The organism is Cupriavidus sp. LA-1, from assembly GCF_055385985.1.
Genome location: NZ_AP031387.1, coordinates 55,749 through 164,040, shown reverse-complemented (window position 1 = coordinate 164,040; position 108,292 = coordinate 55,749). Strand labels below are relative to the sequence as shown.

Annotated in this window: 109 protein-coding genes, 1 tRNA gene and 3 pseudogenes (2 of these 113 only partly in view); 39 read left to right on the top strand and 74 right to left on the bottom strand. The window is 66.3% G+C overall.

Going from position 1 to position 108,292, the window contains the following annotated elements; genetic code table 11:
- The 5 genes from prfA to ACZ5MJ_RS00860 form a co-directional block, all read left to right on the top strand.
- Nucleotides 1-858: the 3' portion of a peptide chain release factor 1 gene (gene prfA, locus ACZ5MJ_RS00880; protein WP_432258422.1), read on the top strand. Its footprint begins 225 nt before the window's first position; the window shows 858 of its 1,083 coding nt (coding positions 226-1,083); its start codon lies off the left edge, out of view; its stop codon occupies nt 856-858.
- Nucleotides 859-1,049: 191 nt separating this feature from the next.
- Complete coding sequence (locus ACZ5MJ_RS00875) at nt 1,050-1,379, top strand: hypothetical protein (RefSeq protein WP_464221687.1); 330 nt, start codon at nt 1,050-1,052, stop codon at nt 1,377-1,379.
- A 145-nt stretch (nt 1,380-1,524) separates the two neighbouring features.
- Nucleotides 1,525-2,391, top strand: coding sequence for a peptide chain release factor N(5)-glutamine methyltransferase (gene prmC / locus ACZ5MJ_RS00870; protein WP_464221686.1), 867 nt, complete (start codon nt 1,525-1,527; stop codon nt 2,389-2,391).
- 142 nt (nt 2,392-2,533) lie between these two features.
- The gene (grxD, locus tag ACZ5MJ_RS00865) at nt 2,534-2,845 is read left to right on the top strand and encodes a Grx4 family monothiol glutaredoxin (protein WP_464221685.1); all 312 of its coding nucleotides are present in this window, start codon (nt 2,534-2,536) and stop codon (nt 2,843-2,845) included.
- A 19-nt stretch (nt 2,846-2,864) separates the two neighbouring features.
- The gene (locus ACZ5MJ_RS00860; RefSeq protein ID WP_464221684.1) at nt 2,865-3,488 is read left to right on the top strand and encodes a UbiX family flavin prenyltransferase; all 624 of its coding nucleotides are present in this window, start codon (nt 2,865-2,867) and stop codon (nt 3,486-3,488) included.
- Nucleotides 3,489-3,554: 66 nt separating this feature from the next.
- On the opposite strand, the gene ACZ5MJ_RS00855 is transcribed toward ACZ5MJ_RS00860, so the two are convergent.
- The 3 genes from ACZ5MJ_RS00855 to ACZ5MJ_RS00845 form a co-directional block, all read right to left on the bottom strand.
- Nucleotides 3,555-3,758 (bottom strand): hypothetical protein, encoded by a 204-nt coding sequence (locus tag ACZ5MJ_RS00855; protein ID WP_432260428.1) that lies wholly within the window; start codon nt 3,756-3,758, stop codon nt 3,555-3,557.
- Nucleotides 3,759-3,911: 153 nt separating this feature from the next.
- Nucleotides 3,912-5,429, bottom strand: coding sequence for an L-piperidine-6-carboxylate dehydrogenase (gene amaB, locus ACZ5MJ_RS00850; RefSeq protein ID WP_464221682.1), 1,518 nt, complete (start codon nt 5,427-5,429; stop codon nt 3,912-3,914).
- Nucleotides 5,426-6,607, bottom strand: coding sequence for a saccharopine dehydrogenase family protein (locus tag ACZ5MJ_RS00845; protein WP_464221681.1), 1,182 nt, complete (start codon nt 6,605-6,607; stop codon nt 5,426-5,428). Before ACZ5MJ_RS00845 ends, amaB begins: the two co-directional genes overlap by 4 nt.
- Nucleotides 6,608-6,735: 128 nt before the next feature.
- Between ACZ5MJ_RS00845 and ACZ5MJ_RS00840 the strand changes: the two genes are divergently transcribed.
- Complete coding sequence (locus tag ACZ5MJ_RS00840; protein WP_464221680.1) at nt 6,736-7,185, top strand: Lrp/AsnC family transcriptional regulator; 450 nt, start codon at nt 6,736-6,738, stop codon at nt 7,183-7,185.
- Between the two features lie 45 nt (nt 7,186-7,230).
- On the top strand, nt 7,231-8,040 hold the full coding sequence (dapB, locus tag ACZ5MJ_RS00835) for a 4-hydroxy-tetrahydrodipicolinate reductase (RefSeq protein WP_464221678.1): 810 nt from the start codon (nt 7,231-7,233) through the stop codon (nt 8,038-8,040).
- 18 nt (nt 8,041-8,058) lie between these two features.
- Here dapB and ACZ5MJ_RS00830 read toward each other — a convergent pair whose 3' ends face one another.
- The 3 genes from ACZ5MJ_RS00830 to ACZ5MJ_RS00820 all read right to left on the bottom strand — a co-directional run bounded on the left by ACZ5MJ_RS00830 (nt 8,059) and on the right by ACZ5MJ_RS00820 (nt 12,055).
- On the bottom strand, nt 8,059-8,787 hold the full coding sequence (locus ACZ5MJ_RS00830) for a hypothetical protein (RefSeq protein ID WP_464221676.1): 729 nt from the start codon (nt 8,785-8,787) through the stop codon (nt 8,059-8,061).
- Nucleotides 8,788-8,954: 167 nt separating this feature from the next.
- Complete coding sequence (locus tag ACZ5MJ_RS00825; protein ID WP_464221674.1) at nt 8,955-10,424, bottom strand: chloride channel protein; 1,470 nt, start codon at nt 10,422-10,424, stop codon at nt 8,955-8,957.
- A 131-nt stretch (nt 10,425-10,555) separates the two neighbouring features.
- Complete coding sequence (locus ACZ5MJ_RS00820) at nt 10,556-12,055, bottom strand: acyl-CoA synthetase (RefSeq protein WP_464221672.1); 1,500 nt, start codon at nt 12,053-12,055, stop codon at nt 10,556-10,558.
- A 127-nt stretch (nt 12,056-12,182) separates the two neighbouring features.
- Here ACZ5MJ_RS00820 and ACZ5MJ_RS00815 point away from each other — a divergent pair, with 127 nt between their 5' ends.
- From ACZ5MJ_RS00815 to ACZ5MJ_RS00805, 3 genes are all read left to right on the top strand, one after another.
- Nucleotides 12,183-13,097, top strand: a complete 915-nt coding sequence (locus ACZ5MJ_RS00815; RefSeq protein WP_464221671.1) for a LysR family transcriptional regulator — start codon at nt 12,183-12,185, stop codon at nt 13,095-13,097.
- Nucleotides 13,098-13,229: 132 nt separating this feature from the next.
- Complete coding sequence (locus ACZ5MJ_RS00810) at nt 13,230-13,745, top strand: winged helix-turn-helix transcriptional regulator (protein ID WP_464221670.1); 516 nt, start codon at nt 13,230-13,232, stop codon at nt 13,743-13,745.
- Nucleotides 13,738-15,096 (top strand): MATE family efflux transporter, encoded by a 1,359-nt coding sequence (locus ACZ5MJ_RS00805; protein WP_464221669.1) that lies wholly within the window; start codon nt 13,738-13,740, stop codon nt 15,094-15,096. Before ACZ5MJ_RS00810 ends, ACZ5MJ_RS00805 begins: the two co-directional genes overlap by 8 nt.
- Before the next feature lie 109 nt (nt 15,097-15,205).
- Here the strand turns inward: ACZ5MJ_RS00805 and ACZ5MJ_RS00800 are convergent.
- Nucleotides 15,206-15,631: pseudogene (locus tag ACZ5MJ_RS00800) on the bottom strand (carbohydrate-binding family V/XII); the annotation flags it as partial.
- A gap of 247 nt (nt 15,632-15,878) precedes the next feature.
- Here ACZ5MJ_RS00800 and ACZ5MJ_RS00795 point away from each other — a divergent pair.
- Nucleotides 15,879-17,027, top strand: a complete 1,149-nt coding sequence (locus ACZ5MJ_RS00795; protein ID WP_464221667.1) for a metallophosphoesterase — start codon at nt 15,879-15,881, stop codon at nt 17,025-17,027.
- 96 nt (nt 17,028-17,123) lie between these two features.
- Here ACZ5MJ_RS00795 and ACZ5MJ_RS00790 read toward each other — a convergent pair whose 3' ends face one another.
- Nucleotides 17,124-17,915 (bottom strand): conjugal transfer protein TraN, encoded by a 792-nt coding sequence (locus tag ACZ5MJ_RS00790; protein WP_464221665.1) that lies wholly within the window; start codon nt 17,913-17,915, stop codon nt 17,124-17,126.
- 11 nt (nt 17,916-17,926) lie between these two features.
- On the opposite strand from ACZ5MJ_RS00790, the pseudogene ACZ5MJ_RS00785 reads away from it, so the two are divergent.
- Nucleotides 17,927-18,157 (top strand): annotated as a pseudogene (locus ACZ5MJ_RS00785) (IS4 family transposase); the annotation flags it as partial.
- 48 nt (nt 18,158-18,205) lie between these two features.
- Here the strand turns inward: ACZ5MJ_RS00785 and ettA are convergent.
- A complete protein-coding gene (ettA, locus tag ACZ5MJ_RS00780) occupies nt 18,206-19,873 on the bottom strand; it encodes an energy-dependent translational throttle protein EttA (RefSeq protein WP_464221664.1) in 1,668 nt (555 codons plus the stop codon).
- Between the two features lie 148 nt (nt 19,874-20,021).
- Between ettA and ACZ5MJ_RS00775 the strand changes: the two genes are divergently transcribed.
- The 6 genes from ACZ5MJ_RS00775 (at nt 20,022) to ACZ5MJ_RS00750 (ending at nt 26,112) form a co-directional block, all read left to right on the top strand.
- A complete protein-coding gene (locus tag ACZ5MJ_RS00775) occupies nt 20,022-20,246 on the top strand; it encodes a hypothetical protein (RefSeq protein ID WP_010812270.1) in 225 nt (74 codons plus the stop codon).
- Nucleotides 20,247-20,295: 49 nt separating this feature from the next.
- Nucleotides 20,296-20,781, top strand: coding sequence for a YgjP-like metallopeptidase domain-containing protein (locus ACZ5MJ_RS00770; RefSeq protein ID WP_464223625.1), 486 nt, complete (start codon nt 20,296-20,298; stop codon nt 20,779-20,781).
- A gap of 288 nt (nt 20,782-21,069) precedes the next feature.
- Nucleotides 21,070-21,972, top strand: coding sequence for an amidohydrolase family protein (locus ACZ5MJ_RS00765; RefSeq protein ID WP_464221662.1), 903 nt, complete (start codon nt 21,070-21,072; stop codon nt 21,970-21,972).
- 45 nt (nt 21,973-22,017) lie between these two features.
- Nucleotides 22,018-22,932, top strand: a complete 915-nt coding sequence (locus ACZ5MJ_RS00760; RefSeq protein ID WP_464221661.1) for an amidohydrolase family protein — start codon at nt 22,018-22,020, stop codon at nt 22,930-22,932.
- Nucleotides 22,933-23,048: 116 nt separating this feature from the next.
- A complete protein-coding gene (locus tag ACZ5MJ_RS00755) occupies nt 23,049-24,491 on the top strand; it encodes a UbiD family decarboxylase (protein ID WP_464221659.1) in 1,443 nt (480 codons plus the stop codon).
- A 229-nt stretch (nt 24,492-24,720) separates the two neighbouring features.
- Nucleotides 24,721-26,112: a nucleobase:cation symporter-2 family protein gene (locus ACZ5MJ_RS00750; protein ID WP_464221657.1), complete on the top strand. Its 1,392-nt coding sequence runs from the start codon at nt 24,721-24,723 to the stop codon at nt 26,110-26,112.
- A 5-nt stretch (nt 26,113-26,117) separates the two neighbouring features.
- On the opposite strand, the gene ACZ5MJ_RS00745 is transcribed toward ACZ5MJ_RS00750, so the two are convergent.
- A complete protein-coding gene (locus ACZ5MJ_RS00745) occupies nt 26,118-27,041 on the bottom strand; it encodes a LysR family transcriptional regulator (protein ID WP_464221656.1) in 924 nt (307 codons plus the stop codon).
- Nucleotides 27,042-27,246: 205 nt separating this feature from the next.
- Between ACZ5MJ_RS00745 and ACZ5MJ_RS00740 the strand changes: the two genes are divergently transcribed.
- The 5 genes from ACZ5MJ_RS00740 to ACZ5MJ_RS00720 all read left to right on the top strand — a co-directional run bounded on the left by ACZ5MJ_RS00740 (nt 27,247) and on the right by ACZ5MJ_RS00720 (nt 32,649).
- Complete coding sequence (locus tag ACZ5MJ_RS00740) at nt 27,247-28,119, top strand: FAD binding domain-containing protein (protein WP_464221655.1); 873 nt, start codon at nt 27,247-27,249, stop codon at nt 28,117-28,119.
- The gene (locus tag ACZ5MJ_RS00735; protein WP_464221654.1) at nt 28,107-28,613 is read left to right on the top strand and encodes a (2Fe-2S)-binding protein; all 507 of its coding nucleotides are present in this window, start codon (nt 28,107-28,109) and stop codon (nt 28,611-28,613) included. The genes ACZ5MJ_RS00740 and ACZ5MJ_RS00735 overlap by 13 nt, the downstream gene beginning before the upstream one ends.
- Nucleotides 28,613-30,901 carry a xanthine dehydrogenase family protein molybdopterin-binding subunit gene (locus ACZ5MJ_RS00730; RefSeq protein WP_464223623.1) on the top strand — a complete coding sequence of 763 codons (2,289 nt, stop codon included), beginning with the start codon at nt 28,613-28,615 and terminating at the stop codon, nt 30,899-30,901. Before ACZ5MJ_RS00735 ends, ACZ5MJ_RS00730 begins: the two co-directional genes overlap by 1 nt.
- Nucleotides 30,898-31,494 (top strand): UbiX family flavin prenyltransferase, encoded by a 597-nt coding sequence (locus ACZ5MJ_RS00725; protein ID WP_464221652.1) that lies wholly within the window; start codon nt 30,898-30,900, stop codon nt 31,492-31,494. Before ACZ5MJ_RS00730 ends, ACZ5MJ_RS00725 begins: the two co-directional genes overlap by 4 nt.
- Before the next feature lie 66 nt (nt 31,495-31,560).
- Nucleotides 31,561-32,649, top strand: a complete 1,089-nt coding sequence (locus ACZ5MJ_RS00720; RefSeq protein ID WP_464221650.1) for a CobW family GTP-binding protein — start codon at nt 31,561-31,563, stop codon at nt 32,647-32,649.
- Nucleotides 32,650-32,667: 18 nt separating this feature from the next.
- Here the strand turns inward: ACZ5MJ_RS00720 and ACZ5MJ_RS00715 are convergent, their stop codons facing one another.
- Nucleotides 32,668-33,678 carry an AraC family transcriptional regulator gene (locus tag ACZ5MJ_RS00715; RefSeq protein ID WP_464221649.1) on the bottom strand — a complete coding sequence of 337 codons (1,011 nt, stop codon included), beginning with the start codon at nt 33,676-33,678 and terminating at the stop codon, nt 32,668-32,670.
- Between the two features lie 346 nt (nt 33,679-34,024).
- Between ACZ5MJ_RS00715 and ACZ5MJ_RS00710 the strand changes: the two genes are divergently transcribed.
- The 5 genes from ACZ5MJ_RS00710 to ACZ5MJ_RS00690 all read left to right on the top strand — a co-directional run bounded on the left by ACZ5MJ_RS00710 (nt 34,025) and on the right by ACZ5MJ_RS00690 (nt 38,282).
- Nucleotides 34,025-35,374: a nucleobase:cation symporter-2 family protein gene (locus ACZ5MJ_RS00710; RefSeq protein WP_464221647.1), complete on the top strand. Its 1,350-nt coding sequence runs from the start codon at nt 34,025-34,027 to the stop codon at nt 35,372-35,374.
- Nucleotides 35,375-35,377: 3 nt separating this feature from the next.
- Nucleotides 35,378-36,784: an amidohydrolase family protein gene (locus ACZ5MJ_RS00705; protein WP_464221644.1), complete on the top strand. Its 1,407-nt coding sequence runs from the start codon at nt 35,378-35,380 to the stop codon at nt 36,782-36,784.
- A gap of 341 nt (nt 36,785-37,125) precedes the next feature.
- The gene (locus ACZ5MJ_RS00700; protein WP_464221642.1) at nt 37,126-37,314 is read left to right on the top strand and encodes a hypothetical protein; all 189 of its coding nucleotides are present in this window, start codon (nt 37,126-37,128) and stop codon (nt 37,312-37,314) included.
- A 183-nt stretch (nt 37,315-37,497) separates the two neighbouring features.
- A complete protein-coding gene (locus tag ACZ5MJ_RS00695; protein WP_464221640.1) occupies nt 37,498-37,806 on the top strand; it encodes a DUF4258 domain-containing protein in 309 nt (102 codons plus the stop codon).
- 5 nt (nt 37,807-37,811) lie between these two features.
- Nucleotides 37,812-38,282, top strand: a complete 471-nt coding sequence (locus ACZ5MJ_RS00690; protein ID WP_464221639.1) for a hypothetical protein — start codon at nt 37,812-37,814, stop codon at nt 38,280-38,282.
- A gap of 119 nt (nt 38,283-38,401) precedes the next feature.
- On the opposite strand, the gene ACZ5MJ_RS00685 is transcribed toward ACZ5MJ_RS00690, so the two are convergent.
- The 5 genes from ACZ5MJ_RS00685 to ACZ5MJ_RS00665 all read right to left on the bottom strand — a co-directional run bounded on the left by ACZ5MJ_RS00685 (nt 38,402) and on the right by ACZ5MJ_RS00665 (nt 42,852).
- Nucleotides 38,402-38,860 (bottom strand): DUF2846 domain-containing protein, encoded by a 459-nt coding sequence (locus tag ACZ5MJ_RS00685; RefSeq protein WP_464221638.1) that lies wholly within the window; start codon nt 38,858-38,860, stop codon nt 38,402-38,404.
- Nucleotides 38,857-39,264: a hypothetical protein gene (locus tag ACZ5MJ_RS00680; RefSeq protein WP_464221636.1), complete on the bottom strand. Its 408-nt coding sequence runs from the start codon at nt 39,262-39,264 to the stop codon at nt 38,857-38,859. The genes ACZ5MJ_RS00685 and ACZ5MJ_RS00680 overlap by 4 nt, the downstream gene beginning before the upstream one ends.
- 261 nt (nt 39,265-39,525) lie before the next feature.
- Entirely contained in the window at nt 39,526-40,482 is a 957-nt protein-coding gene (locus ACZ5MJ_RS00675; protein WP_464221634.1) for a Bug family tripartite tricarboxylate transporter substrate binding protein, read from the bottom strand.
- Nucleotides 40,483-40,545: 63 nt separating this feature from the next.
- On the bottom strand, nt 40,546-41,967 hold the full coding sequence (locus ACZ5MJ_RS00670) for an amidase family protein (protein WP_464221632.1): 1,422 nt from the start codon (nt 41,965-41,967) through the stop codon (nt 40,546-40,548).
- Nucleotides 41,968-42,075: 108 nt separating this feature from the next.
- Nucleotides 42,076-42,852 (bottom strand): FadR/GntR family transcriptional regulator, encoded by a 777-nt coding sequence (locus ACZ5MJ_RS00665; protein WP_464221631.1) that lies wholly within the window; start codon nt 42,850-42,852, stop codon nt 42,076-42,078.
- 259 nt (nt 42,853-43,111) lie between these two features.
- Here ACZ5MJ_RS00665 and ACZ5MJ_RS00660 point away from each other — a divergent pair, with 259 nt between their 5' ends.
- A complete protein-coding gene (locus ACZ5MJ_RS00660; RefSeq protein ID WP_432258461.1) occupies nt 43,112-43,432 on the top strand; it encodes a 2TM domain-containing protein in 321 nt (106 codons plus the stop codon).
- 37 nt (nt 43,433-43,469) lie between these two features.
- Here ACZ5MJ_RS00660 and ACZ5MJ_RS00655 read toward each other — a convergent pair whose 3' ends face one another.
- The gene (locus ACZ5MJ_RS00655) at nt 43,470-44,231 is read right to left on the bottom strand and encodes a LytR/AlgR family response regulator transcription factor (RefSeq protein ID WP_464221629.1); all 762 of its coding nucleotides are present in this window, start codon (nt 44,229-44,231) and stop codon (nt 43,470-43,472) included.
- Between the two features lie 14 nt (nt 44,232-44,245).
- A complete protein-coding gene (locus ACZ5MJ_RS00650; protein WP_464221627.1) occupies nt 44,246-45,160 on the bottom strand; it encodes a sensor histidine kinase in 915 nt (304 codons plus the stop codon).
- A gap of 380 nt (nt 45,161-45,540) precedes the next feature.
- On the opposite strand from ACZ5MJ_RS00650, the gene ACZ5MJ_RS00645 reads away from it, so the two are divergent.
- From ACZ5MJ_RS00645 to ACZ5MJ_RS00635, 3 genes are read left to right on the top strand one after another with little or no spacing between them, the layout of a single operon-like run.
- Nucleotides 45,541-46,299, top strand: coding sequence for a COG4705 family protein (locus tag ACZ5MJ_RS00645; protein WP_464221625.1), 759 nt, complete (start codon nt 45,541-45,543; stop codon nt 46,297-46,299).
- A gap of 25 nt (nt 46,300-46,324) precedes the next feature.
- Nucleotides 46,325-46,990 (top strand): response regulator, encoded by a 666-nt coding sequence (locus tag ACZ5MJ_RS00640; RefSeq protein WP_464221623.1) that lies wholly within the window; start codon nt 46,325-46,327, stop codon nt 46,988-46,990.
- Nucleotides 46,966-48,351 carry an ATP-binding protein gene (locus ACZ5MJ_RS00635; RefSeq protein WP_464221621.1) on the top strand — a complete coding sequence of 462 codons (1,386 nt, stop codon included), beginning with the start codon at nt 46,966-46,968 and terminating at the stop codon, nt 48,349-48,351. The genes ACZ5MJ_RS00640 and ACZ5MJ_RS00635 overlap by 25 nt, the downstream gene beginning before the upstream one ends.
- Nucleotides 48,352-48,497: 146 nt before the next feature.
- On the opposite strand, the gene ACZ5MJ_RS00630 is transcribed toward ACZ5MJ_RS00635, so the two are convergent.
- The 9 genes and pseudogenes from ACZ5MJ_RS00630 to petA form a co-directional block, all read right to left on the bottom strand.
- Nucleotides 48,498-49,766: a cytochrome-c peroxidase gene (locus ACZ5MJ_RS00630; RefSeq protein ID WP_464221618.1), complete on the bottom strand. Its 1,269-nt coding sequence runs from the start codon at nt 49,764-49,766 to the stop codon at nt 48,498-48,500.
- Between the two features lie 110 nt (nt 49,767-49,876).
- Complete coding sequence (locus ACZ5MJ_RS00625; protein WP_464221617.1) at nt 49,877-51,151, bottom strand: alkaline phosphatase family protein; 1,275 nt, start codon at nt 51,149-51,151, stop codon at nt 49,877-49,879.
- Nucleotides 51,152-51,744: 593 nt separating this feature from the next.
- Nucleotides 51,745-51,953, bottom strand: a pseudogene (locus ACZ5MJ_RS00620) (site-specific integrase); the annotation flags it as partial.
- A gap of 93 nt (nt 51,954-52,046) precedes the next feature.
- Nucleotides 52,047-52,122, bottom strand: a tRNA-Thr gene (locus ACZ5MJ_RS00615).
- A gap of 51 nt (nt 52,123-52,173) precedes the next feature.
- On the bottom strand, nt 52,174-52,662 hold the full coding sequence (locus ACZ5MJ_RS00610; protein ID WP_432258468.1) for a ClpXP protease specificity-enhancing factor: 489 nt from the start codon (nt 52,660-52,662) through the stop codon (nt 52,174-52,176).
- Between the two features lie 57 nt (nt 52,663-52,719).
- The gene (locus tag ACZ5MJ_RS00605; protein ID WP_010812311.1) at nt 52,720-53,331 is read right to left on the bottom strand and encodes a glutathione S-transferase N-terminal domain-containing protein; all 612 of its coding nucleotides are present in this window, start codon (nt 53,329-53,331) and stop codon (nt 52,720-52,722) included.
- A gap of 218 nt (nt 53,332-53,549) precedes the next feature.
- On the bottom strand, nt 53,550-54,293 hold the full coding sequence (locus tag ACZ5MJ_RS00600; protein WP_464221614.1) for a cytochrome c1: 744 nt from the start codon (nt 54,291-54,293) through the stop codon (nt 53,550-53,552).
- Between the two features lie 37 nt (nt 54,294-54,330).
- On the bottom strand, nt 54,331-55,734 hold the full coding sequence (locus ACZ5MJ_RS00595) for a cytochrome b (protein WP_464221611.1): 1,404 nt from the start codon (nt 55,732-55,734) through the stop codon (nt 54,331-54,333).
- 2 nt (nt 55,735-55,736) lie between these two features.
- On the bottom strand, nt 55,737-56,354 hold the full coding sequence (gene petA, locus ACZ5MJ_RS00590) for a ubiquinol-cytochrome c reductase iron-sulfur subunit (protein ID WP_115212791.1): 618 nt from the start codon (nt 56,352-56,354) through the stop codon (nt 55,737-55,739).
- Nucleotides 56,355-56,568: 214 nt separating this feature from the next.
- On the opposite strand from petA, the gene mscL reads away from it, so the two are divergent.
- On the top strand, nt 56,569-56,994 hold the full coding sequence (gene mscL / locus ACZ5MJ_RS00585) for a large conductance mechanosensitive channel protein MscL (RefSeq protein WP_115212790.1): 426 nt from the start codon (nt 56,569-56,571) through the stop codon (nt 56,992-56,994).
- 54 nt (nt 56,995-57,048) lie between these two features.
- On the opposite strand, the gene ACZ5MJ_RS00580 is transcribed toward mscL, so the two are convergent.
- Complete coding sequence (locus ACZ5MJ_RS00580) at nt 57,049-57,795, bottom strand: Nif3-like dinuclear metal center hexameric protein (RefSeq protein WP_432260430.1); 747 nt, start codon at nt 57,793-57,795, stop codon at nt 57,049-57,051.
- A 19-nt stretch (nt 57,796-57,814) separates the two neighbouring features.
- Here ACZ5MJ_RS00580 and ACZ5MJ_RS00575 point away from each other — a divergent pair, with 19 nt between their 5' ends.
- On the top strand, nt 57,815-59,008 hold the full coding sequence (locus tag ACZ5MJ_RS00575) for a Do family serine endopeptidase (protein ID WP_464221609.1): 1,194 nt from the start codon (nt 57,815-57,817) through the stop codon (nt 59,006-59,008).
- Between the two features lie 158 nt (nt 59,009-59,166).
- On the top strand, nt 59,167-59,448 hold the full coding sequence (locus ACZ5MJ_RS00570; RefSeq protein ID WP_464221608.1) for a hypothetical protein: 282 nt from the start codon (nt 59,167-59,169) through the stop codon (nt 59,446-59,448).
- Nucleotides 59,449-59,471: 23 nt separating this feature from the next.
- Here the strand turns inward: ACZ5MJ_RS00570 and ACZ5MJ_RS00565 are convergent, their stop codons facing one another.
- The 27 genes from ACZ5MJ_RS00565 to ACZ5MJ_RS00435 form a co-directional block, all read right to left on the bottom strand.
- Complete coding sequence (locus tag ACZ5MJ_RS00565) at nt 59,472-60,596, bottom strand: porin (protein ID WP_464221607.1); 1,125 nt, start codon at nt 60,594-60,596, stop codon at nt 59,472-59,474.
- A gap of 243 nt (nt 60,597-60,839) precedes the next feature.
- The gene (gene tatC, locus ACZ5MJ_RS00560) at nt 60,840-61,637 is read right to left on the bottom strand and encodes a twin-arginine translocase subunit TatC (protein WP_464221606.1); all 798 of its coding nucleotides are present in this window, start codon (nt 61,635-61,637) and stop codon (nt 60,840-60,842) included.
- 140 nt (nt 61,638-61,777) lie between these two features.
- Complete coding sequence (tatB, locus tag ACZ5MJ_RS00555) at nt 61,778-62,290, bottom strand: Sec-independent protein translocase protein TatB (RefSeq protein WP_464221605.1); 513 nt, start codon at nt 62,288-62,290, stop codon at nt 61,778-61,780.
- Between the two features lie 93 nt (nt 62,291-62,383).
- Complete coding sequence (gene tatA, locus ACZ5MJ_RS00550; RefSeq protein WP_464221603.1) at nt 62,384-62,614, bottom strand: Sec-independent protein translocase subunit TatA; 231 nt, start codon at nt 62,612-62,614, stop codon at nt 62,384-62,386.
- Between the two features lie 150 nt (nt 62,615-62,764).
- On the bottom strand, nt 62,765-63,121 hold the full coding sequence (locus tag ACZ5MJ_RS00545; protein ID WP_078198101.1) for a histidine triad nucleotide-binding protein: 357 nt from the start codon (nt 63,119-63,121) through the stop codon (nt 62,765-62,767).
- A 63-nt stretch (nt 63,122-63,184) separates the two neighbouring features.
- Nucleotides 63,185-63,574, bottom strand: a complete 390-nt coding sequence (locus ACZ5MJ_RS00540; RefSeq protein WP_464221601.1) for a DUF4870 family protein — start codon at nt 63,572-63,574, stop codon at nt 63,185-63,187.
- Nucleotides 63,575-63,636: 62 nt separating this feature from the next.
- Nucleotides 63,637-64,008 (bottom strand): phosphoribosyl-ATP diphosphatase, encoded by a 372-nt coding sequence (locus ACZ5MJ_RS00535; protein ID WP_464221600.1) that lies wholly within the window; start codon nt 64,006-64,008, stop codon nt 63,637-63,639.
- The gene (gene hisI, locus ACZ5MJ_RS00530; protein WP_432258478.1) at nt 64,005-64,409 is read right to left on the bottom strand and encodes a phosphoribosyl-AMP cyclohydrolase; all 405 of its coding nucleotides are present in this window, start codon (nt 64,407-64,409) and stop codon (nt 64,005-64,007) included. Before hisI ends, ACZ5MJ_RS00535 begins: the two co-directional genes overlap by 4 nt.
- Before the next feature lie 2 nt (nt 64,410-64,411).
- Complete coding sequence (gene hisF, locus ACZ5MJ_RS00525) at nt 64,412-65,182, bottom strand: imidazole glycerol phosphate synthase subunit HisF (RefSeq protein ID WP_464221599.1); 771 nt, start codon at nt 65,180-65,182, stop codon at nt 64,412-64,414.
- A 70-nt stretch (nt 65,183-65,252) separates the two neighbouring features.
- Nucleotides 65,253-65,999: a 1-(5-phosphoribosyl)-5-[(5-phosphoribosylamino)methylideneamino]imidazole-4-carboxamide isomerase gene (gene hisA, locus ACZ5MJ_RS00520; RefSeq protein ID WP_078198106.1), complete on the bottom strand. Its 747-nt coding sequence runs from the start codon at nt 65,997-65,999 to the stop codon at nt 65,253-65,255.
- 156 nt (nt 66,000-66,155) lie between these two features.
- Complete coding sequence (hisH, locus tag ACZ5MJ_RS00515) at nt 66,156-66,809, bottom strand: imidazole glycerol phosphate synthase subunit HisH (RefSeq protein ID WP_167471099.1); 654 nt, start codon at nt 66,807-66,809, stop codon at nt 66,156-66,158.
- The gene (locus ACZ5MJ_RS00510; protein WP_464221596.1) at nt 66,806-67,429 is read right to left on the bottom strand and encodes a YchE family NAAT transporter; all 624 of its coding nucleotides are present in this window, start codon (nt 67,427-67,429) and stop codon (nt 66,806-66,808) included. The genes hisH and ACZ5MJ_RS00510 overlap by 4 nt, the downstream gene beginning before the upstream one ends.
- Before the next feature lie 92 nt (nt 67,430-67,521).
- Entirely contained in the window at nt 67,522-68,109 is a 588-nt protein-coding gene (gene hisB / locus ACZ5MJ_RS00505; RefSeq protein WP_013958203.1) for an imidazoleglycerol-phosphate dehydratase HisB, read from the bottom strand.
- A 4-nt stretch (nt 68,110-68,113) separates the two neighbouring features.
- Nucleotides 68,114-69,214: a histidinol-phosphate transaminase gene (hisC, locus tag ACZ5MJ_RS00500; RefSeq protein ID WP_464221594.1), complete on the bottom strand. Its 1,101-nt coding sequence runs from the start codon at nt 69,212-69,214 to the stop codon at nt 68,114-68,116.
- Between the two features lie 36 nt (nt 69,215-69,250).
- A complete protein-coding gene (gene hisD / locus ACZ5MJ_RS00495; RefSeq protein WP_464221592.1) occupies nt 69,251-70,588 on the bottom strand; it encodes a histidinol dehydrogenase in 1,338 nt (445 codons plus the stop codon).
- A 29-nt stretch (nt 70,589-70,617) separates the two neighbouring features.
- Nucleotides 70,618-71,292 carry an ATP phosphoribosyltransferase gene (gene hisG, locus ACZ5MJ_RS00490; protein WP_010812333.1) on the bottom strand — a complete coding sequence of 225 codons (675 nt, stop codon included), beginning with the start codon at nt 71,290-71,292 and terminating at the stop codon, nt 70,618-70,620.
- Between the two features lie 9 nt (nt 71,293-71,301).
- Entirely contained in the window at nt 71,302-72,552 is a 1,251-nt protein-coding gene (gene murA / locus ACZ5MJ_RS00485) for a UDP-N-acetylglucosamine 1-carboxyvinyltransferase (RefSeq protein ID WP_464221590.1), read from the bottom strand.
- An 81-nt stretch (nt 72,553-72,633) separates the two neighbouring features.
- Complete coding sequence (locus tag ACZ5MJ_RS00480) at nt 72,634-72,882, bottom strand: BolA family protein (protein ID WP_078198113.1); 249 nt, start codon at nt 72,880-72,882, stop codon at nt 72,634-72,636.
- Between the two features lie 50 nt (nt 72,883-72,932).
- On the bottom strand, nt 72,933-73,754 hold the full coding sequence (locus tag ACZ5MJ_RS00475) for an ABC transporter permease (RefSeq protein WP_464221587.1): 822 nt from the start codon (nt 73,752-73,754) through the stop codon (nt 72,933-72,935).
- The gene (locus ACZ5MJ_RS00470) at nt 73,751-74,701 is read right to left on the bottom strand and encodes an ABC transporter ATP-binding protein (RefSeq protein WP_432258485.1); all 951 of its coding nucleotides are present in this window, start codon (nt 74,699-74,701) and stop codon (nt 73,751-73,753) included. Before ACZ5MJ_RS00470 ends, ACZ5MJ_RS00475 begins: the two co-directional genes overlap by 4 nt.
- Before the next feature lie 262 nt (nt 74,702-74,963).
- A complete protein-coding gene (locus ACZ5MJ_RS00465; protein WP_464221584.1) occupies nt 74,964-75,260 on the bottom strand; it encodes an STAS domain-containing protein in 297 nt (98 codons plus the stop codon).
- A 176-nt stretch (nt 75,261-75,436) separates the two neighbouring features.
- Nucleotides 75,437-76,066 carry an MlaC/ttg2D family ABC transporter substrate-binding protein gene (locus ACZ5MJ_RS00460; RefSeq protein WP_464221582.1) on the bottom strand — a complete coding sequence of 210 codons (630 nt, stop codon included), beginning with the start codon at nt 76,064-76,066 and terminating at the stop codon, nt 75,437-75,439.
- 212 nt (nt 76,067-76,278) lie between these two features.
- Complete coding sequence (locus ACZ5MJ_RS00455) at nt 76,279-77,340, bottom strand: MlaA family lipoprotein (RefSeq protein WP_464221581.1); 1,062 nt, start codon at nt 77,338-77,340, stop codon at nt 76,279-76,281.
- Nucleotides 77,337-77,855: an outer membrane lipid asymmetry maintenance protein MlaD gene (gene mlaD, locus ACZ5MJ_RS00450; protein WP_464221579.1), complete on the bottom strand. Its 519-nt coding sequence runs from the start codon at nt 77,853-77,855 to the stop codon at nt 77,337-77,339. Before mlaD ends, ACZ5MJ_RS00455 begins: the two co-directional genes overlap by 4 nt.
- 82 nt (nt 77,856-77,937) lie before the next feature.
- Nucleotides 77,938-78,729 carry a lipid asymmetry maintenance ABC transporter permease subunit MlaE gene (mlaE, locus tag ACZ5MJ_RS00445; RefSeq protein WP_464221578.1) on the bottom strand — a complete coding sequence of 264 codons (792 nt, stop codon included), beginning with the start codon at nt 78,727-78,729 and terminating at the stop codon, nt 77,938-77,940.
- A complete protein-coding gene (locus ACZ5MJ_RS00440) occupies nt 78,726-79,544 on the bottom strand; it encodes an ABC transporter ATP-binding protein (RefSeq protein ID WP_464221577.1) in 819 nt (272 codons plus the stop codon). Before ACZ5MJ_RS00440 ends, mlaE begins: the two co-directional genes overlap by 4 nt.
- A 142-nt stretch (nt 79,545-79,686) precedes the next feature.
- Nucleotides 79,687-80,775, bottom strand: coding sequence for a Bug family tripartite tricarboxylate transporter substrate binding protein (locus tag ACZ5MJ_RS00435; RefSeq protein ID WP_464221574.1), 1,089 nt, complete (start codon nt 80,773-80,775; stop codon nt 79,687-79,689).
- Between the two features lie 222 nt (nt 80,776-80,997).
- Here ACZ5MJ_RS00435 and ACZ5MJ_RS00430 point away from each other — a divergent pair, with 222 nt between their 5' ends.
- A complete protein-coding gene (locus ACZ5MJ_RS00430; protein WP_464221573.1) occupies nt 80,998-81,537 on the top strand; it encodes a GNAT family N-acetyltransferase in 540 nt (179 codons plus the stop codon).
- Between the two features lie 73 nt (nt 81,538-81,610).
- On the opposite strand, the gene ACZ5MJ_RS00425 is transcribed toward ACZ5MJ_RS00430, so the two are convergent.
- The 11 genes from ACZ5MJ_RS00425 to pilM all read right to left on the bottom strand — a co-directional run bounded on the left by ACZ5MJ_RS00425 (nt 81,611) and on the right by pilM (nt 97,423).
- Nucleotides 81,611-83,074 carry a glutamate synthase subunit beta gene (locus ACZ5MJ_RS00425; RefSeq protein ID WP_464221572.1) on the bottom strand — a complete coding sequence of 488 codons (1,464 nt, stop codon included), beginning with the start codon at nt 83,072-83,074 and terminating at the stop codon, nt 81,611-81,613.
- A gap of 128 nt (nt 83,075-83,202) precedes the next feature.
- Nucleotides 83,203-88,008: a glutamate synthase-related protein gene (locus tag ACZ5MJ_RS00420; protein WP_464221570.1), complete on the bottom strand. Its 4,806-nt coding sequence runs from the start codon at nt 88,006-88,008 to the stop codon at nt 83,203-83,205.
- 279 nt (nt 88,009-88,287) lie between these two features.
- Complete coding sequence (locus ACZ5MJ_RS00415) at nt 88,288-89,007, bottom strand: transposase (RefSeq protein WP_464221569.1); 720 nt, start codon at nt 89,005-89,007, stop codon at nt 88,288-88,290.
- An 84-nt stretch (nt 89,008-89,091) separates the two neighbouring features.
- Complete coding sequence (locus tag ACZ5MJ_RS00410; protein WP_464221568.1) at nt 89,092-90,228, bottom strand: deoxyguanosinetriphosphate triphosphohydrolase; 1,137 nt, start codon at nt 90,226-90,228, stop codon at nt 89,092-89,094.
- Between the two features lie 48 nt (nt 90,229-90,276).
- The gene (aroB, locus tag ACZ5MJ_RS00405; RefSeq protein WP_464221567.1) at nt 90,277-91,383 is read right to left on the bottom strand and encodes a 3-dehydroquinate synthase; all 1,107 of its coding nucleotides are present in this window, start codon (nt 91,381-91,383) and stop codon (nt 90,277-90,279) included.
- Nucleotides 91,380-91,940, bottom strand: a complete 561-nt coding sequence (locus ACZ5MJ_RS00400; RefSeq protein ID WP_464223622.1) for a shikimate kinase — start codon at nt 91,938-91,940, stop codon at nt 91,380-91,382. Before ACZ5MJ_RS00400 ends, aroB begins: the two co-directional genes overlap by 4 nt.
- 372 nt (nt 91,941-92,312) lie before the next feature.
- Complete coding sequence (gene pilQ, locus ACZ5MJ_RS00395; RefSeq protein ID WP_464221566.1) at nt 92,313-94,451, bottom strand: type IV pilus secretin PilQ; 2,139 nt, start codon at nt 94,449-94,451, stop codon at nt 92,313-92,315.
- The gene (locus ACZ5MJ_RS00390) at nt 94,448-94,999 is read right to left on the bottom strand and encodes a pilus assembly protein PilP (RefSeq protein ID WP_464221565.1); all 552 of its coding nucleotides are present in this window, start codon (nt 94,997-94,999) and stop codon (nt 94,448-94,450) included. The genes pilQ and ACZ5MJ_RS00390 overlap by 4 nt, the downstream gene beginning before the upstream one ends.
- Nucleotides 94,996-95,667 (bottom strand): type IV pilus inner membrane component PilO, encoded by a 672-nt coding sequence (locus ACZ5MJ_RS00385; RefSeq protein ID WP_464221564.1) that lies wholly within the window; start codon nt 95,665-95,667, stop codon nt 94,996-94,998. The genes ACZ5MJ_RS00390 and ACZ5MJ_RS00385 overlap by 4 nt, the downstream gene beginning before the upstream one ends.
- Before the next feature lie 2 nt (nt 95,668-95,669).
- Complete coding sequence (locus ACZ5MJ_RS00380) at nt 95,670-96,335, bottom strand: PilN domain-containing protein (RefSeq protein ID WP_464221563.1); 666 nt, start codon at nt 96,333-96,335, stop codon at nt 95,670-95,672.
- A 17-nt stretch (nt 96,336-96,352) separates the two neighbouring features.
- Nucleotides 96,353-97,423: a type IV pilus assembly protein PilM gene (pilM, locus tag ACZ5MJ_RS00375; protein ID WP_464223621.1), complete on the bottom strand. Its 1,071-nt coding sequence runs from the start codon at nt 97,421-97,423 to the stop codon at nt 96,353-96,355.
- Nucleotides 97,424-97,824: 401 nt separating this feature from the next.
- Between pilM and ACZ5MJ_RS00370 the strand changes: the two genes are divergently transcribed.
- Nucleotides 97,825-100,200 carry a penicillin-binding protein 1A gene (locus ACZ5MJ_RS00370; protein WP_464221562.1) on the top strand — a complete coding sequence of 792 codons (2,376 nt, stop codon included), beginning with the start codon at nt 97,825-97,827 and terminating at the stop codon, nt 100,198-100,200.
- Nucleotides 100,201-100,282: 82 nt separating this feature from the next.
- On the opposite strand, the gene cyaY is transcribed toward ACZ5MJ_RS00370, so the two are convergent.
- Nucleotides 100,283-100,618 (bottom strand): iron donor protein CyaY, encoded by a 336-nt coding sequence (gene cyaY / locus ACZ5MJ_RS00365; RefSeq protein ID WP_464221561.1) that lies wholly within the window; start codon nt 100,616-100,618, stop codon nt 100,283-100,285.
- A gap of 145 nt (nt 100,619-100,763) precedes the next feature.
- On the opposite strand from cyaY, the gene ACZ5MJ_RS00360 reads away from it, so the two are divergent.
- Both ACZ5MJ_RS00360 and lysA read left to right on the top strand, forming a co-directional pair.
- Complete coding sequence (locus tag ACZ5MJ_RS00360) at nt 100,764-101,003, top strand: hypothetical protein (RefSeq protein ID WP_464221559.1); 240 nt, start codon at nt 100,764-100,766, stop codon at nt 101,001-101,003.
- Between the two features lie 2 nt (nt 101,004-101,005).
- Nucleotides 101,006-102,265 carry a diaminopimelate decarboxylase gene (gene lysA, locus ACZ5MJ_RS00355; RefSeq protein ID WP_464221558.1) on the top strand — a complete coding sequence of 420 codons (1,260 nt, stop codon included), beginning with the start codon at nt 101,006-101,008 and terminating at the stop codon, nt 102,263-102,265.
- A gap of 28 nt (nt 102,266-102,293) precedes the next feature.
- Here lysA and msrQ read toward each other — a convergent pair whose 3' ends face one another.
- The 7 genes from msrQ to ACZ5MJ_RS00320 all read right to left on the bottom strand — a co-directional run.
- A complete protein-coding gene (gene msrQ, locus ACZ5MJ_RS00350) occupies nt 102,294-102,980 on the bottom strand; it encodes a protein-methionine-sulfoxide reductase heme-binding subunit MsrQ (protein WP_464221557.1) in 687 nt (228 codons plus the stop codon).
- Nucleotides 102,981-102,994: 14 nt separating this feature from the next.
- Nucleotides 102,995-103,996 carry a protein-methionine-sulfoxide reductase catalytic subunit MsrP gene (gene msrP, locus ACZ5MJ_RS00345; RefSeq protein ID WP_464221556.1) on the bottom strand — a complete coding sequence of 334 codons (1,002 nt, stop codon included), beginning with the start codon at nt 103,994-103,996 and terminating at the stop codon, nt 102,995-102,997.
- Nucleotides 103,997-104,201: 205 nt separating this feature from the next.
- Complete coding sequence (locus tag ACZ5MJ_RS00340; protein WP_464221555.1) at nt 104,202-105,041, bottom strand: anti-sigma factor family protein; 840 nt, start codon at nt 105,039-105,041, stop codon at nt 104,202-104,204.
- Nucleotides 105,038-105,580: an RNA polymerase sigma factor gene (locus ACZ5MJ_RS00335; RefSeq protein WP_464221552.1), complete on the bottom strand. Its 543-nt coding sequence runs from the start codon at nt 105,578-105,580 to the stop codon at nt 105,038-105,040. Before ACZ5MJ_RS00335 ends, ACZ5MJ_RS00340 begins: the two co-directional genes overlap by 4 nt.
- Before the next feature lie 29 nt (nt 105,581-105,609).
- Nucleotides 105,610-106,041, bottom strand: coding sequence for a COG4315 family predicted lipoprotein (locus ACZ5MJ_RS00330; protein ID WP_464221551.1), 432 nt, complete (start codon nt 106,039-106,041; stop codon nt 105,610-105,612).
- A 146-nt stretch (nt 106,042-106,187) separates the two neighbouring features.
- Nucleotides 106,188-107,390, bottom strand: a complete 1,203-nt coding sequence (ccsB, locus tag ACZ5MJ_RS00325) for a c-type cytochrome biogenesis protein CcsB (RefSeq protein ID WP_464221549.1) — start codon at nt 107,388-107,390, stop codon at nt 106,188-106,190.
- 16 nt (nt 107,391-107,406) lie between these two features.
- Nucleotides 107,407-108,292 carry the 3' end of a cytochrome c biogenesis protein ResB gene (locus ACZ5MJ_RS00320; RefSeq protein WP_464221547.1) on the bottom strand. It continues 1,319 nt past the right edge of the window, so the window shows 886 of its 2,205 coding nt (coding positions 1,320-2,205); its start codon lies off the right edge, out of view; the stop codon is at nt 107,407-107,409.

Below are 108,292 nucleotides of genomic sequence, written 5' to 3'. Positions count from 1 at the left end.
GACTTTGCCGCCGACGAGATCGCCAGCGCGCGCGCGCGGCTCGAAGCGCTGGAGGCCAGCCTGCAGCGCCTGCTGCTGCCCAAGGACCCCAACGACGACCGCAACCTGCTGCTGGAAATCCGCGCCGGCACCGGCGGCGAGGAAAGCGCGCTGTTCGCCGCCGACCTGCTGCGCATGTACACGCGCTACGCCGAACGCCAGCGCTGGCAGGTCGAAGTCATGAGCGAATCGGAATCGGACCTCGGCGGCTACAAGGAAGTGATCGTGCGGATTGCCGGCGATGCGGCATTTTCCAGGCTGAAGTTCGAATCGGGCGGCCACCGCGTGCAGCGCGTGCCGGCCACCGAGGCCCAGGGCCGCATCCACACTTCGGCCTGCACGGTCGCGGTGATGCCCGAAGCCGATGAAGTGGGCGAGGTCGAGATCAACCCGTCCGACCTGCGCATCGACACCTTCCGCGCCTCGGGCGCGGGCGGCCAGCACGTCAACAAGACCGATTCCGCGGTGCGCCTGACCCACCTGCCGACCGGCATCGTGGTCGAGTGCCAGGACGACCGCAGCCAGCACCGCAACAAGGACAAGGCGATGAAGGTGCTCGCCGCCCGCATCAAGGACATGCAGACGCGCGCCGCCCAGGCGAAGGAGGCCAGCACGCGGCGCAACCTGATCGGCTCGGGCGACCGCAGCGACCGCATCCGCACCTACAACTTCCCGCAGGGGCGCGTGACCGACCACCGCATCAACCTGACCCTGTACAAGATCGACATGATCATGGACGGCGACATGGATGAACTGCTGTCGGCACTTGCCTCGGAACACCAGGCCGATCAGCTGGCAGCGCTTGGTGAAGAGGCTTGAGCACCACTATGTGTCATGCGATTCAGCTTCCGTCACGAACACCGCGTAAAGTCGCCGATATCTTTGTATTTGTTGTAAATGCTTGAAACAGCACTGGTGGGGGTAAGGCCGCTGTCTATAATCGATTTCGACCGGCAAACGGAGAATGGTGCCGGGTTGTCACTCCCCGAGAACATACCTAGGACGAAATCATGAAAAAACTGCTCGCACTGTTGATGATCACCGCGGCCATGGCCGCTTGCAGCAAGAAGGAAGAAGCGCCGCCTGCCGCCTCGAGCGCCGAGAGCGCCATGAAGAGCGCCGCTGAATCCGCCAAGGCTGCTGCCAGCGATGCCGCCGCAGCAGCCGGCAACGCCGCAGACGCCGCCAAGTCCGCCGCCAGTGGTGCCGCGGCCGATGTCTCGGCTGCCGCCGACAAGGCCAAGGAAGAGGCTGGCAATGCCATGGCAAATGCCAAGCAGGCCGCCAAGGACGCCGTCAACGCTGGTGCCGACAAGGCCAAGGACGCCGTCAATAAGTAATCGTCCGGGCGGGGGCATTGCGCCCGCCGCCAGCGATGAGCGGTACACTGGCGCAAAGCCGGATGTCCGCCCCAAAGCCCCGCCAGGCCTTGCGCCGGTGGGGTTTTTTGTAGCCGGCAAAAATAGAACCATCCCCTGTCACCCGATGTCTTCCCCCGACTCCACCGCGTTGCCGGCGACCCCGACGCTGCGTGAGGCCCAGACCCTCGCCGCCATGGCCGGCCTGCCTGCGCTGGAAGTGCGCATGCTGCTGACCCATGTCACCGGCCTGAGCCGCACGCAACTGATCACGCGCGACACCGACACCCTCACCATCGCCCAGCGCGACGCCTTTGCCACGCTGCTGGCGCGGCGCCTGGCGGGCGAGCCGATGGCCTACCTGATCGGCGAGCGTGAGTTCTTCGGCCGCAGGTTCCGGGTCACGCCCGATGTGCTGATCCCGCGCCCCGATACCGAGGTCGCCGCCGAAGCGTCGCTGGCGCGGCTGGCCGACGTGCCGCAGCCACGGGTGCTGGACCTGGGCACGGGCTCGGGCATCCTGGCCGTGACGCTGGCGCGCGAGCGCGGCGACGCGCAAGTCTGGGCCACCGATATCTCGCCCGGCGCGCTGATGGTGGCGCAGGACAACGCCAGCGCGCTCGGCGCCGACCGCATCCGCTTCCTGGTGTCGGACTGGTACGCGGCGCTGCCGCCGGACCTGCGCTTTCACCTGATCGTCAGCAATCCGCCCTATATCGCCGCGGGCGACCCGCACCTGGCCGAGGGCGACCTGCGCTTCGAACCGATCGACGCGCTGACCGACCACGACGACGGCCTGTCCGACCTGCGCGCCATTGTCGGCGGCGCCAGCGCGCGGCTGCTGCCCGGCGGCTGGCTGCTGATGGAGCATGGCTACGACCAGGCCCAGGCCACCCGCAAGCTGCTGGAGCAGGCCGGCTTCACCGAGGTCTTCACCGCCCGCGACCTGGCCGGCCTGGAGCGCTGCACCGGCGGACGCTGGCCGGGCGTATAGCCCGGCGGCGCGGCCTCCTGAAGCCCGGCGGCGATTCCGGTAAAATCGCTGTCAGATCCCCGCCAAGCGGCCCGGCCGCGCGGCATCCCATTCTCCCCAGGCGGCGCCCGCGACACGGCCTCGCCCCACTGAAAAGCAAACCATGAGCGACGTGCAGCAAAAGATCGACCAGATCGTCAAGGGCAACCCGGTAGTCCTGTTCATGAAGGGCACCGCGCAGTTCCCGATGTGCGGCTTCTCGGGCCGCGCCATCCAGATCCTGAAGGCCTGCGGCGTGGACACGCCCACCACGGTCAACGTGCTGGACGACGAAGGCGTGCGCCAGGGCATCAAGGAATACGCCAACTGGCCGACCATCCCGCAGCTCTACGTGAACGGCGAGTTCATCGGCGGCTCGGACATCATGATGGAGATGTACCAGAACGGCGAACTGCAAACCCTGCTCAAGGGCTGATCAAAGGGTGCGTTCGGCCATGTCCGTGACTGGCGGCACACCCAGACGGCTGATCGTCGCCATCACGGGCGCCACCGGCGCCATCTACGGCGTGCGCCTGCTGCAGGTGCTGCGCGCGGCGCCCTCGGTGGAAACCCATCTGCTGATTTCGCCGGCCGGCGTGATGAACCTGCAGCACGAGCTGGACATCAGCCGTGCCGAGGTGGAGGCGCTGGCCAGCGTCGTGCACAACGTGCGCGACATCGGCGCGACCATCGCCAGCGGCTCGTTCCGCGCGCAGGCGATGGTGGTGGCCCCCTGCTCCATGCGCACGCTGGCAGCGATTGCGCACGGCCTGTCCGACAACCTGATCACGCGCGCCGCCGACGTCACCCTGAAAGAGCGGCGCAAGCTGGTGCTGATGGTGCGGGAAACGCCGCTGAATCTTGCGCATCTGCGCAACATGACGGCGGTGACGGAAATGGGCGGGATCGTGTTCCCGCCGGTGCCGGGCTTCTACCAGAAGCCGCAGAGCATTGCCGAACTGGTCGACCATACGGTCGGACGCGTGCTCGACCTGGTGGATTTGCCGGAGATGGCCCAGACGCTGGCGCCCAGTTGGGGCGGGCTGAACGCCCGGGCCGGCGACACGGCCGGCAACTGAAACGCCGCCGGCGCGCAGCCTCTCTCTGCGCGCCGGCATCCTCCTGCATTGTCCTGCCTGCCGCGGTCAATACCAGTGGCGGTATCCCCGGCCGTAGTAGCCATAGCCATAGCCGCCGTAGTAGTACGGCCGCGGTGCCACCACGACCGGTGCCGGCGCCACGTACACCGGCGCAGGACCGATCGCAGGGCCGGCAGGCGTGGGATAGACGGCGCAGCCGCCCAGCAGGGTGACCGATGCCGCAGCGGCAGCCAGTCCAATCGTCAGCATTCTCATGATTTGTCCTTGGGATCCGAACGGGCATGTGCCTGCCCTGCTGATGTTATACGTGCAGAAAGCGTAATACGGCGTCAAAGCCGTGTAAGGCTTGTTACCGTTCCCTACGCGCCCTGTTACGCGACCGGCCGCACCCCAGGCATGGCATCAGATTTCGAACCGTATCCCCTGCGCCAGCGGCAGCGAATCGCCGTAGTTGATGGTGTTGGTGGCGCGCCGCATATAACCCTTCCACGCATCCGATCCCGACTCGCGCCCCCCGCCCGTCGCCTTTTCCCCGCCGAAGGCGCCGCCGATTTCCGCGCCGCTGGTGCCGATATTGACGTTGGCGATGCCGCAGTCGCTGCCCGCCGAGGACAGGAAGCGTTCGGCCTCGCGCATCGATTCCGTGAAGATGCACGACGATAGCCCGTGCGCCGCGGCATTATTCAGCGCGATGGCCTCGTCCAGCGTGGTGTAGGGCATCAGGTAAAGGATCGGTGCGAAGGTCTCGGTCAGCATGGTGTCGTGCTGGGCGTCGGTCATCACCAGCGCGGGCCGCGCGTAGTACGCATGCGGATAGCGGTCGGCCAGCAGCCGTTCGCCGCCGGTGACGATATTGCCCTGCGCGCGGCAGGCGGCCAGCGCGTTGGCCATGGCATCGCCGGCGGCGGTGTCGATCAGCGGGCCGATCATCGTGCCGTCCGCAAGCGGATCGCCCACGGGCAGGCGGTCGAACACGGTGATCAGCCGGCTCGCCATGGTGTCCATCAGGTCGGCGTGGATCAGGCAGCGGCGCAGCGTGGTGCAGCGCTGGCCCGCGGTGCCGGCCGCGGCAAAGGTGATGGCCCGCACCGCCAGCTCGATATCGGCCGAGGGTGCGACGATGGCGGCATTGTTGCCGCCCAGCTCCAGGATGCTGCGCTTGAAGTGACCGGCGCAGGCAATGCCGACCTCGCGGCCCATGCGGGTCGAGCCGGTGGCGCTGACCAGCCGCACGGCCGGGTGCGACACCAGGTGGCCGCCCAGCATGCGCCCGCCCGGCAGCACCGCGCAGATGCCGGTATGCTGCGGCGCCGCCGCGGCCAGCACCCGCTCCAGCAGGCCATGCGCGGCCAGCGCGCACAGGGTGACTTTCTCCGACGGTTTCCAGATCACGCCGTTGCCGCACACCAGCGCCAGCGCCGCATTCCACGCCCACACCGCCACCGGGAAGTTGAAGGCCGAGATCACGCCGCACAGCCCATACGGGTGCCAGGTCTCGCGCATGGCGTGCTGCGGGCGCTCGGAGGCAATGGTCAGTCCGTGCAGCTGGCGCGACAGCCCGACCGCGAAGTCGCAGATGTCGATCATCTCCTGCACCTCGCCCAGGCCTTCCTGCAGGATCTTGCCGGACTCCAGCGACACCAGCCGCCCCAGCGCCGGCTTGTGTTCGCGCAGCACCTCGCCGAAGCGCCGCACGATCTCGCCGCGCGCGGGCGCGGGCAGCAGCGCCCAGGTGCTCTGCGCCGCGTGGGCACGGGCGATCAATGCGTCAGCCTGCGCCGGCGTGCAGGCCGGGACATGGCCGATGGCCTCGCCGTCGACCGGCGAGCGGACCGTCACGGTGCCTGCAGGGGCGCCCTCCCGCCACGGACGCGGCAGGCCCAGCGAATCCCAGCAGGCAGCAAACTCTTGCGCTTTCATACGAGGCTCTCCTGGAGCGGATGCTGCGTGTAGTGGCGGCCGAAGCGGTTGGCAAGGAAGGCATCCAGCGGCATCGACTCCTGCCGCACGAAGCCGGCCTGCGGCAGCGCGCCAGTGGCCACCAGGTCCAGCGCGGTGCAGATGCCGGCGGCGGTGGTCAGCTGGATCGCGTTGACATGGCCGCCCTTGCCGTCCACCCCTCCAATACGCACCGAGAACGAAGCCTGCGTCAGCGGCCCGCGCCCGCGTTCGCCCCCGGCCGGGTAGCCGGTGGCGGTGGCGAACACGATCACCACGTCCTGCTCGGTCACGGGAATGGCGCGGTCGAAAATATCGCGCAGCCAGTCGCGGCGTTCGCGCAGGCGCAGGTCGTTGAGCAGCAGCTTCATCAGCGCGCAGTGGCCAGGATAGCGGATCGACTTGTAGTCGACGTGGCGCGCGCGCCCGGCCAGCGTCTCGGGCAACGTGCCGAGTCCGCCAGATGTATTAAAGGCTTCGTACTCGATGCCGTCCAGCGCAAAGCTCTCCAGCCCTTCCAGCGCGGTCAGTGCCACACGCCGGCCGTCGACGATGGCCTCGCACGGGTTGCAGTACTCGTTGATCAGGCCCTCGGTGCTCCAGGTCAGGTTGTACTTGAGCGCATTGCTGGGGTAGCGCGGCAGCGCCCCGACCCGCATCTGCAGGTCCAGCAGCTCGCCGCCGCCGCGCAGGAAACGCTGCGCCAGGTCATGCCCGACCACGCCGATAAAGCCGGGCGCCAGCCCGCACTGCGGCATCAGCACCGAGCGCGCCCCCTGCGCCAGCTGGCGGATGGCCTGGGTCGCGGCCACGTCCTCGGTCAGGTCGAAGTAATGCACGCCCAGGCGCGCCGCCACCGAGGCGACGCTGATGGCGGCATGGAACGGCAGCGCGTTGAGCACGGCATCGGCACCGGCCAGCAGCGCGGCGCAGGTGCCGGGCTCGGTGGGGTCGCCGGCGCGCGCCACCACGCCGCGCGGCAGGCCGTCGAGGCGGCGGGCGTCGTGGTCGACCAGGCTGACGCGGTAGTCGCCGCTGTCATGCAGCATCGCCGCGATGGTGCGGCCGATCTTGCCCGCACCCAGCACCGTCACGTGCAGCGGGCGGGGTGCCGTAGGCAGGTCGCGCGGGGCCTGCCGGCCCAGGTTCGAGGCTTGCATGGTGTCTCCGTCGACAAGAAAAGGTTGTTCCCTTGACTGGAGTATGAATAGCCGGCGCGACACAATGAAGGCGCGAGAACGACGAAAACCCGCCATAATCGAACGAAACGACGAAGCCTCCCGACATAATGACCGAACTCGACACCACCGACCGGCACCTGCTGTCGCTGCTGCAGGCCAACGCCCGCGAAAGCGCCGCCAACCTCGCCCGGCACCTGGGCATCGCCCGCACCACGGTGGTGGCGCGCATCGCGCGGCTGGAGCGCACCGGGGTGATTGCCGGCTACGGCGTGCGGCTGGGGCAGCGCATGGAAGGCAACGTGATCCTGGCCTACTGCGGCTTGTCGGTGCAGCCCAAGGCCGCGCCTGCCATCCTGCGCGCGCTGCAGCGGCTGCCCGAGATCGAGGAGGTCAATTCCGTCAGCGGCCCGGTTGACTACCTGGTGGCGATCCGCTGCGACACGCATGACCGGCTGGACCGGCTGCTCGACGAGATCGGCATGCTCGACGGCGTCAACCACACCACCACCTCGATCGTGCTGGCGCGCAAGCTCGACCGCCGGCGTGCCCCCGGCTGACGCGGTATGCTGCCAGACCCATCAGCCATTGCGGAGAAACAGAACATGAGCAATCCGATCCGTGTCGCCGTGGGCGGCGTGACCGGCTGGGCCGGCGGCGAGCTGGCCCGCGGCGTGGCCCACGCGGCCGACATGACCCTGCTGGCCGGCCTGTCGCGCGGCGCCGCCGGTCAGACGCTGGCGCAGCTGACCGGCCATGCCGACACCCCCGGCGTGGCGGCCGCCAGCATCGAGGCGCTGGGAGCAACGCCCTACGACGTCTATGTCGAATACACCAAGCCGGGCATCGCCAAACACAACATCCTGCAGGCGCTGGCACACGGCGCACACGTGGTGGTGGGCACGTCGGGGCTGACCGACGAGGACTATGCCGAGATCGATGCGGCCGCGCGCAAGGCCGACCGCGGCGTGCTTGCCTGCGGCAATTTCGCCATCACGGTAGTGCTGCTGCAGAAGTTTGCCGAGATGGCCGCGCGCCACCTGGAGCATTGGGAGATCATCGACTACGCCAAGGCCGGCAAGATCGACGTGCCCTCCGGCACGGTGCGCGAGCTGGCCTTCCGGCTCGGCCAGGTCAAGGCCGCCGCGCAGGCGGTGCCGGTCGACCAGGTCAACGGCCCGAAGGAAACCCGCGGCGCCACCATGTCCGGCACGCAGGTGCATGCGGTGCGGCTGCCGGGCTACCAGCTCGGCGTGGAGGTGATCTTCGGCGCCGACGGCCAGCGCCTGCACCTGAAGCACGAAGCCGGCGACGGCTCCAAACCCTATGTCGCCGGCGCGCTGCTGGCGATCCGCAAGGTCCACAGCGTGCGCGGCGTGGCGCGGGGGCTGGACAAGGTGATGGAAGGGCTCTGAGGCCCGCCTGCTCGGGTGCTACCAGCTGCCAGGCTTTTCCGTTCTGGCAGCCGGCTTCGGCGCGGGCTTGGCGGCGGCTGCCTTGCCGCCCTTGGCTGCGGGCGCCGACGCCGGGTTGAGCTGCTTGTCCACCTCGGCATCCTTGTCCGCCATCAGCGTGCGCGCCTGCGGCAGCAGCATTTCGATGGTGCCGGTGTTGGGGTCTTCTGGCATCGCGTACAGCTCCACCGTCAGCGGCTTGTGCATCCAGCCTGCATGCAGCGTCTTGATGCTCTTGCCCGCCTTGTCGGGCATGTCGACCTGCTCCTGCCGGAACGGCTTGCCGTACAGCGCGCTGACGCTGTCGGCCGCGGCCTGCTGGGAGTTGGCGCCGGCGGTTGGCACCACCAGGCCAACCAGCGCATTGCGGTCGACAAAGGCCAGCACAAAGGGGCCATCCATGAAGGCCGGGCGCTGGGCACGCGGCACACCCACCTGGCGCATCAGGCCATCGCCCTTCAGTTCGACACAGAATCCGGTGACGTCGCGGCCATCGGGCGTGCGCTTGTCGGCGCAGTCAGGCAGGGCCGGCAGCGGGCTGCCGATTTGCAGCATGGCCAGCAACGGCGACAGCGCGCTGTTTTCTGCCTGGGCCTTGGCCGGTGCGGGGGCCGCCGGACTGGCGGCAGGGGCGGAGGCAGGGGCAGCAATGGCGCCGGCGGCGCCCAGCAGGCCGGCAAGCGCCAGCCCGGCAACGGGGAATTTCAAATCGGACTCCTGGTGAAAGGCTCCGGGTTGGAGCCTGCCCCGGCCGGGTTGTTCCTGCGCAGCGCGTGATCGTGACGAAAAGATCACTACCAGCCGCGCCGGCATGGGGCGAGCGGTAGCTTACCCCATGGCCCCGGCGCCGCAGGCACTTGCGGCCCTCGCCTCGGTCAGCCAGCCGGTGCCTTGCGTACCAGCGCCAGCGCCTCGCGCCGGAACGCGTGGCCGACCTGGTGGTAGAACGGGTGCGGCGAGAACTGCCGCGAGATGAACGATGCCAGCAGCGACGCGGCCAGCAGGAAGACCGTCAGGTCCTGCGTGCGCGTCATCTCCATCACGATCACGCTGGCGGTGATCGGCGCCTGCGTGGCCGCGGCGAGGAACGCCGCCATCGACACCAGCGCCAGCACGCGCGGCTCGGCCATGCCGGTGACAAAGTGTGCGACGTTTTCGCCGATCCCCGCGCCAATCGCCAGCGCCGGCGTGAAGATGCCGCCCGGGACGCCGGCGAAGTACGAGACCACCGTCGCCACCAGCTTGGCGATGCCGAACCACAGCGTGGCATGCGATTCGCCGTTGATCAGCGCCGCGGCCGGCTCATAGCCGGTGCCGAAGGTCGCGCCCGCGGTGGCCCAGCCGATGATGGCCACCACCAGACCGCAGCCGAACGCCACCCACACCGGATGCCGCACCGGCCAGCCGCGCCACCGCGCGGGCAGCAGCGCCGGCACGCCGCCCTTGAGCGCCTTGGCGAAGAGGCCGCCCAGCACACCGGTGACGACCGCGCACAGCAGCACCGGGCCCCAGGCGTCATGCAATGCCAGCATCGGCACCTTGACCACGAAGTACGGGTTGTTGCCCAGCGCCGCCAGCGACAGGAAACCGGCGGTCAGCACCCCCGACAGCACCAGCCGGTCCCAGCGCACCGCGGTGCCCCGGCCCAGTTCTTCAATGGCGAACACCACCCCGGCCAGCGGCGTGTTGAACGCCGCCGCCAGGCCGCCGGCCGCGCCCGCGGCGATCAGCGCATTGGGGTGGAAGCCGATGCGAAAGCGCAGCTTCTCGTGGCACCAGCGGCCCCAGGCCAGCATGGCCGCCGCGCCCACCTGCACCGACGGCCCCTCGCGCCCGACCGAGGCACCGGCCAGCAGCGCCGCGGCGGTCAGCAGCACCTTCCACATCGACTGGCGGAACGACACCAGCACCGTCTGCGCCGGGCCCGACGGCGGCAGCGTGACCGCCGCGATCACCTGAGGGATGCCGCTGCCGCGCGCCTGCGGCGCCAGCCGGATCGTCAGCCAGCGCAGCGCGGCCAGCCCGAACGGCAGCATCACAAAGGCCAGCCACGGCGTGGCCTGGGTCAGGTGATGGTTCCAGCGCAGCGCCACTTCGGCGATCCACGCGAACACCAATGAGAACAGCCCGACGCAGCCCGCGCCGAACATGAACACCGCATAGCGCATGGTGGTGCGCGAGATGCGCCCGGCCTGGCGCGACTTGCGCCACGCGGCCAGGCGCGCATGGCGGCTGAGCTGGTTCAGCAGGCGAGGATCGGGCGGCGCCTGGGGATCCGGGCTGACGCCCGGGTCGGTGGAAGAAGAAACGGGAGGCTTGGGATCGTTGGGTTCGCGATCGGTCATGACTGGGCGTGGCGTAGACATCCGGCGCGGCGCGCGGCGCGGCGTCCGCCGGGATGACTTCGAACTATACGCCCATCGCTATCGCACCTAGTGTCCTGTGCCGTAGATAGCTTGCCAGGCCCGGCCGGCCCTCAGACGCGGCGCTGGCGGCCTTCCCAGTAGCGGTCGCGCAGCCGGCGCTTGGCGAGCTTGCCGGTTTCATCGCGCGGCAGCTGCGCCTCGATCACGATGCTGCGCGGCACCTTGAAGCCCGACAGCCGCTGGCGCAGCCAGTCGATCACCTCGGCCTCGCGGATCTCCACGCCCGGCATCGGCTGCACCATGGCCAGCAGGCGCTCGCCATATTCGTCGTCGGGAATGCCGAACACCACGCAGTCGGCCACGCCGGGGTAGCGCACCAGCTCGTGCTCGATCTCGGCCGGGTAGATGTTCACGCCGCCGGAGATCACCATGTCGGACGCCCGGTCGCAGATAAACAGGTAGCCGTCGGCATCGACATAGCCCATGTCGCCCAGCGTCACCAGCCCGTCGCGGTCGATGGCGGCGCGCGCGGCATCGTTGTTGCGGTAGCTGAAGTCTGGGTAGGCCGGCTGGCGCACGTAGACCAGGCCGATTTCGCCCGGCGCGCACTGGCGGCCGTTCTCGTCGAGGATGCGCAGCTGCGCGTCGTCGACCGGCCTGCCGGCGGTGCCGGGGCGCGCGGCGGCGTCGGCCGGAGTGGCTACGGTGATCATGCCGGCTTCGCTGGAGGCGTAGGTTTCATGGATCACCGGGCCCAGCCATTCCAGCATCGCGCGCTTCACGTCGGGCGAGCACGGCGAGCCGGTCGAGGCGACAAAGCGGATCGACGACAGGTCGTACTTCGCGCGTACCTCGGGCGCCAGCTTGAGCAGGCGCACGTACATGATCGGCACCAGGTAGAGCACGTCGATGCGGTGCTTCTCCACCAGCGCCAGCACCTGCTCGGCGTCGAAGCGCTGCGTGAGCACCAGGCGCTCGGCCATCTGCAGGGCGTTCTGGATAAACGAGCCCGGCGCGCTGTGGTACAGCGGCGCCGACATCAGCGCGCGGCAGCCCGGCTCGAGGCCGTAGGTCTGCCGCACCAGAGAACGAATGCGCGGCAGCTGTGCCTCCAGCTGGTCCAGCGGCACCGCCTGGCGCACCACGCCCTTGGGCCGGCCGGTGGTGCCGGAGGTATAGGCCATATGGCCGCGCGGCGCCACGCGCGGGCCGTCATAGGCGGACTGCCGGGCCAGCCAGCTTTCATATTCATATTCGACGGCACCGTCGGCGGGGCCGCCCACCGACAGCACCGTCATGCCGGCCGGCACCGCTGCGCGCACGGCGGGCAGCAGGTCGGCCTGCACGAGCAGCACCTTCGCGCCGCTGTCGGTCAGCAGGAAGCGCACCTCATCCGCGGTGAAGTGCCAGTTGATCGGGCAGTAGTAGCAGCCAGCGATGCGGCAGGCATGGACCACGTCGGCATAGGCCGGGTCGTTGCGCAGCAGCACCGCGACCACGTCGCCCTCCTGCACGCCCAGCGCGCGCAGGCCGCCGGCCAGCCGGGCGCCGCGCGCCAGCAGTGCATCGCCGCTGCGGTGCATGTCTTCAAACCAGAGGTCCGTGGCCATCCGTTGTCTCCTGTATGCATTGCATTCTGTCAGCCGACCACTGTATCGGCGTATCCGTGCATCGACAATCACGCGCATCGGAATCACAATGTTGCACCAGACGCGACAATGCTGCAGGCAATCCCCGATGGACCTCAACCTGATCCAGGCCTTCGTCGACATCGTCGACGCGGGCAACCTGGCCGAAGCCGGACGGCGCCGCGGCGTGACACGCTCGCAGGTCAGCCGCCAGCTGCGCGAGCTGGAGCACCAGGCCGGCGCCCAGCTGCTGCGCCGGACCACGCGCCGGCTGGAACTGACCGAGCCCGGCCATGCGCTGTACCAGCACGGCGTGCGCATCCTGCAGGAAGTGGCGTCGGCACAGGCCGAGATCGACAGCCTGGGCCAGACCCTGCGCGGCCATGTGCGCGTAAGCGTGCCCACCGGGCTGGGCGATGCCTATATCGCGCCGCTGCTGCTGCAGTTCGCGCAGAAGCACCCCGGCATCACGCTGCGCGTGTTCTTTGCCAACCGCGTCAACGACCTGATCGCGGCCGAGATCGATGTGGCGCTGAAGGTCACCTCGGCGCCGCCGCTGGACCATGTGGCGCGGGAAATCTGCGATATCCGCTGGCAACTGTACGCATCGCCGGAGTACCTGCAGCGCATCCCGCCGGTGCGGGTGCCACCGGACCTGACCGGCTGCAGCTTCCTGTGTCCGCCCTATCCGCCGCGGCAGTTCCCGCTGTCGCTGTACCGCGAGGGCCAGCGCGTGGACGTGGCACTGACGCCCACGCTGCAGTCCGAACACTTCCTGTTCCTGGCGCGTGCCGTGCGCGAGGGGCATGGCATCGGCATGCTGCCGGTCTATATCGGCTGGGAGGAAGTGCGCACCGGCGGGCTGGTGCCGGTGCTGCCGGACTGGCGCCCCGAAGGGCTCGGCAACAAGCTCTTCATCATCACCACGCCCAACCTGCATCCGTCGATGGCCACGCGGGCGCTGATCGGGTTCCTGCGCGAGGAACTGGGCAAGCTCGAGGTGTTCCGCGACGCGGCGGCGTAACCGGCACCGCTGGCCGGTGAACGAACGTTTTCGGCGTGTGGGGTCGAATGCCAGCCGGCGCACTTTCGTTTTGCAAGCTATCCTCCAGAAAACTTGCATTTTGAAAGCAAACAGACCAGACCGGCGCAGACCATGCCCCCTACCGATTTCACCGCGATGCCCTGCCCCGTCGCCCGCTCGATGGCCGTGCTGGGCGAACGCTGGGCCATCCTTGTGCTGCGCGAGGCCTTCTACGGCAGCACGCGCTTCGACGAGTTCGAGCGCAATCTCGGCATCGCCCCCAATATCCTCAGCGCGCGCCTGAAGACGCTGGTGGCGCACGGGCTGCTGGCACGCGTCACGCCCGAGGGCGGTGCCCGCCACGTCTACCAGCTGACCGACAAGGGCCGCGACTTCTTCCCGGCCTATGTCGCGCTCAAGGCCTGGGCCGACCGCTGGATGACCGATGAAAAGGGTCCGCTGACGCTGCTGCAGGACCGCCGCACCGGCACTGAGATCGCCGAGCCCGGCCTGACGCGTGCCGACGGCAGCGCGATCACGCTGGACGACGTGTGCGTCCTGCCCGGCCCGGGCGCCGGCCGCTTCCTGCGGCGGCGCTTCGGTGACGCGGAAACCGATGGCAAGCAAGCGGAGACCCGCCATGACTGACGCGCGCGCATTGCCTGCGGGCGTCATGCCCGCCGGGTCGGTGCCGGCCACCGAGCTCGCCCGCCGCATCGGCAGGCTGGCCGGGCCGACCGCGCTGATCGCCGTGCTGCAGGCCACGGCCCAGTTGATCGAAACCTGGCTGGCCGCCCGCCAGGGCACGGCGGCACTGGCCGGCTGGGCCGTGGTGCTGCCGTTTGCGCTGCTGCTGCAGCAGATGTCGACCGGGGCCATGGGCGGCGGCGTGGTCGCGGCCATCGCCCGCGCGCTCGGTGCCGACAAGCGTGACGAAGCATCGTCGCTGGTCGTGCACGCGCTGCTGATCGCCGTGACCGCCGGGCTGGCCTTTACCGTGGTGCTGGCAGGGTTTCCGCGCGGCGTGCTGGGCGCGGTGGCCGGCGCCACCGCGGCCGAGTCGGCCGCCAGCTATGCGATCTGGCTGTTCGGCGCGGGTGCCATCCCGGCCTGGCTGGCCAACACGCTCGCGTCGGTACTGCGCGGCGGCGGCCGCCATGCGCTGGCCGCGCGCGTGCTGGCGCTGATGTGGATCGCCTTCCCGGTGCTGTCATGGCTGCTGGCCGAGCCCGCCGGCATGGGCCTGGCCGGCATCGGCGCCGCGCTGGCGGCGGTGTCGTGGGCCGCCGCGCTGGCAATGGCGTTCGTGGTGGCGCGCGGCGGCGCGGGCTTCGTGCCGGTGCTGCGGGTGCGGCCGTCGCGGGCGCTGTTTGCGCGCATCCTGTCGGTCGGGCTGGTGGCGTGTGCGCTGGCCTCGGTTGCCAACCTGACCACCATCCTGGTCACCGCGCAGCTGCGCCACCACGGCACCGCGGCGGTGGCGGCCTATGGCATCTCGGCGCGGCTGGAATTCCTGATGATCCCGCTCGCATTCGGCGTGGGCTCGGCCCTGACCGCGCTGGTCGGCGGCGCCGTGGGCGCGGGCGACTGGCACACCGCGCGGCGCACCGCGTGGGTGGGCGCCTTCCTGGCACTGGTCATCGCCGGCGGCGCAGGCGCCGCGGTAGGCATGGTGCCGGTGCGCTTTGCCAGCCTGTTCACCCATGACGCCGAAGTCATCGCCATCGCCGCGCGCGCCCTGTCATGGGTGGGGCCGGCGTTCGGCGGCTTCGGGCTGGGGATGGCGCTGTACTTCGCCTCGATGGGCGCGGGCCGCATGCGCTGGCCGGCGGCCGCGGGCCTGTGCCGGATTGCACTGGCCGTGGGCGGTGGCTGGCTGCTGGCCAATGTGTTCGGGATGGGCCTGGACGGGCATTTCCTGGGCGTGGCGCTGGGGATCACGGCCTATGGCCTGGTCACGGCGCTGGGGGTCAGGCAAGGGGAATGGTCAGCACGGTAGTGACAATGCGGCTGGCAAGCGCCAGCCGCCAGTTACCGCCTCAACACCTTCGCATCCCCTCGCATCCCCGCTTTCGAGCGCGCCGCATCAGCGGCACATCAGTACCCTGTCAGCGCCAGAACCCGCCATGGAAGCCACGGCCGCGCATGCCCCCGGCACGACCGCCACCGCCGAAGCCCCGCCCCTGCCACTGCTGCGCCGTCCCCTCGAAGCGCTGCTGGCCAACGTCGCGCGCCTGGCGCTGCTGCTCCAGGCGCGCGGTCGCGTCGTTATTGGGCTGTACGGGCTCCCAGCCGCTGGGGGTATGCTTCTGCCAGCCGTCGTCGGTATGCTGGTACACCGAGCCGTCATGCCCGGCATACACGTTGCCGTTGTTCCACGCCACCGCATTGTTCTGGTCCGGATTGGCCACAAAGCCACGACTGCCGGCGGTGTGCTGGCCAGTCTGCGTGTTGCCCACAATGCCGGCCTCGGCCGCGCAGACGCGGCCGGTCTGGGCGTTGTAGCCCGCCGCCTGGCGGCCGGCGGCGTAGTGCCAGTGCGCCTGCACCGGCTGGCCGGCATCGCGGGCACGATGCTGCACAACGGGCGGCCCATCCCGCGAATCTAAATTAGGCCGCCAAGGCGAACAATCTGATTCGAAAACATTCAGGATCCGGCAGAAAAAAGACAGATCAACGGCATCGGGTGTGCATCTTGCTTGGCCTGATGCCACCGCCCCGCCCCTTGAAGCCGCCCCCCTGCGGCCTCATCTTTAAAAACTCCACCCTGGCCCCGCCCCCATGCCTCCACGCGCCACCATCCTGACCGCCGGCCTCGTGACAGCCATGCTGCACGCCTATATCGGGCTGCGCCTGCTGCCGGCGATGCCGGTGCCGATGGCGGCCAAGGCCCTGGCCGTCGCCTGGCTGGCGCTGTCCTGCGCCCTGCTGCCGGCCGGGCTGCTGGCGCGGCGCGTCAGCCAGCCCTGGTCGGACCTGGTGTCCTGGATCGGCTTGCTCGCGATGGGATTCTTCTCATCGCTGCTGGTGCTGACGCTGGTACGCGACGTGGTGCTGGCCGCCGCCTGGCTGGCCGGGCAGCTGCCTGGCTGGCATGCGCCCGGCCTGTCCGCGGACAGCGCCGCGGCGGTGCCGCTGCTGGCGTTGCTGGTCACGCTGGCCGGCTATATCAATGCGCGCCGGCTGGCGCGCGTGGTCGAAGTCGACGTGCCGGTGGCCGGCCTGCCCGAAGCCCTGCACGGCTTCACCATCGCGCAGATCAGCGACATCCATGTCGGGCCCACCATCAAGCGTCCCTACCTCGACCGCATCGTCGACCGCGTCAACAGCCTGAACGCCGATGCCGTCGCCATCACCGGCGACCTCGTCGACGGCACCGTGCGCGAGCTGTCCGCCCATACCGCGCCGCTGGCGCGGCTGCAGGCGCGCCACGGCACCTACTTTGTCACCGGCAACCACGAGTACTACTCCGGCGCGGAATCCTGGATCACCGAACTGCGCCGCCTGGGCGTGCGCGTGCTGATGAATGAACACGTGGTGCTGCAGCATGACGGCGACGCGCTGGTGCTGGGCGGCGTGACCGACTACTCCGCCGGCCGCTTCCACGAAAGCCACCGTAGCGACCCGCACCGCGCCATCGCCGGCGCCCCGGCCCACGCCGGCGCGCGCGTGCTGCTGGCCCACCAGCCACGCACCGCGCCCGCCGCGGCGGAAGCCGGCTTCGACCTGCAGCTGTCCGGCCACACCCACGGCGGCCAGTTCTGGCCCTGGAACCTGTTCGTGCCGATGCAGCAGCCATACACCGCCGGACTGGAGCGGCATGGTTCGCTGTGGATCTATGTCAGCCGCGGCACCGGGTATTGGGGACCGCCGAAGCGGTTCGGGGCGCCGTCGGAGATTACGCGGGTGCGGTTGGTGCGGGCGGGCTAGGAAATTGCTGTTGAAGGCAGAGATTGATCGCAGGCATGGCGCAGCAAAAAGCCCCGCTCATTTTGAGTCGGGGCTTTTTGTTTTATGCGCGGATACTCACCGCTGGCGTCGCGCGGAGCGTTTGGGCCTTACTTGCCCTTCAGGTTCATCGAGCTGAATGCCTTTCGAGCCAAGTCTGAGATGCGTTTCTTGTTCCGCCTTAGCTCGGCGATTTCGGATTTCGTCAGATGTACGGAAGCCGATGAGGTAACCCGCTTCATCCGCGGTGAGGGCGTTGGTGGCAATGCCGAAGATCTTGCGGATTTCATCGCCGTACCTCCTTTCCAGTTCAAGAACTACTTTTCTGGGTGCCACCAGTCTACCAGAGCGTCCTGCGCACACCAGGACGATCGCAGCAACCACACCGCCACGGTGGCTCTGGATATAGCTGGCCAGCTCCGCAAGCGTGCCCCCCATCGTAGTGACGTCATCCACCAGCACATAGCGCCCACCGGGCACCACATACCCAGAGAAGCAGGCGCGCAGATTCATCCGCTCCATTGGATCTGCCCCGGTGTGGAACACCTTTGTTGTCTGCACGATGGATTCATCGACCGCGCCGTCCAGGACATGGTGCAAGTACATCGCCAGGACTTGCGGGATGGCATTTTCGCCCTCGGCTTCTCTCGCGTGCGGCGCCACGAAGATGCAGGAACTCTGGAAACCCTCGTCGAGCAGCCTTGCCACCAGTGGCGGGGCAAGGTCGAGAATCAGTTGTATCGCCGCATCGGTGCTTCCGGCTTTGGCGGCCTTGTAGCTCGGATGAGCCTTTAGCTCGGCATCGGAACGATAGAGGAAATGTGGCGACTCGACCGAGTCCGGGAACGGATATTCACGGTCCTGCCGCATTTCGAGCGGCAGTCTGCCCGACTGACATGAGCTTCGTGCGTGCCTTCCATGTCATCCAGCACGAGATGATGTGGGCAGCGGTCACGCCAGCCTACGCGAAATTGCCCGCCTGCCTGCAGCGCCTACGCGAGCGCCTAAAGTCGCTGCCCAATGTGAAACGACCCGGTCGCTCATGCGACCGGGTCGTCAAGTCCCGCCCTTCACGCTATGCCGTTCGCTTCCTCAATAGGGACCTTAACTGAACGGCATTAGGCCCACAGGCCTGGTTTTCTCTCACGCTCAACAACCCATCACCGAGCAATCGGCTTATACCGAATCCGCTTCGGCTTGGCCCCTTCCTCACCCAGCCGGCGCTTCTTGTCCGCCTCGTACTCCTGGTAGTTGCCCGGGAAGAACTCCACATGCGAGTCCCCCTCGAACGCCAGAATGTGCGTAGCGATACGGTCCAGGAACCAGCGGTCGTGGGAAATCACCATCACGCAGCCTGCAAATTCCAGCAGCGCGTCTTCCAGCGCCCGCAGCGTTTCCACGTCAAGGTCGTTGGACGGCTCGTCCAGCAGCAGCACGTTGCCACCGGCGATCAGCGTCTTGGCCATGTGCAGGCGGCCGCGTTCGCCGCCCGACAGCGTGCCGACCTGCTTCTGCTGGTCGCCACCCTTGAAGTTGAAGCGGCCGATATAGGCGCGCGACGGCGTCTCGTACCTGCCCACCGTCAGGATGTCGGAGCCACCCGAGATCTCTTCGAACACGGTCTTGGTGCCGTCCAGCGCGTCGCGGCTCTGGTCGACGAAGGCCATCTTCACGGTCGGCCCGACCTTGATCTCGCCGCTGTCCGGCTGTTCCTTGCCGGTCAGCATGCGGAAGAAGGTCGATTTACCGGCGCCGTTCGGGCCGATAATGCCGACGATGGCGCCCGGCGGCACCTTGAAGCTGAGATTGTCGATCAGCAGCCGGTCGCCGTAGCCCTTGCTCACGCCGTCGAACTCGATCACCTCGTTGCCCAGGCGCTCACCCACCGGGATGAAGATTTCCTGGGTTTCGTTGCGCTTCTGGTAGTCCTGGCTGTTCAGCTCGTCAAAGCGGGCCAGACGCGCCTTGGACTTGGCCTGGCGGCCCTTGGGGTTCTGGCGCACCCACTCCAGTTCCTTGTGCAGCGCCTTCTGGCGGGCCGATTCGCTGGCCTCTTCCTGCTTCAGGCGGGCTTCCTTCTGGTCCAGCCACGAGCTGTAGTTGCCCTTCCAGGGAATGCCCTGGCCGCGGTCCAGTTCCAGGATCCACTCGGCGGCGTTGTCGAGGAAGTAGCGGTCGTGGGTCACGGCCACCACGGTGCCCGGGAAGCGCGTCAGGAACTGCTCCAGCCATTCCACCGATTCCGCATCCAGGTGGTTGGTCGGCTCGTCCAGCAGCAGCATGTCGGGGCGCGACAGCAGCAGGCGGCACAGCGCCACGCGGCGCTTTTCACCGCCGGACAGGTTGCCGATCCTGGCGTCCCACGGCGGCAGGCGCAGCGCGTCGGCGGCGATTTCCAGCTGCAGTTCGACGTTGTTGCCGTCGCTGGCGGCCAGGATGGCTTCGTACTTGGCCTGGTCGGCGGCGAGCGCGTCGAAGTCGGCGTCCGGCTCGGCGTAGGCGGCGTAGATCTCGTCGAGCTTCTTGCGCGCCTCGAACACGCCGCCCAGGGCCTCTTCCACCGACTCGCGCACGGTCTGCTCGGGGTTGAGCTGCGGCTCCTGCGGCAGGTAGCCGATGTTCAGGTTGGGCATCGGCGTGGCTTCGCCCTCGATTTCCTTGTCGAGGCCGGCCATGATCTTGAGCAGCGTGGACTTGCCCGAGCCGTTCAGGCCCAGCACGCCGATCTTGGCGCCGGGGAAGAAGGACAGCGAGATGTCCTTCAGGATGTGACGCTTGGGCGGAACGATCTTGCCCACGCGGTTCATGGTGAAAACGTACTGTGCCATGGGTGCGTGTTGGAGGGTTGTGCGGGAATTGCGGGAATGGCGGCAGTGTATCAGGCACGCGCGGCGCGCTGAGGCGGCGCCGGCCGGATGGCACGCCGGCCGGTACAATGGCAGGTTCGATTTTTGCCGATTTCCCCGAGCCATCGCCATGAGCAAACCCGCCCTCACCCTCAAGTTCAAGTGCAAGAAGTGCACCAAACCCGTCACGCTGTACCTGCAGAAGACGTCGGCCTGCTCGCACATCACCCCGTACCAGGGCTTCTGCAAGTGCGGCGAGATGATGCGCCACGCCACCGGCGACAAGGACGCGGTCGAGTCCTTCGTCAACTCGCTGGACAACAGCTGGATGCACCACCATCACCACCACCACTGAGCAGGACGCGGCAGTGACTGAAACCTGGCGCCCCGCCGGCAAGGACCCGATGCGCTTCCTGGGCGGCTATCCGCCCGGCGTGCTGGACCAGGTGCGCGAGCTGATCGCCGCCGGCCGGCTCGGGGACCATATTGCCCGCCGCTACCCCGCTCGCCATACCGTGCAGACCGACCGCGCACTGTACGAATACACCACGGACATCAAGCAGGAATACCTGCGCAGTGCGCCGCCGCTGCACAAGGTCGGCTTCGATGCGCGCCTCGATGCCGCGCAGCGCGCGCTGGGCCTGCACACCGCGATCTCGCGCGTGCAGGGCGGCAAGCTCAAGGCCAAGAAGGAAATCCGCGTGGCCTCATTGTTCAAGGAGGCGCCGCCGGAATTCCTGCGCATGATCGTCGTGCACGAGCTCTCGCACCTCAAGGAGAGCGACCACGACAAAGCCTTCTATCGGCTATGCGAGCACATGGAGCCGCGCTACCGCCAGCTTGAGTTCGATACGCGCCTGTGGCTGGCATGGCGCGAACTGGAGCGGTAGCTGCACTCTCTTCGTGCACCGCAGCACATAAGATTCTTGACGAGCCCGAGCGCCGCTATGTATAACGAGCGCGTGGGTAGAAGCGGTCGATTGAACAGCAGCGGTGCAATGCCGCGACGTTCAACTGGAGATTGCTCACTGACGGAGTATTTCGTCGGTGGCGCAGTGGTCCAACAGCTCCCCTGACAAAGACTCCCGATAGCAGCATGCAAGGCCGGCCCCGCGGCGTTGTTCGCGCGCGCGCCTGCCGCATGCGTGTCCAACCTAGTCATTGTTAGGGGATCTCCCATGATCATCGACACCAGCTGTTATCCGACTAACCTGGTGGACCTGGCCTGGCGCCACGACGGCGACCCGTTCACCGGCGAGCGCCTGATCCAGATGATGGACGGCCCGTTCACCATCAACGGCAAGCCGCGCCGCATCGACAAAGCCTTTATCCAGCCCCCGCAGGGCAACACCATCTACACCTACACCGACGGCGTGAAGTCGGGCAGCGAGTCCATCGACGCCTACATGGCCTACACCGTCGAGATGGTGAAGAAGTACCCGGAACGGTTTATCGGCTGCTTCGTCTACAACCCGCGCTGCGGCGTGCAGAACGGCGTCAACGCCATGGAACACTACGTCACGAAGCTGGGCTTCAAGATGGTCCAGTTCCAGGCCAACATGCACGCCTACCGCCCGGACCGCGCGCTCGACTGGCTGCGCCCCGCGCTGCAGAAGTGCGCCGAGCTGGGTGTGCTGGTCAAGCTGCATACCGGCGACGGCCCCTACAGCATCCCGACCGAATGGGTGCCGATGATGAAGGAGTTCCCGACGGTGAACTTCATCATGGCCCACTTCGGCGTGCAGACCGGCGGCGTGTATTGCTTCGAGCCGTTCCAGATGGCCATGGACATGCCCAATGTGTACTGCGAATCGGGCTGGTGCCTGCAGTCGCGCATCGTCGAGTTCGCCAAGGTCTTGCCCAAGCACAAGATCCTGTTCGGCTCCGACACCCCGCCCAACGAGCCCGGCATGTGGCTGCGCCTGCTGGAAGTGCTGTGCTTCGAGCCGCCGCAGGGCCTGAACCTGGATGAAGACACGCTTGAGGACTACCTCGGCAACAACGTCGCCCGGATGATCGGCCTCGCGCCGACACCGGTCCCGCGCACGCTCGAAGAAGCGAAAGCGCGCCTGGCCGCGTAAGCACAACGGCCCGCGCCACCGACAACGGACTCCGGAGCACACAACATGATTATCGATACCCATCTGCACCCGACCAATCTCGTCGACGAAGCCTGGCGCCACACCGGCGAGCCCTTCAACGGCGAGCGCATGCTCAAGATGATGGACGGCCCCTACATGATCAACGGCAAGCCGCGCCGCATCGACATGGGCTTTATCCAGCCGCCGCCGGGCAACACCGGCTACCGCGACGGCAACCGGCGCGGGCGCGAAGGCATCCGCGACTACATGGCCTATATCGCCGAGCTCTGCCAGAAGTACCCCGACCGCTTCATCGGCAACTTCACCTTCAACCCGCGCTGGGGCCCGGAGGAAGGCGCGCTGGAGCTGGAATTCCACGTCAGGGAATACGGCTTCAAGATGCTCAAGCTGCATGCCAACATGCACGGCTACCGCCCCGACCGCGCGCTGGACTGGCTGCGCCCGGCGATGAAGGTCTGCGCCAAGTACAACGTGGTGGTGCTGATCCACACCGGCGACGGCCCGTACACGATCCCGACGATGTTCTACCCGATCATCCGCGAGTTCCCGATGGTCAATTTCATCATCGGCCACTTCGGCATCCAGACCGGCGGCAACTACTCGTTCGAGGCCTTCTGGATGGCGATGGACACGCCCAACGTGTATTGCGAATCGGGCTGGTGCTTCCAGTCGCGCATCGTCGAGTTCGCGCGCCAGCTGCCGCGCGACAAGATCGTGTTCGGCACCGACACCCCGCCCAACGAGCCCGGCATGTGGCTGCGCGAGCTGGAGATGCTGTGCGGCCCCGCGCCGCAGGGCATGGACCTGGACGAGGACGGGCTGGAGGACTACATGGGCAACAACATCGCCCGGCTGGTCGGCATCGAGACCACGGCGCCGCCCAGGACACAGCAAGAGGCACTGGCGCGGCTGAAGGATACATACGCCAGCACGCGCTGACGCGTAATCGCTAGCCGCTAGCTGTTCGGCAGGCAGGCACGGCACGGCGGCCGGGAGCATTCCCGGCCGCCGGGGCAGCCTTCGCCCTGGCCAACCCTGACCACAGGAGCCGATCCATGAACGCACCCTCAGCGCCCTTTGCCCCGGCGGCATCGGCGCGCAAGCCCTTCCACGACACCTCGCAGGACTTCCACCAGTTCCTGGCCGCCTACCGCGATGCCTTTCCCGAAGACGTGCTGCATATCCGCGAGCCGGTCGGCACCGACCAGGACCCGACCGCGCTGGTGTGGACGCTGGCCGCGCAGGGCCGCCATCCGGCCTTGCTGTTCGACCATGTCGAAGGCCTGGGCACGTCGCTGGCAACCAACCTCTTTGCCTCGCGCGAGCGTGTGGGGCGCATGCTGGGCGGCGTGCCGCCCGCCGGCATCCATGCCGAATACCAGGCCCGCAGCCGCCGCATGGTGGCGCCGCGCGTGCTGGACAGCGGCGCCGTCACCGGCCATGTCGAGATGGAACACATCGACCTGCGCACGATCCCGGCGATCAGGCACTTCGCCACCGACCGTGGCCCCTACATCACCAACGCAATCCTGATCGCGGAAGACCCCGACACCGGCATCGGCAACGCCAGCTACCACCGCTCGATGCTGCATTCGCCGACCGAGATCGCCACCAGCCTGCATTCGCGCGGGCACCTGTGGCGCATGCAGCAGCGCGCCACCGAGCTGGGCCGGCCGCTGCCGGTGGCCATGGTGATCGGCGCGCATCCGCTGTTCATGCTGGCCGGCGCCGCGCGGGTGCCCTACGGCGTGGATGAGCGCCACGTTGCCGGCGGCCTGTTCGGCGCGCCGCTGGAAGTGGTACGCACGCCGCGCCACGGCATCCTGGTGCCGGCGCATGCCGAGATCGTGCTTGAAGGCGTGATCGATCCCGAAGCGCGCGTCGAGGAAGGCCCCTTCGGCGAGTTCACCGGCTATTCGTCGGACCGCTCGACCAACAACCTGCTGCGCGTGCAGAGCGTGATGCGCCGCACGGACGCCTGGCTGGTCGACGTGGTCGGCGGCAACTCGGCCGAGCACCTGAACCTGGGCCGCATCCCGCGCGAATCGGAGATGGTCGAGAAGCTCAGGGAGCGTTTCCCGGGCGTCACCGCGGTGCACTACCCCAGCTCCGGCACGCACTTCCACGCCTACGTGGCGCTGCGCCAGAGCCGCCCCGGCGAGGCGCGCCAGGTGATGCTGGGCCTGCTCGGCTGGGACCCGTACCTGAAGACGGTAGTCGCGGTGGATGAGGACGTCGACATCACCCGCGACGAAGACGTGCTGTGGGCGATGGCCACGCACCTGCAGCCGCACCTGGATGTGGTGGTGGTCGACGGCCTGCCTGGCAGCGCACTCGATCCCTCGGCCTCGGGTGTGGGCACCACGTCGCGCATGGGGCTGGACGCCACGCGCGGGCCGGCCTTCGACGGCATCCGGGCGCGCATCGACCCTGACGCCATGGCGCGCGCGGCAGCCCTGCTGAAGCGGCTGGAAGGTGCGGGCTCCCACGTGCCGTAAGGGATAACCCGCTGGAAACGGCGGATTCATCGTTTCACCCGATCGATAAATCCGCCGCGTACGTTGTACCCTCCCGCCGCCGCTGTCATGCTGGTTTCATAAGACAGGACAGGCGCGGGCATCGCACGAGAGGATGGCACGACCATCCCGGACAGGAAACTGCCGGCGACCTTGGCGACACGTGAGCGCTTCAAGCGCGACCGGCGTGGTACCGACCAAAGGAGACAGCATGAACCCAACCCTGCCTGCGCAAGGGAATGCCCCCGTGCATCCCGTCGACGAGGTCCTGCCCCCGCCCCGCCTGCTGGCCCTGGGCCTGCAGCACGTGCTGGTGATGTATGCCGGCGCCATTGCCGTGCCGATGATCATCGGCGGCGCACTCAAGCTGCCCAAGGACCAGGTGGCCTTCCTGATCGCGGCGGACCTGTTCTGCTGCGGCCTGGTGACGATGATCCAGAGCATCGGCATCTGGAAGATCGGCATCCGCCTGCCGGTGATGATGGGCGTCACCTTCACCGCCATCGCGCCGATCATCGCCACCGGCTCCAATCCTTCGCTGGGCCTGCGCGCGGTGTTCGGCGCGGTGATGGTGGCGGGCATCTTCACCTACTTTGCCGCACCGTACGTCGGCAAGATGGTGCGCTGGTTTCCGCCGGTGGTGACCGGCACCGTGGTGCTGGTGATCGGCATCTCGCTGATGCGGGTCGGCATCAACTGGGCGGCGGGCGGCAACCCGACCATCAACACCGCGGCCGGTCCCGTGCCCAATCCCAACTTCGGCCTGCCGGTGAACATCGCCATCGCCACCGCGGTGCTGTGCACGGTGCTGGCGCTGGTGGCCTTTGCCCGGGGCTTCCTGTGCAACGTGGCGGTGCTGATCGGGATCTCAGTAGGCTTCCTGATTACGCTGTCGCTGGGCAAGGTCAATTTCGACGGCCTGCACAATGCGCACTGGGTGGAGCTGATCACGCCCTTCCACTTCGGCTGGCCCACTTTCGACGCCATGACCGCGGTCACCCTGTGCGTGGTGATGATCGTGATCATGATCGAGGGCGTGGGCCAGTTCCTGGCGCTGGGCGAGATCGTGGGCCGCCCGGTGGGCTGCGATGACCTCGCGCGCGGCCTGCGCGCCGACGGCGTTGGCGCGCTGGTGGGAGCGGTGTTCAACACCTTCACCTACACCTCGTACGCGCAGAACGTCGGGCTGGTGCAGGTCACGGGCGTGCGCAGCCGCTGGGTCTGCGCCACCGCCGGCGGCATCCTGATCGTGCTGGGCTGCCTGCCCAAGCTGGCCTTCTTTGCGGCATCGATCCCGCAATACGTGCTGGGCGGCGCGGCGCTGGTGATGTTCGGCATGGTGGCGGCGACGGGCGTGCGCATTCTCGGCCATGTGGACTTTGTCGAGAACAAGAAGAACGCCTATATCGTCGCCGTCAGTGTGGCACTGGGCATGATCCCGCTGGTGTCGGACAAGTTCTTCGCGCAGATGCCCGAGCTGCTGGCCAAGTTCTGCCAGAACGGCATCCTGCTCGGCACGCTGACCGCGGTGCTGCTGAACCTGCTGTTCAACGCCCGCTCGCCGGTCCCCCAGGCCCACGGGCTGGCGAAGGAGCCGGCGTGACGTAGTCAGCCGGCGTCGGCCAGCTTGGCGCGATAGCGCATCAGCAGGTCGCGGAAGGCCTGGGCCGGCGGCGACAGCGACCGGTCCGCGTGCACCAGCAGCGAGATCTCGCGATGGATCACCGGATCGGTCGGCATCACCGTGGCCAGCCCCAGCGCGGAAGTCAGCCGCGTGACCGCCGCGCTCATCACCGCGATGCCGAGCCCGGCGTCCACCATGCCCACCATGGTCAGCGGCAGGAACACCTCGTGCACCCGCTGCAGCGAAATGCCGCGCGCGGCCAGCGCCGTATCGAGGCAATCGCGGATCGGGTTGCCCTTGTGCGGCCCGATCACGGGCAGGCCGGCCACGTCTTCCCAGCGCAGCGTCTTGCGCCGCCGCAGCGGATGGTGAGCCGGCATCACGATCACGAAGGGATCGGACATCAGCCGGTGCGCGCTCAGGTCAGGCTGGCCCTCGGGGATGGTGCCGATGCCGAAGTCCACCTCGCCCGAGCTGACCATCTTGGTTACCTCATGCTCGGACACATCGTGCAGTTCCACCTTCACGCCGGGATGGCTCACGCAGAACTCGCGAATCACGCGCGGCAGCATCAGCGCCGCCTGGATCGACGACGCCGAGATCGACACGCGGCCGCGCCCCAGCGTGCGCAGCTCGCTGGAGTTCTCGATCACGCTGTCGATATCGGCCACCGCCTTCTTCACCAGTGGCAGCAGCTCCGCGCCCGCCTGGGTGATGTGCAACTGGCGCGTGTGGCGGTCGAACAGCTTCAGGCCGAGATTGCCTTCCAGCTCGTGGATCAGCGCGCTGACCGACGACTGCGACAGGTCCAGCCTCTCGGCCGCGCGGGTGAAATGGCGCTCCTGCGCCACGGCAATGAACGCGCGCAACTGGCGCAGCGACACGTTCATGTTGCTGATGTTGGGCATGTTGCCTACCTCCGGGAAATCGGGGTGCGCGCTTGCTTCGCCAAGCCTGGCGGGCGCGTCTGATTCATAGGGTAGCACGATCAATTAATCCGTTTCCGGGTCTTTACCGATGAAGGCCGTCCGCCCATGATGACTTCAACGGTGCGCGCTGTAACGTCACCTCGCGACAGGCAGACGCCGCCGATGGCACAGACCAGGAGGAGCAATGAGAGCGTTTGAATACTTCGAACCGGCAACGCTGGCGGAGGCTTCGGCCATGCTGCACCGGTGCGGCGGCAGGGCCAGCGTGCTGGCCGGCGGCACGGACCTGCTGGTGCAGATCAAGGAGTCCGTGCGCAAGCCCGAGCAGGTGATCAACATCAAGAAGATCCCGGGCATGGACATGCTGACCTTCGATCCCGTCAACGGCCTGCGCGTCGGCGCGCTGGTGACCACGCGCGCGGTGGAGACGTCGGGCTTCGTGCAGCGCCATTACGCCAGCCTGGCGAAAGCCGTGACGGACTTCGCCTCGATCCAGGTGCGCCATCGCGCCACCGTGGTGGGCAACGTCTGCCGCGCATCGCCGTCGGCCGATTCGATCGCGCCGCTGGTGGCCGACGGTGCTTCGGTGCACCTGTACGGACTCGCCGGCTCGCGCGAGTTGCGCGTGGAGGACTTTGTCACCGGCGTCGGCAAGACCGCCATCGCGCCGGACGAGATCGTCACCCGCATCACCGTGCCGGCGCCGCGGCCCCACACCGGCAAGGTCTACCTCAAGCATGGCCGCCGCGTGCAGATGGAGCTGGCCACCGTTGGCGTGGCGGTATCGCTGACGCTTGAGAACGGCCACTGCGCCGACGTCGGCATCGTACTGGCAGCGGTCGGCCCCACCCCGGTACGCGCCGTGCGCGCCGAGCACGTGCTGCGCGGCCAGCGCGTGACCGACGCGCTGATCCTGCAGGCCGCGCACGCCGCCATGGGCGATGCGCGCCCCATCAGCGACGTACGCGCCAGCGAAGCGTACCGGCGGCAGATGGTCAGCGTACTGACCCGCCGCGCCCTGGAACAAGCCGTGGAGGCAGCAGCATGCGAAAAATGATCGAACTCGTCATCAACGGCGAGCCGCGCGAACTGGCGGTGGCGCCGCACAGCACGCTGCTCGACGCCCTGCGCAATGACGCCTGCCTGACCGGCACCAAGAAGGGCTGCGATGTAGGCGAATGCGGTTCATGCACCGTCATCATCGACGGCCAGCCGATGAATTCCTGCCTGGTGCTGGCGCCCGAAGCGCACGGCTGCCGCATCACCACCATCGAAGGCGTGCAGCCCGCGCCCGACACCGTGCACCCGATCCAGGAGCAGTTCATGCAGTGCGGCGCCGCGCAGTGCGGCTTCTGCACGCCGGGCTTCGTGGTAATGGCCAAGGCGTTGCTGGACGAGAACCCGCATCCCACGCGCGACGAGATCCGCTTTGCCATTGCCGGCAATATCTGCCGCTGCACCGGCTACACCAAGATCATCGAGGCCATCGAGAAGACCGCCGAGGCCATGGACCCTGCGGGCTGCAAGGTTCGCGCCAGCGAGGAGGCATGATGACCCACGCCGTGATCGGACACAGCGTCAAGCGCACCGACCTGCTCGACAAGGTCACCGGCAACGCCAAGTACGTTGCCGACATGCCCTTCGCAGGCCTGCTGTTCGGCAAGCTGAAACGTTGCAATGTCGCCCACGCGAAGATCCGCCGCATCGACACTTCGCGTGCCCTGGCCTTGCCGGGCGTCAAGGCCGTGCTGACCCATGAGAACGTGCCGCGCGTGCTGCACGCGGGGTCTCCGCATCCGCGCTCCGCTTCGGTGACCTGCGACCAGTACATCCTGGACGACAAGGTGCGCTACTGGGGCGAAGGCGTGGCCGCGGTGGCCGCCATCAGCGAAGAGATTGCCGAACGCGCGATCGAACTGATCGAAGTCGAATATGAAACGCTGCCCGCAGTTTTCACCACCGAAGACGCCGAGCGCTCCGATGCGCCGCGCATCCACGACCGCGAACCCGGCGGCAACCTGGTGCTGCCGCCGGTCATCATCAGGCGCGGCGAAGTGGAAGCGGGCTTTGCCGAAGCGGACTTCATCCTGGAGGGCATCTACGAAGGCGGCCGCCCCACCCCCGCCTACATGGAACCCAACGTCTGCACCACCAGTTGGGACGGCAACGGCAACCTGACGGTATGGATCTCCACCCAGACCGCCTTCATGGTGCGCGGCATCATGGCCGAAGTGCTGGGCCTGCCGCTGCACAAGGTGCGCGTGCTGGTCGACCATATGGGCGGCGGCTTCGGCGCCAAGCAGGACCTGTTCCAGCATGAGTTCCTGTGCGCACTGCTGGCGCGCGAGACGCGCCGCCCGGTGCGCATGGAATACACGCGCGAGGAAACCTTCCTCGGCGGCCGCACGCGCCATCCGGCGAAGATCTGGCTCAGGCAAGGCTTCCGCAATGACGGCACCATCACCGCGCGCCAGGCCAGAGTGGTGTTCAACTCCGGCGCCTATGGCTCGCATGGCCCCGGCGTGACCAATGTCGGCACCGCCGCCATGGTCTCGCTGTACCGCTGCGACAATGTGCTGCTGGAAGGCCGCTGCGTCTACACCAACAGCCCCATCGCGGGCGCCTTCCGCGGCTATGGCGTGGTGCAGACGTACTACGCGCTCGACGTGCAGATGGACGAGGCCGCCGAGCACCTTGGCCTGGACCCCGCCGAGCTGAAGCTGAAGAACGCCGTGCGCGAAGGCGATATCGCGCCGTCCAACCATCCGCTGATCGGGCACGGCCTGGAGGCCTGCATCGAGAAGGGCATGGAGCTGGTCGACTGGCCCGCGCTGCGGCGCCGCCCGCGCGACACCAGTGGCCCGATCCGCACCGGCTGGGGCCTGGGCTGCGAGATGCACGGCAGCAGCGCCTATCCCGGCATCAAGGAACAGGGCAACGCCATCATCAAGATGAATGAGGATGGGACAGTGGTTCTGCTGACGGGCGCGGCCGGGCTGGGTACCGGAGCGCACACGGCCCTCGCGCAAATCGTTGCCGAAGAACTGACGCTGCCGTTCGAAGCGGTGTCGGTCGTGCACGGCGACACCGACGTCGTGCCCTGGGACATCGGCGCCTTTGCCAGCCACACCACCTATATGGTCGGCAAGGCCGCGCAGATGGCCGCCGGCGAGATCAAGCGCCAGCTGTTCGAGCGCGCCGCGAAGCTGATGGAATGCGAGCCCGATGCCCTGACGCTCACCGCCGGCGTGATCGCCGTGCGCGACCGCGACGGCCCCACGCTGACCGTGCGCGAGGCCGTGATGCCGCGCAAGGGCATTCCCGCCGCGCAGCTGGTGGGCACGGCCACCTATCACCCGACCAAGTCGTACTCGTTCGCCGCGCATTTTGTTGAAGTGGCGGTCGATACCGAAACCGGCTTCATCACGGTGCAGCAGGTGGTGCCGGTGCATGACGTCGGCAAGGTGATCCACCCGGTGGCGGCCGCGGGCCAGATCGAAGGCGGCATCCAGCAGGGCATCGGCCACACGCTGTATGAGGACTACCAGATCGACATGCGTACCGGCCGCTCGCTCAACGCCAACTTCGTCGACTACAAGATGCCGCTGGCGATGGACATGCCGCCCATCCACACGGTAATCCTGGAAGCGGCGCCCGACCCCGGCGGCCCCTTCGGCGCCAAGGGCGTGGGCGAGGACCCGATCGTCGCGATCGGGCCGGCGATTGCCAATGCGGTATTCGATGCCATTGGCGTGCGCTTCCGGCACTACCCGATCAAGCCGGAGCAGGTGCTGCAGGCACTGGCGGAGAAGACGGCGAAGGAAGGCGCCACCCCATGACCCGCAAGCAACGCCTGGTGGTCGCCATCACCGGCGCCAGCGGCGCGGTGTACGGCGTGCGCATGCTGCAGGCACTGTCGGCGCTGGACGGCTGGGAGACCCACCTGGTCTGCTCGCCGTCCGGCCTGCTGACCGCACACCATGAGCTGGGCCTGCAACGCCCGCAGATCGAGGCCATGGCCGACGTGGTGTACAACGTGCGCGATATCGGCGCCACCATCGCCAGCGGTTCATTCCGCTGCGATGGCATGGTGGTGGCGCCGTGCTCCATGCGCACGCTGGCCGCCATCGCCACCGGGCTTGCCGACAACCTCGTCACCCGCGCCGCCGACGTGATGCTGAAGGAGCGGCGCCGGCTGGTGCTGCTGACGCGCGAGACGCCCTTCCACCTGGTGCACCTGCGCAACATGACCACGGTGACGGAGATGGGCGCCATCGTGCTGCCGCCGATGCCGGCGTTCTATGCACATCCGCAGTCAGTGGACGACATCGTCAACCACACCGTGGGGCGCGTGCTGGACCTGTTCGACGTGCCGCACGACGGATTGGTGGAACGCTGGGAAGGCTTGCGCCCCAATGTCGCCACCGCGTGAGAAGAAGATTTCGCCTCGCAGCAGCGAGGAACGCAGTATCCAACCCGGTAAAAATCAGGAGACAACATGAACGCACCTGCCGTCGCACAACAACCGCCCGTCCCGGTCACCATCCTTACCGGCTTCCTCGGCTCGGGCAAGACGACGCTGCTCAACCATATCCTGACGCAGAAGCACGGCCACCGCATCGCCGTGATCGAGAACGAGTTCGGCGAGGTCGATGTCGATTCCGACCTGGTGATGACCTCGGATGAAGAGATCTACCAGATGACCAACGGCTGCATCTGCTGCGTGGTCGATGTGCGCACCGACCTTGTGCGCATCCTGCAGAAGCTGCTGGAACGTCCCGAGCGCTTCGACCATATCCTGGTCGAGACCAGCGGCCTGGCCGATCCCACGCCGGTGGCCGCCGCCTTCTTCATGGACCACGAAGTCGCCAGGCAGGTCACGCTGGACGGCATCCTGACGCTGGTGGACGCGGTGCATATCGAAAGCCATCTCGATGATCCTCAGCTGACCGGCTTCGACAACCAGGCCGTCGACCAGATCGTCGCGGCCGACCGCGTGATCCTCAACAAGACCGACCTGGTGGACGCCCTGCAGCTCGACCGGCTGGAGGCACGCATCCACCGGCTGAACGAAGGCGCGCAGATCCTGCGCTCCAACTTCGCGCAGGTGGACCTGGGCAAGATCCTCGGCATCGGCGGCTTTACGCCTGGCACCATCCAGGCGGATGCGCACGATGACCACCACGATCACGCGCATGACCATGACGATCACGACCACGTCTGCGACGAGCATTGCGATCACGTGCACGATGACGACGCGCATGGCCACCGCCACGATCCGTCGGTCGCGTCGGTATCGCTGGTGTTCGACCAGCCGTTCGACCGCCAACGCCTGGAGCATGGCCTGAAGGCCCTGCTGGCCGCACAGGGCGACGACGTGTTCCGGATGAAGGGGATCGTGGCCATCGACGGCGACGCGCACCGCTACGTGCTGCAGGCGGTGCACCGGCTGATGGACTTCCATCCCGCCGATGCGTGGGGCGCGGAAGCGGCGCAAAGCAAGTTTGTGTTTATCGGCCGCAACCTGGACAAGCAACGTCTGCAGACGCTGCTCAAGCTGTGCCTGCCGCTGGCTCAGGCGGCCTGATGGCCGGCTGACCCGATGTCAGCCCCGCTGCGGGCCTTCACCGGCCCGCAGCGTCTGCGACGGCAGCTCGCCGAACTCGCGCCGGTATTCGCGCGAGAACAGGCTCAGGTGGGTAAATCCGTGCCGCAGCGCGATCGCGCTGACCATCCCCTTTTCTTGCCGCGCCCGCTGCAGGTCGGCGCGCGCGCCATGCAGGCGCAGGAGCCGCAAATACTCCATCGGCGTAGTGTTCTTGCTCTTGCGGAAGCCCAGCTGCAAAGTGCGCGCCGATACCCCGCAATGCGCCGCGATCTGCTCCAGCGTCAAGGGCTGGTCAAGGTTGGCCCGCAGGTAAGCGATGGCATTGCGCACATAGTCAGGCAGTGCCGCGTCGAAGCGGCGCGGCAGCATGTTTCCATCGGCGGCGAAGCGGTCGAGCAGCAGCGTCGACAGCACGATGCGCTCGATGCTGGCATCCACCGCAGGCACACCGCTGCCTTCGCGCCGTACCCGCGTTTCCGCGCGCAGGTAGCTCACCAGCGCCTGCCAGCGCTCGGCCCGGCCATCGTCCGCCACCGGCTGCATGTCGAATTCAATCGGCGCCGGCGGCTCGAAGCTGAACTGCTGGCGGAACGCCTCTTCGATCAGCTGCCGGCGGATCACCACGCTGAAGCGCACGCAGCCCGGGTCCAGCGACAGCGTGGCCGGCACGGTGGGCGAGAACACAAAGGTCGCCCCCGGCGGCATCAGCATCACACCGCGCGGCGTCTCCACGTGGCACGTTCCCGCCAGCACGGTCTGGATCACGAACTCATCCTTGTTCGGCTGTGGTTCGATCTGCACTGCCTGGTTGTAGGCGATGGTAACCAGTGTCAGCCGGCCGATGGTGCTGGTGTCGATACGGGCATCGAGCGCCGCATCGGCTTCGGTCGCGCGCAGCCGCGTAGGGCCGAACACGCGCCCGGAAAGCGACTGGACGCGATCCAGGTCACCGCCGCGGCCGGCTGGCGAGCGGGAAGCTGCAGCAAACCATCCTGCGTTGGGTGACATGGCGTTGGAGAAAGAGGTGGAAAGAGCCGGAAGAACATCTTCGCTTCCAGCGCATTCGGATAGCAATCAAGGAGCGCATCCATCCTATGACCACCCCCGCCCTCACGCAACCCAAGGGAAACCCCTGACGCCCCAGGCGCGCATTTTGCGAGCCCGATTGCGGCCCGGTGCCAGGGCCTTCGCAATAACGCTATGACGGCACGCCGTGCGTCACTACTGTGCAAGGCATGCGTCGGCCATGCGCCGCGCATGGCACCGTGACGGACCGAGCCCGGCAACCAGCAGACCGGGCCAGCCGCCGCCGGCATGGCGCACTTTCCCCCAGCACGCGGCAGGAGACAACATCATGCAAGCAGCGGTTCATCCCGTCGACCAGATCCTGCCGGCACGCGCCATGGCGTCGCTCGGCTTCCAGCACATGCTTGTCAGTTATCTCGGCGCCATTGCGGTGCCGATGATCGTCGCCGGCGCGCTCAAGATGACGCCGGCGCAGACCACCATGCTGATCAGCACCGCGCTGTTCACCTCCGGCATCGCCACCCTGCTGCAGACCGTCGGCTTCTGGAAGTTCGGCGTGCGCCTGCCGCTGATGCAGGGCGTGGCGTTCAGCTCGGTGGGCCCCGTCATCGCCATCGGCACCGATCCGGCGCTCGGCTTCAATGGCGTGTGCGGTGCCATCATCGCCGCGGGCGTGATCGCGATGTTCCTTGCGCCCGTCATCGGCAAGCTCAAGCGCTTCTTCCCGCCGGTGGTCAGCGGTTGCACCATCACCGCGGTGGGCCTGTCGCTGTTCCCGGTTTCGTTTCACTGGTTTGGAGGCGGAAGGGGGGCGCCGGATTTCGGCGCCCCCGTCTTTTTCATCGTCGCCTTCGGCGTGGTGGCGCTGATCCTGTTTATCAACCGGCACGGCGGCGAGCTGATCCGCAACCTGTCCGTCGTGATCGGCCTGCTGGTCGGCGGCGCGGTGGCGTGGATGCTGGGCATGGGCAGCTTCGACGAAGTCGGGCGTGCGCCATGGTTCACCATGGTGACGCCGTTTGCCTTCGGCATGCCCACCTTCAACGTCGGCGCCATCACCACCATGGTGATCGTGATGGTGGTGCAGATGGTGGAATCGATGGGCCTGTTCATCGCCGTCGGCGATATCGTCAAGCGGCCGCTGACCGAGCGCGATGCCACCCGCGGCCTGCGTGCCAATGGCCTGGCCAGCGCCATCGGCGGCATGTTCGCGGCCTTCCCGTACATCGCCTTCATGGAGAACGTGGGGCTGGTCATCGTCACCGGCGTGCGCAGCCGCTGGGTGGTTGCCACCTGCGGCGCGATGCTGTGCGCCGTGGCGCTGGTGCCCAAGATCGGCGCGCTGTTTGCGTCGATCCCCGCCGCCGCGCTGGGTGGCGCCACCATGGTGATGTTCGGCGTAGTCGTCGCCGCCGGCATCAAGACGCTTGGCGAGGTCGAATACGACCGCAACCCCAACAACCTCTCCATCGTCTCCATCACGCTCGGCTGCGCGATGATGCCGGTGATGGTGCCCGGCATGCTGGAGAAGCTGCCCGGCTTCCTGCAACCCTTTGTCCACAGCAGCGTGATCATCGCCTGCGTGGTCTCCGTGGTCCTCAACCTGATTCTCAACGGCATGCCCGCCCGTGAAGCCGACGAGCTGCCCGCCACCGCCGACAACGCCCAGGGAGTCTGAAACATGGTGCAGAACACCAACGCTACCAGCAACACATCCGCCGGCGACCTGCTGATCCGCAACGCCGCCGCCGTGATGACCGGCCGCACCGGCAACGCAGCGCGCGCCGGCGCCGCCGACATCCGCATCCGCGACGGCCGCATCGCCGAGATCGGTGCAGCTTTGCCGCGCCACGACGGCGAAGCCGTGCTCGACGCCAGCGGCTGCGTGGTCTACCCGGGCTGGGTCAACACCCACCACCATCTGTTCCAGAACCTGCTCAAGGCCGTGCCCAGCGGCATGAACGTGGGGCTGGAGCCATGGCTGGCCTCCGTCGCCTACCCGCGCCTGGCGCGCTTTACGCCCGAGATCTTCCGCACCGCCGTGCGGCTGGGCATGGCGGAGTTGCTGCTGTCCGGCACCACCACCTGTGCCGATCACCACTACCTCTACCACCACGGCCACGGTGCGGAGACCGGTGACGTGTTGTTCGAGGTAGCGGAAGAGCTCGGCATGCGCCTGGTGCTGTGCCGCGGCGGCGCCATCCAGTCGGCCGCCGATCATCCCGGCATGCGCGCGACTGCACTGGTGCCCGAGACGCTGGACGAGATGCTGGACGATATCGAACGGCTCAAGGCGCGCTACCACGATGCCTCTGCCGATGGCCTGCGCCGCGTAGTGGTCGCACCAACGACGCCAACCTTCTCGCTGCCACCCGCCCTGCTGCGCGAGCTGGCTGCCTTCGGGCGCGGCATGGACCTGCGCCTGCATTCGCACCTGTCCGAGACCGACAACTACGTGAAATTCTGCCGCGAGAAGTTCCAGTGCACGCCGGTGCAGTTCGTCGCCGACCACGACTGGCTGGGGCCCGATGTCTGGTTTGCTCACCTGGTCGCAGTGAACCCCGAAGAGATCCGCATGCTGGCCGTGACCAACACCGGCATGGCGCACTGCCCTGTCAGCAATGCGCGGCTTGGCAGCGGCATCGCACCGGTGCGGGCGATGGCCGATGCAGGCGTGCCGATTTCACTGGGCGTCGACGGCGTGGCATCCAATGAATCGGGCAGCATGGTGCATGAAGCCAATTTCGCGTGGCTGGTGCACCGGGCGCTGGGCGGGGCCGCGCAAACCCGTGTGGAGGAAGTCATCCACTGGGGCACCGCAGGCGGTGCGCAGGTGCTGGGGCTGCCGGGGATCGGCACGCTGGCGCCGGGGCAGTCTGCCGACCTGGCGATCTATGACGTCAGCGGGCTGCGGTTCCATGGCTTCCATGACATCGGCACGGCACCAGTGGCGGCAGGCGAGCCTACGCCGGTGCGGGATGTGCTGGTGCGGGGGCGGCAGGTAGTGCGCGATGGAGCGGTCGTGGGGCTGGATCTGGAGAAGCTGCGCCGGGAGGCGCGGGAGGCGTTGGCGACGCTGGTGGATTAGGCGTTTGGCTATTTGCTGGCGCGCGTGACTCGGGCAGGATTCGGCGTCCGTGTGGGAATGCGAAGTGTCTTATCGAGTTGTTGGCTCTGACGCGGGAGACTGACACGGTCATCGCAAACAACGGTGACCGGGCGTGGAAGCCCGAACTGCAAGCACCACAGGACGGCGTCTTCGACGCCGCCTGTCTTCGCGTACGCGCTTGTCATCCATGGCGGGCCGACACGAGGCAGCCGCAAGGCTGGCCGGCTTGGTGTTTGCATCGGTCTTCCACCCTCGTCGTCAGGCCCGCCGCCCTCCCCTAACGTCGCGCGGCGGACCTTCATGCAACGGTAGGAGGTCCTATGTCGGAAATCGATCTATCCACGGCGCGGTACAGCATTGAGACGGTGGCAGCGGGTATGGAAGGGGTGCTTATGCTGCTGGAACAGCATAGCGAGCAGTCGGAGGCCTGCTTTAGTGCGTTTTGTTTGTTGGGGCTGGTGAAGGCGCAGCTGGAGAGTGTGTTGGCGGATGAACTGCCTGCGCCTTAACTGGTACGGCTTCCCGGCAAAGGCGTTGGTGACTGTGGCGTCGGGAAGCCTCTCTTTACCCATGGTGTCGCCACGCAGTGCGTCGCTCACACTGCGGACGGAACGGGTGCCGCAAAAATCACTCGCTGGACGCCAACAAGCCAGCTCGGTACACTTCAACCTATCAAAATAATAGGTGGCCTGGTGAGGCACCCGTCAACCCGTCAGCTGGAAAAGCATATCCGCGCATGCGCACAGGAAACGTCGAACATTGTGTTCGTGGGTCACGCGCGCGACCGAATGCGGTTACGAAAGATCAATGACCCAATGGTGCTCGAAGCTCTCCGCAAGGGCGTCATCTTGCGCGAACCGGAGCCCGACATGCGAGCATCCGGGCTTCGCTGCGTGATGGAGCGCTATGTTTCAGGGGTCAATGTTGGCGTGGTTGTGCTGGTCGATCACCCAGCCCCGGATTTGACGGTCATTACGGTGATGGAAGTGACCAAAGGGTAAGGAAGATGTACCACTACACAGACGGCGGTCTCAAAAACGTGTGGCTGGTCAATGGATACAAAATCCAGAGCACGCCCTACGGCGAAGGCGTATCGATCGAGGACCTAGATGGTCTTTGCGTCGCCGTCTGTCTCGCCCTGGCCAAGAAGCCATCCCCCCTCACCGGTACCGAATTCCGCTACATCCGCAGCGCGGGCTTGATGCAATCCCAAGCCGGTCTGGCGAAATTGCTTGGGAACAATGAGCAGGCCGTCGCTCGTTGGGAGAAAACCGGCAAGTTGCCAAGGTGGGCCGACAAACTGGTACGCCTGCTTTACCTGGCGCGCGCGGAAGGCAGTGCTCCTATTGCTTCAGTGATTGAACGCATCAACGCAGTTGAGCGCGCGGAAAAGCAGAAGATCGTGCTACGCGCTGCGAAATCCGGGTGGGCATCCAAGGTCGAGTCACAAGGCAGTGACGAAGGCATTGCGGCATAAGAGATGAGAGATGATGCGCGCGAAAAGCGCCATCGCCGCCGACAGCCCGACTTACGACGGTTGGCGACGTATGTGCGTCGCCAACCAAATCCAACCGCGACGCGGCTGAATCAATCCGCTTACTTCGCGGGAGCCTTCACCAGGTCCCCGGTGTAGCTCAGCGACGCCAGCTCTTCCTTCGCCTTCTCCGGCGTTTCCAACTCCAGCACCACGCGGCCTACCATCAGCCCCAGCGACGGGGAACTGCGCACGTATTTCGTCTCGCCCGCATCGAGCACGAAGCTGAGCGTCTTCTCGGTTTCCGTCGAGGTTGCCGCGACATACTTGCCAGCCGTGCGATCCACGAAGAAGAAGCCTCCGGGCTTGGATTCGCCGACGACCTGGTTATTCAGGCGGATATCCGGCTGGATGGCCGCCCCGAACATCGACGCCGAACGCAGGAAATAAATCCGACCCTCGCCAGGCTTCAGCGTGGGCATCGATGCCGCCATCTCGGCGTGCTTCACGCCGGAAGCGCATCCCGCCAGCAGCGACGACACCGCCAGTCCGGCGATCAGCATGCGCGCAACCCGTTTCATTCCGATTCTCCCAAGTTCAAAGGTACTGCTGTGGTTAGCGGGGAGTAGTTCTGCTCCCCGGGCAGATAGAAACCCACCAGTGTCTTGTTGCGAACGACCAGATAGGCCTCGTGAACTTGGCGGCCCTCAATCGTGAGAACGGTCCCGACTGGGCGATAGACATCGCCTTGCGGAAGGCGCCCGACCTGCGACCAGGTCGACTTGGCAGCGAGTTCGCGGGAATAGCCGGTATCGAGCTTTACCTGGGCTGGCGACAGAAGCTGGATGCGCTTGGCTGTGGCGGCCGGCTGCATGAGCTCCACCGTTGCCGGGGTGGTCGCGATCATTGGGGCGCAGGCGGAGAGTGCCAGGCAAAGGCCTGTGGCGAGGCACAGGTGGTGGGCGCGGGAAGAGAAGGAGGTCATGGCTGGATACGCTCGAGTGTATGGCTAGCAACCTGTGTGGCTGCGCCCCGCAGCGATTGCGCCAGGCGGCACGATGCGGCGCCATTGGCACTTTCCCTTGGCGCCGCCCAGGTTGTCGTCTGAGGCTATTTACGACACTGGGGCGGCCATGCTTAAGACAGTGCGACACCCTACAGGAGGAGGGTGCCAGGGGAATGCTCCAGCAAGCGGATACGGATGAAGATCGTCTCCATCCGAGTTTTGACGACGGCTGCAGCCCCCTCAATCCCCCTTGAAACCCGACGCCTTGATTACCGGCGTCCATCGAGCCGAAAGCGCGCTCGCATACCTGGCGACCTCATCAGAAGTGCCGCCCGGCAGGATGTCATACCCGGCGCGCGCCAGCTTTTCACGTACATCCTGCATGGCAAGCACCTTGCGCACGGCCTGATACCACTGCGTGGCCAAATCGGGCGGCGTGGTGGCGCGGACATAAAGCAGATAGCGCGATGACGTCACGAGGTTGGGAAAGCCAGATTCCGCAAAGGTAGGCACTTCCGGCAAGGCGTCGGCGCGCTTTTCCCCTGCTACGGCCAGGACGCGAAGCTTGCCGCCGCGATGCAGCTCGGTGAAGGTCGTGATGGCATCCATGCCTGCCGCGATCTGGTTGCCCATCATCTCCGTTGCCATCGCCGAGCCACCGCGATACGGCACCAGCGTGCTGCCGGTGCGGGACTGGCTGACGAACTCCACGGCGAGGAAATGCAGCAGCGTGCCAACCGTGCTGATGCCGATCGAGTACTCGGCCGGTTTGGCCCTGGCGGCCTTGACGAAGTCGGCCAGTGTCTTGATGGGTGAGCTGGCGCTGACCGCAATGCCGAACTGGACGCCGGTCACATCGGTGAGCGCGGTGAAATCAGCGGCGGGATTGAAGCGCATATTGCTGTAGATCAGCGGCCCGATGAACATCGGATCGACGGGCGCCAGCAACACGGTGGTGCCGTCCGCCGGCGCGTTCTTAAGAACTTCGGCCGCCAGGCGCGTCCCCGCACCGGGACGGTTGTCGACGATGACGGTGCGGCCCATTGCGTCTTTCAGCTTTTCGGACAGCAGGCGGCCCATATAGTCGGCCGGACCTCCCGCCGGAAATGGCACGATGATGCGCGATACGGTCTGCCCCCATGCGGCGCGGGAGAGCAGGCCACCGGTACACAGGGCGGCAGCAGTGCCGGCCAGCATGGTGCGGCGCGACAGCCGTGGGGCGTAAGCGGGATTACGTTCGTTCATGGGAAGCTCCTGGGTCTAGATGCCGGGTTGCACGTCGGTGAAAGGTGTGAAGCGCGCCGCGTCTTCAATGGCCTGGCCGGCGCGCAGCAACAGGTCTTCGCGGAAGCGCCAGGCCATCAGTTGCACGCCGACAGGCACGCCGCCGGCCATGCCTGTCGGCACGGACAGCCCGGGCATGCCCAGCATGGCCGTTGCCAGCAACGGGCTCTGTGCATCCAGCAAAGCCATGCTCTCTTCGGGCGTGCGGATATCCGCGTCTTGCACGCTTGGGCGCTGCCATGACACCGGCATCAGCACCAGCGGATACGTTTGCATGAACAGCGACCAGTTACGTGCGATCGCCTGGCGCCGCGCCAGGGCATCCAGAAAGCCATCGCGATCGGTTTCCTGCATCCCGTCCAACATATTGCGCTGGCTTTGCCGCATGGCCTCGTCGCCATGCCGGTGCACGCCTGCGATGATGTTGCGACGGCTGTCGTCGACTGTCAGCGTGCGCCACAGTGCTGCCGCTTCCATGAAGTCAGGCAGGCTGGCATCCTCGACGGCGTAGCCCGCTTGCTGCAGCCATTGCGCGGCGCTGTCCAGCGCCGCGCTGACCGCTGGATCGACGGGAATGCCCGGACAGCGCCTGAACAGCGCCACGCGGGTCGGACCCGGAGGCAGCGGCAGTTCCAGCGGCACCGGCACCCAGGCGGGGTCGCGCCCGTCGTATCGAGCCATGGCGTGGTAGCCGAGACGCAGGTCGGCGATGCTGCGCGCCAGCGGTCCCTGCACGGACATGAGTTGCGGCGTGATGCTGCGCTCGACGGCGGCCGACGGGTTGTATGCGGGCACCCGCCCCGTCGTCGGCCGCAAGCCGACGACACCACAGGCATAGGCCGGATAGCGAATGGAGCCGCCGATGTCATTGCCATGTGCCAGCGCCCCCATACCGGAAGCGACCGCGGACGCGGCACCGCCACTGGAGCCTCCGGGGGTGATATCCGCATCCCACGGGTTCAGCGTGCGCCCATGCAGGCCGTTGTCGGTGAACCAGCGCGAGGAATAGGTAGCCGTGTTGCTGCGCCCGACGATGATGGCCCCGGCACTGCGCAGGTTTGCGACGACAGGCGCATCCTCGCGCGCGATGTTGTGCTTCAGCGGAATTACGCCATTGGTGGTGGCGTGGCCCGCCTGGTCGACATTGATCTTGATCGTGACCGGCACGCCGTGGAGTGGCCCCAACGCCGCGCCCTCCGCGACCTGACGATCCGCGGCGTCCGCCCTGGCCAACGCCTCGCCGGCAAGCACTTCCGGCAATGCATTGAGGCGGGGATTAAGGGCGTCGATGCGGGCCAGCACGCTGGCCGTAACCTCGCGGCACGAAATCTCGCGCCGCCGCACGGCATCGGCTATATCAACAGCGCTCCAGCGCCAAAGCGTCTCATCAGGTTTCACATCAGGGCTCCCAGGATTCAGGCAATAGGAATCCCACCCGCCGTGTCGGATGCGACGACGGCGGTTGGGTGTGCAGAAAAAAGGGGGGGACGCTAGCGCGTCAGGGGATCAGTCGCCCGGGCTCATCAGCAAGCTCCCTCGATCCACCCGGGATTCGGCCTCCAGAGCCAGGGATTCCGCGTGCGCCATATGCTCTTGCATCAGCGCACGCGCACGCTCCGGGTCGCGCGCGCGGAAGGCTTCGAGCAGCGCGTTGTGGCTGTGGAAGATCTCTTCATCAAAGTCGTCGAAATCGTCTTGCGCGTTTCGTACCACGATGACGCGGCGGATGATGTCGTTGAGCAGGCGGCAAAACAACGCCAGCATGGGGCTGCTGCAGACATCTGCCAGGCGGTCGTGAAACAGCAGGTCGGCTTTGCGCCGCTCATTCCAGTCCGTGCTGCCGCCATGTCCAGGATGGCTCAGTCCGACCAGGGCTTCGAGGTCGGCAATATCGGCATCGGTCACGCGCAAGGCGGCGTTGGCGGCCAGTTCCGGCTCAACCGCCCGGCGCAGTGCATACAGCGTGACGATATCGACCGTCTGGAAGTACAGGAAGTTGGAGACCGCCTCCAGGCATCGCTCGTAGGGCGGCTGCGTCAGCGTGGCACCGCCGTTCGGTCCCGTACTGACCTTGACCAGCCCCTGCGCCTGTAGCGAGGCAAGCGCCTCGCGCACCGTTCCGCGCGCTACGCCCATTTGCTCAATCAGCGCCGCTTCTTGCGGAAGCTTGTCGCCAACCTTCTGGTGCGTCTGCACGATCCAGCGCTTGATATCGTTGACCACCTGGTCCGAACGCTTCACGCGCTTGCTGCCCTCTATCTGCGGGATCGGCTTGGAGTCCATCGTTTTCTATTTATGATCATAATTACTATGATTATGATCAAGGCCCGGACTTTTCCTATGCGGGTATTCCCGGCGGCAGCGGCGACAAGGCAGTGAGGTCGCGACAAGTTGGGGTCACGAGATATCGGGGCCGCCGACATTCGCGCTATTCGCTCGCACACCGGCGAACAAAATCCGTCGATTCGCCCCATACGCCTGGTACTGCCCTTTGTAGTGACCTACCTTACGCATGCCGACAAACTTCACCACGAGGTATCCCATGCACCACGCCTTCCCGCCCGACGACCCCAACGCCATGGCCTACTGGCGCGCACGCCGCATGGTGCGTGCCCTGCGCGGCTGGTACATCCACCTGCTGGTCTACGCTGTCGTCAATGCCTGGCTGTGGTTGCGCTTCTTCTACTTTCCGTCGCCGGTGTGGTCGCATTACTCCACAACGGGCTGGCCGTGGCCGCTGAGCACCACGCTGGGCTGGGGTCTGGCGCTGACGATACACGGGCTGCTGGTCTGGACGCGGCTGTCGCGCCGTGGGCGTGACTGGGAACAGCGCAAGATCCAGGAATTCATGGATCGCCAGTGAACCCCTCAGCCGGCGGCGCATTGCGCCGCCGGCTGCCTTACATCTGCCGGAACCGGTGCATGTAGGCGCGCGATACCGGCAACTCGGCATCGCTGTCGCGCATCCTGACAAAGAGCCGCCCCGCCTCGTCGCGGCGCGTGCCGGCCACATATTCCATATTGACGATGGATGAGCGGTGGATCTGCCAGAACACTTCAGGATCAAGGCCGGCGATCAACTCCGCCAGCGGTGTGCGGATCAGGTGTTCGCCATCGCGGGTGTGCACGACCACGTACTTGTCATCGCTCTGGAAGTACATCACCTCCTGGATCGGCACATGGCTGGTGGTATTGCCGCGGCTGGCGCGCACCCAGCGCAGCTGGCCGCCGCTTTCGGCGCGCGGCTGGGCGCGTGTGAGCTGGTTCAGCAGCTGGGCCAGTTCGGGCAGCGGCGCGGCGTCCTGCAACGCCTTGCGCAGCCGTTCAATGGTGCGGCCAAGCCGTTCCTCGCTGACCGGCTTGACCAGGTAATCGACTGCGGCACGTTCAAACGCATCGAGCGCGAATTCGTCATAGGCCGTGACGAACACCAGCCGCGTATCGGCTTCAATCCCTTGCGCCACTTCCAGCCCGGACAGGCCGGGCATCTTGATGTCGAGGAAGGCTACGCTCGGCGACAACCGTGCGATGGCGTCGGCGGCTTCGATGCCGTTGGTCGCCTCGGCAACGATCTGCAGCTCCGGCCAAAGGCGTTGCAGCTTGGTGCGCAGATACGCGCGCAGGTGCTCTTCATCGTCGGCAATCAGGGCGGTGGGCGTCATGGGGCGTCTCCGTTTCAGGATGCGCGCGGCAGCGGGATTTCGATCAGCACGGCGGTGCCGGGGGAGCGTTCTTCAATCCGTACATGGGCGTCCCCGTCATACAGCACAGCCAGCCGCTCACGCAGGTTCGAAAGCCCGACGCCGGCGCCAGCCGAGGGACGGAAACCCATGCCATCGTCCTCGATGGTCGCCAGCATGCGCAGGCCGCGCCGCTCCAGCCGGACCTGCAGCCGCCCGCCTTCGATCTTCGGCTCCAGCCCGTGCTTGATCGCATTCTCGACCACGGGCTGCAGCAGCATCGGCGCCAGCGGCATCAATTCGAGTTCCGGGTCGACATCGACCGAGTAATGCAGCCGGTCGCCCATGCGGATGCGGATCAGTGCCAGGTAGTCGCGCAGCAGCTTCGCCTCCTGCGCCACCGTGCCTTGCGTGGCACGGCTGGCCGCAAGCGATGCGCGCAGGTAGGCAATGAAATGCTCCAGCATCAGCGTGGCCTTCTGCGGCGCGGGCTCGATCAGGCTGACGACGTTGGCCAGGGTGTTGAACAGGAAGTGCGGCTCGATCTGGGCCTGCAGCAAGCGCATGCGGGCCTCCACCAACTGCTTCTCCGTCGACAGTGTGCGCACCTGCTCCTGCGCCATGTACTCGGCGATCTTGCGTTCTTCCCACTGCCGCCCGAGCATGCCGACGCGGCCCCAGGTCATGACGCCGTGTATGGCCAGGCCGATGCCCCAGCCAAAAAGCGGCCCGCCGGACCACGGGCGCTGCGGCGATGCCACCAGGTGGTAACCGATCAGCAATGCGTTGACCGCCACGTAGAGCATGGCGTGCATGTAGAAGAAGCGCAGCGCGCGCACACGCCGGCGGGCGTCCTCGTAGGCGCGTTGTTCGGGGGCGGATCGCCAGATGCGGGAGTTGGGGGCGTGCACGGGCGGATGGCAGCGGGGAGATGGCAGGAGGTTACCATCGCGTTCCGGGTCGAGATACCGCGCTGGCGGGAACCGACGGATTGGCGACGTGAATCGCGGGTTAGCCGGCGCAGACTGCTCGGGCCATCGCGCTGTAGCGTGACGTCCGATACTGGACGGTCCCCCTCGCCGGCCCAAGATCACATGGACGCACCCCTCGGACGGGATTGGGCTCCTTTGCCCGCCATGACGTCGGCATTGCCGCGCCGCGCCCTCAGCGAGCGCCTGATAGGGCACATCATGACGTTGTCCAAGTGGCCAAAACGCCATGGCTGTCCGGCTCAGGGCCAGCTAAGTCTGCCTGCGTAGCCTCCATCCTCGACCAACTAGCGCGAGCTCCCATGAAAACATCCACAGAACACGCCCTGGCCAAAGTCCCCGAAGTCACGCTGGGGTTCTGGCTGATCAAGATCGCCGCCACCACGCTCGGCGAAACCGGCGGCGATGCCGTCTCGATGTCCATGAACCTGGGCTATCTGATCGGCACGGGCATCTTCGCAGCGATCTTCCTGGCCGCCGTGATCGCGCAGATCAGAGCCAGGCGCTTCCATCCCTTCCTGTACTGGACCACGATTATCGCGACCACCACGGTGGGCACGACGCTGGCGGACTTTGCCGACCGCTCGCTTGGCATCGGCTACGCCGGCGGCTCGGGCTTGCTGCTGGCAATGCTGCTCGGCTCGCTCTTTGTCTGGCATCGTACGCTTGGCTCGGTGTCGGTGAGCACTGTCAGCGCGCCCAGGGCGGAGGCGTTCTATTGGGTAACGATCATGTTCTCCCAGACACTGGGCACGGCACTCGGCGACTGGACCGCCGATACGGCGGGGCTGGGCTACACCGGCGCGGCCATCGTCTTTGGTGGCCTGCTGGCCTTGATCGTGGCAGCCTACTACTGGACCCGCGTATCCCGTACCCTTCTGTTCTGGGCGGCATTCATCCTGACCCGCCCGCTGGGTGCCGTGGTCGGCGACTTCCTGGACAAGCCGCTGAACGCCGGAGGTCTGGCGTTGAGCCGCTATTCCGCGTCGGCCACGCTGTTTGCCTTCATCCTGACCGGTATCCTGCTGTTCAGGCAGCGCGCAGCGCGGACGGCGCATTGAACGACGAAGATTGAGCGGAGGCGGCATGCGGGTCTTGCTGGTCGAAGACGATCCCATGATTGGTGAAGCGATCCAGGGCGCATTGAAGGATGCGTCTTATGCGGCTGACTGGGTAAGCGACGGCCAGGCCGCCCTTGCGACCCTGGACTGCCAGCACTACGACCTGGTACTGCTCGACCTTGGCTTGCCAGGCAAGGACGGCCTGGACGTGCTGACCAGCATTCGGGCCAGGGGCAACCCCGTTCCCTTGCTCATCATCACGGCTCGCGACGAACTGGATGACCGTTTGCGCGGCCTGGATGGCGGGGCCGATGATTACGTCCTCAAGCCCTTTGAGATTGCGGAACTGTTCGCACGGATGCGCGCCGTGCTGCGACGCAAGGGGGGCAGCGCCGCGCCTGTGCTCAGCAATGGCGCGGTCTCACTTGATCCAGCCACGCGGCAGGCCTCGGTGGGCAGTGAAGCCCCCGTACAGCTTTCCAACCGTGAGTTTGCGCTCCTGCAGGCCTTGCTGATACGACCGGGGGCCATCCTGTCACGCAGCGAGCTGGAGGATCGCATCTACGGCTGGGGGGAAGAGGTCGAAAGCAATGCCGTCGAATATCTGATCCACGCGCTGCGACGCAAGCTGGGCAGCGAGGTCATCAAGAACGTCAGGGGGGTGGGATGGATGGTCTCAAAGGGCGGCTGAACGCGTCGGTTCAGATCAAACTGTCCTTCACCCTGGCGGCCGCGATTGTGGTCGTTGCCGTCGTGGCGGGCATCTTCTCCTTCATGTCCGCCTTCGATGAAGCGCACGAACTGCAAGACGATGTCTTGCGGCAGGTAGCGTGGCTGATGCGTGAGCAGCACCTGTCGCCTGCCCCTGCGCCCACCGATGCCGGTCTCAAGGAAAGCAGCGAGGAATCGCGTGTGATCGTCCAGCGCCTGGGCGACGGCAAGGGGTCACAGAAAGGCGTCGATGCCGGCGGACTGTTACCCCTGCCCGAGACGCTGACTGATGGCCTGCACACGCTCGACGTCGATGGCGAAACCTTCCGTGTCCTGGTCAGTACAACCACCGCCGGCGAACGCATTGCAGTCGCACAAGAGTCCGGCTTCCGGGACCAGATTGCGCGCGAAAGCGCCCTCCGTACCGTGACACCCTTCCTGGTCCTGGTGCCGCTCCTGCTGCTGATCGTCGCCGACCTGGTGCGCAAGCTGTTCCAGCCGATTGCCGCGCTCTCCAGGGAAATCGACCAGCGTGCCGAGCAGGAGCTGCACCCCATCGACGATCGCCGCCTGCCCTCCGAGGTGCGTCCGTTTGTGGTGGCGATCAACCGCCTGCTCGGCCGCGTTGCGCAGTCGATGGACGCCCAGCGCCGTTTTGTCGCAGATGCGGCGCACGAGCTGCGCTCACCACTGACGGCGTTGTCGCTGCAAGCAGAACGACTGGCGGAAGCGGAAATGTCCGGCCCGGCACGTGAACGATTGACCGTGCTGCGCCAAGGCATCGAACGCGGCAGGAGCCTGCTGGATCAGCTCCTGACCTTGGCCAGGGTGCAATCGCCTGCCGAATTGCCGGCGTCGCCGGTATCCATCCTGGGTATCTACCGCCGTGTTCTGGAGGACCTGATGCCGCTGGCCGAGGCAAAGCATATCGACATCGGCGTCGAGGGCGCGCAAGACGCCCGGGTGTGGGCAAGCGAGCTGGACATGATCGCCGTGGTCAGGAACCTGGTCGACAACGCCATCCGCTATACCCCGCAGGGTGGCCGGGTGGATCTGTCAGTGAGCTCGGCGCAAGGGTGTACCGTGCTGCGCATCCAGGACACCGGACCGGGCATCCCTCTGGCCGAACGGGATCGGGTCTTCGACCCCTTCTACCGTACGCTTGGCAGCGCGCAGATCGGTTCGGGGCTGGGGCTTTCCATCGTCAGGACAATTGCGAAGCGCATCGGCGCGGATATTCGGCTGGGCTTCTCCGATGAAGGGCGGCAGACAGGGTTGAGCGTGGCTGTGCTGATTCCGGTGAAAGGCTCGTTCCGGGCGGCTGAATCGCGGGCCGGTTAGATACCCTGGCTTTGCCTGCGCAGCTAGCCGGCGAACCGAGCCCCGCCGTTGCCAGTGCGCGACCTGCCGGCATGTGCCAGCGTCGCGCCGGGCTGCAGTACCGGCTTACCCACCGCAACGCCTCTGTAGAACGCTGCCGACGGCACTTACGAGGCAGGTTTCCAGCCGTCGTTCAATGTCCGCAGGAAGGTTACGACGTCGCGGATCTCGGCTGCGTTCAGCGCGGGCCGGTCACCGTGCTTGCGATCCATGGGGGCATCGATGTCGTCGATGTTGGCGTGCAACGCGGGCGGCAAGTCGTCATAGCGCATGGCCTTGCCGCTGGCGTCGCGCCCGTACCAACGCTCGGGCCGGATATCGCGCTCCACATAGAAGCGCACCACGTCTTCCAGCTTGTGGAAGCGGCCATTGTGGAACCAGGCGCCGCGCAGCGCGGTGTTGCGCAGCGTTGGCGTCTTGAACATGCCGCAATACTTCGTCTGCGCCGACTGGTCCGTCCGCTTCGGCCCGCAAAGGCCGAGGTCATAGTAGGCAGGATCGGCATTGGCGTCGATCTCCGGATTGCGGGGCACGCCGAGCGCGGCGAACTGGTAGTCCGTCAGCAACGGATGTGAACCGTCTGCACCGCGGTCGATCACGTGGCAGGCAGCGCAGTTGCCCTTGGCAGGATCGGAGAACAGCCGCAGCCCGCGCATCTCCGCCGGCGTCAGCGTTGCCTTGCCGTCCAGGTAGGCGTCGAACTTGCTGTCGTAGCGGTGAAAACTGGGATCGTCTAGCTGAAAGCGCTCCAGTGCGAGCATCGCCGATGCAAAGGCCTGCTTTGGATTCTCGAAAATCTGCACGCCGAACACCGCTCGGAAGCGCGCCGCATAGGGCGCGCGGGCCAGCCGGGCCACCACTGTGTCAGGGTTCGCGTTAGCCATCTCGTCGGGGTCCAGCAGCGGCGCGCTGGCTTGCTCGTGCAAGGCGTTGAAGCGGCCGTCCCACATCAGCCCGCCCGAGGGCGGGCTATCGGTTTCGGTCAACTGCTCCACCAGGCTGCTCACCTGAATCTTGTGCCATTTGGGCGTGCGGTTGAGGTGATAGGCCAGCGACGGCGCGGCACGGCGGCCCTGACGGTCAAGGCGCTCGCCGCCGAGCTGGACTGCGAGCGCGTTTGGCGGGCCATAGCCATGGTCAGGATCGTGGCAACTAGCGCACGACTGACGCCCCGAAGCAGACAGCGTGGGATCGAAGAACATCGCCTTGCCTAGCGCGGCAAGCTCGGCGGCATCCGGGGTCTGCGCAGGCATGCTTGCCCGGGGCACTGTGCCCGCCATGCTGCCGCCACGTGGCGGTTGCAGATGGAAGTATTGAACCGCGATGAATGCGGTGGCAGGCAGGATCACCAACGCGCTGCCAAGCAGCGCGAGCATTCTCGCGGAGGCCATGAAGTTGTTCCCGGGCAAAGGCAGTGGATGCCGGCAATGCACCGCCGGTGCCTGACGGCCCGGCGGTGTCGCTGGTCACGGCGCGGAGAGAAGGATCAGAGGTTGGTGAAGATGTCGCTGCCGAAGCCGACCAGCCCCTCCTGCGCCGCAAACCCAAGGTAGCCGTCGACCTGGAAGATGTCCTCCAGGCTCTTTAGCATGGCGTAGTGGTTATACGGCGTGGTCGACACCGTGCCCGGCTTGATGAACGGCGAGAGGAGCACGGCGCCGGTGCGGTCGCCACCGTGGTTGTTCGTCACGATGTTGATGTTGTACGGATACTTGGTCACCGAGGCCGGGAACGACTGCGTGACCGGGAACTTGACGTTCGGACCAGGCAACTGATTGCAGCAGGTATCCCCCGAGAACGTCATCGTCATCGTCGGCGGCGTGGTCGACGTGTCCTGCGTCATGCTCGCGTAGGCGCTCTCATCGAAGTTGATGATGATCAGGCCATCCTGCTGATAAGCTGGCGAAGCCATGATCAGCGGCACCCACTTCTGCAGGAATGCATCGGCCGAGACCAGCCCGCCGGGATCCCCGTTCACGCAGTGCGTGTCATGGCCGTCATTGCACAGGTTGGGCGTGATGAAGGTGAAGTTGGCCGTGGTGTTGATGGCCTTCAGGTCATCGGTGAGCTTGTCCAGGTTGACCACGTTGGTGGCGCAATCCGGAGAGTCGATGATCGAGTGGAAGTACACGAACGGGTTGTGCCGCGCGGCGTACTGGTCGCCCTTGGGCACCGAGGCAGACGGCGCCTGAGCCGATTGCGTGCGGTCTATGGCATTGAGCGCCGGGTGGCCGCAGGTAGCGCTTTCGCGCGTCGGGTCATTGCCCATGTCTTCCATGTAGCCCTTCCACGTCAGGTTGACCGCCTTGAGCTGGTCGGGCAGCGTTTTGATGGAAGCGGGATAGACGCAGCCGGTGCCGATCGCCTGGCCATGGTCGTTCATGCCGGACAGGGTCATGTCCTTGTAGGTCATGCAATCGAGTTGCGTGTCGGCCGTCACGGATTGGCCGCTCAGCATGGCGATGTAGTTGCCCAGGCTGACGTGGCTGGTGCCGAAGTATTGCTGCAGGAATGCGCCCTGGCTCACGAGTGTCTTCGACAGGTACGGCGCCGGCGAGTTGGCGCCAAAGGTGGTGCTGTAGTTCTGGTTCTCGAGCGTGATCACGAACACATGACGCACGGACTGCATGGTCGCGGCCGGGGCCGAAGTCGTGCTCGCTGACTTGCTGTCATCGCCCGTGCCGCAGGCAGCCAGCACGAGCGCGGCACACGCCGCCACTACGGTGCCGGCCAGCAGGCCGCTACCGGAAAGCTTGAACATGATTGGGGTCCTTGTTGTTGTGTCGAATGTCGCGCATGCCGGATCCGGTGGCTCCCGGAACGGCAAGCACCCTGCCGGTCGCGCAGGGGCAACGTTACGGGTGCGGTGGCGGCCAACTCTACGTCCAACCGGACTAGGTGAAGCGGACGATCTATCAACAAACTTGTATGTTTGTTTTTTGAGGACTCCGGCGGGCACCGGTGCCGCACGCGTGTGCCGGAAAACCCACGTATCAGGCCGAACCAGGCACCCCACATGGACACAATTGCGCCCATGACGGCTCAAGCTGAACGGGCCGGACTACGAGGCCGCGACGCTTGCGGATGCCGTGCGATGGGTGCTGGCGCAGCTTGACCCGCCACCGGGCTGGACGCAGTGCTGGCAGGATGCACGCGGCCGCACACTCCTAGCACCTGAGGTCGGGCGCACCAGTGCTCACGGAGGGAGCACATACCCTACGCTCCAGTGATCTGCAGCGCCCCCGACGGCGCGACTTCTGTGGTCGCATTGAAACCTGAGAGTGAGCTCCAACCTGCGACCGCGCCAGCGCTCGCTGCACTGTGTAGTCGGCTATTTGAGGACTGACACCTCCCCATGTAGCGCTTCAGCGCGGCGGAGACGGTGAGTTTTTCGGATAGGGCGCGCGAGGAAGGTACACACCTCGGACCATCTCGTCCTCTGTCCGCCGCGCCCGATCCTCGGCGTCACGTTTTGTGCGGAGAGTTTTTGCCGTGGTCGGCCAGGCGATCTTGCGGATCACCGCGTTCCACGTGCCGGAAGGCGTCTTGACGATGGTTGCCATGTACCTTTGTGAGAGCTGACTGCACTGAAACAGTACTTTTCAGCTCCCCGAAAGGCAAAAGGGCCACGCAGACTCGCGTGACCCTTCAATACTTGGTGCCGGCTGCAGGACTCGAACCCGCCACCTGATGATTACAAATCAACTGCTCTACCTGATGAGCTAAGCCGGCATGTGGTGCAGACCGCGATTCTACTGCATTGCGGTCCGCTTTGGGAGCGGCTTACTTCACCACTTTCAGTGCGGGCTTCTTGCCGCCGATGCGGGGCACCGGGGGCGGCGTGTCATCGTCGCCGGGGCCGGTGTCGGCGGTGCTTGCCGAGGTCTCGGCTTCTACCGGGGCCAGCTTGGGCGGCGGGTTGTTCTCGCGCTCGGTGGCGGCCTGGGTTTCCGGCACGCTGCGTTCGACCGGGAAGGCCATGCCCTGCCCGTTCTCGCGGGCGTAGATGGCCAGCACGTTCTCGACGGGGACGTCAATCTTGCGCGAGATGCCGCCGAAGCGTGCGCTGAAGGTGATCCACTCGTTGCCCATGTCAAGGCCGCTGGTGGCGTCGAAGCTGACGTTGAGCACGATCTCGTTGTTCTTGACGAACTCGCGCGGCACGCTGGTGTTGGCGTCGACGAAGACGGCGATGTACGGCGTGAAGCCGTTGTCCGTGCACCATTCATAGATGGCGCGGATCAGGTAGGGCTTGGTGGAGGTTTCAGACATTGTGCTTCCAATGGCGCCGCGATGGCCCGAGGGCGGATGCGCCCGGGCCGGTGCCGCTTAGCGGCGCATCACCTTTTCCGACGGGGTGAGCGCCTCGATGTACGCGGGACGGCTGAAAATGCGTTCAGCATACTTCAGCAGCGGCGCGGCGTTCTTCGACAGCTCAATGCCGTAGTGGTCCAGGCGCCACAGCAGCGGCGCGATGGCGACGTCGAGCATCGAGAACTCTTCGCCCAGCATGTACTTGTTCTTGACGAAGATCGGCGCGAGCTGCGTCAGGCGGTCGCGGATCGCGGCGCGGGCGCGTTCGTGGTTCTTCTCCGCGGCCTTGCCCTTTTCGTTCTCCAGCGTGTAGACGTGGGTGAACAGTTCCTTTTCGAAGTTGAACAGGAACAGGCGGGCGCGGGCGCGCTGCACCGGGTCGGCCGGCATCAGCTGCGGGTGCGGGAAGCGCTCGTCGATGTATTCGTTGATGATGTTCGACTCATACAGGATGAGGTCGCGCTCGACCAGGATAGGCACCTGGCCGTACGGGTTCATCACCGAAATATCTTCGGGCTTGTTGAACAGGTCGACGTCGCGGATTTCAAAGTCCATGCCCTTTTCAAACAGGACAAGGCGGCAACGTTGGGAGAACGGGCAAGTCGTACCCGAATACAACACCATCATGGTTGGATTCCTTGGGCTTAGCCGAAGCAGGGTCGGACAGTAAGGTCTGATATTCTGCCAAAGTCGGCCACCAGAAAGCAAATTTGTGGCAAATGATGCACTCTCAAGGCGTCGTTCTGCGCACTTACAGGTAAAAAGGCCAGGAGCGGCGCTGCTTTCGCAGCGGCCACTCCTGGCCTTTGTCCGGTCAGGGCCCGCGTTCGGGCCGCTGGCACGGCTTACTTCACGTCCTTCCAGTATGCGGCGTTCAGGCGCCAGGCGAAGACGGTGAACACGCCCAGGAACATCAACACCCAGACGCCCAGGCGCTTGCGGTGGTTCTGCGCGGGCTCGGCCATCCAGTCCAGGAAGCCGACCAGGTCAGCCGCGGCCTGGTCGTACTCGACCTTGCTCAGCTTGCCCGGGCTCAGTTGCTCGAAGCCGGCAAACTTGTGCACCGTCTCGCCGTGCTGTTCCACTTCGGTGAACTTGGCGGCGCGCTGGCCCTGCAGTTCCCACAGCACGTGCGGCATGCCGACGCTCGGGAACACCAGGTTGTTCCAGCCGGTGGCGCGGCTGTCGTCACGGTAGAACGTGCGCAGGTAGGTGTAGAGCCAGTCGTCGCCGCGGGCGCGGGCGATCACCGACAGGTCCGGCGGCTGCGCGCCGAAGAAGGCCTTGGCTTCCTTCGGCTGCATGGCGATGGTCATGGTCTCGCCAACCTTGTCCGCGCTGAACAGCAGGTTCTCGCGGATCTGGTCGTCGGTCAGGCCGATGTCCTTGAGCCGGTTGTATCGCATCATCGATGCGCCGTGGCAGTTCAGGCAGTAGTTGACGAACAGCTTGGCGCCACGCTGCAGCGACGACAGGTCGGCAGTGTTCACCGGTGCCGGCTCAAGGGGATAGCCCCCCTCGGATGCCATGGCGGGCGCGGCGGCAAAACAGGCACCGACCAGCGCGAAGATCGAAAGCAGCTTTTTCATCTTGTGTCCTTGTCCTCTTGTCGGGTTCGCGCTTCGCTCAGTGCGGATGGAACGTGACGCGCTCCGGCACCGGCTTGAACTCGCCGGCACGGCTCCACAGCGGCATGGTCAGGAAGAAGGCGAAGTACAGCAGCGTGCCGAGCTGCGACACCTTTTCACCAACCGGCGACGGCGGTTGCACGCCGAGGTAGCCGAGGACCAGGAACACCACCACGAAGACGATCAGGATGGTCTTGTGGAAAGCGGGACGATAGCGGATGGACTTCACCGGCGAGCAATCGAGCCACGGCATGAAGAACAGGATCACGACCGAGCCGCCCATCACCAGCACGCCCCAGAACTTGGCGTCGATGAAGTAGAAGCCCACGGCCAGGATCACCGCGATGGCGATGGCGCCGACCTTCACGCGCGCGTCCTTGCTGCGCAGGAACACCATGCCGAGCACCAGCGCGAAGAACACCCACAGGATCGGCAGGAAGTTCGACGTAGTGGCGCGCAGCATCGAGTAGAACGGCGTGAAGTACCAGACCGGCGCGATATGCGGCGGGGTTTTCAGCGGATCAGCCGGGAAGAAGTTGTTGGCTTCCAGGAAATAGCCGCCCACTTCCGGGAAGAAGAAGATCACGGCCGAGAAGATCATCAGGAAGCCGGCCACGCCCAGCGTATCGTGCACCGAGTAGTACGGATGGAAGGGAATGCCATCCAGGGGCACGCCGTTCTCGTCCTTCTTGGCCTTGATCTCGACGCCGTCCGGGTTGTTCGAGCCCACTTCGTGCAGCGCGATGATGTGGGCAACGACCAGGCCCAGCAGCACCAGCGGCACGGCGATGACGTGGAACGAGAAGAAGCGGTTCAGCGTGGCATCGCTCACCACGTAGTCACCGCGGATGAACAGCGACAGGTCCTGGCCGATCACGGGAATGGCCGAGAACAGGTTCACGATCACCTGGGCGCCCCAGTACGACATCTGGCCCCATGGCAGCAGGTAGCCCATGAAGGCTTCGGCCATCAGGCACAGGAAGATCAGGCAGCCGAAGATCCAGACCAGCTCGCGCGGCTTGCGGTACGAACCGTACAGCAGGCCCCGGAACATATGCAGGTAGACCACGACGAAGAAGGCCGAGGCGCCGGTCGAGTGCATGTAGCGCACCAGCCAGCCCCAGGGGACTTCGCGCATGATGTATTCCACGCTGGCGAAGGCCACGGGAATGCCGGCGGCGTTCAGCGTGCCGTCCGGCTTGTAGTTCATCACCAGGAAGATGCCGGTAACGATCTGGATCACCAGCACCAGCAGCGCCAGCGAACCGAAGAAGTACCAGAAATTGAAGTTCTTCGGCGCGTAGTACTTGGAGAGGTGGTCTTCCCACAGTTGGGTTGCGGGGAAGCGGGCGTCGATCCAGCCCAGCAGGCCGGTCGTCTTGACTTGTTTTTCGGCCGCCATGATCAAGCTTCTCCTTTCTCGTCCTTGCCGATCACGATCTTGGTATCGGTCAGGAACTGGTATGGGGGTACGTCAAGATTTTGCGGAGCCGGTTTGTTCTTGAAGACGCGGCCGGCCAGGTCGAAGGTCGAGCCATGGCAGGGGCAGAGGAAACCGGGATCGGTGCCGAGCTGGGGATTGGCCCCGGAAGCGAAGGGGCCGGAAGGCGAGCAGCCAAGGTGGGAACAGATGCCCACCACGACCAGCAGATCCTTGTGGTCTGCACGGGAACGGGTTTCGTTCTTGCAGTACTCAGGGGTCTTCATGGTGAATGGCACGTCGGAATTCGGGTCGGCCACTTCGCCGTCCGTCTTCTTCAGCGAGGCGAGCATTTCCTCGGTCCGCTTCAGAATCCAGACCGGCTTGCCGCGCCATTCGACGGTCATCATCTCGCCCGGTTTCAGCGCGCCGATATCCGCTTCGACCGGGGCACCGGCGGCTTTGGCCTTCTCCGATGGTGCGAAAGTACTGACGAAAGGAACCGCTACCGCTACGCCTCCGACGCCGCCAGCGACGGATGTCGCGATCAACCAATTGCGGCGACCTTTATCCACGCTCTTCACGTCTTGCTGGTCACTCATTCCAAACCCCAGGGGAAGTCAATTTAGATTTTGCGTCAACCATAAAGTGTACCTTAGACACCTGCGCACTAGATAGGCAGAAAATGCCACGGCTATGCGCGATTATCGGACATGCAACCCGGAAAGCGGCCTGCGTGCTTGCTTTCCGCAGAGTCATGCGGCAGGCTTCGAGCTTGAAACCGTTCATCGCTAGCCACAAGAAGGAGAACCCCCCATGGGCATGATCTCGGAATTCAGAACCTTCGCCATGCGTGGCAACGTAGTCGACCTCGCGGTCGGCGTGATCATTGGCGCTGCGTTTGGGAAAATCGTGGATTCAGTGGTGAATGATCTGATCATGCCAGTGATTGGCCGTATCGTCGGCAAGCTGGATTTTTCCAATATGTTCATCTTGCTGGCCGATCCCCCGCCCGGCACGCCTTCAACGCTCGATGCCTTGAAGAAGGCCGGCGTTCCCGTATTTGCCTATGGCAATTTCCTGACTATCGTTGTCAACTTCCTGATTCTTGCGTTCATCATCTTCCTGATGGTGCGCGCCTTTAACAGAATGCGCGCCAAGGAACCGGCAGCGCCGCCGGCCGCCCCGCCCGAGGAAGTGGTGCTGCTGCGTGAGATCCGCGACAGCCTGAAGACGCGCTGATCCGATCCCGAAAGATAAAACGGCCCCGATGGGGCCGTTTTGTTTTGCGTCAGATCAGACAGGATTTGGAATATCAATAAAGGTATGACGCAGGCCAAAGCGTTCGGCCACATGCTCACCCAGTGAGCGGATGCCGTAGCGTTCGGTGGCGTGGTGTCCTGCGGCGAGATACGCGACGCCGCTCTCGCGCGCCAGATGCGTGGTCTGCTCCGAGACTTCGCCGCTGAGGTAGGCATCGACACCAGCGGCAATCGCGGCATCGAAATAGCCCTGCGCCCCGCCCGTGCACCAGCCCACGGTGCGGATCATCTGGTCAGGCTCGCCGATGGCCAGCGGTTCGCGACCAAGCACGCCACCGACGTGCGCAGCCAGCGCGGAAAGCGGCATCGGCGCGGGCAGCGTGCCGGTCCAGCCGAGCTGGTCGTCGCTGAAGCGGCCAGTGGGGGTAAAGCCGAGCTGCAGGCCAAGCTGGGCGTTGTTGCCGAACTCGGGGTGGTTGTCCAGCGGCAGGTGGTAGGCAAACAGATTGACGTCGGCACCGAGCAGGCGCTTCAAGCGCGCGTACTTCTGCCCGACCACGCGTGCATCTTCGTTTTTCCAGAAGTAGCCGTGATGGACGAGGATGGCGTCGGCGCCCGCCTCGATCGCCGCGTCGACCAGCGCCAGGCTTGCCGTCACACCGGTCACCACGTGTGTGACTTCAGCGCGACCTTGCACTTGCAGCCCATTGGGACAATAGTCCTTGTAGCGGGGAACTTCCAACAGGTCGTTCAAGTACAATTCAAGCTCTTTTGTTTTCATTTTCTGCTCAAACTCCAATATGTTGCGGCGCTTTTGGCTGTTCTTTGCCCAGGCTGTCACCGTCGTGCTGGCGGTCTGGTTCGTCGTGGCAACGCTCAAGCCTGAATGGCTGCAGAGGGGGCGCATCGCGGTCCAGTCCGGTTCGCCCATCGTGGCGCTCAAGGAAGTCGTGCCCAACGTGTCCGGTCCTGCGGCCGAAGGGTCTTACAGTCAAGCCGCCGAGCAGGCCATGCCGGCGGTGGTCAATATCTTTACCAGCAAGAACGGCAACAAGCGCTCGCCCAACCCGCAGGCCGAGGATCCGTGGTTCCGCTTCTTCTTTGGCGACCGCCTGCCTGAGCGGCAAGAGCCGGTCTCCAGCCTGGGGTCCGGCGTCATTGTCAGCTCCGAGGGTTACATTCTAACCAACCACCACGTCGTCGACGGTGCCGACGAGATCGAGGTCGCGCTGACCGACGGCCGCAAGGCCAACGCCAAGGTGGTGGGCTCCGACCCGGAAACCGACCTGGCCGTGCTCAAGGTGACGCTCAAGGACCTGCCCGCGATCACCCTGGGCCGGCTTGAGAACGTGAAGGTCGGCGACGTGGTGCTGGCCATCGGCAACCCGTTCGGCGTCGGCCAGACCGTGACGATGGGCATTGTCTCGGCGCTTGGCCGCAGCCACCTGGGCATCAACACCTTCGAGAACTTCATCCAGACCGATGCGGCCATCAACCCGGGCAACTCGGGCGGTGCGCTGGTGGATGCACAGGGCAACCTGCTGGGCATCAATACAGCGATCTACTCGCGCTCGGGCGGCTCGCTGGGGATCGGCTTTGCGATTCCGGTGTCGACCGCCAAGCAGGTGATGGAATCGATCATCTCCACCGGCAGTGTGACGCGCGGCTGGATCGGGGTCGAGCCGCAGGACATGACGCCTGAGATCGCCGAATCCTTCGGGCTCGATGCCAAGGAAGGCGCACTGATCGCTGCCGTGGTCCAGGGCGGGCCAGCCGACAAAGCGGGTGTGAAACCCGGCGATGTGCTGGCCAAGGTGGATGGCTCGTCGATCACGGACACAACCGCGCTGCTCAATGCGATTGCCCAGCTCAAGCCGGGCGTGGACATCAAGATGACCGTGATCCGCCGCGGCAAGCCGACGGACCTGACCGTGACGATCGGCAAACGGCCTCCGCCGCCGCGCCGGGCGCTGCCGCTGGAAGAGGAAGAGTGAAGCCGGCGTTGCCAGTTCGATGCGAAGACCCGCCAGGCCTGGCGGGTTTTTTTATGGCCTGATGTAGCGGCTGGCGTCCGGATGCCGGGTGTCCCAGCCAGGCTGGGACGACACGGCGCGCTATGACGATAGCCACGCGCACCACTTCGGCGAGGGACATGGCAATCGTGCCATTCTTCTGCTGCACGCACGGCGCCAGTTGCAGTGCTTCTGCATGGACTCACGTTCTGCGGAACGTGAAGGAGCTGTGGCTTACGGCGCTGCGTCAGCCAGATATCTCATCGGCTGTGACCTCTGGCATCGCGCCAGTGCACGCCGAAGTCCACATTCACGGCGAAGGCACGCCCAGGCATCAACCTGCTGTCACCTTCCCTAGCCCGATCGCACAAAAGAAAACGCCGGCATCCTTGCGGATGCCGGCGTTTTTCAAGCCAATCTGATGCGAGCTTGCGCTCGCGTCAAATTAGAACTTGTGACGGACACCAACCACGGCGCCGAACTGGTTCGCGCCCGGCTGCACGCCTTCGCTGCTCGTGGCGCTCTGCTGGTCGTTGAAGCCGTTCACGCCCAGGCTCGACTTGCCGCGGTTCAGGGCATACGAAACCGAGGTGTACAGGTCGGTACGCTTCGACAGGGCATAGTCGGCCAGCGCAACGAATTGCCACGGGTTGCCAGCATTGGCGTTGCGCAGGTTCTGGTAGTAAGCAGCGCCCGACAGCGACAGGGCCGGGGTCAGCTGGTAGCCAACGCCCATCCAGGCCAGGTTGGACGAAGTGTTCGCAGCAGCCACGCCGTTCACCGAAACGGCACCCGGAAGCACGGCGCCGTTGAAAGCCTTGGCATAACGGTAGCCAGCGAAGACCTTTGCCGGACCAAATGCGTACGTACCGGCGACGGCGGCACGACGGACCAGGTTGTTGGACGTCAGGAGAGTGGCCGACGACTTGTTGGCCTGGTCATACACAGCACCCAGCGAGAACGGACCGGCAGCGTAGATTGCCGAAACCGAGTACTCACGGCCGTTGGTGAAGTTGCCCGGAACTTCCTGGTTGTTGTTGTTGAAGCTGTACAGGCCGGACACGGTCAGGCCACCGAACGTGCCGATGTACTTGGCCGAGTTGTCAGCACGTGCGCCACCCAGGAACGGGTCTTGTGCGGCGATCGAGAAACGGCTCGAGATGGCCATCGGGTCAAATGCCAGGCCGAAGTCGTACGACGGGGTCGTGTGACGGCCCAGGGTCAGCTGACCCCACTGGCTTTGCAGACCGACGAAGGCGGCACGGCCGAACAGGCGACCGCCCTGGCCCATCTTGCCATCGTCGACGTTGAAGCCGCTTTCCAGCGTGAAGATGCCCTTCAGGCCGCCGCCCAGGTCTTCAACACCACGCAGGCCCCAGCGCGAACCCGACTGGTTACCCGATTGCAGGGCCCACAGGTTGTCGCCCTTGGCACCGGAGCCAGGAACAACAGCCTTGTTCAGGTATTCGACGCCAGCGTCAACCACACCGTACAGGGTAACGCTCGACTGGGCATAAGCGCCGCCGGCGGCCAGAGCGGCAACGGCAGCTGCAAACAGTTTCATCTTCATATCGACACTTTCCTTGTCAACTGATTGGGAAATCTTGGTTGCCCAAGTGCTTGGGCGACGCATTTACGTTCACGTCTGCTGCGTATTATGGGCCAGCCCCCCCGGCCGTCAGAAGGCTTTTTCGGCGTAAACCATGCTTACTGGCGGTTTTTGTTGTCGGGGAGCAACAGGAATGCACGCGAAAATCCCCATTTTGGTGCAAAAACAGGGATTGGCGGGTCGGGAAGACCGGGCTCAGCGGCGTTAATCTGGCTGAGTTTCCCCTGAAGCGGCCACGTCAGGTGCAGGACGGCCGACAAAGCGCGCCATGATCAGCCCGAGTTCATAGAGCGCCACCAGCGGCACGGCCAGCAGCAGCTGCGACAGCACATCGGGCGGCGTCACGACGGCCGCGATGATGAAGGCTCCCACGATCACATAGGGGCGGATCTGCTTGAGCTTGTCCAGTTCCACCACGCCGAAGCGCACCAGCACGATGACCACCACCGGCACCTCGAAGGTAATGCCGAAGGCCAGGAACATGGTCATGGCAAAGCTGAGGTATTTGTCGATGTCGGTCGACATGTCCGCCCCCAGCGGCGCGTTGTAGTGCGCCATGAAATGGAAGACGGTCGGAAACACCAGGAAATACGCGAACGCCACCCCGCACAGGAACAGGACGTAGCTGCTCGACACCAGCGGCACGATCAGGCGCTTCTCATGCTGGTACAGACCGGGCGCGACAAACTGCCAGATCTGGTACAGCACCCAAGGCAGCGCTACCAGGAAGGACACCAGCAAGGTGACCTTCATCGGCACGAAGAACGAGCCGGTCACGTCGGTCACGATCATCCTGCCGCCCTTGGGCAGCGACGCCATCAGCGGCGCGGCAAACAGGTTGAAGATGAGCGGCGCCCAGTAGACCAGGCCGACGAAGACCAGGATGATGCCGGCCACCGCCTTGACCAGGCGTTCGCGCAGCTCGATCAGGTGGGAAATAAAGGTTTCCTGCTGCGACTCGTCTTGCGGGTCTTGGGGATCTGGGGACCGGGTGTCGCTCATGGCGTGAACCGCTCAGCCGCGGGGGCTGGCAAGGTGGATCGGTGAAGCCGCAATGCGGCGGCGCGCGAGTGCGGCAAGGACTGCGACCACGACGGCAGCGGCCGGAACGACGGCCGGCAAGGTGTTGCCGCGGAGCATGCTCACTCGAAGAAGGATCGGGCCGGCCGCGTGGCCGGCCGGTGACGCTTGACGCGTGCCGCCCCCGACTGCACCCAGACGCGGACATTGTGCTGGCGCTTGAACCAGAGCGGGCGGGCGCCCTGCTTGACGCGCCAGCTCTTGCGCCCGTTGTGCGCCTTGTGGGCCGCGTCCCAGCTGGGCACGAAACCACCGCTTGCGCCAGTGCCGCTGCCGGTGCCGGTTGTCTCGGCGCCACCCAGCGCTTCGTTCAGCGCCTGGGTCTGCTCGCTGACTTCCTTGTGGATGGTGCGCTCGACATCGCGCGCGGCGTCCTCGAATTCCGTGCGCATCTTGCGCAGTTCTTCCAGTTCCACCTCGCGACTGACTTCGGCCTTGACGTCGTTGATGTAGCGCTGCGCCCGGCCAACCAGCGCGCCGACCGTGCGCGCGACCTTGGGCAGGCGTTCGGGACCGATCACGATCAGTGCCACGGCGCCGATCAGCGCCAGCTTGGAAATGCCGAGATCAATCATGCGGACACATCATGCGGACAACATGCCAAAGAAGCGCAGGCGCGGGACGACACGCAGGCAGCGAGGTTTGCGTTGGGAGGGCACACCGCCGGATCACTGCTGGCGGGACTTTTCCTTGGCGTCGACGTCGATGGTGGTGGAGTCGCGCAGTTCCTTCGACTGGACCGGCTGGGCCGCCTTGTCCTCGCCCTCTTTCATGCCGTCCTTGAAGCCCTTGACTGCGCCGCCCAGGTCCTGGCCGATATTGCGCAGTTTCTTGGTGCCGAACACGAGCATGACGATCACCAGCACGATCAGCCAGTGCCAAATGCTAAACGAACCCATTTCTTGCTCCTGATGAAGCCGCGGGCGCAATCATATATATGCCCGGACCCGTTGTTCCGTCCCGTTATGGCCGCGCCGGGCGACGGTTGCCGGCGCAGCTTCTGCCCGGGCGTTGCCGCCGCGGGCGCTCCCATGCCAAGGCTGCCCCGCTCAGGGCAGCGGTCCCTTCCACGCATGGCGCGGCCCACCGAGCACATGGAGATGCAGGTGGTAGACCTCCTGTCCACCGTCCGGGCCGGTGTTGATCACCGTCCGGAAGCCGTTGGAGCAGCCTGCCGCGCGCGCCAGTTCAGGCACCTTCAGCATCATTCTAGCAAGCACCTCCCCTTCGCCGGCGCCGCAATCGGCCAGCGAGTCGACATGCGACCGGGGAATGACCAGCAAGTGTACCGGGGCCTTGGGATGGATATCGTGGAAGGCCACCATGTCGTCGTCTTCATAGACTTTGCGCGACGGTAGCTGGCCGGCGACGATCTTGCAGAAGATGCAATTATCCTGAGTGTTCATGAAGATTTCATTGCGACGGCCGCGGCACACGGTATCAACTTCACGCGCCCGGCCTGCCCGGCATCAGAACTGCTGATCCGGGTACATCGGCTTGCTGTCATTCAGGTACAGCCAGCCCTTGACGATACGATACAGCATCCATAGCGACAGCACGCCCCAGACGGCAAACGCCAGCGGTATCAGCACGACTGTCGCAAACAGCACCCCGCCCAGCACGCCCCAGACCACCGACCACCAGAACGAGCGGATCTGCCAGGCGAAGTGCGAGGCATACAGCGAGCCGCGCGCGTCGTCGCGCTTGACGTAGTCGATCACGATGGCGATCAGCGCGGTGATGCCGCCGGTGAGCCAGAAGATCGCATACAGGGCATACAGGATGTGCAGCAGCTTGCGCAGGCTGCTCAGCTGTTCGCCGCTGGGGGTGGTGAGTTGCGCGGTGTAGTCGTTCGCCATATTCGCCCTTGGTTGGATCCCTGTCTTGCGGCAGGCGGAAGACCGGCCGGCGTCCGGGCCAACTAGTCCTTGCGCCGGGCCTTTTCCTCGAGGCCGGACAGCCCTTCGCGCCGCGCCAGTTCATTGACCACGTCGGCCGGCGTCAGGCCGAAGTTGGCCAGCAACACCATGCTGTGGAACCACAGGTCGGCGACTTCATAAACCACCTTGCCGGCCTCGGCGCCGGTCTGTCCGGCGGCACGCGCGTCCTTGGCGGCCATCACGGTCTCGGTGGCTTCCTCGCCGATCTTCTTCAGGATGGCGTCGTCGCCCTTGCTGAACAGGCGCGCCACATAGGATTTGTCGGGGTCGCCGCCGTTGGCGGGCTTGCGCGCTTCCAGCACTTCGGCCAGGCGCGCCAGGACATCGTTGCTGCTGAGTGGGGTGTCGCTCATGGCTTGGTGTAGATCTGGGCAGGGTCCTTCAGCACCGGCTCGACCGTCTGCCAGTCGCCGGACTCCACGTCGCCCTCGAACTTCTGGAAGAAGCAGGAATGACGCCCGGTATGGCAGGCAATGCTGTCCACCTGCGTCACCTTCAGCAGCACCACGTCTTCGTCGCAGTCCAGGCGCAGCTCATGCACCTTCTGCACGTGGCCCGACTCTTCGCCCTTGTGCCACAGGCGCTTGCGCGAGCGCGACCAGAACACGGCCTCGCCCAGCTCCACGGTGCGCTGCAGCGCCTCGCGGTTCATGAACGCGAACATCAGCACGTCGTTCGAGCCGACTTCCTGCACGATCACCGGCACCAGGCCGTTATCGTCCCACTTGACCTTGTTGAGCCACTTCTTTGCCATGATCAGATCCGCACGGGAATGCCCTCGCGGGCCATGAATGCCTTGGCTTCACCCACGGTATGTTGCCCGTAGTGGAAGATGCTGGCGGCCAGCACCGCGTCGGCGCGGCCCTGGGTGATGCCGTCGGCCAGGTCCTGCAGGCCGCCAACGCCGCCCGATGCGATCACCGGCACCGGCACCGCGTCGCTGACCGCACGGGTCAGCTCCAGGTCGAAGCCGCTCTTGGTGCCGTCGCGGTCCATGCTGGTCAGCAGGATCTCGCCGGCGCCGCGCGCCGCCATCTCGCGCGCCCATTCGACGGCATCGAGCCCGGTCGCCTTGCGCCCGCCGTGGGTGAAGACCTCCCAGCGCGGCGCTTCGCCCGGCGCGGAACAGCGCTTGGCGTCGATCGCCACCACGATGCACTGCGAGCCATAGCGGGCTGTGGCATCCGAGACCAGCTGCGGATTGGCGATGGCGGACGAGTTGACGCTGATCTTGTCGGCGCCGGCATTGAGCAGGCGCCGCACGTCTTCGACCGTGCGCACGCCGCCGCCCACCGTCAGCGGGATAAAGACCTGCGAGGCGACGTCCTCGATGATGTGGAGCATCAGGTCACGCCCGTCGCTGGTCGCGGTGATGTCCAGAAATGTGATTTCATCGGCACCCTGCTCATCGTAGCGGCGCGCAATTTCCACGGGATCGCCCGCGTCGCGCAGCTCGACAAAGTTGACGCCCTTGACCACCCGCCCGTTAGTCACGTCCAGGCAGGGGATGATACGTTTGGCTAGCATGAGATTCCTTGTCCGCCACCGCTGCCGTGCAGGCAGCGGCCAGGCGGCTGCGCCCCGCGGCGCCGTTGCCTTATTGCCCTTCGCGCAGCTTGTCCGCCAGCGCCTGCGCGGCGGCAAAGTTGAGGTCGCCCGAGTAGATCGCACGGCCGCAAATGACGCCTTCGACACCTTCGCCCTCAACCGCGCACAGGTTGTCGATATCGGCGAGGTTGGACAACCCGCCGCTGGCGATCACCGGAATCGACATCGACTGCGCCAGCTTGACGGTGGCGTCGATATTGATCCCCTGCAGCATGCCGTCGCGGCCGATGTCGGTGTAGATGATGGCCTCGACGCCGTAGTCTTCATACTTGCGCGCCAGGTCCGCCACCTCGTGGCCGGTCAGCTTGCTCCAGCCGTCGGTGGCCACCTTGCCGTCCCTGGCATCCAGGCCGACGATGATATGGCCGCCGAAGGCCGAGCAGGCGTCCTTCAGGAAGCCGGGGTTCTTCACCGCGGCGGTGCCGATGATGACGTACGACAGGCCGTCGTCCAGCCAGCGTTCGATGGTGTTCAGGTCGCGGATGCCGCCCCCCAGCTGCACCGGGATCTCGTCGCCGACCTCGGCGATGATGGCCTTGATGGCCTCCTCGTTGCGGGGCTTGCCCACGAACGCGCCGTTCAGGTCCACCAGGTGCAGGCGGCGGGCGCCCTGCTCCACCCAGTGGCGTGCCATGGCGGCGGGATCTTCGGAAAAGACGGTGGCCTGGTCCATGTCGCCTTGTTTGAGGCGTACACACTGACCGTCCTTCAGGTCGATGGCCGGAATGAGCAACATATGCGTGACGAGCGTGGTTGAGTGATAGAGATTGAGCGAGACCGGCGCGTGCCGGTCAGGTCGGGTCGATAGTCGATCGGAAACGGGTCAAGTGACGGTTCGGTAGCGGTCGATCATCGGTAAAAAAAGCGAATCGCGTATCGGCAAGCCGGGGCTTCAGGGATTCCAGTGGACGAAGTTCCGGTACAGCTGCAGGCCCAGGGCCGCGCTTTTCTCGGGGTGGAACTGCGTCGCGAAAATATTATCGCGCGCTACCGCGCTGGTAAACACGACTCCGTATTCCGTTTCGCCGGCGACATGGGCCGGATCCTGCGCCTGCACATAGTAGCTGTGGACGAAATAGAACCAGCTGTCGTCCGGGATACCGTCCCACAGCGGGTGCGGCCTGGCCTGGCGCACCCGGTTCCAGCCCATCTGCGGCACCTTGTAGCGCGAGCCGTCGGGCTGCGTCATGCCGTCCAGCGCAAAGCGCACCACCTGGCCGGGCATCAGGCCCAGCGCCGGCGTGCGGTCCGAGCCCGCCCGGCTTTCGGTGCTGAACTGGAACAGCATCTGCTCGCCCACGCACACGCCCAGCATCGGCTTGCTGGCGGCGGCCTGGCACACCGCCTCCTGCAGCCCCGACGCGCCCAGCGCCGACATGCAGTCGGGCATCGCGCCCTGGCCGGGCAGCACCACGCGGTCGGCCGAGCGGATGCCTTCGGGAGCATCCACCACCCGGACGTCCGCTTCCGGCGCCGCGGCACGCAGCGCCTGCGCCACCGAGCGCAGGTTGCCCATGCCGTAATCCACAATTGCTATGGTAGTCATGATTTCAAAACAGGCAACAATGTCTTCAGCCCGTCCACAATGAATTCCACGGCCAGCGCCGACAGGATCAGCCCCATCAGGCGCGTGCCGATATTGATGCCGGTGCGCCCGATCACCCGCGCGATCGGGTCGGCCGCGCGGAACACCAGGTACACCACCGAGCCCAGCAGCACGCCGATGCCGACCAGGATCAGCAACTGGTACCAGTGCTGGGTCTTGCCCGCATAGACGATCACCGTACTGATCGATCCCGGCCCGGTCAGCAGCGGCAGCGCCAGCGGCACCACCGCGATGCTCGAGCGCGCCTCGGCCTCGTCCTCTTCTTCCGGCGTGGCCTTGGTGCGGCTGGTCTGCGCGTTCAGCATGTTCATGGCCATCATGATCATGATGAGCCCGCCGCCCACCTGCAGCGAGGCCACCGAGATATTGAAGAACTCGATGATCTGCTGCCCCAGCAACGCCGACACCGCTACCACGATCGCCACCGAAATCGACGCAATCCTGATGGTATGCCGCTTTTCCGCTTCGGTCTGCTGCGTAGTCAGGCTGATGAAGAACGGGATCGCCCCGATCGGGTTGATCAGCGCCAGCAGCGAGATAAACGACTTGAGCGTATCCATTGGTTGCGGGTCGCCAGCGTCGCTGGCCAGGTTCAGGCTTGGAAGGTCAGCGGGCGCCGCAACCAGCCGGCACGCCTACCGTGGTGTCAAGGTCAGAGCGTACCCTTGGTCGACGGGATCGTGTTGGCCGCGCGCGGATCCAGCTCCACCGCCATGCGCAGTGCCCGGCCAAAGGCCTTGAACACGGTTTCGCACTGATGATGGGCATTGATGCCGCGCAGGTTGTCGATATGCAGGGTCACGCCCGCATGGTTGACGAAGCCGCGGAAGAACTCGATGGTCAGGTCCACATCGAAGCTGCCCACGCGCGCACGCGTGAACGGCACGTGGAACTCCAGGCCGGGGCGGCCGGAGAAATCGATCACCACGCGCGACAGGCATTCATCCAGCGGCACGTAGCTGTGGCCGTAGCGGGTGATGCCCTTCTTGTCGCCGATGGCCTTCGCCACGGCCTGGCCGAGCGTGATGCCCACGTCTTCCACCGTATGGTGGTCGTCGATATGCGTGTCGCCGGTGGCTTCGACCTCCAGGTCGAACATGCCATGCCGGGCGATCTGGTCCAGCATGTGGTCAAGGAACGGCACGCCGGACGCCAGTTTCTGGCGGCCGCTGCCGTCGAGATTCAGGGAAACGCGGATTTGCGTTTCCGAAGTATTGCGGGTGACCTCTGCAACACGCATGGTGTTAATCCTGCAGCGACGCTGCGAATGCCTCAAGGAACTGCGCGTTTTCTTCGGGGGTGCTGACCGTGACGCGCAGACAATTGGCCAGCAACGGGTGCATTTTACTCACGTTCTTGATCAATACCTTGCGGGCCAGCAGCCGGTCGAACGTCTGTGCAGCATCCGGCACCCGCGCCAGCAGGAAGTTGGCGGCGCTGGGGAACACCGTGACCCCGGCCTGCGCGGCCATGCCGTCGGCCACGCGAGAGCGTTCGGCACGCAGTTGCGCGGCCTGTTCGTCCAGCACGGACACGTGTTCCAGCGCGAACAGCGCGGCGGCCTCGGTCAGCACGTTGACGTTGTAGGGCGGGCGCACCTTGTCCAGCTGCGACAGCCATTCCGGCGCGCCGGCCAGGTAGCCCAGGCGGATGCCGGCCAGGCCCAGCTTGGACACGGTGCGCATCACCAGCAGGTTGCCGAACTCCGCCAGGCGCGGCATCCAGCTTTGCTGGGCGAACGGCTGGTAGGCCTCGTCCACCACCACCAGGCTGTTGCAGACCTCGCCCTGGGCGGCGCGAATGACGGCCTCCATGTCGGCGGCGTCGAACAGGTTGCCGGTGGGGTTGTTCGGGTAGGCCAGGTAGATGATGGCGGGCTGCTGCGCGGCCATCGCGGCCAGCATGGCGGCGCGGTCCAGCGTGAAGTCGGCGCGCAGCGGCACGCCCACGAACTGCAGGCCGGCAAACTGCGCCGACATCGCGTACATGACAAAGCCCGGCACCGGCGCCATCACCTTGGCACCTGGCCTGGCCGCGGCCAGCGCCAGCATGCTGATGATCTCGTCCGAGCCGTTGCCCAGCAGCACGTCCATGCCGGCGGGCACCTGCATCACGTCCCTGAGCTTGGCGCGCAGCGCCTCGCTGCTGGGCACGGGGTAGCGGTTCAGCGCCACCTCGCCCAGGCGTGCGGCCAGTTGCTCGCGCAGCGCGGGCGGCAGCCGGTACGGATTCTCCATGGCGTCGAGCTTGACCAGACCGTGCGAATCCGGGACGTGGTAGGCGCCCATGGCGCGCACGTCGTCACGGATGATGCGTTCGATCAGGGAGGGCTCTACGGCTGACATGGAAACTCCTGTTTGGGCTGGTGAGGATTCAGGGGATCAACTGCGCTTGAAACGGTATTCCGCGCTGCGGGCGTGGGCCTGCAGGCCTTCGCCGTAGGCCAGCTCGGCGGCGATCTGGCCGAGCATCTGCGCCCCGCCCTCGCTCACTTCGATCAGGCTCGAGCGCTTCTGGAAGTCATAGACGCCCAGCGGCGACGAGAAGCGCGCGGTGCGCGAGGTCGGCAGCACGTGGTTGGGGCCGGCGCAGTAGTCGCCCAGCGACTCGCTGGTGTAGCGGCCCAGGAAGATGGCGCCGGCGTGGCGGATCTTCTCGCTCCACTGGCGCGGGTTCTCGGCCGAGATCTCCAGGTGCTCGGGCGCGATCGCGTTGGCGATCTCGCAGGCTTCTTCCATGTCGCGCACCTTGATCAGCGCGCCGCGGCCGGACATCGACGCGGCAATCACCTCGCGCCGCGGCATGGTGCCGATCTGGCGCTGGATGCTGGCTTCGACGCGGGCGATATAGCCGGCGTCCGGGCACAGCAGGATCGACTGCGCCAGCTCGTCGTGCTCGGCCTGCGAGAACAGGTCCATCGCCACCCAGTCGGGGTCGGTGGTGCCGTCGCAGATCACCAGGATCTCGGACGGGCCGGCGATCATGTCGATGCCGACGGTGCCGAACACGCGCCGCTTGGCCGCCGCCACATAGGCATTGCCGGGGCCGACGATCTTGTCCACCTGCGGCAGCGTCGCCGTGCCGTAGGCCAGCGCGCCAACCGCCTGCGCGCCGCCGATGGTGAACACACGGTCCACGCCGGCGATCTGCGCCGCGGCCAGCACCAGTTCATTGCGCACGCCGCCCGGCGTGGGCACGACCATGATGATTTCCTTGACGCCCGCCACGCGCGCCGGGATGGCATTCATCAGCACCGACGACGGGTACGCGGCCTTGCCGCCCGGCACGTAGATGCCGACGCGGTCCAGCGGCGTCACCTTCTGGCCCAGCATGGTGCCGTCGGCCTCGGTGTATTCCCAGCTGTGGCTGCCGCATTCGATCTTCTGCTTCTCGTGGTAGGCACGCACGCGCGCGGCGGCGGCCTCCAGCGCGGCGCGGCGCTTGGGCTCGAGGTCTTCGAGCGCGGCTTCGAGCTGCTGCTGCGAGATCTCCAGCGCGCCCATCGACGACGCTTCCACGTGGTCGAAACGCTTGGTGTATTCCAGCACCGCGGCATCCCCGCGCGCCTTCACGTCGGCCAGGATCTGCGCGGCGGCGCGATCGATGGCCTCGTCCTCGCCAGCCTCGAAGGCCAGCACCTGGCGCAGCGCCTCGGCAAAGCCGGGCTCTCTGGAATCAAGCCGGCGGACCGGCAGGTTTTCCATTTCGGTTGCGTTCATGACTTCTGTTCCTCTCGGGCGACCCGGCCTCAGGCCAGCGCCGCTGAAGCGCGTTCAAAGGCGTCGAGGATCGGCGCCAGCCGCTCGCGCTTGAGTTTGAGCGCGGCCTGGTTCACCACCAGCCGCGACGAGATCTGCACGATCTCTTCCACTTCGACCAGGTTGTTGGCGCGCAGCGTGCTGCCGGTGCTGACCAGGTCGACGATGGCGTCGGACAGGCCCACCAGCGGGCCCAGCTCCATCGAACCGTACAGCTTGATCAGGTCGACGTGAACGCCCTTTTTCGCAAAATGCTCGCGCGCGGTCTGCACGTACTTGGTGGCCACGGCCAGGCGCGCGCCCTGGCGCACGGCGTTGGCGTAGTCAAACCCGGCCGGCACCGCCACCGACATGCGGCAGCGGGCGATGTTCAGGTCGATCGGTGCATACAGGCCGGCCATGCCGCTTTCCATCAGCACGTCCTTGCCGGCCACGCCGAAGTCGGCGGCGCCGTACTGCACGTAGGTCGGCACGTCCGAGGCGCGCACGATCACCACGCGCACGGCGGGGTCGGAGGTCGGCAGGATCAGCTTGCGCGAGGTCTCGGGGTCCTCGGTGACGCGGATGCCGGCGGCTTCCAGCAGCGGCAGCGTCTCGGTGAAGATGCGGCCCTTGGACAGCGCCAGCGTCAGCTGGTTGGGCGATGCGTTGAAGGTGGGGCTCATCGGACGTCCTCAGGCAATGCGGCGGATCTTGGCGCCCACTGCCGACAGCTTGTCTTCCATGCGGTCATAGCCACGGTCCAGGTGGTAGATGCGGTCGATCACGGTCTCGCCATCGGCCACCAGGCCGGCGATCACCAGGCTGGCCGAGGCGCGCAGGTCGGTCGCCATCACGTTGGCACCCGACAGGCGCGGCACGCCGTTGACCACCGCGGTGTTGCCTTCGACCACGATATCGGCACCCAGGCGGTTCAGCTCCTGCACGTGCATGAAGCGGTTCTCGAAGATGGTCTCGGTCACGCGCGCGGTGCCTTCGGCCACGGCATTGAGCGCCATGAACTGCGCCTGCATGTCGGTCGGGAAGGCGGGGTATTCCGACGTGCGGAAGCTCACGGCCTTCGCACGCTGCGGCATGGCCAGGCGGATCCAGTCGGCGCCGGTCTCGATTTTTGCGCCGGCTTCGCGCAGCTTGTCGAGCACGGTGTCGAGGATGTCCGGCTGCACGCCGCGCAGCACCAGGTCGCCCAGCGTCGCGGCGGCGGCGCACAGGAAGGTGCCGGCCTCGATGCGGTCGGCGATGACGCTGTGGCTGGCGCCATGCAGGCGCTCGACGCCGTGCACCACCAGGCGGTCGGTGCCGATGCCTTCGATCTTCGCGCCCATCTTGACCAGCAGGTGGGCCAGGTCGGTCACCTCGGGCTCGCGCGCGGCGTTTTCCAGCACGGTCTCGCCTTCGGCCAGCGTGGCGGCCATCAGCAGGTTCTCGGTGCCGGTCACGGTGATCATGTCGGTGACCACGCGCGCACCCTTCAGGCGTTTGGCGCGGGCATGGATAAAGCCGTGTTCGATGGTGATCTCGGCGCCCATCGCCTGCAGGCCCTTGATGTGCTGGTCGACCGGGCGCGCGCCGATGCCGCAGCCGCCGGGCAGCGACACGCGGGCCTCGCCAAAGCGCGCCACCAGCGGACCCAGTACCAGGATCGAGGCACGCATGGTCTTGACCAGCTCATACGGGGCCTCGAGCACATTGACGTCGGCGCCGTTAAGGGTCACGCGGGCGCCGTCCAGCTCGGCCTGCATGCCCATCTGGCGCAGCAGCTTGAGCGTGGTGCGCACGTCCTGCAGGTTCGGCACGTTGTCCAGCGAGACGGTATCGGCCGTCAGCAGGCCTGCGCACAGGATCGGCAAGGCGGCGTTCTTGGCGCCCGACACGCGGATTTCGCCTTTCAGCGGGCCGTTGCCGTGGATCTGGAATTTGTCCATGTTCTGTCGTCTGGAGCCGGGCACACGCCCGGCGTCATGGTTCTGGGGCCGCGCGCTTGGCGCGGCGCATGTCGGCGAGGCTTACTTGCCCTCGCCCGCCTGCCACTCGGCAGGCGTCAGCGTCTTCATCGACAGCGCGTGGATCTCGGCGCGCATGCGGTCGCCCAGCGCGGCGTAGACACGCTGGTGGCGCTGGATCAGCCGCTTGCCTTCAAATTCGTTGCTGACGATGGTGGCAAAGAAATGCTGGCCATCGCCCTCGACTTGCAAATGTTCGCAGGGCAGTCCTTGGGCAATATATTCCCTGACTTGTTCCGGTGTAGGCAGCATGGGGTTCTCTTCAGCGTGATTCAGCTTGATTCAACAGGGCCGGCCGCCGCTCAGTGGCGCAGCTTGAATCCGGACTTCAGCAGGCGCAGCGCCAGCGCGGCCAGCACCACAAACGCCGATCCGACCACCGCCAGGCTGAACAGCGGCGACACGTCCGAGACGCCGAAGAAGCCATAGCGGAAGCCGTCGATCATGTAGAAGAACGGATTGGCATGGGACACCGCCTGCCAGAAGGCGGGCAGCGAATGGATCGAATAGAACACGCCGGACAGGAAGGTCGCCGGCATGATCAGGAAGTTCTGGAACGCGGCCAGCTGGTCGAACTTCTCGGCCCAGATGCCGGCGATCAGGCCCAGCGTGCCGAGGATGCCCGCGCCCAGCAAGGCAAAGACGAGGATCCAGCCCACGTTGGCGAAATGCAGGTTGGCAAACCACGCCGTCACCACCAGCACGCCCAGACCCACGGTCAGCCCGCGGATCACCGAGGCCACCACGTAGGCGCCGAACATCTCCCAGTGCGACAGGGGCGGCAACAGCACGAATACCAGGTTGCCGGTGATCTTGGACTGGATCAGCGACGATGAACTGTTGGCGAACGCATTCTGCAGCACGCTCATCATCACCAGGCCCGGCACCAGGAAGGCGGTGTAGCTGATCTGGTCGTAGACCTTGACCCGGTCTTCCAGGACATGGCCGAAGATCAGCAGGTACAGCACCGCGGTCAGCACCGGCGCGGCCACGGTCTGGAAGCTGACCTTCCAGAAGCGCAGCACTTCCTTGTACAGCAGGGTACGGAAGCCCACCAGGCTGCCCACGGCCATCGGCCCGAGGCGGGTGTCTTCCAGGATTTCGATTTCGCCAGGCTGCTTCATGCCGCGGCCTCCATCGCCGGATCGGGCAGCGCGCCGGGCATATGCCCCTCGCGGCGCATGATCTGCACAAACACGTCCTCGAGGTCGGCCTTGTTGATTTCCATGTCTTCGATCTCACAGCCCGCTTCGCGGCAGGCGGACAGGATCGGCTCCACCGCCTGGTAGCCCGACAAGCGCAGGCGCACCGCGCGCTCGCCCGGGTTGGACGGCATGCGCAACGGCTCCAGCGCGGTCGGCAGGCCGCCGCGCGCAAAGGTCAGCACCAGCTGCAGCCCGGCAAACTGCGTCAGCAGGTTGCTGGTGCGGTCCAGCGCCACCACTTCGCCGAACTTGAGCATGGCGATGCGGTCGCACAGGGCCTCGGCCTCTTCCAGGTAGTGCGTGGTCAGGATGATGGTGTGCCCTTCCCGGTTCAGGCGCGAGATGAACTTCCACAGCGTCTGGCGCAGTTCCACGTCGACACCGGCAGTGGGCTCGTCGAGCACGATCACGGGCGGGCGGTGCACCAGCGCCTGCGCCACCAGCACGCGCCGCTTCATGCCGCCCGAGAGCTGGCGCATATTGGCATCGGCTTTCCCGGTCAGGTCCAGGTTGGCCATGATCTCGTCGATCCAGTCGTCGTTGCGGGTCAGGCCAAAATAGCCCGACTGCAGCCGCAGCGTCTCGCGCACCGTGAAGAACGGATCGAACACCAGTTCCTGCGGCACCACGCCCAGCATACGCCGCGCCATCCGGTAATCGCCGACGACATCGTGCCCGAGCACGCTGACGCGGCCGGAATCGGCGCGGTTCAGGCCGGCGAGGATCGAGATCAGCGTGGTCTTGCCGGCGCCGTTCGGCCCGAGCAGGCCGAAGAATTCGCCGCGTTCGACGGTGAAGCTGACGCCCTTGAGCGCCTGCAGGTTGCGGTAGCGCTTGCGAACGTCGTGGATTTCAATGGCTTTCATGGCCGATTGTCTGTGGCGGATCCAGCTCTTTTTGGGGCCGGCCGCCAGGAATTGGGAGCAACTGCGTGCCCGGATATCCTGGCCCGGCATGGCATGAGCCGGTATCAGGCAGGGGGATGGGCGAACAACCCGGAATTATAGGGGATGCGGGGTGAGTCCCGCTTGATCCCCACCGGATCCGCCCTCAGGGGCTCGACGACCGCGCCAGGCCGTCGCCGCGGCATCGCGGGCGGCCGCCGTGCTGGCGACCGGCGATGCCGGATCAATGTCGGTGGTGGTGTCCTTGCGGCGCGGCCTCGGGCGCCAGGCCCAGCAGGCCGTCCACGCCGTACAGGCTGGCCAGCTGCGACAACTGCGCCGGCACGCCGCGCAGCGACAGGGCCAGGTTGCGCGCGGCGGCGGCGCGGTTCCATGCCAGCAGCACGGCGACCGCGGAGGAATCCACCTGCGTCAGGCCGGCGCAGTCGACCTGCACCTCGCCCTCGGCCACGCGCGCCAGCCCGTCACGCAGCACGATGGCGGCGTTCTGGTTGGTCAGCGAGGTACCGAGCGAGAGCATGGATGCGTGGCCTGGAATCAGTGGCTTGAATGCGATGGCTTGAAGCGGCGGCAAAAAACGTCGGCAATCAAACGACGACTCCCGCACCGGGGCGGGAGCCTGCGCCGCGAGCGGCCATTGTAGAGCACTTCGGTGCGCCGTGCTGCATTGCAGCGGCACGCCGTTGGACGCACGCGTCAGCTCTTGGCGTTGGCCAGCTGGCGGTTGCGGTCCTGCAGCGTCTTGATCACGCCGTCGACGCCCTGCTGGCCGACGATGGTGTTGAAGCTGCCCTTGTAGGCCTCGGTCAGCCACGCGCCCAGCACGTTGATGTCATAGACCTTCCAGCCCTGCGCGGTCTTCTCCAGGCGGTAGTCCATCTGGATCGGCTCGCCCTTGTTGACGACCTGGGTGCGGATGGTGGCGTCGGTATCGTCAGCGGTGCCGCGGTACGGGCGGTACTGCACGGTCTGGTCGCGGATCTGGGCGATGGCGCCGGCGTAGGTGCGGATCAGGAGGATCTTGAACTCCTCGGTGATCTGCTTCTGCTGCTCGGGCGTGGCCTTGGACCAGTTGCGGCCCATGGCGATCTGGGTGGTCCGCTGGAAGTTGGCGTTGGGCAGGATCTTCTGCTCGACCAGCGCGGTGATCTTGTTGATATTGCCGGACTGCATGTCCTTGTCGGCCTTCACGGTCGACATCACGTCGCTGACCACGGCCTTGACCAGCCCGTCCGGGGTGGCCGCATCCTGCGACGCCGACTGGGCGTGCGCGGCGCCGGCAAAGGCAACTACCGTAAGGAAGGGGACCAACAGTCGCTTTATCATGGATTTTCCTTCTTCATCAAAGACATTCTTCGCCTGGGCGAACCGGCCGTTCACGATGGCAGGCGCCCGGGCCTTGCGGTGATTGGAACACAAGCGCGCGTCGGTGGGTGCGCGCGCCAATGCCGCTTCCGCCACTTAAAAACAAATTGTTTCAGCCCTCACAGGGCATTCACAGCCTGGCGCGGGCTCTGGAGCCACCCGCGCCACGGGGTTCAGCGGATGCGAATGACCCCCGGCACAATCCGCTGCATCGGATCCACCGCTGGCACCGGCAGGCTCTGGCTCTCGGGCTGGAGATCGCCCGAAGGCGTCTGTGTCGGCTGCGCCGGCGTGGCGCCAGGGGCGGAGGCGTCGGCCGGTGGCGCTGCCGGAGCCGCTTGTGGCGCTTGTGGAGCTTGAGCCGGCTGAACCGGCTGAGCCGGTTGAGCCGGTTGAGCCGGTTGAGCCGGTTGAGCCGGTTGAGCCGGTTGAGCCGGTTGAGCGGGCGTAGCGGGTGCCGCTGGCTTTTCACCTTCGGCCCCGGCGGGGGCCGCGCGGCTGGCCGGGGCCTGTTCCGTATCCTCGTCCGCGTCCGGCGGCGGGTTGCCGTCGTAGATCAGGTACTGGCGCCGCTGCAGGTAGGAGTCGCGCATGAACGAGTACTTGTCCAGCGCCGCCTGCTCCAGCAAGTTGCTGGCGCCCAGCAGTTGCGCCCGGCCGGCGACGACGCGCACGCCGATCAGCGAATTGCGCAGCGATACCGGCTGGAAATACGCCGACGGATCGAACTGGCGGTCCACCAGCATGCCGGCGGTGTCGCGCACGGTGCTCGGCCCGAACAGCGGCAGCACCAGGTACGGGCCGGCCGGCACGCCCCACACGCCCAGTGTCTGGCCGAAGTCTTCCTTGTACTTGGGCAATCCACCCGGCGTGGCGATGTCGATCAGGCCGCCCAGCCCCAGCACGGTGTTGATCGCCACCCGCATGGTGTCTTCCGCGGCGCGGGTTGGCTTGCCTTGCAGCAGGTTGTTCACCGCCGAATAGACGTCGCTCACATTGGAAAAGAAGTTTTCCACGGCACGCTGCACCGGCGTTGGCATGTAGTCGGCGTACAGCTGGGCTACCGGACGCAGGATGCCCTTGTCGAAGTCTTCATTGATCTTCGAGACCTCGCGGTTGAACGGCTCCAGCGGGTCTTTCGGGTTGGCGGTAGGGCCGGTCGCACAACCGGCAAGGACCGCGGCGGCGGCCGCGGTCGCGGCCAGGCTCTTGCGGAAGGTGGGGACGGCGCTCATTTGGGATTCCCAGCCGGTGCTGGCGCGCTGGCACCCGCGGACGCACCGCCGCTGGCGCCGGCATCTGCCGCCTTGTTGTAGAGGAACTGGCCAATCAGGTTTTCCAGCACCACCGCCGACTGCGTCATGGTGATGCGTCCGCCTTCGGCCAGCATGGCGGTGTCGCCGCCGGCTTCCAGGCCGATGTACTGCTCGCCCAGCAGGCCCGAGGTCAGGATCTTGGCCGAGGTGTCCTTGGGAAACTGGTAGCGCTTCTCCAGGCTCAGCTCGACCGTGGCCTGGTAGGTCTTGTCGTCGAAGCGGATCGCCGCGACGCGGCCGACCACCACGCCCGCGCTCTTGACCGGCGCGCGCGGCTTGAGCCCGCCGATATTGTCGAAGCGGGCCTGCACGCTATAGGTGTCCTGGAAGCTGAGGGTGCTCATGTTCCCTGCCTTGAGGGCCAGGAACAGCAAGGCGACGAACCCCGCCGCCACGAACAGCCCCACCCAGAAATCGAGTGTGTTCTTTTTCATTGGAATCTCTTTCCTCAACCCCGTAGTGTCTTGTCGCTGTCTTGTGATCGTGTGGTTCGCATTGTGGCCGGTGGCGCCCGCATCAGTTGCTGAACATCAGCGCGGTCAGCAGGAAATCCAGCGCCAGCACCGCCAGCGACGCGATCACCACGGTGCGGGTGGTCGCGCGCGAGACGCCTTCCGGCGTGGGCTTGGCCTCGAAGCCCTGGTACAGGGCTATAAACGTCACCGCAATGCCAAAGATAAAGCTCTTGATCACGCCGTTCAGCACATCGGCCCGCACATCCACGCCGCCCTGCATCTGCGACCAGAAGGCGCCGGCGTCGACGCCGATCAGCTGCACCCCGACCACATAGCCGCCCAGGATGCCCACCGCACTGAAGATCGCGGCCAGCACCGGCATGGCGATCACACCCGCCCAGAAGCGCGGCGCGACCACGCGCTGCAGCGGGTTCACCGCCATCATTTCCATCGCGGTCAGCTGCTCGCCCGCCTTCATCAGGCCGATCTCTGCGGTCAGCGAGGTGCCGGCGCGGCCGGCGAACAGCAGCGCGGTCACCACCGGGCCCAGCTCGCGCACCAGCGACAGCGCCACCAGTAGCCCGAGCGCCTGCTCGGAGCCGTAGCGGTTAAGCGTGTAATAGCCCTGCAGGCCAAGCACGAAACCGACAAACAGGCCTGACACCGCGATGATCACCAGCGACAGGTTGCCGACAAAGAAGACCTGGTCGGTCACCAGCCGGAAGCGGCGCAGCAGCGCCGGCGACAGGCCCAGCACCGTCAGGAACATGCGCGTGGCGTTGCCCAGCCCCGACACGCTGCGGCGCACGGCCGCGCCAATGGCGCTCAGGAAGCCCGTCAGGAAGCCGGTCACCGCGCACCTCCGGCGAAATCCTCGGCCAGCGACGGTCCGGCGTAGTGGAACGGCACCGGGCCGTCGGGCTCGGCATGGACAAACTGGTGCACGAACGGGTCGGTGGAAGCGCGCAGTGCCTCGGGCTCGCCCTCGGCGGCAATGCGGCCGTCGGCAATGAAATAAACGTAGTCGGCGATCTGGAAGGTCTCGTTCACATCGTGCGAGACGATGATGGTGGTCGCGCCGAGCGCGTCATTCAGGCTGCGGATCAGGCGCGCGGTCAGGCCCAGCGAGATCGGGTCCAGGCCGGCGAAGGGCTCGTCATACATCAGCAGCGCCGGGTCCAGCGCGATGGCGCGCGCCAGCGCCACGCGCCGCGCCATGCCGCCCGAGATCTGCGACGGCATCAGGTTGCGCGCGCCGCGCAGGCCGACCGCGTTGAGCTTCATCAGCACCAGGTCGCGGATCATCGAGTCGGGCAGGTCGGTATGCTCGCGCAGCGGGAACGCGACATTGTCGAACACCGACAGGTCGGTAAACAGCGCGCCGAACTGGAACAGCATGCCCATCTGGCGGCGCACGGCGTACAGGCCGCGAGTATCCAGCTTGTGGATATCCGTGCCGGCGAAGCAGACGGCGCCCGACTGCGGCCGGACCTGGCCGCCGATCAGCCGCAGCACCGTCGTCTTGCCGCAACCCGAGCCGCCCATCACCGCGATCACCTTGCCACGCGGGAATTGCATGGTCAGGCCGGACAGGATCGGCTTGCCGTGGTCCGCGTAAGCGAAATCCACCGCATTCAGTTCGACGAGGTTTTGAGCAGAATCGGTCACGTTGGCACCGGTCGGGACAGGGGCGCATTATAAGGTCTACTACCTAGCCCTGCTGGCACCCGTGTGTCCCGCGCCACATGAATCCTGCCCGAGAAGCCTCAGAATCGTCCTAGGGGGCCCAGACTGGCCCATGTAGTGCGGCTTAAGGCTCCTGCGCGGTCGCCACATCCCTCAGGATCACCTGCCATTGGATCGATTCCGAGCGGATCGCGGTGGCAAAGGCCTCCGGCGAGTCGCGCACCGGTGTGAGGCCCGCCGCCTGCAGCCGCGAGCGCACCTCGCGCTCGCCCATCACGCCATCGAGCTCGCCCGCCAGCCGCGCCACGATCGCGCGCGGGGTCTTGGCCGGCGCCATCACGCCGAACCATGCCGCCGCGGCATAGCCTTCCAGCCCCGATTCCTGCAGCGTCGGCACCAGCGGCGCCAGCGGCGAGCGGGCCACGCCGGTCACCCCGACCAGCCGCAGCGCGCCGCTCCTGACCTGGCCCTGGACCGCGGCGAACGAACAGAAGCAGGCGCTGATGCGCCCGGCCAGCATCTCCTGGACCACGGCGGCCTCGCCCTTGGCGGTCACCAGCGGCACGCCGCTGCGCAGGCCGCGCACGGCGTACTCGGCGTACAGGTGCGAGGGGCTGCCCGGCTGGCCGTAACCATAGCTGTAGGAGCCGGGGTTCGACTTCACCGCGATCATCCATTGCTCGGGCGTGCGCATCGGCAGGCGCGCGTCGATCACCAGGAACAGCGGCGTGGTGGCCACGCGCGCCACCGGCGTGAAATCGCGCACGACGTCGTACGGCACCGGCTCCAGTCCGGGCTGGATCAGCATATTGGCCTGGTGCAGCAACAGGGTGTGGCCATCCGAACTGGCCTTGGCGACCACGTCGCCGGCGATGGTGCCCGCGCCGCCGGGGCGGTTGTCGACCTCCACCGGCACGCCCAGGCGGACGGACAGCCGCTCGGCCAGCAGGCGCGCCACGGCATCGGCGACGCCGCCGGCCGGGAACGGCACGATCAGGCGCATCGGATGGTCGGGGAACGACATGCTGCGCGTGAGCTGCTGGGTCCCGGCAAGCGCCGGCATGGCCGGTACCGCCAGCGCCAGCGTGGCACAACCCACGGCATACAGGCACAGGAAAGGCTGGAGCCAGCGCCGGGCAGCGCCCACTGATGGACGCGGCGCAAACTTCGCTTTACCTCGCCAAAGCCGCGTCAAATTGCGCACTTCGGACATCAATTTCCTCCGGCCGGCCTCCTGAGGAGACGGCAAACTGGTTCTGGGGAAAAAGGATTTGCGAGGCGGTTTCCGTTCGTTGTTTTTTGAAAATTGTAAGGACAATGCCGAGGCCACCACAGGCACGTAAACCATAGCCGGGAGAACCCTGAAGGCCTTGCCACGCCTGGCCAAACGCGCCATCCGCGGGGAGGCGCGGATGGCGCCGGATATAATCCGCCGATGACGATTTTCACCGTGCGGCCCATGGTCTGCGCCGACCTGCCGGCCGTGCTGGCGGTGCAGGCCCGCTGCTATACCGAGGTCCTGCTGGAAAGCCAGGCCGCGCTGGCCAGCCGGCTGGCGCTGTCCCCGGCCACCTGCTGGGTCGCGGACGACCCCGGACAACGCGGCGCCCTCGCCGCCTACCTCTTCACCCACGCCTGGCCCGAAACCACCCTGCCGCCGCTCGACGGTCTGCTCGACGATGGCTGGCGCCATGCCGCCCTGCCGGACACCCTCACCTGGTTCGTGCACGACATGGCCGTGGCGCCCGTCGGGCGCGGCACGGGGCTGGCCCCGCGCCTGTACGCGGCAGCGCAGGCGGCCGCGCGCGCGGCCGGGCTGCGGCGTTCGCGGCTGATCGCGGTGCAGTCGGCCGCCTCCTGGTGGCGCAGGCTTGGGTACGCGCCGGTGACGGCGGAGTCCGCCGCCATGCACACGGCCAAGCTGGCCGCCTACGGCGCCAGCGCGGTGCTGATGGAGCGAACGCTGGCCGACTGAGCGCTCCCGGCCAGCCAAGACAAAAAGCCCGCCGGCTTGCGCCAGGCGGGCTTTTTGTTCTTGCCGGGGAGAATCAGCGCGGCAGGTCGGTGTGGCCCATCAGGAAGGCGTCGACCGAACGCGCGGCCTGGCGGCCTTCGCGGATCGCCCACACCACCAGCGACTGGCCACGACGCACGTCGCCGGCGGCGAACACCTTGGGCACGTTGGTGTGGTAGGCGCGCTCGCCCTCGGTCGAGGCCTTGGCGTTCTTGCGCGCATCGGTGTCCACGCCAAACGCTTCCAGCATCGAACCCACCGGGTTGGTGAAGCCCATCGCCAGCAGCACCAGGTCGGCCGGCAGGATGAACTCGCTGCCTTCGACTTCCTGCATGCGGCCATCTTTCCATTCGACGCGGCAGGCCTTCAGGGCCGTGACCTTGCCGTTCTCGCCGATGAAGTCCTTGGTGGCGACCGACCAGTCGCGCTCGCAGCCTTCATCGTGCGACGACGAGGTGCGCAGCTTGATCGGCCAGTACGGCCACACCAGCGGCTTGTTCTCTTCTTCGGGCGGCTGCGGCAGCAGTTCGAACTGCGTCACCGAGGTGGCGCCGTGGCGGTTGGACGTGCCCACGCAGTCGGAGCCGGTATCGCCGCCGCCGATCACGATCACGTTCTTGCCTTCGGCGCGGATCTCGTTGGTGCCGTCGCCGGCCACTTCCTTGTTCTGCGGAATCAGGAATTCCAGCGCGAAGTGGATGCCGGCCAGGTCGCGGCCCGGCACCGGCAGGTCGCGCGGCACTTCCGCGCCGCCCGCCAGCACCACGGCGTCGAACTGTTCCATCAGGGCCTGGGCCGAGATGGTTTCGCGCGCGTAGTTCTTGATGCCGGCCGGCAGTTCGCCGTCGGTCACCATCACGCCGGCGCGGAAGGTCACGCCTTCGGCCTGCATCTGTTCCATGCGGCGGTCGATCAGCGTCTTCTCCATCTTGAAGTCGGGGATGCCATAGCGCAGCAGGCCGCCGATGCGGTCGTTCTTCTCGAACACCGTCACATCGTGGCCGGCGCGTGCCAGCTGCTGCGCGGCGGCCATGCCGGCGGGGCCGGAACCGACCACGGCCACGGTCTTGCCGGTCTTGTGGCGCGGCGGCTGCGGCGCGACCCAGCCCTCTTCCCAGGCCTTGTCGATGATGGCGTGCTCGATCGACTTGATGCCGACCGGCAGCTCATTGATGCCCAGCGTGCAGGCGGCCTCGCACGGTGCCGGGCAGATGCGGCCGGTGAACTCGGGGAAGTTGTTGGTCTGGTGCAGCACCTCGATCGCCGACTTCCAGTCCTGGCGGTACACCAGGTCGTTGAAGTCGGGAATGATGTTGTTGACCGGGCAGCCGTTGTTGCAGAACGGGATGCCGCAGTCCATGCAGCGCGCACCCTGGATCTTCGCTTCGCTGTCGGACAGCGCGAACACGAATTCCTTGTAGTGCTTCACGCGCTTGACTACCGCTTCGTAGCCTTCGTTCTGGCGCGGAAATTCGAGAAAGCCAGTCGCCTTACCCATGTTGCGTCCTTGGTCATGCTGCGCGGGACCGGCGGCGTCGCCGGCCCTGCGGTGGGGTCAGTATCTTGTCAGGGCCGCGGCGGCTGCCGCGGCCCATCGCTGCTTGGTTCTTGTGCCGTTGCCTGCGCTCAGGCTGCGATGGCTTCGCGGTCGCTGTCGCGGGCAGCCTGTTCCTTGGCGTACATCTCGCCCAGCGCGCGCTTGTACTCGGTCGGGAAGACCTTGACGAACTTGCGGCGTGCCGTGGTCCAGTCAGCCAGCAGCGCCTTGGCGCGCTCGGAGCCGGTGTAGCGGAAATGCTGCTCGATCAGGTTGCGCAGGATGACTTCATCCAGCACGCGCTTGCCGTCGACCTTGTGCCACGAAGCCGGGCCTTGGCCCTTCTCCTGGTCAGCGGCGGCCAGCACGGCCTCCAGTGCCACCATCGAGGTGTTGCAGCGCTTGTCGAACAGGCCGTCCTCGTCATAGACGTAGGCGACGCCGCCCGACATGCCGGCCGCGAAGTTGCGGCCCGTGCCGCCCAGCACCACCACCGTGCCGCCGGTCATGTACTCGCAACCGTGGTCGCCAGTGCCTTCCACCACGGCGGCCGCGCCGGAATTACGTACTGCGAAACGCTCGCCGGCCACGCCGTTGAAGAACGCTTCACCGGCGATGGCACCGTACAGCACGGTGTTGCCGACGATGATATTGCGGGTCGGGTCGCCGCGGAACTCATGCGGGGCGCGCACGATCACGCGGCCGCCCGACAGGCCCTTGCCGACGTAGTCGTTGCCGTCGCCCACCAGGTCAAGCGTGATGCCGTGCGCCAGGAACGCGCCGAACGACTGGCCGGCGGTGCCTTGCAGCTGGATGTGGATGGTGTCGTCAGGCAGGCCTTCGTGGCCATGCTGGCGTGCCACCACGCCCGACAGCATCGCGCCGACGGTACGGTTGACGTTCTTCACCGGCTGGATGAACGAGACCCGCTCGCCCTTCTCGATGGCCGGACGGGCCTTGGCGATCAGCACGTGGTCCAGCGCCTTGCCGGCCTCGGCCGACAGGCCGTGGTCCTGCACGTCGGTGTGGAACAGCGGCACATGCGCGCCCAGCGACACCTGGTGGAAGATGCGGCCGAAGTCCAGGCCACGCGCCTTCCAGTGCTCGATGCCGGGCTTGGTGTCGAGCAGGTCGGCGCGGCCGATCAGCTCGTCGAACTTGCGGATGCCCAGCTGGGCCATGATCTCGCGGGCTTCTTCCGCAACGAAGAAGAAGAAGTTGACCACGTGCTCGGGCTTGCCCTGGAACTTCTTGCGCAGCTGCGGATCCTGCGTGGCCACGCCCACCGGGCAGGTGTTCAGGTGGCACTTGCGCATCATGATGCAGCCCTCGGCCACCAGCGGCGCGGTGGCGAAGCCGAACTCATCGGCGCCCAGCAGCGCGCCGATGACGACGTCGCGGCCGGTCTTCATCTGGCCGTCGGCCTGCACGCGGATGCGGTTGCGCAGGCCGTTGAGCAGCAGGGTCTGCTGCGTTTCGGCCAGGCCCAGCTCCCACGGCGTGCCGGCGTGCTTGATCGACGACCACGGCGAAGCGCCGGTGCCGCCGTCATGGCCGGCGATCACCACGTGGTCGGCCTTGGCCTTGGCCACGCCCGCGGCCACGGTGCCGACGCCCACTTCGGACACCAGCTTGACCGAGATGTCCGACGCCGGGTTGACGTTCTTCAGGTCGTGGATCAGCTGTGCCAGATCCTCGATCGAGTAGATGTCGTGGTGCGGGGGCGGCGAGATCAGGCCCACGCCCGGCACCGAGTAACGCAGCTTGCCGATGTAGTCCGAGACCTTGTGGCCGGGCAGCTGGCCGCCTTCGCCGGGCTTGGCGCCCTGCGCCATCTTGATCTGGATCTGGTCGGCCGAGGCCAGGTACTCGGCGGTCACGCCGAAACGGCCCGACGCCACCTGCTTGATCTTCGAGCGCAGCGAATCGCCGGCCTGCAGTTCCAGGTCGCGTTCGATCACGTGGTCGCCCAGCAGGCCCTTGAGGGTATCGCCCTGCTTGATGGGGATTCCGCGCAGCTCGTTGCGGTAGCGCTTCTCGTCCTCGCCGCCTTCGCCGGTGTTGGACTTGCCGCCGATGCGGTTCATCGCCAGCGCCAGCGTGGTGTGGGCTTCGGTCGAGATCGAGCCGAGCGACATCGCACCGGTGGCGAAGCGCTTGACGATGTCCTTGGCCGACTCCACTTCTTCCAGCGGAATCGCCCTGGCCGGATCGACCTTGAACTCGAACAGACCGCGCAGCGTCATGTGGCGCTTGCTCTGGTCGTTGATGATGTTGGCGTATTCCTTGTACGTCTGGTAGGCGCCCTTGCCATCGTCGGCGCGCACCGAGTGCTGCAGCTTGGCGACCGAGTCCGGGGTCCACATATGCTCTTCGCCGCGGATGCGGAAGGCGTATTCGCCGCCGGCGTCCAGCATGTTTTCCAGCACCGGGTTCGCGCCGAAGGCGTCCTTGTGCAGGCGCAGCGCTTCCTCGGCCACCTCGAAGATGCCGATGCCTTCGACGTTCGACGGCGTGCCATGGAAGTACTTCTGCACCAGCTCGCGCGACAGGCCGATGGCTTCGAAGATCTGCGCGCCGGTGTACGACATGTACGTGGAGATGCCCATCTTGGACATCACCTTGTGCAGGCCCTTGCCGACCGCCTTGACGAAGTTCTTGACCGCCTTCTCGGCCGACAGGTCGCCGGACAGGCCGCTGGCCATGTCGGACAGCGTTTCCATCGCCAGGTACGGGTGCACGGCTTCGGCGCCGTAGCCGGCCAGCAGCGCGAAGTGGTGCACTTCACGCGCGGTGCCGGTCTCGACCACCAGGCCGGTGGACGTGCGCAGGCCCTTCTCCACCAGGTGGTGGTGGATGGCGGACGTGGCCAGCAGCGCGGGGATCGCGACATGGTCGGCATCCACGCGGCGGTCGGACACGATCAGGATGTTGTAGCCCGAACGCACCGCATCGACGGCTTCGGCGCACAGCGAGGCCAGGCGCGCTTCGATGCCTTCCTTGCCCCAGGCGGTCGGATAGCAGATGTTCAGTTCATACGAACGGAACTTGCCGCCGGTGTAGTGCTCGATGTTGCGGATCTTGGCGATGTCCTTGAAGTCCAGCACGGGCTGGGACACTTCGAGGCGCATCGGCGGGTTGATGTTGTTCAGCTCCAGCAGGTTCGGCTTCGGGCCGATGAACGACACCAGCGACATCACCATGTTCTCGCGGATCGGGTCGATCGGCGGGTTGGTCACCTGGGCGAACAGCTGCTTGAAGTAGTGGTACAGCGTCTTGTTCTTGGACGACAGCACCGCCAGGGGCGAGTCGTTGCCCATCGAGCCGGTGGCTTCCTCGCCGGCCAGCGCCATCGGCGCCATCAGGAACTTGACGTCTTCCTGGGTGTAGCCGAAGGCCTGCTGGCGGTCCAGCAGCTTGGCCACGGGCTTCTTCTCGGCGGCGACGTCTTCGGGCTTGGCGTCGAGCTCGTCGAGCTTGATGCGCACGGCGTCGATCCAGCTCTTGTACGGCTTGGCGTTGGCCAGGTTGTCCTTGAGTTCCTTGTCGTCGATGATGCGGCCCTGCTCCATGTCGATCAGGAACATCTTGCCGGGCTGCAGGCGCCACTTCTGCACGATGCGCGACTCGGGGAACGGCAGCACGCCGGCTTCCGAAGCCAGCACCACGACGTCGTCCTCGGTCACGTAGAAACGTGCCGGGCGCAGGCCGTTGCGGTCCAGCGTGGCGCCGATCTGGCGGCCGTCGGTGAAGCAGATCGCGGCCGGGCCGTCCCACGGCTCCATCATGGCGGCGTGGTATTCGTAGAAGGCGCGGCGGTTGTCGTCCATCAGCGTGTGCTGTTCCCAGGCTTCCGGGATCATCATCATCATCGCGTGGACAAGCGGGTAGCCGGCCATCGTCAGCAGTTCGAGGCAGTTGTCGAACGATGCGGTGTCGGACTGGCCCGGGTAGATCAGCGGCCACAGCTTGGGCAGGTCGTCGCCCAGCACCGGCGACGAGATCGCGCCGGTCCGTGCGTTGACCCAGTTGACGTTGCCCTTGACCGTGTTGATTTCGCCGTTGTGGGCGACCATGCGGTACGGGTGGGCCAGTTCCCAGGCCGGGAAGGTGTTGGTCGAGAAGCGCTGGTGCACCAGGGCCAGGGCCGACACGGCGCGCGGATCCTGCAGGTCCAGGTAGTACTCGCCGACCTGGTTGGCCAGCAGCAGGCCCTTGTACACCACGGTGCGGGCCGACATCGACGGCACGAAGTATTCCTTGCCGTGCTTGAGCTTGAGCGCCTGGATGGCGTGGCTGGCGGTCTTGCGGATGACGTAGAGCTTACGTTCCAGCGCGTCCGTGGTCATGATGTCGCGGCCGCGCCCGATGAAGATCTGGCGGATCACCGGCTCGGTGGTGCGCACCGTTGGCGACATCGGCATGGCGGCGTCGACCGGCACATCGCGCCAGCCCAGCACGACCTGGCCTTCGAGGCGGACCGTGCGCTCCAGTTCCTGCTCGCAGGCCAGGCGCGAAGCGTGTTCCTTGGGCAGGAAGATCATGCCCACGCCGTATTCGCCGGCGGGCGGCAGGCTCACGCCCTGCGCGGCCATTTCCTCGCGGTAGAACTGGTCCGGGATCTGGATCAGGATACCGGCACCGTCGCCCATCAGCGCATCGGCGCCGACCGCACCCCGGTGGTCCAGGTTCTCCAGGATCTTCAGGCCCTGGCTGATGATCTCGTGCGACTTCTTGCCCTTGATATGCGCGACCATGCCGACGCCGCAGGCGTCGTGCTCGTTGCTGGGGTCGTACATGCCCTGCGCCTGCGGGCGCGTGACGATGGCGTGGGAAGACTCGCTGGTCTGCGCTTGTGCCTGAGCTTGGGCCGAAAGATTTTTCGTTTGGTCCACTGGCTGAATTCCGGTGAAGGCTGCGCGAATGGCTGGACGTACCGGAACGGTGACCGCGTGCTCTCTTTATTCAACCCGCCGCGGTCGGCGGGTGGGGAATCGGGGACGGAGCTGTCTGCGGGCCGCAGCGGCGTACACGAGCGTGACGCGCCGCACAATGACTGTGGGTGGAGCAACTATATGGGAATCGCGCCGCGCTCGCAAAAATTTTAAATGGGGTCAGAACACATTAAAAAACGCACCGTTTATGTGATTTGATTAAATGGGGACACATTAATTTTATGTCGCTTCAGGCACCTGATCCACAGCCACTTGCACCTTTTTGGGGCGGCCTTTCGGCAGGGGCTGAACGCGCCGCGTGGCGTGCCGCTCCAGTTGCGCAAGGAAGGCTTCGCCACCAAGCGGCCAGCCGCTGTGCGCATGGCCGCGCAGTGTTTGCAGGGTCTTGCCGGACAGGCCCTCGGCGGTCAGCATGCGGTAGTTCGACTGGCGCTCGAACGGCGTATTGCCGAGTTCCCAGTAGGCAGAGTGATCACTTACAAACGGGCTGGCCTCGATGCCAGTGTGATGACGGTAGCTGCTCCAGCGGTCGGCCTCGGGGGTAGTCACCTCGCCGGCACGCAGCGCATTGCCTTCGACATAGAGCATCGCTGGCAGCATCCACTGCAGCGGATCGAACACCGCGGAGCGGAAGCGCCCCTCCCACAGGGTGCCGGTGCGGCCTGCCACGCGGTTGAAGTAGCGCGCATAGCGGCGCCCGACCGCCTGCATGGTCAGGCTCAGCGAATCTGTGCCCTTGGGCGTGGCGACCAGGTGCACGTGGTTGGGCCGCAGCGTATAGGCATGGATGGCAAGATCATGCTCGCGCGCGGCCATGCGCAGGCAGTCGAGGTAGTGCAGGTAGTCGTCCGGCCCCAGGAAAACATCCTGGCGGTTGTTGCCGCGCTGCAACACCAGTGCGGGAAGGCCGGCGGGAGAGAAGCGGGGAAGGCGTGCCATGGCAGTCATGCGAGCATCGAAGCCCGCATGATAACCTGATCCGTCCCCATTTACGCGAGGCGCCTTGCGCGCCCCCGGCAGCGTTCAGCTGCCTTCGCTGACCGCGAAGATGCGGCGGTGTTCGCGGATCGCGTAGCGGTCGGTCATGCCCGCGATGTAGTGGGCGATCAGCCGCGACTGGTCGCCGCCGTGGCCGGCCTGATACTGCGGCGGCAACAGGCGCGGATCGGACATGAAGGCCTGGAACAGGTCGCCGACGATGCGCTGCGCCTTGGCCGACATGCGCATCACCAGGTAGTGCCGGTACAGGTGCCGGAACAGGAAGCGCTTGAGCGCCGCGGCTTCCTCATGGATCTGCGGGCTGAAGCCGACCAGCGGCCCGGCGGCGCGCACCGCGTCGATCGTGCGCGGGCTGGCCGCGGCGATATTGCGGCTGGTGGTCTCGATCAGGTCGACAATCAGCGTATTGATCATGCGCCGGACCGTCTCGTTGATGGCACGGCGGCCGTTGATGCCGGGGAAGGCATCGGCCACCTCGGCGCGGTGGCGGGCCCACATCGGCACCTCGTCGAGCTGCTCCAGCGTCAGCAGCCCCGAGCGCAGGCCGTCGTCGATATCGTGGTTGTTGTAGGCGATCTCGTCGGCCAGGTTGGCCAGCTGCGCCTCCAGCGATGGCTGCGTGCCTTCCAGGAAGCGCCGGCCCAGCTCGCCCAGCGCCGAGGCATTGACCCGCGAGCAATGCTTGAGGATACCCTCGCGCGTCTCGAAGGTCAGGTTCAGGCCGTTGAAGCCGCCATAGCGCTCTTCCAGCTCGTCCACCACCAGCAGGCTCTGCAGGTTGTGCTCGAAGCCGCCGTGGTTCTTCATGCAGTTGTTCAGCGCGTCCTGCCCGGCGTGGCCGAACGGCGTGTGGCCCAGGTCGTGCGCCAGCGAGATGGCCTCGACCAGGTCCTCATTGAGGCGCAGGTTGCGCGCGATCGAGCGCGCGATCTGCGCCACCTCCAGGCTGTGGGTGAGCCGGGTGCGGAACAGGTCGCCCTCATGGTTGACAAAGACCTGGGTCTTGTACTCGAGCCGCCGGAACGCCGTGCTGTGGATGACCCGGTCGCGGTCGCGCTGGAATTCGCTGCGCGACGACGATGCGGGTTCCGCATGCACCCGCCCGCGCGTCTGCGCGGAGCGGGCGGCGTAAGGGGCGAGATGGCTTTCAAAGTCGGTCATGCGGCGCGTCCGGTGGCTGGGTCGGGGTGGCGAGGCATAACCGGTCGGTCAGGCGACCGGGGCCTCGGTGGGGGGTTTCAAGACGGCGTGCGCCAGCGTCGCGCGCAGGTCGGCGTCCGGGACGGTGGTGATGAACGCTTCGCCGAGCGTCTTCAGCAGGATGAACTTGATGCTGCCCGCCTCGGCCTTCTTGTCGACCTTCATCAGTTCGATATAGCGGTCGGCACCGAGTTCCGGGGCCACCACGGGCAGCATCGCCGCCTGCATCAGGGTGCGGATGCGGGCCAGCGTCTCGATATCGATAAAACCCAGGCGGTGCGACAGGTCGGCAGCCATCACCATGCCGCAGCCGACGGCCTCGCCGTGCAGCCAGGCGCCGTAGCCCATGCCGGCCTCGATCGCATGGCCGAAGGTGTGGCCGAAATTGAGGATGGCGCGCAGGCCGCCCTCGCGCTCGTCCTGCGCCACCACGCCGGCCTTGATCTCGCACGAGCGCTGCACGGCGAGCGCCATCAGGTCAGGGTCGCAGTCGTTCAGCGCCTTGATATGGCGTTCGATCCAGCCGAAGTACTCGGCGTCGGCAATGGCGCCGTGCTTGATGACCTCGGCCATGCCGGCGGCCAGCTCGCGCGGGGGCAGCGTGCGCAGCGTGTCGATATCGGCGATCACCGCGTTGGGCTGGTGGAACGCGCCGATCATGTTCTTGCCCAGCGGGTGGTTGATGCCGGTCTTGCCGCCCACCGACGAATCCACCTGCGCCAACAGCGTGGTCGGCATCTGGACAAAGGGGACGCCGCGCATGTAGCAGGCCGCGGCAAACCCGGTCATGTCACCCACCACGCCGCCGCCCAGCGCGACCAGCGTGGTCTTGCGATCGGCGCCGGCCTGCAGCAGCGCGTCGAAGATCAGGTTCAGCGTTTCCCAGTGCTTGAAGGCCTCGCCGTCGGGCAGCGTGACCGTGCGCACGGTCTTGCCGAGCGCGGCCAGGGTAGCCTCGACGCGCGCCGCATAGAGCGGGCCGACGGTTTCATTGGTGATGATGACGGCGTGCTGCCCGCGCACGTGGGGGCGCAGCAGTTCGGCGTTGTCCAGCAGGCCGGTACCGATATGGATGGGGTAGCTGCGCTCGCCCAGGTCGACTTCAAGCGTAATCATGGATTGGGGTCCTGCGCCGGCGGCTCGGACTCGCCCGCGGGCGCGGACGCCGGCTGCGGGGGATCGATCGGGAAACCGGCCATTTCAAGTTGCATCAACACCATATTAGCAAGCTGCGCCACCGAGGGCTTGCCGGTTTCGATGATGAAGTCGGCGACTTCGCGGTAAAGCGGGTCGCGCTCGGCGTACAGGGCCTCGAGCTTGCCCTTGGGGTCTTCGGTCTGCAGCAGCGGGCGGTTGCGGTCGTGACGGGTACGCAGCCACAGATCGTGCGGGCTGGCGCGCAGGTACACCACCGTGCCGCGGGACTTCAGCACCTCGCGGTTCTCGGGGCGCAGCACGGCACCGCCGCCGGTGGCCAGCACGATGCCCTGGCGCGCGGCCAGTTCTCGGATCATCGCGGCCTCGCGGTCGCGGAAGCCGGCTTCGCCCTCGACCTCGAAGATCACCGGGATGCGCACGCCGCAGTGCGCCTCCAGCTCATGGTCGGAATCGAAGAACGGATAGTGCAGGCGCCGCGCCACCGTGCGGCCCACGGTGGTCTTGCCGGCGCCCATCAGGCCGACGAAAAAGAGGTTGGGTCGATCGGATTCCGGTCGCTCGGAGTCGGATCGATCGGCGTCGCGCCGATCCTGGGCCTGGCGCTGTGCCGCCGGCCCTGTCGCTGAGGCTGTCACTGGACTGTCGTTCGGGAGCACGGCATGCGGGTCGCCCTCCCCGGTTGGGAACTGCATCATCTTCTTATGTTGTGGCGCGGCCGGCAAGTGCCGAATGCGGCATAGACCGCATTTCCCGGTCCACGCCGGGTCCACTCCGGTGGCTGGCGCCGGGCTCCGCGGCGCGCGGCGCGCAAAAAAAGGCCGCATCCCTCGATGCGGCCTGCCAGTCTACTGTATCCGGCGCCCTTGGGCGCCATGCCCTGCATGCCCTTACTTGAGCGACACGCTTTCGTTCAGGATACGGGGAGTCAGGAACACCAGCAGTTCGGTGCGGTTGCGCACCTTGGCATTGTTCTTGAACAGGTTGCCCAGCACCGGGATATCGCCCAGCAGCGGCACCTTGTCCACATCGTTGGACTCGGTCTGGGTGTAGATGCCGCCGATCACCACCGTGCCGCCGTTCTCCACCAGCACCTGGGTCTGCACGTGCTTGGTGTCGATGGCAAAGCCCGAGGTGGTCTGGATGCCCACGCTGTCCTTGTTCACATCCACGTCCAGCAGCACATTGCCTTCCGGCGTGATCTGCGGGGTGACTTCCAGCTTCAGGTTGGCCTTGCGGAACTGCACCGAGGTGGCGCCGCTGGACGTGGCGGCCTGGTACGGCAGCTCGGTGCCCTGCTCGATCAGCGCCTTGATGTTGTTGGCCGTGACCACGCGCGGGCTGGAGATGATCTTGCCCTTGCCGTCCGCTTCCAGCGCCGACAGCTCCAGCGCCAGGAAGCGCGTGGCGGCGCTGTTGAACAGGCTCACCGCGACATTGGCCGGGTTGGTGCCGTTGATGGCTCCGGCCGGCAGGCTCAGGAACGGGCCGTTGTCGGAGTTCGAGCCCGGCACCACGTTGCTGTAGGTGTTGCCGACCTTGGCATTCTTGTACTGCCCGGCAAAGCCCAGCTTCACGCCCAGGTTGCGGCTGAAGGTATCGGTCGCCTCGACGATGCGCGCCTCGATGATCACCTGGCGCACCGGGATGTCGATCTTGCCGATAAAGTTCTGCACCTCTTCCAGCTTGGTGGCGATATCCGAGACAAAGAGCTGGTTGGTGCGCGCATCCGCCGTCAGCGAACCGCGCTTGGACAGCATGCGCGTGGCCACACCCGCCGCCCCCGGCACCCCGATGGGCACGGGTGCCGCGGCGGCGGCGCCTCCGGTGGTACTCAAGCCCAGCAGCATCTTGCGCACGTCCTCCGCGCGCTGGTAGTTGAGCTGGAACACCTGGCTGCGGATCGGCTCGAGGTCGTTGATCTGCTGCTGCGACTCAAGCTCCAGCTTTTCCTTGGTCTGCAGCTCGGCCTTGGGCGCCACCCACAGCACGTTGCCGTTGCGGCGCGAGGCCAGCCCCTTGGCATCCATCACGATCTGCAGCGCCTGGTCCCACGGCACGTCCTTCAGGCGCAGCGTCAGGTTGCCCTGCACGCTTTCGCTGGTGATGATGTTCAGGTTGGTGAAATCGGCAAACACCTGCAGCAGCGAGCGGATGTCGATGTTCTGGAAGTTCAGCGACAGGCGCTCGCCGCGGTAGCCCGGGCCGCTGATGAGCTTGGTCGGGTCTTCCTTGACCGGCCGCACTTCAACCACGAACTGGGTGTCGGTCTGGTACGAGCTGTACTCCCAGTGGCCGCGCGGCTCGATGGTCAGGCGCGCATTGCCGTTGGCATCCGAAGCGCGCATCGTCTGCACCGGCGAGCCGAAGTCGCTCACGTCAAAGCGACGGCGCAGGTTATCGGGCAGCGTGGTGGCGAGAAAGTCGACCACCACGTTCTGGCCCTGCTGCGCGATATTGATGCCCGAGTCGCGCGAGGACAGGTCCACCACCACCCGGCCGGCACCGTCGGCGCCACGGCGGAAGTCGATATTGCGTACCGAGGGCCGCCCGGCCGCCGCGGCCGCCTCGGCCGACGGTGCCGGCGCGAACGTGGGTGCGGCACTCTTGAGCGCCGGCGCCACATTATCCAGCGCCACCACGAAGTAGTTGCCGCGCAGGTCGGTGCGATAGGTGGCGTTGCGCGCGAGGTCGAGGACCACGCGGGTACGATCGCCAATCTGCACCACATTGGCGGCCTTGAGCAGCTTGCCGCCGTACTCATATTGCGCGCGCCGCTTGTCAAAGCCGGTATCGAAGAAATCGATCGCGAGCCGTGCCGGGTTCTGCGTGGTGAAGTCCGCCGGCTTCTGCGCCAGCGGCCGTTCAAGCTCGACCGTGAGCACGGTCTGCTCCCCGACACTGCTGACGTCAACCGCCTTGATCCGGTTGCTTTGTGCGAGCGCGGCCGGAGCGGCAAGCACCAGCAACAGCGCCATCGCAGTCCTTGCGGCGCCCGCGAGCGCACGATACCAGCGCGCGGGGGTCATGCCGCCGCCTCCAGCTTCAGGCTGGTCATTTTCTCTTTCCACTCTGATACCCCCTCCCGGACCAATTCGCGCAGCACGATCTCCTGATCGGTGATGCGGACCACCCGGCCGTAGCTCTGGCCGAGATACTGACCCACCTTGACATGGTAGATCTTGTTATCTACTCGTACGATGCCGTAGGTCTCTCCGTTCTTCTTCATCATGCCAAGCATCTTGAAGTTCTCGAGCGGGTAGTCCTCCAGCGGCTCGCGGCGCCGCCCGGCTTCGGGCGAATCCGCCAGTGTCCGGTTCAGCTCGCCGATCTTTTCCTGCGCGAACGGTTCGGGCGCATTGGCCGCGGCGTACTCGCGCGGCACGTAAGGCCTGGCATCGGGCACCGGCTCCGGCGGCTTGGCGCGCGCGCTGCGGGTGGCATTCATCCACTGGCGCAGCGCGTCTTCGTCGCTGGCGCCGCAGGCGCTCAGCAGGCCGACGGCCAACGCTGCCGCCACCAGCGCACGCGGCGATGCGGTCCATGCCAGGCTGCGGGTACGGATGGTGCGGCTCATTTGGCACCTCCCGCCTTGGCGGCCACAGCGGCTGCGGCGGCCTTGCGCTGCGCCGCCTGCTCGTCGGGATCGAGCGCGCGGTAGGCCATTGCCACCGCCTCCATCGACAGCCCGCCGTCCTTGGTATTGGCCAGTTGCAGGTTCTGCATCGAAACGATCCGCGACAGCGCCGCCACGTCGGCATTGAACTGCGCCACCTCGTGGTAGCGGCCGGTCACGCGCAGGTTCACCGGGATCTCGGCAAAGTAGGGCTTGAGCACCGCGGCCTGCGGCTTGAACAGTTCGAACTGCAGGCCGCGCGCCACGCCGGCGTGGTTGACGTCCGCCAGCAGCGCATCCATTTCGGTCTTGTTGGGCAGTTGCCGCTCCAGCAGCGCCACGCGTCGCTCCACCTGCTTCTTCTGCTCGCGCAGCGCGTCCAGGTTGGCCACCTGCGCCACCTTGGACTGGTACGCCTGCTTCAGGCTTTCCTGTTCCTGGCGCTGGCGGTCGAGCTCGTCGAACCTGGCGCTCCAGTAGAACTGCCAGCCCAGCAGCAGCACCACGGCCGCGGCCAGCACCGCGAACAGCACGCGCGGCGCGGCCGGCCAGGTCTCGGGCTCGTTCAGGTTGAGCCCGCGGAACTGGCTGGTCAGGTCGGCCAGGTTGATTTCGGTATTGAGCGCCATGGTCAGGCCTTTCCGGCCGCGGGGGCAGGTGCGGGAACAGGTGCGGCGGATGGCGCGGAAGCGCCCGGCGCGGCCTTCTTGCCGTCGGCCGGCGTCTCCGGCGCGCGGTAGGCGAAGCGCATCGAGAAGTCGAACAGCCGGCGTTGTTCGCGCAGGTTGTTGGTCATGGTGACGGCCTTGGATTCGACCAGCTCGGCCTTGTCCAGCCATGCCACGCCGCCCAGGTTGCGCAGCAGCTCGGAAATACGCTCGTTGGACTGCGCCACGCCAGAAATGGTGAAGGCCTCGCCGGTCTGCTTCAGGCTGGTCAGGTAGACGCCCTCGGGCACCTGCCGCACCAGTTCCTCAAGCAGTTGCACCGGGCGGTTGCGCTCGGTCTGCAGGCCTTCGACCGCCTTCTGGCGCTGCAGCAGCGCGTCGATGTCTTTCTTCAGGTTGTTGACTTCGCGGATCTGCCCGTCGAGCTTGGCATTTTCCGCGCTCAGGACCTGGTTGAGCGCGACCACCGACGCAATGCGCCCGTCGATATAGACGCCGCCCAGCAGCACCACGGCCGCGCCGCTGGCCGCCGCGGCGGCCAGCATCGTATAGACCTTCTTGCGCCGTGCTGCCTTGCGGGCTTCGTGATAAGGCAGCAGGTTGACCGAAGGCAGTGTGTTCGTAGACATCTGATGCCTCCGGTGCGTTATTGCAGGCCGCGCAGGGCCAGGCCGACGCTGACGATATACGCCGGCAGGTCGCGCTGCAGGTAGCGCTCATTGACCTTGGCGTTGGTCGCCATGTTGGCGAACGGGTTCGCCAGCGTGGTGGTGATCTTGGTCTGGTGCTGGATCGCCGCCTGCACGCCGAACAGCGACGCATGCCCGCCCGAGAGCAGGATCTCGTCGACCCGGCCCAGGCTGGAGCTGGCAATGAAATTGCCGATCGCGGACTGCACTTCCATTGCCAATGCATCCAGCGACGGCTTGAGCAACTGCGCGCGCCAGGCTTCGGGCAGCGTGTTCTTGCGCTTCTTGATCTCGGCCTTGAGGGCGTCGAGCGTGAACATGCGCGCCGCGCTCTGCGTGAGCTGGTCGCCGTAGCTGTTCAACGGCTGCTCGTACAGTTCTTTCCAGCCCTGGTAGAAGATGGCCTTGGAACGGCTGCCGCCCAGGTGGACCACCGCCACCACCGGCAGCGCGCGGGCGTCGGCCTCGGATATCTCCTGCGGCACGCCCAGCATCTGCACGATCGAGCGCTGCACCGCGTATTCCTCGACGTCCATGACCTGCGGCTTGAGCCCGGCCATTTCGGCCGCGGTCACGCGCTCCTGCACGCGGTCGCTGTTGGCGGCGGTGACGCGCACGCCGATGCCGCCCTCGGTCTCGCTGGGGCCGATCACGGCAAAGTCGAAATTGACCGCCTGCGACGGCGGATAGAGCCGGTGCGCCTCGGATTCGACCTGGGAATAGAGTTCGTCTTCGGACAGGTTGTCCGGCAGGCTGACGGTCTGCGACTCGGTCAGCATGGACGGCACGCCCAGCACCACATCCTTGGAACGGATGCCGGCCTTGCCGAGCGCACGCTTGAGCGCGATGCCGACGGCCTCGATATTGATGACGTTGCCATCGGCAACGGCGTTGCGGTCCAGCAGTTCGCTGGCGCATTTTTCCAGCCGGTAGTCTTGCCTGCTGCCCCCAACGGACAGCTCGACTACCTTGACACTGGACGACCCGATATCCACACCGACCGTAGTCCGGCGTAGAAGCCCCGACAAAATGCCCCGACGCAAGGTGACCCCCTGGCTTTTGAACTCGCCCCTGGCTTGACTGCTCTAATCGGGCGAGCCTAGTTTCTTGAGTGAAACGTGTGCTTTTTTATGTTGGTCGATTCTCACAAAATACAGCATCGGTGGCAATGTGCCGAACTGGCCCGAACTTCTTTTTCAGAAGGCCCTCGCCAATCCGTTGCCAAAACCCCACGGTCGTCGGGTTCCTTTCCGCGCGGGCTTGTGCGCCGGCCCATGCCCCCGTAGCAGCCGCCAACGCCGCTTGCACGCCGGCATTCGTTGCCTTACATCTTGTAACAGCGCGATAGCGGCGCCCCCGCCACTGTGCGCCCGGGCGGGCGGATGCCGGAAGATATAATCCCGGGCACCCCTGACTAGGTATTTCCCTTATGGCCACAGCACAACAGAAGCCGTCCCACCCTGCCCGCCGTCCGATCCTGACGCGGCTCATGTTCTGGGCGGTCGGGCTGGTTGTCGCCGGTGCCGTCGTGATTGCGCTGCTGCTCGGCTATGCCTTGCTGGTGGCCGCGCCCAACCTGCCTTCGCTGGACAACATCACCGACTACCGGCCCAAGATTCCGCTTCGCATCTACACGGCGGACAATGTGCTGATCGGCGAGTTCGGCGAAGAGCGGCGCAACTTCGTGCCCATCGCCGAGATCCCGGACGTGATGAAAAAGGCGGTCCTGGCAATCGAGGACGACCGCTTCTACGAGCACGGCGGCGTCGACTTCGTCGGCGTGATGCGTGCCGGGCTGGCCAACCTGCGCGGCGGGCTGTCGCAGGGCGCCTCCACCATCACCATGCAGGTGGCGCGCAACTTCTTCCTGTCCAGCGAGAAGACCTACACGCGCAAGATCTACGAGATGCTGCTCGCGTACAAGATCGAGGCCAACCTGAGCAAGGACCAGATCCTCGAGCTGTACATGAACCAGATCTACCTGGGGCAGCGCGCCTACGGCTTTGACAGCGCCGCACGCGTGTATTTCGGCAAGTCGGTGCGCGACGTGACGCCGGCCGAGGCCGCCATGCTGGCCGGCCTGCCCAAGGCGCCGTCGGCGTACAACCCGGTGGTCAACCCGCGCCGCGCCAAGGTGCGCCAGGAGTACATCCTGCAGCGCATGCGCGACCTGCGCTACATCACGCCCGAGCAGTACGACCAGGCCGTGCATGCCGAGCTGAAAGTGCGCACCGAAGGCAACGAGTTCTCCACGCACGCCGAGTACGTCGCCGAGATCGTGCGCCAACTGATGTACGCGCAATACCGTGAAGAGACCTACACACGCGGCCTGACGGTCTACACCACGCTGACCAAGCCCGACCAGGACGCCGCCTATGAGTCCGTGCGCGCGGGCATCATGAACTACGAGCGCAAGCACGGCTACCGCGGTCCCGAGGCATTTATCGACCTGCCCTCCGACCCGTCGGAGCGCGAGCAGGCCATCGACGATGCCCTGGTCGAGCACCCCGGCAGCGGCGACCTGCGCTCGGCCGTGGTCACCAGCGTGGCATCCAGGCAGGTGAAGGCAACGCTCTTGTCCGGCGAAGTGGCGACTATCGAAGGTGCGGCGCTGCGCTTTATCTCGCCGTCGCTGTCGTCCAACGCCCAGCCCAAGATGAAGATGCGCCCTGGCGCGATCATCCGCGTGACGCAGGACGAGAAAGACGGCTGGTCGGTGACGCAGCTGCCGGAAGTGGCCGCGGCGTTTGTGTCGATCGACCCGCAGGACGGCGAGATCCGCTCGATGGTGGGCGGCTTCGACTTCAACCGCAACAAGTTCAACCACGTGACCCAGGCCTGGCGCCAGCCGGGTTCCAGCTTCAAGCCGTTCATTTACTCGGCCGCGCTGGAAAAGGGCTTCTCGCCGGCCACCGTCATCAATGACGCACCACTGACGATCGGCCCCGACACGGGCGGCCAGGTGTGGGAGCCGAAGAACTACGACGGCCGCTTCGAGGGCCCGATGACCATGCGCCGCGCGCTGGCCAAGTCCAAGAACCTGGTCTCGGTGCGGATCCTGCGCGCGATCGGCACGCAGTATGCGCAGGACTACATCACGCGTTTCGGCTTCGAGGCCGACAAGCACCCTGCCTACCTGCCGATGGCGCTGGGCTCGGGCGCGGTGACGCCGCTGCAGATGGCGGGCGCGTACTCGGTGTTCGCCAACGGCGGCTACCGCGTCAACCCCTACCTGATCCAGAAGGTGGTGGACGCGCGCGGCAATGTGATCTCCGAAACCCATCCGCAGCGCGCCGGCACCGATGCCGTGCGCGTGCTTGACGCGCGCACGGCCTTTATCGCCGACACCATGCTGCGCGACGTGGTGCGCATCGGCACCGCCGCCAGCGCCAAGCAGCGCCTGGGCCGCAATGACCTGGCCGGCAAGACCGGCACCACCAACGACGCGGTCGATGCCTGGTTCGCCGGCTACACGCCCAACCTGGTGGCAATTGCCTGGATGGGCTACGACCAGCCCAAGAGCCTGGGCGTGCGCGAAACCGGTGGCGGCCTGGCGCTGCCGATCTGGGTGGGCTACATGAGCAAGGCGCTCAAGGGCGTGCCGGAGGCGCCCGAGCGGCCGGTGCCGGAAGGCGTGCTGATGGTGGGCGGCGACTGGACCTTCGAAGAGAACGCCGGCGGCGCCGGCGTGGCATCGGTGGGCCTGGGCGACCCATGGCCGGGCAAGCCGGAGGAATCGACGACCCCGCCGGCCGATACCGAGGCCGAGAAGAAGAAGATCCTGGAGATGTTCGGCGGCGCCTGAGCGCGGTCGCCAGACAGCAGAAAGCCGGCCGCGAGGCCGGCTTTTTCTTTGCCCGCGAAGCAGGCCCGAAGCTGACTGTCTGTCAGCCCAGCTTGAGCGCCGCGCCCGCCTGCTCGCTGACATACCCCGACAGCGCCGCGTACAGCTCGCCGCCGTTGCGGGTGTCGATCCAGTGCTCGCCGTCGCGGCGGAAATGGAAGCCGCCGGAGCGCGCTGCCACCCACAGCTCCTGCATCGGCGCCTGGCTGTTGATGATGATCTTGGAACCGTTCTCGAACTCCAGTTCCATCACGTTGCCGGTGCGGCTGATTTCAATGTCGGCGTCGGCCGCGTCGGCGGCCGCCTCGACCGCGGCTTCGATGCGGTCCAGCTCCTGCGTGGCCAGGGCCAGGAACTCGCTTTCGCTCAAGGGGGGCATGCTAAACTCCGAGACCGCCGTTGCCGCCGCTGCCCGGACCGGGCGTACGTGGCGCGAACGGCTTTTTTTGTTAAGAATCCTTCGGATGCCCGGCCGTTGCGCGTCGGCCATCCAACGCCTTGCCAACAGCCTAAAGGACGACCCGATGCTGCGTCGTGTTGCGATTGTATCGGCGTTTGCCGCCGCCCTTGCGATGCCCCTGCTGGGCGGATGCGGTATCCGCGGGCCGCTGACCATGCCCCGGGTGCCGCCCGAGCCGATCCCGCCGACCGTGACAGATCCTGGCCTGGGCCGTGCCGATGCCGTACCGGCCGCCCCAGCGGCGCCGGCCAATGCACCGGCAGCCACGCCCGCATCGTCCCCCGCCGCCCCCACCACCCGATAACCATGACCGCATTTTTCCATCGCCAGGACGGCGCGCTTGCCGTCGAGCAGGTACCGCTGGCGCGCATCGCCGCCGAGTTCGGCACGCCCACCTACGTGTACTCGCGCGCGGCGCTGACCGCTGCCTACCAGGCCTATGCCGCCGCCTGCCAGGGCCGCAAGGCACAGGTCCAGTACGCCATGAAGGCGAACTCCAACCTGGCGGTGCTGCAAGTGTTTGCCAGGCTCGGTGCCGGCTTCGACATCGTCTCGGGCGGCGAGCTCAAGCGCGTGCTGGCCGCCGGCGGCGACCCGCGCAAGGTGGTGTTCTCCGGCGTGGGCAAGAGCGCGGCCGAAATGGAACTGGCGCTGGCGCACGATGTGCGCTGCTTCAATGTCGAGTCGATCCCCGAGCTGGACCGCCTGAACGAGGTAGCCGGCCGCGTGGGCAAGCGTGCGCGCGTGTCGCTGCGCATCAACCCGGACGTCGACGCCAAGACCCACCCCTATATCTCCACCGGCCTGAAGGGCAACAAGTTCGGCATCGCCTTCGAGGACGTGCTGCCGACCTACCGTGCCGCGGCCGCGCTGCCGCACCTGGAAGTGACCGGCATCGACTGCCATATCGGTTCGCAGATCACTGAGGTCGAGCCCTACCTGGAGGCACTGGACAAGGTGCTGGACGTGGTCGAGGCGCTCGAGCGCGAAGGCATCAGCCTGGCGCATATCGACGTGGGCGGCGGCCTGGGCATCACCTACACCGACGAGACCCCGCCGGACATCACCGGCTTTGCCGCCACGCTGCTGGAACGCGTGGCCGCGCGCGGCCACGGCCACCGCGAGGTGCTGTTCGAGCCGGGCCGCTCGCTGGTGGGCAACGCCGGTGTGCTGCTGACGCAGGTGGAATTCCTCAAGCCCGGCGCGGCCAAGAACTTCTGCATCGTCGATGCCGCCATGAACGACCTGGCGCGTCCGGCCATGTACGAGGCCTACCACCGCATCGAGCCGGTGGTGCTGCGCGACGCGCAGGCCATGACCTACGACATTGTCGGCCCGGTGTGTGAATCGGGCGACTGGCTGGGCCGTGACCGCGCGCTGGCGGTGCATCCGGGCGACCTGCTCGCAGTGATGTCGGCGGGTGCCTACGGCTTCACCATGAGCTCCAACTACAACACCCGCCCGCGCGCCGCCGAAGTGATGGTCGACGGCGCCAGGGTCCACCTGGTGCGCGAGCGCGAACTGGTCGAGGACCTGTTCCGCGACGAGCGCCTGCTGCAAGACTAAATCCCCCGGCCCGGCCCGCCGGTGCGTGCTACGCGGCGGGCTGGCGCGCCCCCGCGGCCGGCTGGCGCAGCCGCCACCACAGCCGCATCCCCAGCAGTATGAACACCACCGCCGCGTAGATCGACACTTCGCTGAAGTCGTTCTTGCCCGCCTTGTGCCACCAGTAGTGCAGGATGGCCAGCACGGCGATGGCGTAGACCAGCTTGTGCAGCCCCTGCCAGCGCTTGCCGCCCAGGCGGCGCACCATGCCGTTGGTCGAGGTCAGCACCAGCGGAATCATCAGCATGAAGGCGGTAAAGCCGACGGTGATGAACGGCCGCTTGTACACGTCCTTGATCATGTAGGGGAGATCAAAGCCGCGGTCCACGCCGATCCACAGCAGGAAGTGCTGCAGGCCGTAGAAGAACGCGAACAGGCCCAGCATGCGCCGCATCTTGATCAGCCAGTTCCAGCCGGTCAGGCGGCGCAGCGGGGTAATGGCCAGCGTCAGGCACAGCATCACCAGCGTCCAGGTGCCGGTGGAGCGGGTGACAAACTCAAGCGGGTTGGCGCCGAACTGTTCGGTGGCGCCCAGGTACAGCAGCCGCGCGAACGGCAGCAGCGCCAGCAGCCAGAGCGCGAACTTGAGCGCGCGCACGCGCTGCGGCGACAGCGTGGCCGGGCTGGCCGGCTTGCGTGCCGACACGGCGGCGGTGCTGGGGGAAGAGGTGGCCATGGGCTCGCCTTGCATCAGAAGAACTTCTTCAGGTCCATGCCCTGGTACAGCGACGCCACCTGCTGGCCGTAGCCGTTGAACGGCAGGGTCTTGCGCTTGGGCGCGAACAGCGCGCCAAAGCCGCTGCCGCGCTCTTCGCCGATGCGGCGCTCGGTGGCCTGGCTCCAGCGCGGATGGTCCACGTCCGGGTTCACATTCGAGTAGAAACCATACTCCTGCGGCGCAGCCAGGTTCCAACTGGTGGGCGGCTGCTTGTCGACAAGACGGATCTTCACGATCGACTTGGCGCTCTTGAAGCCGTACTTCCACGGCACCACCATGCGCACCGGCGCGCCGCTCTGGTTGGGCAGGACCTCGCCGTACAGGCCGTAGGCCAGCAGCGCGAGCGGGTGCATGGCTTCGTCCAGGCGCAAGCCCTCGCTGTACGGCCAGTCGAGCACGCCGCTGCTGACGCCGGGCATCTGCTTCTTGTCGGCCAGCGTGATGAACTGGACGTACTTCGCACCAGGCTGCGGCTCGACGCGGCGGATCAGCTCGGCCAGCGGGTAGCCGATCCACGGGATCACCATCGACCAGCCCTCCACGCAGCGCAGGCGGTAGACACGCTCTTCCATCGGCGCCAGCTTCACCAGCTCGTCCAGGTCATAGACCCTGGGCTTCTTCACCAGCCCTTCCACTGCCACCTGCCACGGACGCGGGCGCAGCGTGCCGGCGTTGCGCGCCGGGTCGGACTTGTCGGTGCCGAACTCGTAGAAGTTGTTGTAGGTGGTCACTTCCTCGTAGGGCGTGCGCTTCTCGGTGACGACGTAGGTGTTGTTGGGCGTGGCGGCCAGCTTCGCGCCGTGCTGGCCCTGCGCCAACGCCTGGCGTGCAAACCAGGGCGACAGCGCGCTGCCCGCCGCCCCCGCGGCGGCCAATGCCAGCACGCGGCGGCGGCTTTCAAAGACGTGACGGGGAGTGATCTCGCCGGTAGCGATATCGCCGCCGCGCAGCCATCTGGGGGAAGGAATCAGCATGGTTTTCCTCGTTGCCTGGCAGTGCCGGCGCCGGTTGCGCCTGCACGCTCGCAGGATTGGACTCCGGGCTTGGTCGCAGAGGCCAGGCCAGTCCTGACAGTTTCTTGTGGATGCATCGAAACGGTGCAGGTCATGATGCGGCAAGCGCGCGCCATGTGCGGCAAACGCTGCGTGCACCCGCTTTTCGGTTCGCTTATCCGTCCGCTTATCCGCCCTGGTATTGCTGGTACACCACCTGCGCCAGCGTCAGCAGCCGCGCGCGTTCCAGCGGCCCCGCCAGCGCAAAGCCCAGGTCACGGTCGATCCAGTAGAAGGCCAGCATCGGGTCACGGCCCGGCGCTGGCCGCGTGGCGCCCTCGCCCGTCATGCGCTCGACGCGGAAGCCCGTATCGGGCGTGCCCTGCGCCATGCGCCGCAGCTGCAGCGACAGGCGCGTGCCGTCGTCCGCTTCATACATCAGGATGGCCGACGGGCCGCCTTCGGCCACGCCCAGCCTGCCGCCGATCAGGTGAAAGCCCTGCGGCCGCAGGTCCGGCACCTGCAAAGCCGTGCCCAGTCGCTTGGACAGCCAGGCGATCAGGTGTGCCTCTTCCGTCGCCGCGACTTCCACCGGGTGGCGCATCTCCGGGGCGTAGACCGCGTGCGTGGCCAGCGCCTCGCGCGCAAAGCGCTCGCCCGGGGCCAGCACCAGCGTGCTGCTGCCCAGCCGGCCATGCGCCAGCCAGCCAAGCGCGCCGCCCACGGCCAGCAGCGCGACCGATGCGCAGGTGGCCGCCAGGGCCATGGCCCAGCGCGGCCCGGGCCGCGCGGCATTGCGCCTGCCATCGCCGTGCAGCCCGGGCGGCAGCGCCGCGAGCGGCACCGGTTCATTCAGTACGGGATCCAGCGTGCCATGCAGGGCATCGGCCTGCCGGCGCCAGGCGGCGACCTGCGCCGCTGCGTCCGGGTGCTGCGCCAGGTATGCCTCCACGGCCGCGCGGCGCGCGCCGGACAGCTGGCCATCGGCGTAGGCGTGGAGATCGGCTTCGTGGATCGCGGACATCATTTCACCCGCTGCAGAGGTTTGCCCGGAGCTGCCGGCGCGGCAGCGGGCACCGTGCCGTCGAGCAGCCGGCGCATCTGCTCGCGCGCCCGCGCCAGGCGCGACATCACCGTGCCCTGCGGCACGTCCAGCACGCGCGCGGCCTCGGCATACGTCAGTTGTTCCAGGCTGACCAGCAGCAGCACCGCGCGCTGCGGCTCGGACAACTGTGCCAGCGCCTGCACCAGGTCGCGGCGCAGGCCCGGGTCATCGGCAGGGCCGCTGACCTCGGGCAGTGTATCGGTGGTGACCACCAGTTCCTTCCTGCGCAGGGTATTCAGGCGCAGGCGGTGCATGATCGTCAGCAGCCACGGCAGCAGGCCATCGGCGCCATCGCCCCACCACGCGCCGGGGCGCAGGCGAAAGCGCCAGCGGTAGCGCAGCGCGCGCTCGAGCGTGTCCTGCACCAGGTCGTCGGCCAGGGCCGCGTCGCCGGTGAGGCCGCGCGCATGGCGCCGCAGCCGCGGCGCCAGCGCAACGAGCTGGCCGTCAAACCCTTCCATGCTGTGGCCGCGCAGGTGCTATTGGCGCGTCAGGGCTTGGCGGCGTGCCAGACGTTGTTGATGTTGTCGCCGCCACGGTCGCCCGGCTTGGCATCCTTGCCGAAGCGGTACAGCGGCATGCCGCGGTACGCCCACTGCCTGGCGCCGTCGTCGCGCGTGATGATGGTGTACTGGCCCGAGGCACTGGTGCCCGGCGCGGCCATCAGCGGCGGCCAGTTGTTGGCGCAGGCTCCGTTGCACGCGCTCTTGCCGCTGCCGGCGGTGTCGCGGTCGAAGGTGTACAGCGTCAGGCCCTGCGGATCGGTCAGCACGCCGTCGGCCACCTTCACCGTGGGCGGCATGTTGCCGGCGGTGCCGCCGCTCATGCCGGCGCAGCCGGCGAGCAGGACGGCCGCACAGCCGAGCGCGAGCGCGGCGGGACGAACGAGGGATGCAGCAGAGGTAGGACGCAGACTTGCCATGATCTTTTTCTCCATGCGTGCCGGTGCCGCCAGCCGGCACCGCTCCTCCAGTAAACACCGGATGTGATGCCTATATTCCGTCACGTTGCAAAAAAGATAAAAAAACCTGCCCGAAGGCAGGTTTTTGCACCGCAACATGGGAACGGTCACAGTTCGCCGTAGCTATGCAGGCCCGACAGGAACATGTTGACGCCCAGGAACGCGAAGGTCGTCACCAGCAGGCCGACCAGCGCCCACCAGGCCGCCACGGTGCCGCGCAGGCCCTTCATCAGGCGCATATGCAGCCAGGCCGCGTAGTTCAGCCAGACGATCAGCGCCCAGGTTTCCTTCGGGTCCCAGCTCCAGTAGCCGCCCCAGGCCTCGGCGGCCCACAGCGCGCCCAGGATGGTGGCGATGGTGAAAAAGGCAAAGCCGACCGCGATCGCCTTGTACATCACGTCGTCGAGCAGCTCAAGCGAAGGCAGGCGCTCGGCCAGGATGCCGTGCTGCTTGAGCAGGTAGGCCACCGACACCATCGCCGCCAGCGAGAAGGTACCGTAGCCGATAAAGTTGGCCGGCACATGGATCTTCATCCACCAGCTTTGCAGCGCCGGCACCAGCGGCTGGATCTCCTGCGCATTGCGGCTGACCGTGTACCACAGCAGGAAGCCGACCGCGGCCGACACTACCAGCATCACGAACGGGCCCAGCGTGCGCGTGGCGTAGCGGCCTTCGTAGTACAGGTAGAACAGCGAAGTGATCAGCGTGAACAGCACGAACACTTCATACAGGTTCGAGATGGGGATATGGCCGATGTCGGTCCCGATCAGGTAGGACTCGTACCAGCGCACCAGCAGGCCGGTGAAGCCCAGCACCACCGCGGCCCAGCACATTTTGCTGCCGATGCTGTAGCCAGTGCCCGAGCGCGTTGCCAGCCCGACCCAGTAGAACAGCGTGGACAGATACACCAGCGCGCTCATCCACAGGATGGCCGACTGGCTCGACAGGAAATACTTGAGGAAAAAGGCCTGGTCCGCGCGCGCCAGCTGCCCGTGGTAGAGCTGGATCGCGAACAGCGACAGCACCGCCAGCGCCGGCATCAGGAGGCGCACCGCCTTCCAGTGCCAGCCGAGCAGCGCAAAGGTGGGCACGGCGGCGATCAGCACGGCCTTGTCGTAGCCGTTCATCCACTGCCCGTACCGCGACAGCGCCACGCCCGCGCCGACGGCCAGCGCCAGTGCGAACAGCCAGTCCACCCAGGTCAGGCGGCGCAGGAAGGAGGGTTCGAGATAGGCCTCGTCAGCGCCACCGGTATCGGCGCGCGCGGCGCCGCGCATGGCGGGGTTGGCCTGGTTCACATTTGAGGACATAGCGTACCTGCTCAATTCAGTGTGTGGTGCCGGAGGGACCGGAGGAGCCGGCGGATTCGGGCACTTCGGCGCGGCCCCCTGCGGCGCGGCCGATATCGTCGCGCAACGCCGTGAATTCCTTTTCGAAATCCATGGTGCGACGCTGGGTCGACATCGCCATCAGCACATGGCTGCCTGGCCCGGTGTCGCCCACGGCGAGCTTGTCCTTCACCCAGATCCAGACCCGGCGCTCGCGAATATAGAACATCGAGAACACGCCCAGCACCAGCAGCAGACAGCCAAGATACACGATGTTCTTGCCCGGCGCACGGGTCAGCTGGAACACGCTGGCCTTGATTTCCTTGAAGTCGTCGAGCTGCAGGAACACCGGTGCGCCGTAGAAGAAACTATCCGACAGCGCGTTGATGGCCTGCTGCAGGAAGGTGCCGCTCTGCGCACTGTTGGCCACCACCGGCAGCTTGTCCTGCGCGCGCGCCAGTTGCCACAGCTCCCACATCGAGCCGTTCAGGATCTTCAGCAGCACGTCGGCGGCCTTCTGCTGTTCGGCCGGGGGCACGGACTTTTCCAGGAAGGCCGCGATCGCGGTGAAGCCGCCCGGCGGCGAATCCGGCCTGGGCCGGGTGGCGCCGGCAAAGAGGTCGAGCGCGCGCAGCGAACTCTCCGCCAGCTGGCGGCGCAGCTCGGCCTTGTCATCGCCGGGCATCGATGCCAGCGCAAAGCGGCGCGCGGCCTCGCCGCGCAGCGCGCGGTCCTGCAGTGCGGCGCGCAGGCGCATCCAGTCGGCCACGCTGCCCTGGTCGTCGGCCGGAATGCGCAGGTAGCGGAACGGCTCGCTGGGCGACTCGCGCATGCCGGCCAGGAACACCGACTGGCCATCCATCTGCACCGGCACCATGTAGTTG

Excerpts from the sequence above, each read along its gene's own strand:
- tatB (WP_464221605.1), bottom strand. The coding sequence starts at position 62,290 with ATGATTGATCTCGGCATTTCCAAGCTGGCGCTGATCGGCGCCGTGGCA.
- ACZ5MJ_RS00625 (WP_464221617.1), bottom strand. The coding sequence starts at position 51,151 with ATGTTCAAGCTTTCCGGTAGCGGCCTGCTGGCCGGCACCGTAGTGGCG.
- mscL (WP_115212790.1), top strand. The coding sequence starts at position 56,569 with ATGGGCATGATCTCGGAATTCAGAACCTTCGCCATGCGTGGCAACGTA.
- dapB (WP_464221678.1), top strand. The coding sequence starts at position 7,231 with ATGAGCAATCCGATCCGTGTCGCCGTGGGCGGCGTGACCGGCTGGGCC.
- ACZ5MJ_RS00875 (WP_464221687.1), top strand. The coding sequence starts at position 1,050 with ATGAAAAAACTGCTCGCACTGTTGATGATCACCGCGGCCATGGCCGCT.
- hisD (WP_464221592.1), bottom strand. The coding sequence starts at position 70,588 with ATGAACGCAACCGAAATGGAAAACCTGCCGGTCCGCCGGCTTGATTCC.
- ACZ5MJ_RS00565 (WP_464221607.1), bottom strand. The coding sequence starts at position 60,596 with ATGAAGATGAAACTGTTTGCAGCTGCCGTTGCCGCTCTGGCCGCCGGC.
- ACZ5MJ_RS00820 (WP_464221672.1), bottom strand. The coding sequence starts at position 12,055 with ATGGCCACGGACCTCTGGTTTGAAGACATGCACCGCAGCGGCGATGCA.
- ACZ5MJ_RS00540 (WP_464221601.1), bottom strand. The coding sequence starts at position 63,574 with ATGGCGAACGACTACACCGCGCAACTCACCACCCCCAGCGGCGAACAG.
- ACZ5MJ_RS00690 (WP_464221639.1), top strand. The coding sequence starts at position 37,812 with ATGTACCACTACACAGACGGCGGTCTCAAAAACGTGTGGCTGGTCAAT.
- ccsB (WP_464221549.1), bottom strand. The coding sequence starts at position 107,390 with ATGTCCTCAAATGTGAACCAGGCCAACCCCGCCATGCGCGGCGCCGCG.
- ACZ5MJ_RS00700 (WP_464221642.1), top strand. The coding sequence starts at position 37,126 with ATGTCGGAAATCGATCTATCCACGGCGCGGTACAGCATTGAGACGGTG.
- hisI (WP_432258478.1), bottom strand. The coding sequence starts at position 64,409 with ATGGCAAAGAAGTGGCTCAACAAGGTCAAGTGGGACGATAACGGCCTG.
- ACZ5MJ_RS00665 (WP_464221631.1), bottom strand. The coding sequence starts at position 42,852 with ATGGACTCCAAGCCGATCCCGCAGATAGAGGGCAGCAAGCGCGTGAAG.
- ACZ5MJ_RS00360 (WP_464221559.1), top strand. The coding sequence starts at position 100,764 with ATGCTGCGTCGTGTTGCGATTGTATCGGCGTTTGCCGCCGCCCTTGCG.
- ACZ5MJ_RS00470 (WP_432258485.1), bottom strand. The coding sequence starts at position 74,701 with ATGAAAGCCATTGAAATCCACGACGTTCGCAAGCGCTACCGCAACCTG.
- ACZ5MJ_RS00860 (WP_464221684.1), top strand. The coding sequence starts at position 2,865 with ATGTCCGTGACTGGCGGCACACCCAGACGGCTGATCGTCGCCATCACG.
- ACZ5MJ_RS00465 (WP_464221584.1), bottom strand. The coding sequence starts at position 75,260 with ATGCTCTCGCTCGGTACCTCGCTGACCAACCAGAACGCCGCCATCGTG.
- ACZ5MJ_RS00810 (WP_464221670.1), top strand. The coding sequence starts at position 13,230 with ATGCCCCCTACCGATTTCACCGCGATGCCCTGCCCCGTCGCCCGCTCG.
- ACZ5MJ_RS00675 (WP_464221634.1), bottom strand. The coding sequence starts at position 40,482 with ATGCTGGCCGGCACTGCTGCCGCCCTGTGTACCGGTGGCCTGCTCTCC.
- ACZ5MJ_RS00685 (WP_464221638.1), bottom strand. The coding sequence starts at position 38,860 with ATGAAACGGGTTGCGCGCATGCTGATCGCCGGACTGGCGGTGTCGTCG.
- ACZ5MJ_RS00755 (WP_464221659.1), top strand. The coding sequence starts at position 23,049 with ATGAACGCACCCTCAGCGCCCTTTGCCCCGGCGGCATCGGCGCGCAAG.
- ACZ5MJ_RS00720 (WP_464221650.1), top strand. The coding sequence starts at position 31,561 with ATGAACGCACCTGCCGTCGCACAACAACCGCCCGTCCCGGTCACCATC.
- ACZ5MJ_RS00535 (WP_464221600.1), bottom strand. The coding sequence starts at position 64,008 with ATGAGCGACACCCCACTCAGCAGCAACGATGTCCTGGCGCGCCTGGCC.
- ACZ5MJ_RS00400 (WP_464223622.1), bottom strand. The coding sequence starts at position 91,940 with ATGGGCGCCGGCAAGACCACCGTGGGCCGCACGGTGGCGCGGCGCCTG.
- ACZ5MJ_RS00765 (WP_464221662.1), top strand. The coding sequence starts at position 21,070 with ATGATCATCGACACCAGCTGTTATCCGACTAACCTGGTGGACCTGGCC.
- ACZ5MJ_RS00645 (WP_464221625.1), top strand. The coding sequence starts at position 45,541 with ATGAAAACATCCACAGAACACGCCCTGGCCAAAGTCCCCGAAGTCACG.
- ACZ5MJ_RS00510 (WP_464221596.1), bottom strand. The coding sequence starts at position 67,429 with ATGGATACGCTCAAGTCGTTTATCTCGCTGCTGGCGCTGATCAACCCG.
- ACZ5MJ_RS00770 (WP_464223625.1), top strand. The coding sequence starts at position 20,296 with ATGCGCTTCCTGGGCGGCTATCCGCCCGGCGTGCTGGACCAGGTGCGC.
- ACZ5MJ_RS00660 (WP_432258461.1), top strand. The coding sequence starts at position 43,112 with ATGCACCACGCCTTCCCGCCCGACGACCCCAACGCCATGGCCTACTGG.
- ACZ5MJ_RS00815 (WP_464221671.1), top strand. The coding sequence starts at position 12,183 with ATGGACCTCAACCTGATCCAGGCCTTCGTCGACATCGTCGACGCGGGC.
- lysA (WP_464221558.1), top strand. The coding sequence starts at position 101,006 with ATGACCGCATTTTTCCATCGCCAGGACGGCGCGCTTGCCGTCGAGCAG.
- mlaD (WP_464221579.1), bottom strand. The coding sequence starts at position 77,855 with ATGAAAAAGAACACACTCGATTTCTGGGTGGGGCTGTTCGTGGCGGCG.
- hisF (WP_464221599.1), bottom strand. The coding sequence starts at position 65,182 with ATGCTAGCCAAACGTATCATCCCCTGCCTGGACGTGACTAACGGGCGG.
- ACZ5MJ_RS00370 (WP_464221562.1), top strand. The coding sequence starts at position 97,825 with ATGGCCACAGCACAACAGAAGCCGTCCCACCCTGCCCGCCGTCCGATC.
- ACZ5MJ_RS00545 (WP_078198101.1), bottom strand. The coding sequence starts at position 63,121 with ATGAACACTCAGGATAATTGCATCTTCTGCAAGATCGTCGCCGGCCAG.
- ACZ5MJ_RS00640 (WP_464221623.1), top strand. The coding sequence starts at position 46,325 with ATGCGGGTCTTGCTGGTCGAAGACGATCCCATGATTGGTGAAGCGATC.
- aroB (WP_464221567.1), bottom strand. The coding sequence starts at position 91,383 with ATGATTACGCTTGAAGTCGACCTGGGCGAGCGCAGCTACCCCATCCAT.
- ACZ5MJ_RS00680 (WP_464221636.1), bottom strand. The coding sequence starts at position 39,264 with ATGACCTCCTTCTCTTCCCGCGCCCACCACCTGTGCCTCGCCACAGGC.
- ACZ5MJ_RS00795 (WP_464221667.1), top strand. The coding sequence starts at position 15,879 with ATGCCTCCACGCGCCACCATCCTGACCGCCGGCCTCGTGACAGCCATG.
- ACZ5MJ_RS00330 (WP_464221551.1), bottom strand. The coding sequence starts at position 106,041 with ATGGCAAGTCTGCGTCCTACCTCTGCTGCATCCCTCGTTCGTCCCGCC.
- ACZ5MJ_RS00705 (WP_464221644.1), top strand. The coding sequence starts at position 35,378 with ATGGTGCAGAACACCAACGCTACCAGCAACACATCCGCCGGCGACCTG.
- tatA (WP_464221603.1), bottom strand. The coding sequence starts at position 62,614 with ATGGGTTCGTTTAGCATTTGGCACTGGCTGATCGTGCTGGTGATCGTC.
- ACZ5MJ_RS00710 (WP_464221647.1), top strand. The coding sequence starts at position 34,025 with ATGCAAGCAGCGGTTCATCCCGTCGACCAGATCCTGCCGGCACGCGCC.
- ACZ5MJ_RS00380 (WP_464221563.1), bottom strand. The coding sequence starts at position 96,335 with ATGTCTACGAACACACTGCCTTCGGTCAACCTGCTGCCTTATCACGAA.
- hisA (WP_078198106.1), bottom strand. The coding sequence starts at position 65,999 with ATGTTGCTCATTCCGGCCATCGACCTGAAGGACGGTCAGTGTGTACGC.
- ACZ5MJ_RS00425 (WP_464221572.1), bottom strand. The coding sequence starts at position 83,074 with ATGGGTAAGGCGACTGGCTTTCTCGAATTTCCGCGCCAGAACGAAGGC.
- ACZ5MJ_RS00410 (WP_464221568.1), bottom strand. The coding sequence starts at position 90,228 with ATGACCGACTTTGAAAGCCATCTCGCCCCTTACGCCGCCCGCTCCGCG.
- prmC (WP_464221686.1), top strand. The coding sequence starts at position 1,525 with ATGTCTTCCCCCGACTCCACCGCGTTGCCGGCGACCCCGACGCTGCGT.
- ACZ5MJ_RS00855 (WP_432260428.1), bottom strand. The coding sequence starts at position 3,758 with ATGCTGACGATTGGACTGGCTGCCGCTGCGGCATCGGTCACCCTGCTG.
- ACZ5MJ_RS00595 (WP_464221611.1), bottom strand. The coding sequence starts at position 55,734 with ATGGCGGCCGAAAAACAAGTCAAGACGACCGGCCTGCTGGGCTGGATC.
- ACZ5MJ_RS00825 (WP_464221674.1), bottom strand. The coding sequence starts at position 10,424 with ATGACCGATCGCGAACCCAACGATCCCAAGCCTCCCGTTTCTTCTTCC.
- pilQ (WP_464221566.1), bottom strand. The coding sequence starts at position 94,451 with ATGACCCCCGCGCGCTGGTATCGTGCGCTCGCGGGCGCCGCAAGGACT.
- ACZ5MJ_RS00655 (WP_464221629.1), bottom strand. The coding sequence starts at position 44,231 with ATGACGCCCACCGCCCTGATTGCCGACGATGAAGAGCACCTGCGCGCG.
- ACZ5MJ_RS00790 (WP_464221665.1), bottom strand. The coding sequence starts at position 17,915 with ATGCGGCAGGACCGTGAATATCCGTTCCCGGACTCGGTCGAGTCGCCA.
- amaB (WP_464221682.1), bottom strand. The coding sequence starts at position 5,429 with ATGAAAGCGCAAGAGTTTGCTGCCTGCTGGGATTCGCTGGGCCTGCCG.
- ACZ5MJ_RS00610 (WP_432258468.1), bottom strand. The coding sequence starts at position 52,662 with ATGTCTGAAACCTCCACCAAGCCCTACCTGATCCGCGCCATCTATGAA.
- ACZ5MJ_RS00750 (WP_464221657.1), top strand. The coding sequence starts at position 24,721 with ATGAACCCAACCCTGCCTGCGCAAGGGAATGCCCCCGTGCATCCCGTC.
- cyaY (WP_464221561.1), bottom strand. The coding sequence starts at position 100,618 with ATGCCCCCCTTGAGCGAAAGCGAGTTCCTGGCCCTGGCCACGCAGGAG.
- ACZ5MJ_RS00805 (WP_464221669.1), top strand. The coding sequence starts at position 13,738 with ATGACTGACGCGCGCGCATTGCCTGCGGGCGTCATGCCCGCCGGGTCG.
- hisC (WP_464221594.1), bottom strand. The coding sequence starts at position 69,214 with ATGTCAGCCGTAGAGCCCTCCCTGATCGAACGCATCATCCGTGACGAC.
- ACZ5MJ_RS00760 (WP_464221661.1), top strand. The coding sequence starts at position 22,018 with ATGATTATCGATACCCATCTGCACCCGACCAATCTCGTCGACGAAGCC.
- ACZ5MJ_RS00580 (WP_432260430.1), bottom strand. The coding sequence starts at position 57,795 with ATGAAAACAAAAGAGCTTGAATTGTACTTGAACGACCTGTTGGAAGTT.
- ACZ5MJ_RS00775 (WP_010812270.1), top strand. The coding sequence starts at position 20,022 with ATGAGCAAACCCGCCCTCACCCTCAAGTTCAAGTGCAAGAAGTGCACC.
- ACZ5MJ_RS00715 (WP_464221649.1), bottom strand. The coding sequence starts at position 33,678 with ATGTCACCCAACGCAGGATGGTTTGCTGCAGCTTCCCGCTCGCCAGCC.
- ACZ5MJ_RS00725 (WP_464221652.1), top strand. The coding sequence starts at position 30,898 with ATGACCCGCAAGCAACGCCTGGTGGTCGCCATCACCGGCGCCAGCGGC.
- ACZ5MJ_RS00730 (WP_464223623.1), top strand. The coding sequence starts at position 28,613 with ATGACCCACGCCGTGATCGGACACAGCGTCAAGCGCACCGACCTGCTC.
- ACZ5MJ_RS00480 (WP_078198113.1), bottom strand. The coding sequence starts at position 72,882 with ATGCTGCCTACACCGGAACAAGTCAGGGAATATATTGCCCAAGGACTG.
- ACZ5MJ_RS00840 (WP_464221680.1), top strand. The coding sequence starts at position 6,736 with ATGACCGAACTCGACACCACCGACCGGCACCTGCTGTCGCTGCTGCAG.
- ACZ5MJ_RS00335 (WP_464221552.1), bottom strand. The coding sequence starts at position 105,580 with ATGGAAGGGTTTGACGGCCAGCTCGTTGCGCTGGCGCCGCGGCTGCGG.
- ACZ5MJ_RS00630 (WP_464221618.1), bottom strand. The coding sequence starts at position 49,766 with ATGCTCGCGCTGCTTGGCAGCGCGTTGGTGATCCTGCCTGCCACCGCA.
- ACZ5MJ_RS00600 (WP_464221614.1), bottom strand. The coding sequence starts at position 54,293 with ATGAAAAAGCTGCTTTCGATCTTCGCGCTGGTCGGTGCCTGTTTTGCC.
- ACZ5MJ_RS00740 (WP_464221655.1), top strand. The coding sequence starts at position 27,247 with ATGAGAGCGTTTGAATACTTCGAACCGGCAACGCTGGCGGAGGCTTCG.
- ACZ5MJ_RS00340 (WP_464221555.1), bottom strand. The coding sequence starts at position 105,041 with ATGATGTCCGCGATCCACGAAGCCGATCTCCACGCCTACGCCGATGGC.
- hisG (WP_010812333.1), bottom strand. The coding sequence starts at position 71,292 with ATGAGCCCCACCTTCAACGCATCGCCCAACCAGCTGACGCTGGCGCTG.
- murA (WP_464221590.1), bottom strand. The coding sequence starts at position 72,552 with ATGGACAAATTCCAGATCCACGGCAACGGCCCGCTGAAAGGCGAAATC.
- ACZ5MJ_RS00460 (WP_464221582.1), bottom strand. The coding sequence starts at position 76,066 with ATGATAAAGCGACTGTTGGTCCCCTTCCTTACGGTAGTTGCCTTTGCC.
- ACZ5MJ_RS00390 (WP_464221565.1), bottom strand. The coding sequence starts at position 94,999 with ATGAGCCGCACCATCCGTACCCGCAGCCTGGCATGGACCGCATCGCCG.
- ACZ5MJ_RS00605 (WP_010812311.1), bottom strand. The coding sequence starts at position 53,331 with ATGATGGTGTTGTATTCGGGTACGACTTGCCCGTTCTCCCAACGTTGC.
- ACZ5MJ_RS00635 (WP_464221621.1), top strand. The coding sequence starts at position 46,966 with ATGGATGGTCTCAAAGGGCGGCTGAACGCGTCGGTTCAGATCAAACTG.
- ACZ5MJ_RS00430 (WP_464221573.1), top strand. The coding sequence starts at position 80,998 with ATGACGATTTTCACCGTGCGGCCCATGGTCTGCGCCGACCTGCCGGCC.
- ACZ5MJ_RS00475 (WP_464221587.1), bottom strand. The coding sequence starts at position 73,754 with ATGAAGCAGCCTGGCGAAATCGAAATCCTGGAAGACACCCGCCTCGGG.
- petA (WP_115212791.1), bottom strand. The coding sequence starts at position 56,354 with ATGAGTGACCAGCAAGACGTGAAGAGCGTGGATAAAGGTCGCCGCAAT.
- ACZ5MJ_RS00845 (WP_464221681.1), bottom strand. The coding sequence starts at position 6,607 with ATGCAAGCCTCGAACCTGGGCCGGCAGGCCCCGCGCGACCTGCCTACG.
- ACZ5MJ_RS00435 (WP_464221574.1), bottom strand. The coding sequence starts at position 80,775 with ATGTCCGAAGTGCGCAATTTGACGCGGCTTTGGCGAGGTAAAGCGAAG.
- ACZ5MJ_RS00745 (WP_464221656.1), bottom strand. The coding sequence starts at position 27,041 with ATGCCCAACATCAGCAACATGAACGTGTCGCTGCGCCAGTTGCGCGCG.
- tatC (WP_464221606.1), bottom strand. The coding sequence starts at position 61,637 with ATGAGCGACACCCGGTCCCCAGATCCCCAAGACCCGCAAGACGAGTCG.
- ettA (WP_464221664.1), bottom strand. The coding sequence starts at position 19,873 with ATGGCACAGTACGTTTTCACCATGAACCGCGTGGGCAAGATCGTTCCG.
- ACZ5MJ_RS00570 (WP_464221608.1), top strand. The coding sequence starts at position 59,167 with ATGGCAATCGTGCCATTCTTCTGCTGCACGCACGGCGCCAGTTGCAGT.
- ACZ5MJ_RS00735 (WP_464221654.1), top strand. The coding sequence starts at position 28,107 with ATGCGAAAAATGATCGAACTCGTCATCAACGGCGAGCCGCGCGAACTG.
- ACZ5MJ_RS00385 (WP_464221564.1), bottom strand. The coding sequence starts at position 95,667 with ATGGCGCTCAATACCGAAATCAACCTGGCCGACCTGACCAGCCAGTTC.
- ACZ5MJ_RS00575 (WP_464221609.1), top strand. The coding sequence starts at position 57,815 with ATGTTGCGGCGCTTTTGGCTGTTCTTTGCCCAGGCTGTCACCGTCGTG.
- hisH (WP_167471099.1), bottom strand. The coding sequence starts at position 66,809 with ATGACTACCATAGCAATTGTGGATTACGGCATGGGCAACCTGCGCTCG.
- hisB (WP_013958203.1), bottom strand. The coding sequence starts at position 68,109 with ATGCGTGTTGCAGAGGTCACCCGCAATACTTCGGAAACGCAAATCCGC.
- grxD (WP_464221685.1), top strand. The coding sequence starts at position 2,534 with ATGAGCGACGTGCAGCAAAAGATCGACCAGATCGTCAAGGGCAACCCG.
- ACZ5MJ_RS00455 (WP_464221581.1), bottom strand. The coding sequence starts at position 77,340 with ATGAGCGCCGTCCCCACCTTCCGCAAGAGCCTGGCCGCGACCGCGGCC.
- ACZ5MJ_RS00415 (WP_464221569.1), bottom strand. The coding sequence starts at position 89,007 with ATGGCACGCCTTCCCCGCTTCTCTCCCGCCGGCCTTCCCGCACTGGTG.
- msrQ (WP_464221557.1), bottom strand. The coding sequence starts at position 102,980 with ATGGCCACCTCTTCCCCCAGCACCGCCGCCGTGTCGGCACGCAAGCCG.
- msrP (WP_464221556.1), bottom strand. The coding sequence starts at position 103,996 with ATGCTGATTCCTTCCCCCAGATGGCTGCGCGGCGGCGATATCGCTACC.